Origin of the sequence: Paenibacillus sp. KN14-4R (assembly GCF_052180255.1) — a bacterium.
GTDB lineage: Bacteria > Bacillota > Bacilli > Paenibacillales > NBRC-103111 > Paenibacillus_AM.
Map to the genome: position 1 here is coordinate 2,720,023 of NZ_CP197466.1, position 114,929 is coordinate 2,834,951.

Consider the following 114,929-nt stretch of genomic DNA (forward strand, 5'->3'; position numbering starts at 1 on the left):
TGACCCTTTGAAGGTATCATTTTCGTAGGTGAGTCAACCCTTTCCCAAAAAATGCACTTAATGTTCATCATATCATGCTCATAAAAAGAAGGTCAAAATAATAATATGTAAACCGCGCAGTGAAGATGTTTAGCCCCCGCTTACAGGCGGTATAAATGCGACCACTTGCCCGCTTACAACCTCTTGTTTATCATCGGCAAATTGCTCATTTACTGCGACCATCATAGGTGCATTTTCATGCATACCATACCTTTGATTCATATATTGCTTCAATTCACCAATCGTCATCCGATCCTGGTCAATCACGATTTCTCCTGATCCAACCATTTCCTTCATCTGGGCAAAAAGCAGCACTTTAATCATGATGATCTTCCTTTTCCGGTTGTCCCGATGGGTATGGTGTTCGTTCAAGCTGATCGCCTATCCACATCTCGCCATCTGTCCAGTGTTCTTTTTTCCATATCGGTACAATTTCCTTAATTCGCTCTATCGCATAACGATTTGCCTCATATGCCTCAGCACGATGCGCAGTCGCAACAGCAATCACTACTGCGATATCACTGATCTCTAGTCTACCAATCCGATGCCAAATTGCAGTTATCGTGCCCGGCCATCGAACTTCGATCTCATCACCAATCTGGCGTAGTTTATTCACAGCCATCTCTAGATATGCTTCATATTGTAAAAATAGAGTCTGCTTCCCTTGCGTCATCTCCCGTACAGTTCCTGTAAAGGTAAGCACAGCACCTGCATTGCGGTGTATGACGGTCTTGGAAACAGTATCTATAGATAAAGGCTCTGTTGTAATGCCAAATCGCTCTATCATAACGGCATGACCCCAATCGCTATAATTTCTATGAATTGGCAAAAGAGTCGTTTACACGCTGCTCATCGAGTGAACAATGACGAATGTGCCTTCAAACACCCTCTCATCGCCTACGTAAGTAATAACTTCTACCTTTGCTTTCCCTTTAGATATCGACCGAACGTACGCTTTCGCAATACACTTCTCTCCTAGCCTAACGGAACGAATAAAACGAATGTTAGCTGAACCTGTCAGTGCAATTTCATCATTAATGACCGCAACAGCAAGTGAATTAGCCTGTGAAAAAATATGATGTCCTCGCGCAATTTGCGTTCTGGAGAAAACATGTTCTTCTTTCAGTTCGAAAATTGAAATACCACTCTTATCTAGCTGTAAATCTATAACTTCACCAATGATTTCGCTAAGCGGTAATGAGCGAACTTGATCATAAGATTGTTCCGCCATCTGTTTAATTCGTTCTCGCAGTTCAGGAATCCCAAGTTCAAGTCGATCCAGACGAACCGTTTGGATGCTCACTTCAAAGCGCCGCATTAACTCTTCATCCGTCATAAACGGATTGTCAGTAATTGCTTGCTGGAGTTCTTGCTGTCTTTGCCGTTTGGGAAGACGTGCCATAAGGAGCACCCCCTTGTCATGTATAAGGAACTTCTATTACCAGATCCTAAAGTGTAGTATATATAAATTGTGTCGAAAAGGAAAGTCTTCCATTACATAAAAAAATAGTACTCCATCCAAGGATGAAGTACTATTCTTCTCGGCATTACGCCTTAACGATTTCTCTGCCTTTGTACGTTCCGCAGTTTTTGCAAACGCGATGAGAAATTTTCAATTCTCCACACTGTTCGCATTTTACCATTCCTGGTACTGCTAATTTAAAGTGAGTACGGCGCATGTCGCGGCGAGTTTTAGACGTTCTTCTCTGAGGTACTGCCATATGTTCCCACCTCCTTCACAAAATTCACATTGCTGTTGTTGTGCATGGTTTCATTGCTTAAAAAAATCAGCTAGTCCCGCTAGTCGAGGATCAATGTTATCTTCTTTGCAGCCGCATTCCCCTTCATTACGGTCATGACCGCATGTTGGACATAACCCAGGGCAATCCGACTTGCATAGCGGTACATAAGGCAGCTCAACAAGTACATTTTCCACTACATAAGGCAATAAATCAACCTTATCCTCCGTCACGAGGTGCATGTCCTCCGACTCGTCACCGTCGATCGTATCCGGTTGCTGAGTAAAAAGCTCCCGAAATGGGATATGGAGCGATTGCTTAGCGGGTCCTAAACAACGTGAGCAGCTCTGTTCGAGCTCCAAATCCATCGTTCCGTCTACTTCAACAACTCCACCAACATGACTTGCACGAAGATTAAGCTGTAAGGGGCCGAAAGTTAATACGTCTTTACGGCCGTTCAAAGTTGAAGAGAGATCAACTTGACCTGTAATTGGAACCGCGTGTTCTTTGGCGGCTAATTCTTTAATGTTTAATAGCATGACGATCACTCCAAACAAACAAAAATAATTATATCGATTTTTTGAGTCTTTTGTCAACCTGATAATGCAAATCATAGACAAAAATGAGAGAATACCGAGGCTGTAAATTGTTTATTGTGTAGACAAACTTTCCAAGTACTTTAATGCCTCTTCCATCGTGCCAATTGGCACAATTTTCATTTTAGTTCCCATATCTTTCGCTCTTTCTAATGCCTCTGAATAGTTATCCACTTTTTGACCATTTGCAGCGACATACTCTTTGGGTGCAAAAAAGATCTCCGCTCCTTCTCGAGATGCAGCAACAACTTTATGCTTGATCCCGCCGATAGGACCTACTTTACCATCTACAGTTATCGTTCCTGTACCCGCTATTTTATGCCCCTTCGTAATGTCGCCCGCCACAAGCTGATTATAGATCTCCAGCGCGAACATTAGGCCTGCAGATGGCCCTCCAATCTCTCCTGCGTGTACTTCAACCTGTTTCTCTGGTTGGTCCGCACGAATGGATTGGACATCTGCAAGCTTCGTGATGCCAAGACCTACCCGTTTGGGAGCTGTAGTACTAGTTGGAGCCGGGCTTACAGATGTATCATCAGGCAATACAGCAAGAGCTACAGAAGCCGTGTTCGGTTTTCCACCTCGTGTATACGTAACTTGAACAGCATCACCTTCTTTTTTGTTCTCCAACGCTTTAAGCAAGTCCGCTGCCGATGATATTGTTATCCCATCAATCGCTGTAATGATGTCCCCGCTACGCAGCGTTGATGCAGCGGGCATACCCTCGATGATTCGCATCGTCATCACACCATCACCTGAAATATGATAAGGTACTTTCGCAGCATTGTAAGCAGCTTGGATTGCGCTGCTCTGAGACGACATCATCACATATTGCTGCCGATGCGCATATTCATCTTCCGACTCTCCTGGCTGAAACAAATCTTTTCTCAAATGCAGTTCTTCGTAAGGATGTACCAAAGCGACTAAATATTTAATCACATTTGTGCTCGCCACAAGAACAGTCGTAAGCATAAGCGACCCTTTTTCCTCATCTGATCCACCTTTTACGGTTACCATCGGACGAACTTGCTCTGCTGTTCCTGGCTTATAAATCACATAAGGCAACCGAATAAATACAAGTACATATACGAGAATTATTCCAATAATGACCGAGGAAATGATCCGCGAATTTGATGGTTTTTTCTTTACCGGTCGTGGTTGATAGCCCGCCCCTTCTTGGATCGATTCATGTGTTGACGGCTCCTGCTCTTCCCGATCTGACATCGATCATCTCTCCTCTATAAAGTTGTCCCAATGCTCAGGGTACTTCTATATTATGTAACGAGGGCTTGGTCTAAACGATTTTTTTAGGCGTAAATATGTACGAATACATATTTCAATTCATCCTTTACATATGGAGTGATTCACATGCCTAATTTGAATCGAAAAATCGTCTCCCAAAAACGCGGCACGTTGCTATTAGGCCTTACATCTGCTGCCTGCGTAGCTGTTATTATCGCATTTCCAGACCAAGCTTTTCAAGCTTCACTTCATGGATTGCAAGTCTGGTGGAAATATGTTTTCCCAGCACTGCTGCCTTACTTTATTCTAACCGAATTGTTAGTAGGACTTGGGATACTGCATGGAATCGGTGCTATTCTCGATCCCCTGCTTCGTTTACTGCTTCGTTTACCAGGTGTTAGCGGATGGGCCATTACGACTGGCGCCATGAGCGGCTTTCCTACCGGGGCTAAAGCAACAGCCTTACTCCGCAAAGAGAAGCTCATTGATCAGGATGAGGGTGAACGATTAGTAGCATTATCACACCTAGCATCCCCCGTTCTCATTTTGTCCGTTATTGGTGTCTCTTTTTTCACAAGTCCTGCTATTGGTGGTTTCTTGCTTGTTATTCATTATTTAGCTGCCATCCTAATCGCTATTCTGAGTTTTCAACGAGTAGTAAAAATAAAACGACGTAACTCTAGCAAGGAAGAAAAACAAATGGATGGGAATCAAACACACCGCGGAACTATCGGTTCCCCTCTAGCAGTGATGAAAGCAGCCTATATGCATGATGGACGTTCATTCGGAAAACTACTAGGTGACTCGGTCACAATCTCAGTCGGAAATCTTATGGTGATCGGCGGTTATATCTTGATGTTCTCCGTGTTACTCCATGCTCTAACCATGTCAGGGCTTATTGCTGGCGTCGTGGCTCTACTTGGGGCAATTGTACCGCAAAGCGCTGCCGCACCCCTTAGCACAGCCATAAGCGCCTTAATGAGTGGTATCTTCGAGCCGCATCTTGGTGCCTACGCGTGGAGTCAGAGTGGCCTACCTCTCATGTGGCAGGTCGCAGGTGTCGCCTTCGTACTCGGCTGGGGCGGCTTCTCCGTGCACGCACAGGTGCGCGCGTTAACGCAGGAAACGGACCTTCGGTACGGTCCGTTTCTGCGCTTTCGCCTGCTGCATGGCATGCTGGCGGCGGTGTTGACGGTCGCCCTGTGGCGACCGTGGTTTGCGCTGGGCTATGGCAACAGCCTGCCCAGCTTCTTGAACGCCGCGGCCTCGAACGCCGCACAGGAGCAGGCCACAGCCTATGGCATGTGGCCGATGATGCAGCAGGTAGCGATTATGTTGGTACTACTTCTTACCGCATCCTGCTGCATATCTCTTTTACTTCGCGCCTTATATCTTGCTAAGCGTAATTAGATTTTATTAGGAGGAGAGGGAAACTTCGTACGAAGTGCTTCTTCAACCTCAGGTGATACAAGCTCAGAAACTGGCCCATGGAACTTTGCAATTTCTCTTACAATCGATGAACTTAAGTAGGAGTATTGCGGTGTAGATGTCATAAAGAACGTCTCCACTTCATCACTCAATTTACGATTTGTAGATGCCATCTGCAGCTCGTATTCAAAATCAGATACGGCACGCAATCCTCTTACAATGACATGCACTTGGCGCTGCTTCATATAATTCACAAGCAAATCCCTAAACCCATCAACTTCAATATTCGTTAAATCTTTCGTCGATTGACGAAGCAGTTCCATCCGTTCTTCTAATGTGAATAACGGATTTTTGGACGTGTTATTAAGTACAGCAACAATAAGTTTATCAAACACCTTAGCAGCTCGATGAATAATATCTAGATGTCCGTTCGTTACTGGATCAAAGCTTCCCGGATATACGGCAACCCGCATGTTTTTCACTGGTTGTTCCATAATGATACCCTTCACTCCTTATGAGATGAATCTAAATAGTTATATATGGTTACAGCAATTTCGCCGTAATCAGAACGTCGATTGCTAACGCAGTTTCCAATATGCATTGGCAATTCATCTTCTGAGTCGGTTTCCACAACGATGATCGCATCTTCTGCCAATAGCTGCCCTTCTTCTAGAGCTATCATCAATTCTTCGATTATTTTCAACCGATAAGGCGGATCCAAAAATACGATATCAAACTTCATCCCTCGCTTCGCGAGCAGCTTAATAGCTCGATTCGCATCATTACGATAAATTTCCGCCTGTTCGCGCAGCCTCGTCACATCCAAGTTATGTACGACTGTATCCACACTTTTCTTATCCATATCGATAAAAATCGCTTTGTCCACTCCGCGGCTTAGCGCTTCAATTCCCAGACCACCCGTACCTGCAAACAAATCTAGTGCTGTACCACCGTCAAAATAGGGTCCAATCATTGAGAATATTGCTTCTTTTACCTTATCTGTTGTCGGACGTGTGCCCATACCCGGCACTGCCTTTAGTGATCTTCCTCTAGCCTTACCTGAAATGACTCTCACGTTCGTTTGTCTCCTATTTCTGCTTGAATTCTCTATTATCGTAACACATTCTTGAGGAATTACACAAAAACATAAAATACGATTCCTTATAAAATATTTAACTCTAACCGCGTATATATTCACTGCAAATCGTCAATCCTTATAACATCGACATCAAAAATGTCGTAGACAACCGCGGAGAAGACTTACGTTTCCCCATAAGCTCTTCGTCCGGTTTCTCCTCTCCCATGAAGGAGCCATCGTGAGATGGCTCCAGATAAAAGCCCTTGTTAGTAAACCTAACGAGGGCTTTTATCTTTTTATTTTCCTCTGGGTGGCAGAAAAGGTGGGAAAACAAAGCCGCCTCTATTCGCAATAGTGGCGGTATGGGGTTATATCACGATCTATTCCTATTGAATATCGCCTAACTGAAACAAGTACAAGAGATAATAACTAAAAGAATAAATAATACAAGAATAGATCCTGTGGAAGTAGACCCTCCAAATCCAACAACTTCACCCATGGTTACATCCCCCTCTCCATCCGGTTATTGGCATCATATGTCCAATATGTCCAATTGTTTGGATGTTTGTACGGGGTCCATTAAGAAAACTATTTATATTTTTTCCAATCCATTTTACTGTTCTCAAGCAAATGTCCAAAATCGTTATCTAGGCGTTTGCGCTCTGCCTTCTTCGCTTCCTCGGCTTGTTCTCTAATCGCTGCTTTACGCTGGTCTTCTGCTGCTTTCAACTCAGTCGACCGTGCTTGAAGCTGCTCCAATACATCTGAACGAAGCAAATCCTTTAAAGTGGATGGTTGTTCTTGAGAAGCAGACTTTGGAACTACTGATTGTCTTGGTTTCTTCGCCATCGTGTTCACCTCTTTATTAACCTTATTCCCTCATTATAACACGATTGTGCTCAATCTGAACTTATTCAAGCGGGTATGCTGACAACTTCACGAATATAACCCCAGTTTTCTTCAGTTTGGGAACGGCTTTCATAACCCCCTCTGCCGTGCTTTTCTCTGGGTGATTCATATGACAAAGCACAATAGATCCGGACTTAGCTTGGGACAATGCTTGATCAACTTGCTCGGCATTAAAAGTTGCTCCCGCATCACCTAACACGTTGAAATTCACTACTTGCATTCCAAGTGCATTCACAACTTTTACAGCTATTTCGTCATAATAAGCCGTACCCGAACGAAAAAACTGCGGACGACGACCTGTTAATGCTTCTATTTTATCAGCGTTCATTTGCACCTCATCTATAACTTCTCCAACGTTTTTCGTACCCCGAATGTTATAAATGGACTTCCCTGTCACAGACAAAGGTCGATGTTCATGTCCATGATTCTCTAATTCGAATAGAGGATTTGCTGCTAACCGTTGAAAAAGTTCAGGATTCGCATCGATCCAGCGTGCATTAATGAATAAGGTCGCAGGAATTTTTTCTTGCGTGAGATAATCGATCAGCTCCTTATCATATCCATTACCTGCTGGGCCGCCCCCACAAGCGTCAAAAGTTAAGGCGATGGCTTTATCTTTTGTTTGTAATCTTGTTCGCACACCTGTGACTTTCTCTCCCCATTGCGTAGGAGATTTATCCGCAAACTGGTCGATAATCTTCTGTCTGTCTAGTGAATGATCTGGTGACGATACAGGTGTAGCAAATGGAGTTGAAACGGGGGATGAGGTTGGACTAACAGTTGGGCTTATTGATCCTTTCTGAGCTTGTCCACTACTAACGGAGCAACCAACAAGAAAGACAACTGCAACGGATAAGACGATTCGTGCACGGTACAATCTTTTTATCATAGCTATCTGCCACCTTTACAAATAAAAAGGATAACTAAATCCGATGATCACCCAGATTTACTTATCCCTCACTCATTTTTATCTATTCAACGGCTTGGATTAACTTCTCTTTACAGAAAGCATCGAGTACAGCAGCTTCTTCATCTTCCAGTTCAAAATCGAGAATTTGCTCCGTTTCACGTTCTATTATTTCGTGCTTGATCATTTCAGTCTTATTTTCATCTACACGATAAACAGCTCTTACATATAAACCTTTATCAGAATGAAGTTCATCATCCTCAGGAACCTCAATATCAACTAAAAATTCATAACGCTCTCCAGTTAAGATACCAAATGGATCTTTGATTAATTCCACACTATAGCCTGTAATCGTCAGCATACCCGTCACTCCTTCTCATATCTGCCTTCATTATACATCAATTCGAGAGGAAGGAAAGATTGACGAAAATTCACTTTGAACCTCATGTTATCTTTACATGCGCTTACCTTCGGTTGAAACTGCAATTAATTGCGACAGCCGCTTCAATCTCGTCTCTTCCTTCTTCGCGCTGATAACCCACCATATTAATTTCTTACGATAAGATTCAGCCTGCTTCATAAAAAAGTCCCAAGCCACACTGTTCGCACGAAACTGTTGTTCCGAAGCATCATCTAATTTCAAATCTCCCTGTTCATAGGAATAAACGACAGATTTCTTTGTAGAGCGCTTCTCAAATGCTTGCTGTCCTTCTGCTTGCATCCGTCCTTGATTCGTTAAGTGTTCCACGCGTTCAATATTGACTGCACTCCAGATACTGCCTGGTTTACGCGGCGTAAATCGGATCTTGTAGCTTACCTCGTCAATACCTTTACGCAAGCCATCAATCCAACCTACACACAGTGCTTCATCCACTGACTCTGGCCATGTCATACTAGGTTTACCCGAATTTATTTTATAAAATCCGACCCATTGTTCTTGTTTATCCTGATGATGCGCTGTAAGCCATTGCCTAAAATCTAAAGGTGTCGCGAAAAATAGAATCGACTCATTCATTCCAATTAGGAGTTTAACCAAACTGTTTTATCTTGAAACGAGACACGTTTGCCTTGCGGCTGATCCATGTCTGGATATCCTACATATACAAACCCAACCATTTGTTCTCCTGCATTAAGACCAAAGGCTGCGGACATCTTCTCATGATAAGTTGGGTCACCTGTACGCCATACTGCACCCAAGCCTAAAGCATGTGCAGTTAATAGCATATTTTGAACTGCTGCATGTGCTGCTGCCATCTCTTCGATCCATGTAGCATCTGGAGAAGGTGTTGCGGCAATTCCAATAATGACTGGTGAACGGAAAGCCTTTTGTGCATGTTTACTACGGAATTGCTCCAAAAGCTCACCTGCAAGCTCATCATCTTGACCTTCAAGAGCAATGTCTGCATATGCTTGTCCAAGTACATTACGGCCTTCCCCCGTCATTACAAAAAAGCGCCAAGGTTCTGTCTTCTTATGATTCGGCGCCCAAGTCGCCGCCTCCAACATTTCTTCGATTAACTTTGGATCTACTGCATCTGGTTTTACTTTTCCTATACTGCGTCTATTTTGAATCGCTTCTTTAATATTCATTATTTTCTCAGCTCCAAATCATTCGTATTTTCAGATTTAATTATAAATCGAGTGATTCCTACATGTAAATGATTCTCAATAAATATGAAATAAATTTTACATACTATTCAAAAATATCCATGGTCACAATTTCGATTGGGGCTTATATCAAAATAGTGTATCCATGCCGCAAGGCTCAATGAGTGAAGGGCGATCATTGGATACATGACCTACTTGCTGTGATACGGGGTAAGCGTGCATGTCTGCAGCAGGAAAGGGAACGAGTACCTTTTGCAAGAGTGAAGCGTCTTGAACATCACGGTTTAACCATAACTGTTCGTTCTCTCGGCTCACAATGACCGGCATGCGATCATGAATAGGCGCGACAACCTCATTCGAAGATGTTGTAATAATGGTGCACGAGCTGATCTTACGACCATCCGCAGCCACCCAAGTATCATATAAACCTGCCATTGCAAAAAGACCGCCGCTCTTCATCACAATTCGCATCGGCTGCTTGTCCCGTCCAATTCGCTGCCAATCATAGAATCCATCCGCAGGAATTAAGCAGCGTTTACGAAAAAAAGGAACGCGAAAGGCAGGCTTTTCCAGCAACGACTCTGCTCTTGCATTGATCATTTGGAAACCAATCTTCTCATCCTTCACCCATTTCGGAATTAATCCCCAGCGCAACGGACCTAGACGATTATGCTGCCCATCATGAATAATCGCCGGCAGCATTTGTCCGGGTGCAAGATTGTATCGAGGTTCATATTGAACAGGTCTGTCCCCATATATAGAGAATCGCAGCATGAGTTCTTCCTCTGTTACTGTGATCGTGTACCTACCGCACATGCGACTACCCCTCCTGGATAAAATTTATATCATGATTAATTGGTAATATTATACCAATTTTTATAAACCCATATTTTATTTCCCTTAAAAAATAAAAAGGACAGCCCCTTTCTATAAGGAACTGTCCTTTGTTATGACTTACACTGTAATTGAAACAAATTTCGTTTCTAAAAATCCATCCATGGCGTAAACTCCGCCTTCACGGCCAATTCCACTTTCTTTCATTCCACCGAAAGGTGCTTGTGTCTGAGTCGGAACACCGTCATTGATGCCTACAATCCCATACTCCAACTGCTCTGCTACTCGGAAGCAGCGGCTTACATTCTCGGAAAATGCATAAGCAGCAAGACCATAATTCGAATTATTCGCCATTGCAATTGCGGATGCTTCATCTTTAAAAGAAATGATCGGAATGACAGGACCAAACGTTTCTTCATATACAATTTTCATATCCTCTGTCGCATTGACAAGGACTGTCGGCTCGATAAAAAAGCCTCTACCGTAATCCCCTTCGATCAATCTACTACCGCCATGCGCGACGCGCGCACCTTGCGCTTTGGCATCTTGAATCTGATCCAATACTTTGCTTAAGCCACGTTCATTAATTAACGGCCCAATCTCGGTATCTTTTTTCCTGCCATCTCCAACCTTAGCCTTTTTCAATCGATCCACCAATTTTTCGGTAAAAGATTCCACGATCGCTTCATGCACATAGAGGCGATTCGCGCTAATGCATGTTTGACCGCAATTACGGAACTTGCTCTCAAATAATCCTTCAACAGCTGCATCTATATTCGCATCGTCAAATACGATAAATGGCGCATGTCCGCCAAGCTCCATACTTACACGCTTGACTTGCTTGGCTGCACCTTCCATCAACAATTTACCTACACGCGTCGATCCTGTAAATGTTATTTTACGAACCTTCGGATTGTCGATAAATGCTTGACCGACTGACTCAGGTTTGCCCACAACCATATTCACGACACCTTTTGGGAAACCTGCTTGCTCGAATAGCTGGAATAAACGAATCGCGCTGAGTGGTGTGCTCTCTGCTGGCTTCCATACAACGGTGCAACCTGCTGCTAGTGCTGGTGCAAGTTTGCGAGCCGCCATATTAACTGGGAAATTCCAAGGGGTAATGGCTGCTACAACGCCAACGGGTTGACGCAGAACCATGATCCGTTTATTGGGAACTGAAGAAGGTACAGTTTCACCATAAACTCGCTTCGCCTCTTCTGCATACCACATAAAATTATCTGCGGCACCGAGCACCTCGCCCTTCGCTTCACGAAGGGGCTTCCCCATCTCCATCGATACGATCTCAGCTAACTCATCCCGATGATTACGTACAAGTTCATATAAATTGTATAGGTATTTAGAGCGCTCTCTGGCTGTCAATTGCGACCAACTAGAAAAGGCTGCATGTGCAGCATCTATCGCTTTGTCTGCATCACGGCCATCACCATAGCTAACAACACCTACATGATCTCCCGTAGCAGGATTGATGACAGCAAGCGTTTCTCCGCTTACTGATTCTGACCATTCACCGTTAATGAACATTGATTTCATATCTTCCATATTTGAACACCTCCATGAAAATTCGGCTATTACACCGGTTTTAACGCTTCAAATGGATTCTTACATTGTTTGCAATATAAAATGCTGCGACATGCCGCCGGTCCGAATAGGTTATCTAAGGTTGTATACAAAGAGTTGCAATAAGGACATTCAATTTCCCATGGATCATCGGGGCGGATATTTCTTGGAGGCGGGGCAATCCCGAATTGTCTAAGCTTCTCCCTTGCCGCATCATTAATTCGATCTGAGGACCATGCAGGGTCATGAATAAAGTTAACATGGACTTCCCTTACACCGTCAACACCTGTCAACTTCCCGACAATCGCATTGCGCATTATGTCTAGAGCAGGACACCCCAGAAAAGTAGGTAAAACTTCAATCGTGATGATTCCATCATGGTCGTATACAGAATGAATCATTCCCATCTCCACCATGCTGACAGGTGGAATCTCAGGATCTTTCACCTCATCTAATAACTGCCACAATAATTGCTGACGTTGTACACCTTCATTTACTTCCAATTCAGATGCACTCCTTTACCAATTCGCAGTCGGATCAAGTTTGTATACTTCGGATAAATTAGCAAGTGCGCTTGCAAGCTCTTCCGTATGCTGACATGCGCGACCGTCTATCTTGGATGCTTGCGGTTCTCCTAGCCATGCGATACCTATTGAAGCGAAAGCGTCTTGCACCTTTTTGTAAAAGCGTTCCTGCAATACGACTTCTGCATCCATGAGACCACTTGCTGCAATCCCTGCGCCATGCGGTCCTTGGCTTAACAAACCATGCAGATCTTGCCAAACTTTCTCGATGGCTTGAGCCATACGCGTATAAGCTTCTTCTGTACTGTTTGCCAGCTGACTCATCCAAATTTGCCAATGCATCATATGATAGCGATGCTCCGTTATCATTTTTCGTGCAAGATGAGCTAGTGGGATAAATGATGACTGTATCAATGATTCCAAACGAATCTGTTTGACCATGCCATAAATGTAAAAGCGCACAATGGCATACATCCAATCATAGTGAGGTTGATTCAGATAATCCCCTGAGCCGTTTACTCGTTCTACCAGCACTGCATTGCGGAATTGCTCGGGTGGTCTAAGCTGTGCTAAGGCATCTGCATTCCCTGCTCCCAACTCTTCAAGTAAGGAGTAAAACATTACCGCATGACCCATCATATCTTGCGACATGGATGAGAACGCAACATCTTCTTCTATATGCGGCGCAAGCCCTAACCATTCCGATCCTCGATAAGCGAGAATGAAATCATCATCTGCTAATTGAAACAATAACTCCTTTAAAGCAACTGCATATTCTGGACGCTGATTGGCACGACCAACCGTTTCAACCGTTCCGATTCGTTCGTTAATGTCCATCGTCAACCATCCTTTAGTTCATTCAACTTATTTTGCTCATAACGTTCCTTATGATGGCGCCATTTGGTCTGTAAATCGCCATAGCCTTTCGTTTCTCGGTAGCTTTTGTTATCAAGTCGCTCCAAGTATTGACGCTCTTCAGGGGGAAGTTCATAAATATCATCCCGCTTGACGACCCAGATATTATCACAAGCTTCGCGTCGCAAGAAATTTTCACGTGCCATTGCCATTGCGATCTCATGATTCGGAGCAAGTAAGCTAAATTGGTGAGTGAAATGAGAAGAAGATGATTTTCGATTGAACACTTCAAATACGATGAACGATTTCGGGTCATTTCGTTGATTTTCCACACTTTCTCCCCCTTAAACCGCTTGATGCTGCTTCGCCATAAGGGCATCCCGCACCCATTTGGCATCTTCATAGGATAATTTCCTTAACTGTAAGCGCTGATCCGAACAAGGCCCATGACCGCTGACGATCCGCTTGAACTCATCCCAGTCTGGCTGCTCGTAGTGCCACATTTTGGTGGCTGAATCGTAATGAATCGTATCATCTGGTAAAGTCAGTCCGAGATGGAAAATACGTGGAACATATTTCGTCAAAAAGATTTGTCGCAGCTCCTCATTCGTCTGGGTACGAATCTTATATTGGATATTCATCTGCTGGTTACTGGAAATCTTCCCGTTATCAGGTGGGCCAAAGAACATGAGCAGCGGTATCCACCAACGTGTAACTGCATCTTGAAGCATTTGGAATTGTGCAGGTGTACCCTCCGCAAGAGTAAGTACGATGCTTTCACCATGTTGGGCATGGAACTTCTCTTCGGCACAAATACGAGTTAAAGCGCGGGCATAGGGAGCATAAGAGGATTCAAGTGACATCGTCTGGGTGATAATCGCCGCTCCATCTACGAGCCATCCGATTATTCCCGCATCTGCCCAAGTGGTAGCAGGCATGTGGAACACGTTATGAAACTTGAGCTTGCCTGTAAACAAATCATTCATGAGGTCTTCACGGGTTTTACCAAGCGGCGCGAGCAAGTCCTCCACGACACGCAGCAGTAATTGACCGTGCCCCATCTCATCTTGTACTTTAGCCATAATGGCAAGTTTACGCCGCAGTGTCGGTGCTTTCGGGACCCACTCTTTTTCCGGCAATGCACCCATGATTTCACTAATGGCATGCATGGAAATTAATTTAATGAGCTGTTTGCGATAATCGTCTGGCATCCAATCGTCTGCTTCGATTTTCTCGCCTCTATCGATCCGATCAAGAAAATGTTGAAGCTGATTTGCCTCTAATTCGCTCATTTACATCACGCTCCATTTATATAACGTTCAATTAACGTAATAATATCATTGTGTTATGTTAAATAAAAAGAGGTCTTCGTTTACTTTTGAGTGTGGTTAAAAAGTTTCCGAAAAACCTCCATGTTGATCTTATGATGCTAGTTCTTATCAGGGGCATTTTCATATAAATGGAGAAAATATCGTTTGGCTCCAGGATCAAGCCATGCATAATAACGACGGAATAACTCATTAGCTTCATGCCCCATCCAGAAATCAGGCAGCAGTTCTTTAGGCAAGCTTGGATCGATGAAAAGAAACTTCCGATATTCATGAACAAGCTGCGTCTTCACGACAAAACACTCACTGTCTGATATGTCTTGATTATATTGGACTTGTTCTTGCAGCTTCTCGAACTGCGGACGATACACATGAATAAATTCCTCGTAGGCCGCATTGATCTTATCTAAGCTCCAACACTTTGCAACTAGCTCCTGTTCGGTACTCATTCCGATATGCTCGGAGCTAAAAACTTCAACACAATCTGTAATCTCATATGCTTCTGCTATTTCTTTCACTCGATCAGCTAAGTTGTTGGGACTAATCCAAAGGCTGTTTGCAAGCATTCCAAAACCTAACCAAGACAACTCTTTACGTAATTGATCACGCATCGCACGCTTATTCTCAGGAATGCTGTATGTCGCCATATGCCACTTGCCATCCCACGGACTTGGCGTCTGTTTATAGATCCGAGCACCCGCTTCATCCAGACGCTTCTTCCCTCTCGATGTCATTGAATAATAGGAACGATTCCCGATTTTTCTTGCGGTTAGCCACCCTTGACTCACGATTCGAGAGATCGCCACACGAACGGCTTGCTCTGACATGCCAAAATTCGCCATTAAACGCGTTAGGCTGCCAACCCAAATTTCCCCACCGTGGTGACGAACGTATTCTCCATATATGGTAAAAAGCAATGATTGTGGCTTCAACTTGATTCAGCTCCATTCGACAATTTCCGCAATTTGGTACACATTCGTTTATTATACCAACAAATATAGGTGTGTTAAAGAATGGAGTGTTCCTTGTTCACAACATGAATGGCGTGCCCCAACGCTGCTTCAGCTGCTTCTAACCACACTTCGCTAAGTGTCGGATGAGGGTGCATTGTCAAACTAATATCCTCCACTCGGGCGGCCAATTCAAGCGCTAGTACACCTTCACCAATTAAGTTCGATGCATCATCACCTACAACATGCATACCCAGAAGCATGTGACTTTGTGCGTCCACAATCACTTCTGCAAAACCAGCAGTTGCGTCTACTGCCATAGCGCGCCCATTCGCGCGATATGGAAAATGCCCGACCTTTATTCGGTATCCTTGTTGCTCGGCTTCCTCACGTGTCATGCCAACACCTGCAACCTGAGGTTCTGAAAAAATAACATACGGAATAAAAGTCGAATCCATGGCGCTTGAGAGTCCTCCGATCACTTCCGCAGCGATAATGCCTTGCCTAGTTGCGCGATGAGCAAGTGCAACCCCCGGTGTTATGTCCCCAATCGCAAAAATATGGGGTACTGTGGTACGACATTGCGCATTTACGGCCACATACCCACGTGCATCAACCTCAATTCCAAGCTGCTCTAAGCCAAGACCCTGTGTATTTGGAATACGACCAATGGTTACAAGTGTCTTTTCCGATGTAATCACATCATGATCTTGTTCTTCCGCATACACATGAAGAGCAACTTGACCGTCTTCGATCTCCGCCTTTTCCACTTTGGTTGAAGTGCGAATGACAATACCAAGCTTCTTCGCTTGCTTCTCCACTTCTTTGACCAAATGAGCAGATACTTGTGGAAGAATCCGGGACTCCATCTCGATGATCGTCACTTGGCAGCCTAGCTTAGCATAAGCCATTCCAAGTTCAATCCCGATATACCCGCCTCCGATAATCGATAAACACTTAGGTAACTCTGTTAATTGAAGCGCATCGCTGGAATCCAGTATATATGTCCCATCCACTTCTATAAAACCGGGGATAAAAGGACGAGAACCGGTCGCAATTATCGCTTGTTCGAACCTATAAGTTTGGAAATCTTTCTCCGTCTCCACACCAACACGATCTTTGGAAAAGAAAGTCGCGTGACCCTTCACGACAGTTACTCCGTTCTCCTGACATAGACGAACAATACCATTTTGAAGTGTCGTTACTGTACCTTCTTTCCAACTCTGCCAAGCACCCATATCAAAACAAGATTTGCCTTCTGGCAAATGAATACCCATTTTCCCTAATGAATCAAGCTTGTAAAATTGCTCTGCCGTGTGAATCAGCGCTTTGGATGGAATGCAGCCACGATTGAGGCATACACCACCCAAGGAGTCTTTCTCAACTAAAATAACGGACTTTCCAAGCTGCCCAAGACGAATCGCTGCCGCATAACCACCAGGACCACCGCCAATGACAATAACATCCGTTTCAATTGCAATTTCTCCGACTACCATTAGACCATCTCCACTATGAGCATTTCTGGATTTTCTAGTAGCTGCTTGATCCGGTTCGTGAACCGCACAGCCATCACACCGTCGATGATCCTGTGATCGAAGGAAAGTGACATATTCATCATGACTCGAATTGTACTTTCTCCGTGGCGAACAACATGACGGGGTTCCATCTTATGCAGAGCAAGAATGCCTACTTCAGGGTGATTAATGATAGGCGTCGCATATAGTCCACCAATTGCACCTACATTGCTCACCGTAAACGTTCCACCCGTAATTTGATTCAACGTCAGCTTGCCTTCCCTTGCTTGTGCAGCTAATGCGCTAATCTCTTCAGCTAATTGGAAAATCGTCTTGTGATCGGCGTGCTTAATGACCGGAACGATCAAACCTTCTTGCGTATCTGTGGCAATGCCAATGTGATAATACTGTTTCAAGATCATTTCGTTCGTCGAATCATCAATGGATGCATTCAGCATCGGAAATTCTTTAAGGGCGAAGCTTAGAGCTTTTATGAAAAATGGTAGAAATGTAAGCTTGATCGAACGCTGTTCAGCAACAGCTTTGAGCTTTTCTCGCATGACGAGTAAAGCGTCCATTTCGATTTCATCGACATGGGTAACATGTGGAATAATCGAGACAGATTTGACCATGTGCTCGGCGATCTTTTTGCGAATGCCCTTAATGGAATGACGCTGTTCCAGCTCCTCGCGCGGGCTGGTGATTGTGGAATAATTGACACTTGGTCCATTTAATGAAACATCGGAAGATGGAATAGCCGGTTGTTCATGCTTCAAACTTGCGGCATAACGCTGGACGTCCTCTTCGGTTATACGTCCTGATGATCCAGAAGCAGGTACTTGTTCAATATCGATCTTCATTTCCCTCGCTAATTGGCGAATGTACGGGGTAGCAAGCACGCGTCTGGATTTGGGAGCATGTAGGGATACCGTTTGTTTATCCTCTTCGACTACTACAGCAGCTGCCACTTCCGTTTCACTTGTATGGTCAATCACAAACATTGTTTGCCCAACTTGGACTGTATCTCCCTCTGCGAACATTATTTTTTTCACAATGCCCGTTACAGGAGACGATAGCTCCGCATTTACCTTGTCAGTCTGTACTTCAACAATGGGTTGATCCTTCTTGACATGATCGCCTTCTTTAACAAGCCACTTCGAAATCTCCCCTTCATGCATGCCTTCGCCTACATCGGGCAGCTTAAACTCCACCATGAATGCGATCCTCCTTACTTTGCCATGCTTGTTTTTTAACTAGAATTTCCTGTCTAAAAAAGGATCGTCTCTGCAATGCCTTGCTTGACACGATGCTCGGTTGGCAGGTAATCATCTTCTATCGAAAATTGCGGTACGGGAACATCAAAGCCCGTAATTCGTTTCACCGGTGCTCGTAAATAGACAAGGGCTTCATCATTAATCAAGGAAATAATCTCAGCACCGATCCCCATCGTTTTGTGCGCCTCATGAACGATTAACGCTCTACCTGTTTTTTTAACAGAGTCAATAATCGTATCTCGATCAAGGGGATATAGTGTCCGTAGATCGACGACTTCACATCGCCAGCCCTTTTCCTGCTCAATCTGCTTCGCCGCATTCATCGCTACCCGAATCATCGAACCCCAAGCAAATATCGAGACATCTTCACCTTCCTGTATGATCTTCGCTTTTCCAAGTGGTACTCGGTACATCTCTTCCGGTACTTCATCCTTGAACGCGCGATAGATCTTGGCAGGCTCCAGAAAAATAACAGGATCGGGATCTTCAATCGCAGCAATGAGCAACCCTTTTGCATCATATGGATTACTCGGAACGACCACTTTAAGTCCAGGTGTATGTGCAAAAAATGTCTCGATGCTTTCCGAATGCAGCTCAGGTCCACGAATCCCTGCACCATATGGTGTACGAATGACCATCCCTGCATGGAATTGCCCACGTGTTCGGAACCTCATTCTCGCTGCATGCGAGACGATCTGCTCCAGACCGGGCTGAATAAAAGCAAGAAATTGAATTTCGACTACCGGAATAAATCCACTAAGTGCGAGTCCAATCGAAGATCCGACAATGCCTGCCTCTGCAAGTGGTGTATCCACGACACGCTCGGGGCCATATTTTTCAATTAGCCCTTCTGTAGCTCGAAACACGCCCCCGTTCACACCAATATCTTGACCGAGGAGCATAACACGCTGATCTTCTTCCATTTTTTGATCCATCGCTTCGGTAATCGCCTGTATAATCGTAAACTTACGACTCATGTTCGTAATCCTCCCTGCGCGATCATCTGCTGCATTTGCATCTCCTGCTCACGAATTTGCCAAGGTGCCTCCGCATACACATGTTCGAACATAGCGGTAGGTTTCGTTTTGGGGTAGCTTTCAGCATCCATTAAGGCTGCTTCCACTTGATTACTTAACTTCTGGTGTAACTTCTCTTCAAGCAAATCATTCCACAAACCCTTTTTTTCAAGAAATAAGCGCAGGCGACGAATTGGATCCCGCTGGGTGCGCCACTGCTCAGATAGCACATCTTGATCCCGATATTTCTTCGGATCGTCCGCAGTCGTATGCGCGCCATAACGGAACGTTATCGCTTCAATTAATGTTGGACCTTTACCCGATAACCCGCGTTGTACTGCCTCTTTAACAGCGAGCCATACCGCAAATATGTCATTACCATCCACCCGAATCCCAGGAATATCATAAGCGGCAGCCCGTTGGGATATCGTTCTGGATGCTGATTGTTTGTCAAAAGGCACACTAATCGCATACCCATTATTTTGGCAAAAGAAAATGACCGGCGCGTTAAAAACACCTGCAAAGTTGAGCGCCTCATGGAAATCACCCTCTGAGCTTGCGCCATCGCCAAAGTAAGCAATGCTCACGTTGGGTTCTCCTTTCAGCTTACTCCCCCAAGCTGCGCCTACTGCATGAACCATTTGTGTCGCAATCGGTACGCACTGCGGCAGTATGCGCTTCCCCTCTGGACAAATACTGGCATCCATATGCCCCATCCAGTATAGAAAAACACGCTGCATCGGCTGACCATGTGTAATCGTTGCTGCATGATCGCGATACGTTGGGAACATCCAATCTTGTGGCGAAAGTGCCATTGCACTTCCAACTTGTGAAGCTTCTTGTCCCTCAAATGGTGCATAAGTTCCCATTCTGCCCTGTCTTTGCAAATGAATCGACTTTCGATCAAACAACCGCACCAGATTCATCTGCTCATACATGTTGACCATCAATTCTTGATCCAAATCTTCTCCTAACGGTTGTAAAAGCTCTCCATCTGGTGTCAGGACCTGAAACAAATCTGGCAATTCCTTGTCTGCTAACTTCATCTGATGCGTGATCGGTTCAACTGACTTCGTGGTTAATTTACCATCGGTCACCAAAACGCACGCCTCCCTTCGAGAACGATCCTTTTGTTAACGAATTACTTCTTATGACTCTAATGAACTTTTGCCTTCAACTGCTCAATTCGATCGACCATATCTTGTTTTTGAAAAATAGCTTGTGTGAACGTGCCCTTACCGACCATATTCTGATCCGTCTTCGCAATGACCTCACATACAAGTCTCTTGGACGTGAGGTCTGTGCATGTCGCTTGGAATGTGACTTCCTGCCCGACAACTGCAGGACCGATGTGCTTCACATCCATTGCAAGCCCTGCACCTTCTTCACCTTCTTCCAATAATGGAAGCAATAATTCACGACCTGCTAGCTCCATATAATAAATCATCGACACGGTCGACATGACATCATGAATGACTTGATCGTGAAACACTGGACGCATTTGCTCCGTGACTGTTACTGTAAGCATGGACGAGAACCCTACTTGTGGAACTAATTTCATCGTGAGATTCCCCTCTATATACGTTCAATAATGGTTGCAATCCCTTGCCCCACTCCGATGCACATCGTCGCGAGACCATATCGAGCATCACGCCGCTCCATTTCATAAAGTAACGTGGTCATCATTCTTGCCCCACTGCATCCGAGCGGATGACCGATTGCAATGGCGCCCCCATTCACATTTAGGCGTGATGGGTCTATTTTCAACTCCCGAATACAAGCCAATACTTGCGCTGCGAACGCCTCATTGAGCTCGATTAGGTCGATATCATCCATCTGAAGACCTGCTTGATTCAAAGCCTTACGTGTAGCAAGTATAGGCCCTATCCCCATAATCGCCGGATCAACACCTGCAACAGCTGATGCAACCACTCGCGCTTTAGGCTGCAATCCAAGATGATTCGCCATCTCATCTGACAACATAAGAAGAGCAGAGGCACCATCATTCAAACCTGCCGCATTACCAGCTGTTACGGTTCCACCTTGACGAAATGCTGGCTTTAACTTTGCAAGCTGCTCGATTGTCGTATCCGGCCTTGGATGCTCATCTTCTTGAAAAAGATTCACTTCACCCTTACGACCGACGATTTCAACGGGAACGATTTCTTTGGCAAATTTATCATCCGCCTTGGCCTTTGCAAATTTCTGCTGACTCATCCATGCGAATTGATCTTGATCTTCACGGCTAACGCCATACTGTTCGGCCACATTCTCTGCCGTTTCCCCCATACTATATGGGTAATACATATCCGCAAGCTTCGGATTAACGAATCGCCAGCCAAGCGTCGTATCCATTAGCTGCTGATTGCCTCGTCCATAAGCGCTTTCAGGTTTGAGCATAACGAAGGGAGCTCGTGTCATACTTTCTGTGCCACCAGCAATGTACACATCTCCACTACCTGCTGCAATCGCGTTCGCACATTGATTCACGGCATCTAACCCCGAGCCGCATAGACGATTCACCGTCACCCCAGGAACAGATACCGGCAAACCTGCAAGAAGCGTAGACATTCTAGCGACATCCCGATTATCTTCACCTGCCTGATTCGCACAACCCAGCATGACATCGTCAATAAAAGCGGGATCAATCGAATTACGTTCAAGCAGTTGACGAATCACAATGCTACCTAGGTCATCAGCTCGAACTTCTTTTAATGCCCCACCGTACCGACCGATAGCCGTTCTTACCGCATCCACAATAACAGGTGTTTTCATGCTTGATCCCCTTCCCTTGCCGATTGATACGAATAAAAGCCTTGACCGCTGCTCCTGCCTATTCGTCCTGCTAATACCATCTTACGCAGGAGCGGAGCCGGGCGATATCGCTCCTCTGCTAAATCCCGATGCAGTCCACAAACAACAGCGTAAACTTCATCCAGACCTATCCGATCCGCCCATTCCAATGGGCCATACGGGTAATTGGTACCGTTTTTCATCGCGAGATCAATGTCTGCAATCGTTGCTGTCTCCTCCATTACAGTAAATACCGCTTCATTAATGATGAGCGATAATACCCTCGGGAAGACGAGCCCAATTTCGTCCTGTACGACAGCAATATTTTTCCCAAGTGATCGAAAAAAGGCTGCCGCTTGCTCCACGATTGGAGGCGATGTTTGTAGGGCTGGAGCAATCTCGATCAAATGCCTTTCAATTAGAGGGACAAAGGTGCCAAACCCGCATACGCGATTTGAATGAGTGGTCCATGATGCAGATTCTGTAGCTGTAAATGCCATTGAAGTGGTGAGAATAGGTATGTCTGATGAGAGAAGGTGGTCTAGATGTTGGAGGGTATTCTTTTTCAAAGTTAAATCTGAATTGGTGACTTCAATTGCAAGTCGTACAGGCATAGGGGATTGTTCGTAGCTGTCCGTTGTAATGACAAGATAATTCATGCTCTCAATGAGTTGCCGTAATTCCGAATATAGGGGGCCTTGCCCAGCAAGTAGAATGCTATCAGGAGTTGTATTCATAGAATCCTCCCCCTGTCTTACGTCCCAATGTGCCGGCTTGCACCATACGCTGCTGAATCCGACTTGGTTTAAAACGTCCTTCTTGAAAAAAGCTCGTGTAGACCGACTCTGTTACAGCGAAGCTCACATCGATTCCGATTAGATCCTGCAAAGCAAAAGGACCCATTTTGAATCCACCAGCTTGTGTGAGAATATGATCAATCTGCTCCACTGTTGCCACTTTATCTTGAAGGATTCGCAACGATTCGTTATAAAAGGGACGTGCAATGCGATTGACGATAAACCCTGGTGTATCACTGGCATAGACGGCTATTTTTCCAAGAGACTCGGCAAAATGAAACACTCGCTCTGCCTGCTCCATTCCCGTCATATTACCCCGAATGACTTCAACAAGTGGCATAACGGGAGCCGGATTAAAGAAGTGCATGCCTGCAATTCGCTCTGGATGTGCTAACCCTCCTGCAATGGCGGTAATGGAGAGCGAAGAAGTGTTTGATAATAGCAGCGCATCAGGTCGACAAATTTCCGTCAACGCAGCGAATATCGACTTCTTAAGCTCTATTCGCTCAGACACCGCTTCTATGACGATATCGCCATCCGTTAGCTCATTCATATTTTGAACCCAAGTGATGCGTTCTAATGTATCCGCTTTGTCCTGATCACTGATCCTGCCTTTAATAACTTGATTCTCTAATGTCTTTTGCATATAAGACTTGGCTTTATCTAAGACATCTAAATTGGAATCAAACAGCATTACATCATACTTTTTACTTGCGCAGACTAGGGCAATTCCCGCACCCATTGTTCCTGCGCCAATGACGCCAATTCGATACGGAGTCACAATCTGCCCTCCTTTATTTTCCTGTAAATTTTGGAGCCCGTTTCTCGATAAAAGCTGTGGTACCTTCTTTAAAGTCTTCGGTATTTCCCGCAATAGCTTGTGAAAAGGCTTCATATTCTAAAGTCTCTTCCAGGCACATATGGAGTCCCTTATACATCGCACGTTTGATCAATCCGATCGCTTTTGTCGGCAAATTTGCCAACTTACTCGCATAAGCCATAACTGCCGCATCAAACTCTGCACTCGGAATGACTTGATTGACCATGCCGATGCGATACGCTTCTTGTGCTGATATTTTGTCGCCCGACATCGCAAGTTCTAGCGCTTTGCCGATACCAACGATTCGTGGCAGGTAGTAGCAGCCGCCTGAGTCAGGGACTAACCCAATATTGACAAAAGCATTCGCAAACACCGCTTTGTCTGAAGCCAGTCTGATATCACAAGCTAGTGCCAAACTCATGCCCGCTCCTGCCGCAACACCGTTAACTGCTGCAAGGATCGGCTTTTCGGTATGATGCATCTGGATAACCATCGGATTGTAGCACGTGCGGATCACACCACCGAAATCAATATCATCTCCGCCATACTCCGTTAAATCTTGACCTGCATTGAATGCTTTGCCTGAGCCAGTAAGGACGATACAACGAACTACAGAATCTTTACTTGCTGCTTTTAGTGCCTCCGTGATTTCCAAGAGCATTTTCTGCGTAAAAGCATTATATTTATCTGGACGATTCAGGGTAATGCGGGCAACACCTTCTGATATTTCGTACAAAATCGTCTCGTACATCTAAGCCATCCCCTATCGTCCCGTGAAATTTGGCTTACGCTTATTCATGAATGCTTGCATGCCTTCAGTCTGATCTTCACTTGCAAACAACAAGTAAAAACAATTGCGTTCAAAAGCAATACCTTCATCCAGCGAGTGACTGACCGCTTTATGAACCGACTTCTTGATTAAACGAACCGCTAAAGGAGGTTGACTCGCAATCTGCCTTGCAAGTTTGATTGCCTCCTGCAAATAAACCTCAATCGGAACCACTTTGTTGATCAAGCCATAGCGTAAAGCTTCATCCGCATTGATCGGCTCTCCTGTAAGCAGCATCTCCATCGCCTTCACTTTCCCAACTGCATGCGCTAATCGCTGCGTCCCGCCTGCACCTGGCATGACTCCCAGCTTGACCTCAGGCTGACCGATCTTTGTCGTCTCGGAAGCGATCACCATGTCACAGCTCATCATGAGCTCACACCCGCCTCCGAGCACAAAGCCGCTGACGGCTGCAATGATCGGCTTTGACACATAAGCGATGCGATCCCACACGGCGAACTGATCCTTTAACAGCATCTGAATGGCAGATTCATTTGCCATTTCACTAATATCAGCCCCCGCAGCGAACGCTCTATCATTACCTGTTAGCACGATGACCCGTACCTCTTCATTACGATCCATCTGCTCCAAAGCATCCACAAGTTCTTCGATTAGCTTCCTATTAAGTGCATTAAGCACTTGGGGACGATTTAACGTAATCAATCCGACTTGCTGATCCACTGCTTCCTGAATATGCGTATAGCTCATCTCAATTCCTCTCTCTCCTGTTACTCACCTCGAAAGATTGGTTTTCTTTTTTCGCGAAATGCTTCTAACGCTTCAAGACGATCTGTAGATGGAATAATAACTTCATATGCTTTGGATTCCAAATCAAGACCCGTTTGCAAATCCGTACTAAACCCACGATCCACCGCATACTTGGCCTGATACACAGCAAGCGGGGCATTCGCCAATATTTCTGAAGCCAACTGATTCGACAGTTCCATCAGATGATCCTGATCATCAGCAACCGCATTTAGCAAGCCATACGTATGTGCTTCGAGTGTCGAAATTTTACGTGCAGTCAAAATCAATTCCTTCGCTTTCGCAAGCCCAATGAGTCTCGGCAGACGCTGTGTCCCTCCTGCCCCAGGAATAATCCCAAGGCTTACCTCAGTAAGTCCGAGCTTTGCACTTTGCACGGCATATCGGAAATCACAGGCAAGAGTTAATTCCAATCCCCCACCAAACGCATGCCCGTTCATAGCAGCAATCGTCGGCTGTGGCAGACGTTCCAGCGCTGTACACACCTCTCGAATTTTATTCACATTGCGACGGACTTGCTGCTCATTTAAGCTTCTGCGTTCCTTTAGATCAGCGCCTGCACAAAATGCCATGCCTGATGCTGTAAGAATCACGACTCTCGTCTCTTTTGTATCAAGCCGCAGCTCTTCAATCTTTTCCCCCAGTTGTAACAAGGTCTCGTAATTCAAAGCATTCCTATCATCTGGACGGTTCAATCTAATGGTCGCAACATAACCCTGCTTCTCCAGCAGGACAGATTCACATAACATGCGACTACCCCTTTACGCTTTGAAAATGTTCTGGGTTGACCCGTGCATACGTGCCAAGTGCAATCGCGACAAGCTTTCCGTCATCTGTCGTCACACGGGCTTCCATGACGATAATTTTTCCTCTTTTTAAAACTTTAGACTGTGCAATTAAGACCTCACCCTTTGCAGGAGCAAGATAGTTAATCTTACATTCCACCGTGACACATTGCTGTACACCATTGATCGGCGGCGCTGCACCGTGCCCCATTGCTACATCTGCTAGTGTATGCGTAACCCCGCCATGTACAACCGTACCGAGACTGTTATACAGCTCAGGGCGTATTTTTAAAATGGCCGTACAGCCTTCCTCATCCAGATGTTGAACTTCGATTCCGAGATATCGATTAAAATGATTGCCAATCGGTTGATCCTGGTTCATAGAACTTGCTTCACCTCTTTGCTTTCAAGAAAGCGCTTTCTATTCTGTGCCTAAACAACCTCTACAAAATACATACTGACAAGCTTTCCTGCAAATCCGCGTAAATCTTTCCCTGCCGCCCGACCCTCTGGTGAGGATAAGCCGTTATTCAGCGCTTCTTGATTTTCAAAATACATCTCAGCGATCAAGTGCAAATCACTTTCTCCCATCGGAGTTCCGTATACGCGACCAACTTCCAACTTGAGTAGTCCCGGCATACTTGCCGCAAGTGGACTGTGTACTTCTTCATAATGTTTGTTAAAAGCTTCAACATCCTCCGGCATACGATAAATAGCTACCAATTTGACCATCCTTGCACCCCTTCTCAATCCTAATTTCATAATTATTCATTAAAACGTATAACAAAAATTAAGTATAACGTGACAATAACGTATGAAGTAATTTTAGTATAAAATGATTTCCATATTCAGTCAATAAAAAACAACGCAATAAAAAAGCGTCTCGTCCCGAGCAGGACGGACGCTCTCAAAATTCAAAACCACCTAGAGGTCACCATCTTCTTACGTGTATAGAACAAGACACCATCCGTTCCGTTCACACCCAAATCCCCGTAAAATGAATCCTTGTGTCCGGCAAAAGTGAACATCGCCATCGGGGCAGGTACGTTGACATTAATTCCGATCATACCGGCATCTATATTTTCACGGAAGTGCCGCATATGTTCACCGGATGATGTATAAATAATCGCGCCGTTGGCAAACTTGGATTGATTCGTTAGCGCGATACCTTCATCTAAGCTCTTGATCCTAACGATACTCAGAACCGGGGCGAAAATTTCTTCCTGCCATATTTTCATATCCGTTGTAACATGATCAAAGATCGTCGCTCCAAGGTAATAGCCATTCGGATTATCCGTCTCGGCATGGCGTCCATCTAGCAGCAGGTCTGCTTGCTCAACAACCCCACTTTCAATGAGGCGAATGACGCGCTGCTTGTGGGTATCTCGGATAAGCGGTGCGACAAAAGCGGTCGGGTCAAGCCCGTCACCGACCTTCAATTTCTGCGATTCCGAGACGAGCAATTCGATAAATTCATCTGCAATTTCATCCACCACAGCCACAACCGAAGTTGCCATACAGCGCTCTCCTGCACTGGCGAAAGCAGCTAGAATAATTCCCTGAACCGTCTTTTCTAAATGGCAGTCTGGCATGACTATCGCATGATTCTTCGCGCCTGCGAGTGCTTGCACCCTTTTTCCATTGGCCGTCCCTGTCCGATACACATATTCAGCAACAGGTTGTGATCCTACGAAAGACACAGCTTGAATCGTTGGATGCTCCAAGATTCCATTCACAACATCATGGGCTCCATGCACAAGGTTCAAGACTCCTGGGGGTAGACCTGCTTCCATTATGAGCTGTACCAATCGCTCTGCTAATAGAGGTGTTCGCTCAGAAGGTTTAAGCACGAACGTATTCCCACACGCAATTGCCATTGGGAACAGCCACAAAGGAACCATCATCGGGAAATTAAACGGTGTAATCCCGGCTACAACTCCGAGCGGATAGCGATAGACCGCGCCTTCAATACCCGTTGCGATTTCGGGTAAAGTCTGCCCCATCATGAGTGCTGGGGTTGCTGTAGCAGCCTCAACCGTCTCAATCCCGCGCTGCACCTCACCGAGTGAGTCTTTTAAGTTTTTCCCATGCTCTTTCACAATCAAGTATGCCAACTCTTCCGTATGCTTGTTAAGCAGGTGGATGAACCCATAGAGAATGCGCGTGCGGTTCGGCACTGGCGTCTTGCTCCATGACACATATGCCCGAGCTGCTGCCTCAACCGCTTGATTCAGTTCATCTTTGGTTGATAATGGTACCTCCGCAATGACTTCACCCGTCGCAGGATTGTACACGGGGTCACTTTTGACAGAATCAGATGCCACCCATTGCCCATCGATAAAATTGTTCAACCGTTCTTTCGTACCAACTGTCATGAAATTGCTCCTCTCTTTACTATGCTTCAACTTGTTCACGTTGGAACTGTTTGATCAGCAAATTGGCAAGGTGTGTCCTCGCTTCTGCTGTTAGAATCTGTAGTTGAATTAGACTATCCGAGCAATCAGACGGTGTAAGTTCCAGCCTCATCCCGCTTAAATCTTCCTGCACCACGCTTATCCGAAATCGCTCACTAATGTAACGATCGATTTGCCTCTTCTCTTCCAATACTTCATGATAAAATGACACACTCACCCCTCCTTACCTTGGAAAATACAACGGCATCTCCACACGCGCTACTGTACGCTCACGCTGTAAGGTTTCCTTTTTACAAAACGACCTGAACCGATCTCACCAACAAATTGCTTATTTCGCACAACAAATTCTCCTCGTGACAGCACAGAGACAGGCTCACCCGTCACTTCCATTCCTTCAAAGGCGCTATAATCCACATTCATATGATGGGTTTCTGCAGATATGACGCGCTTCGCATTCGGATCAAAGATGACGAGATCAGCATCGCTGCCAACGGCGATTGTCCCTTTTTGCGGGAAAAGACCGAATAGCTTCGCACTGCGCGTAGACACCAGATCAACGAATTGATGAATGGAGATTCGCTCTTTCAGTACCCCTTCGGAAAACAATAGACTAAACCGATCCTCAATTATCGGTCCACCATTCGGAATTTTACTAAAGTCGCCAAGACCAAGTTCTTTTTGTCCTTTAAAATTAAACGAACATTGATCCGACCCAATCGTCTGCAATTGCCCATTCTTAAGCGCATTCCACAACACATCTTGATGCCAAGCTTCACGAAGCGGAGGTGACCATACATATTTTGCTCCTTCAAACGCTGGACGCTCCAAATAGGATTGATCCAATACCAAATATTGCGGACACGTTTCACCCCAAATTTCTAATCCCTGATTACGTGCTTCAGCAATTTGATGAACCGCTTCTGCACAAGTCACGTGTACGACATACAGCCGGGAATTCGCGAGCGCCGTAAGACGGGCCGCCCTGCCTGTTGCTTCTCCTTCTAACTCCGACGGTCTAGTAAGCGCATGATAAATGGGGTCCGTCTGACCATTCTTTAGTGCCTCTTGGATGAGATAATCGATCACATCCCCATTCTCCGCATGCACCATCACGAGTGCTCCGAGTTCTTTCGCTGTTAAAAGTGTGCGGTATAACGTTCCGTCATCGGCTTGCAGTACATTTTTATAGGCCATAAATACTTTGAAGGAAGTTACACCTTCTTCTTCAATGACCTGCGGCAGCTCCTCAAGTACTTGATCGTTAATTTCAGAGATCATGAGATGGAAGCCATAGTCAATAACCGCCTTTCCTTCTGCTTTCCCATGCCACGTTTGCAGCGCACTACGAAGCGGTTCTCCTTTATTCGTTAAGCAAAAATCTACAATCGTGGTTGTCCCACCAAATGCAGCAGCTATTGTGCCTGTCTTGAAGTCATCCGTCGTGACTGTACCGCCAAATGGCATATCGAGATGCGTATGCGGATCAACACCACCTGGGAAAATATAGCACCCTGACACATCAACAACTTCAGCATCCGTCTCATCCATTTGCACGCCAATCGCTTCAATCTTTCCATCACGTATGCGAATATCTGCCTGATACTTATCCCTTGCCGTTACAACCGTTCCATTGCGAATGATCTTTAGCGTCAATCCAGTCGCCTCCGTTTCTATTGCATGACTCCTTCAATTCAGCGTCCGTGCTAGTTCTGCCAAGGCCTGCTGCCTTTGGTTCCAAGACATAGGTGCTTCCTTAGATGGGATTTCCACCATATCGATCGCTCCCTCAACTGGGCACACAATCGAGCATAGATTACAGCCAACACAGTCCTCCTCATGTACCTTGAGATAGGCCTTACCGCTTGTATCAACAAGCCGCTCAATACATTGATGGGCAGTATCTTCACATGCGATATGACACTTGTTACAAGAGATACAAATACCCGTATTAATGTTAGCAACAATCTTATAGTTCAGATCCAGATCTCCCCAGTTGGAGTAACGATCCACGGAACGTCCAATGATATCCGTTACTTTAGCAATACCTTTATCATCCAGGTAATCGTTCAAACCTTCGATCATTTCTTCAACAATTCGGAATCCGTGATGCATCGCTGCTGTACAAATTTGTACACCGGATGCACCCATCAACATAAATTCGACCGCATCACGCCATGTTGAGATACCTCCAATTCCTGATATCGGCACCCCTACCCTCGGATCCCTGGCACACTCAGACAGCATGTTGAGCGCAATCGGCTTCACTGCAGGGCCACAATAACCACCGTGCGCCCCTTTTCCACCAACATGCGGAATCGTGTTCCACGTATCCAAATCGACGCCAGCTAGCGAGTTGATCGTGTTAATCAAGGAGATTGCATCGGCACCGCCTCGAACAGCCGCTCTTGCAGTCGTCGTTATGTCCGTAATATTCGGCGTCAGCTTCACAATAACAGGCGTCGTCGCAACCTCCTTCACCCACATCGTCTGTGCCTCTACTAAGTCAGGCTGCTGCCCCGACGCAGCTCCCATTCCCCGCTCAGCCATCCCATGCGGACAACCGAAATTCAACTCCAGACCATCGACACCGATCGCTTCGACCCTTTTGACAATTTCATGCCACTTTTCTTGTTTAGGCTCAACCATTAGTGAAGCAACAACAGCATGATTTGGAAAACGTTTCTTCGTTTCGTAGATTTCTTTCAAATTCACTTCGAGTGGTCGATCTGTAATGAGCTCAATATTGTTAAATCCAGCTACTCGCTGCCCATTAAAATGTACAGCCGCAAATCTGGATGATGTGTTAATAATCGGATCGCCTAGCGTCTTCCAAACCGCACCGCCCCAGCCCGCTTCGAAAGCACGCTGTACTTGATAGCCTGTATTCGTCGGGGGTGCAGAAGCAAGCCAGAATGGATTCGGAGCTGTGATTCCAGCGAGATTTATACGTAAATCAGCCATGCCTATTCCTCCCCTATAAGTTGTTTATAGATTGCATGAGCTGCCAACTTCCCTTGTTGAGATGCTGCCACTACCATCGCTTCACCCTTTCCATCGCCAAATATGACATCCCCTGCCGCATAAATTCGTGGATTCGAAGTCTGGAATGTATCCATATCTACCTTCACAACACCATGACGATGTTCAACCTGTAGTGATTCGATAAGTGGTAAATGACGCGTCTGACCGATCGCTTTCACAACCGCGTCCACTTCCATCGTAAACTCAGAACCAGCAATTGCTACTGGACGTGGGCGACCTCCATCCTTATCGTCTTCAAGTCGCATCCGTACACATTCCAATCCAACAACACGCCCTTCGGCGTTACCAATAATACGTGTAGGAGCTGTTAGCCAACGGAACTCCACTCCATCTTGTTTTGCAAATTCGTATTCAAAATCGTACGCCGTCATCTCCTCACGTGTCCGGCGATACAACATTTTCACCTGCTTCGCACCAAGCCGAACCGAGCACGTCGCTGCATCCACCGCTGTATTTCCAGCCCCGATTACCGCAACCTTGGCATTATGGAAATCGACAGCCTCACCCTGCTTTGTCGACTCTACAAGCTCAATGGCATCATATACATCAGCAAGATCTTCCCCTTCAATCCCCAACATCGGTACACGGAACATCCCAACAGCTAGTACGACCGCATCTACCTGATCTAGCAGATTGTCGATCGTCACATCCTCACCAACTTTAACGCCCGTATGAATCTCTACACCTAGCTGACGTACTTGCTCCACTTCCCACAGCGACACTTCTTGTGGCAGTCGGAAAGATACGATGCCATAAGTGTTCAGTCCGCCTGCCAGCGACCTAGCCTCATAGATGGAAACTATAAAACCGAACCTTGCCAATTCACGAGCAGCTGCAAGCCCCGCAGGTCCGCCGCCGATGACGGCAACTTTTTTCCCGTTATTAGGACCCGCTTTAAATAGCTGCTGGTTTTTCTGAATGGCCCAATCCGTTGCATAACGCTGTAAATCGCCAATCCGAATCGGATTGGAGGAATGATTGAGTACACAAGCACCTTCACACAATTCCACCGTCGGACAAACACGTGAGCAACTTGCGCCCAGCGCGTTCGCATCCATTATTGTGCGCGCAGCTCCCTTGATGTTGTCACTTGCAATCCGCTTAATGAATGATGGAATATTAATCCCTGTTGGACAAGCGTTAATGCAGGGTGCATCATAGCAATATAAGCAGCGATTCGATTCCTCCTGAGCTTCTTTGGGCCGCATGCCGGGCTTGATCTCTGCAAAATTACGCTTTAATTCATCCACTGAAATAAATGTACGACTCATAACAAGCATCACCTTCTCTTCGCGTTATCGCCTTCCTTGAACTTACTTCTCCCTCACAAACTCGTAATCGATCCATAGGTTTCAGGGCGCCGATCCCGGTAAAACTGCCATACGTCCCGAACCTCTTGAATCAGCTCTTTATCCATAACACCAATAATGACCTCATCTTGATCCCTGCTGCCCATTGCCACCATGCTGCCACGTGGATCGACTAGATACGACTGTCCATAGAACTCTCCCATATTCCAAGGCGCTTCAAACCCCACGCGATTGATCGCAGCCACATAGTAACCATTCGCAACTGCATGAGCTGGCTGTTCTAGCTTCCATAAATATTCGGACGTACCCGCTACCGTCGCTGATGGATTAAATACGATCTCTGCGCCATTTAGCCCCAGCAATCTAGCACCTTCTGGAAAATGCCGATCATAGCAAATGTAAACACCAACCTTAGCGAAAGCTGTATCGAACACGGGATAACCGACATTCCCTGGTTTAAAATAGTACTTCTCCCAGAACCCACATCCGTTATTTCCAGCCCCCACCTGTGGAATATGATGCTTGCGATATTTCCCAAGATAGCTGCCATCTGCATCGATCACTGCTGCCGTATTGTAATAGGAAGCAATCCCTTCTTTTTCATAGATAGGCAAAATAATAACTACGCCAAGCTCACGTGCTAAGTCTTGAAATAACTGCGTTGTCGGACCATTCGGGATCTCTTCCGCAGCGTCATACCACTTCGTCTTCTGCTCCGCACAGAAATACGGCCCAAAGAACACTTCTTGCAAGCAGATGATCTGTGCGCCTTGACTTGCTGCCTCTTGAACGAGTCTGAGATGTTTCTCAACTGCCGTGCGTTTATGTACTTCAATGGGTTCGTCACCATGTACTTCATGGGACGCTTGAATCAAGCCAACTGTTACCTTATTCATGAGACTCACTCCTTTGCGGCTGGGATGCGATATGTCTCACCGTTCGGTACAATAACTCCGTACCACATCCAATATCTTCAGGTGAAGAAAACTCCTGCGGATTATGGCTGATCCCCGCCTGACTTCTTACAAATATCATCCCGTAATCGCAAAAATACGAAAGCACGAGTGAATCGTGAAAAGGACCACTCATCAACTCTGGCACCGTTAGTCCGAGATCTGCCGCCTGCTCACGCATAATGTTCTTGACCCACTCCGCACAGTAACGAGGCTCACTATTCGTATCCTCGCGGACGGTATAAGTCAGACCATGCTCATCTGCCACATCATCTAATAGAGTCACTAACTTCTCTTCCAATCGATGGCGGCGATCCAAGTCAATATCTCTTAAATCCACTGTAAAGCTGATCTTCTCCGGAATGATATTACGAGAATCGGGAAATACCGTCAGTGAGCCTACTGTCCCAACTGTTGGCGCTCCAGGTTCACTGCGTGCCAATTCATTCAATCCAATAATGACCTTAGCTGCTCCGACTAGTGCATCCTGACGCAAATTCATTGGAACAGAGCCCGTATGCCCCGCCACGCCTACCATCTCTACAGTGAGCCATAATGGCCCTGCAATCCCTGTCACGATTCCGATCGATGCACCTTTCGATTCCAATACAGGTCCTTGTTCAATATGCAGCTCTAAGAAGGTAGCAATACTGCCCTCAGGATACTGAGAATCATCAAAACGCTCTGGATCACATCCGAAGCTGATCAACGCTTCCCGACGAGTCACACCCTGTTTATCTGTCCTCTCTAGTTCACCATCTTCCAATTTCCCCATCATGCCCCTAGAACCGAATAAGCCTTTATTAAATCGACACCCTTCTTCATCGCAAAAAGCGACTACCTCAATAGGCATCTCCGGTGTAAAACTCGCTTCAATTAACGTCTGCACTACTTCCAATGCACCAAGCACACCGATCGCACCATCAAACCTCCCTCCATACGGCTGAGAGTCGATATGCGAACCAAGCATGAGAATGGGCGCAGTCGGATTACGCCCTTCCATACGACCGATTAAATTACCAAAATCATCTATCCGTGCCTGTAATCCGATCTCTTCCATCCAAGATTTCACCAGTTGTACCCCTTCGTAATCTTCCTTGGATAGTGCAAGTCGGCATACACCTGTTTCTCCCATACGTCCGATCGCAGCTAACGCTAGAATGCGCTGCTGCAATCGCTCAGTTTGAATAGAGAAAGTGGAAGATTGTATCATCACTTGCAGCTCCTTTCATTTACATGACTCGCTAGCCCTTATAACTGTGCAAAAGCTTTCTCCAGCACATCTGCGATCAGATCCAATTCTTCTTCCGTCGTGACAAACGGTGGCGCAATCGTCAAGATATTCGCATATCCCGGAACCGTGTCGCCGTTCTTACCGATGATGAGCCCTTGTTGCTTACAACTTTGGAGAATCTTCAGCACCTTATCTGGGGATGCAGGTGTCTTCGTTACCCGATCCTCGACCATCTCGATGCCGCACATTAAGCCAAAGTAACGAATCTCCCCAATATTGGGATGATCGGATAACCGAGCTAACCGCTCACGAAGCCCTTCACCTAAAGCCGCAGCTTGCTCGACTAGCCCTTCCCGCTCCAAAATATTCATATTTTCCAGCCCGACTACGCAGGACACCGGATTACCACCGAACGTATTGACATGGCGCAAGTGTGAAGTGGCACCTGGCTCTTTAAAACTCTCATATAGATCCGCACGCACAGCTGTTGCGGATAGCGGGGCGTACGCGCTAGTCAGCCCTTTTGCCATCGTGACGATATCGGGTTTCACCCCATAATTCTGATGCCCGAATCGCTTGCCCGAACGACCTACGCCGCATATGACCTCATCGACGATCATCAACACGCCGTATTTGTCACAGATCGCCTTGACCATGGAGAGGTACTCATCCTGCGGTACAATGACCCCCCCACCTGTAATAACAGGCTCTAGAATAACGGCTGCGATCGTCTCGGGACCTTCCGCAATAATAGTATCTTCATAAGCTTTGGCACACTGCATTGCACAACTGTCATGAGTTTGGCCGAATGGACAGCGATAGCAATATGGCGGTGGCACATGCACAAATCCTGTTCCAAGCGGCTCATATTTGATCTTCCTTGAAGATTGTCCTGTCGCGCCAAGCGCCCCCATTGAATTGCCATGATATGCCCGATAGCGCGAAATGAATTTGTAGCGCGTCGATTCTCCTTTTTGATGAAAATATTGCCTGACGATCTTAAACGCAACTTCATTCGCATCCGAACCCGAATTAGAGAAAAAGATACGATACTCTCCGTCCAGCCATCCACTTATTTTCTCCGCAAGCTGAATCGCAGGTTCGTGCGACTGTGACATCGGTGAGTATGCAAGCGTTTTCATTTGTTCATAGGCTTTTTGAGCGATTTCTTCACGACCATGTCCCACATTGACACACCATAGCCCCGACATCCCATCTAGATAGCGATTGCCATCTGCATCTGTAATCCAACTCCCTTCGCCCGAGACAAAGATCATAGGATTATCTTGATGTGGAGACATGTGATGCCACACGTATTTGCGGTCTTTTTCCAAAAGTTCTTCCTTACTTGTCAATTCTTCCATCTGACTCAATGGTCATTACCCCTTCCCGTTTCATGCCCAACATTCACGGACAAATTTCCCCCGTTATTTATTCTATTAATAGAGGGTTTTAATGTAGTACATGAATATTCAAGAAAGTAGCCGAGTACAATCGTTCTTAGAGGGCATTGTCTTCCTTGCATCGGCAGCAACCTGTAGAGGAGGGATCGTATGCAATCACAGCATGAGGAGAATGGAATTGTTACACTGAGCGCTGAAGGTGAGAATCTGATTAAAGATAGTCCTTTGTATAACGAAGGACTACGTCCAACTCGCAAAAGTGAGCATAACTGGACAGGGTACAACTTTGCGAGTCTATGGATCGGAATGTGTATCTGTCTTCCCGCGTATTCACTCGCCGCTGGACTCATCTCGCTTGGCATGAATTGGTGGCAGGCCGTAGGCACAATCATTCTAGGGAACCTCATTGTTCTCATCCCGATCTTGCTCAATTCGCATGCTGGAACCAAGTATGGCATTCCATACCCCGTATTTGCTCGTCTATGGTTCGGATCAAAAGGTACTCATATCCCTTCCCTCGCACGGGGGCTGATTGGTGCAGGCTGGTTCGGCATTAACTGCTGGTTCGCTGGAGCTGCGCTAGATACTCTACTTGTTGCTATGAGCGGCTGGGAAGGCGTGCCGGGGCATCTTGGCATCAGCTTTATATTCATGTGGGCATTAAATGTATTTCTAGCCTATCGGGGTCCTGAAGCCATTCGTCGGATGGAGTTTTGGGCAGCTCCAACCTTAATCATCATGAGTCTTGCCCTACTTGCATGGGCATTCTCAGCAGCGGGCGGCTGGGGTCCAATGTTATCAGCACCTGCCAAGTTCGCGTCCACTAGCGATTTTCTTAAAGTGTTCTTCCCATCCTTAACAGGGGCAATTGCTTTCTGGGCGACACTTGCCCTGAACATTCCGGATTTTTGCCGTTACTCCAAGAGTCAAAAGGCACAAATCGTCGGTCAATCCATTTCACTACCGACCACAATGGGACTGTTCTCCTTTATCGGAGTAGCTGTTGCTTCTGCTACCGTTATTATTTATGGAGAAGCCATCTGGGACCCTGCGGCATTGCTTGCTAAGTTCCCTCCATTCGTTATTTTCTTAGGAACACTCGGCATTATTCTTGCAACCGTTACCACAAACGTTGCTGCGAACATGATTGCACCTGCTAGAGCGATCGAGAACCTCATGCCACGCAAACTCACTTACGGCATGGGCGTATTGATTACTGGGGTTGTCGCACTACTCATGCAGCCGTGGTACATCCTAGAAAATTTCGGAAACTACATTTTTCTCTGGCTCGGCACTTATGGAGCACTACTAGGACCCATTGATGGCATCGCGATTGCAGACTATTGGTTCGTTCGGAAACGGAGAATTCATCTAGCTGAACTTTATCAATTGGATGGAAGATATAACTACAGTCGAGGTTTTAATTACAAAGCGATCTGGGCACTTATCGTTGGCCTTCTGATTACCTTTGCTTGCAAATACATTCCTGCCCTCACATTCGTATGGGACAATGCGTGGATATTCGGACTTGTCATCTCCATGCTCGCTTATACTTGGTTGATGAATAAGGACCAAACGCTGGTTAGTGAGACAGAGTATAAAGCGATCACGAAAAAAGTAAGTGAGACTGCAAGTTAGTGACAAGCTCATTTCCATCTTTTTAAAAAACGACAAAAGCAGCCACTCTCTCTTGAGAGGGGCTGCTTCTATCTTACTAGCTTATCTTCACATTCTCCTTAACCACTTTACGCTGCACCAATCTCGCATTTCCAAACCCGATACTTGCCAATAAACTAATCCCTACAAACACAGCTCCATATATAAAAATCTGATCTAACGTGCCGCTTAAAGCTGCTTTATCCACGCTTGTATGCCATGTCATTTCTTCTGTCAAAAAACTGCCCAGTACGCTCACACCAATCGTTCCTCCTAAGGAACGGAAAAATTGCGAAGATGACGTCGCTGCACCCCTTAGTTGCCAATCTACGGCATCCCCTGCTGCCGTTCCAATCGTTGGATATACGGCACCCATGCCTAAACCCGTGATGACCATATACAGAATAATTTCTGTCTTCGTTGTCTCCACACCCATTTGGCCTAGTAAAATAAATCCAACCACCATAAGCATCAAGCTGCACATGAGGATAGCACGATAAGACAGTCGATTCATCAGCCAGCCACTCAGCGTCGAGGTCACAACCGTAGATAACATAAGCGGTGTCAAAATATATCCGGCAATCGAAGGACTTACACCGATTATCTCTTGTACATAAAGCGGAATGTAAGCAATTGCACCAAGCATTCCTGCACTTACAAAGAAACCAGCAATATTCCCATACGCAATTGTCCGCAATTGGAATAACTTTAGCGGTATAATCGGTTCCTTCGCTTTGGTTTCTATCCAAATAAATAGAGCCATTAGAACAACCCCTCCAACAAACAAGCCAATCGTTGGCGCATCGTTCCATATTTGACTTCTTCGTCCTATTTCAAGTACTAAGAGTATGGATATGATCGCCCCACTTAAAGTAATCACCCCGAGCCAATCAATCGAACGCTTGTCAGCCTGTTTCCGATTCTCTCTCAAACCTAAAGTCAGCACGATGAGAGCACCGATACCAATTGGTAAGTTGATGAGGAAAATTGAACTCCAATGCCCATAATCAACTAAGATCCCGCCAAGTGTGGGTCCAAATATACTGGAAATGGCAAATACGGTACCGAACAGCCCCATGAACTTGCCTCTCCGCTCTGGTGGAAAAATATCAGCAACAATCGTAAACGTAATCGGCATAAGCGCACCCGCACCCAGACCTTGAATCCCTCTATAAACAATAAGTTCCATCATACTCCCTGCAAATCCACATAGCAGCGATCCGATCAGAAACATAACTAACCCAACCAAGTACATCCTTCGGCGTCCGAACAAATCTGCCAATTTGCCATAGATCGGCATTGTTGTTGTGGAAGCAAGCATATAGATGGCGAATACCCAGCTATACAAGTTTCCGCTCCCTAGCCCTTTTACAATGGTCGGCATCGCCGTAGAAACAATTGTCTGATCCAGCGATGATAAAATCAAACCCATTAATAACCCAGTTGTAACTAGCCCCACTTTTAGCGGTTTCGCTGTCATCTTACATCTCCCCTACCTCTAGATTTATTCAACACTGTGTTGTAAAAACAACGATGTGTTGCTTATAATAAATCTTAGATAAGAAGTTCAGCAACCAACAAATGGAGTGCTTCTGTCGTATAATCAACAAAGTTTCCTTCCGTGTTGCATAAAATTATCATTTTAGACAGTGAGGTGTCCTGATGTCCACACCAACCAAGCCACTTGATCCCCGTATGAAGCGGACCCTTCTCGTCATCCGAGATGCAATCCTATCGTTAATGGAAGAAAAAAGCTTCGAACAGATCACCGTCCGTGACATTACAGAACGCGCACAAATTAATCGAGCTACATTCTATCTACACTATCAAGATAAATTCGATCTTTTAGAAAAGGTCACTGACGCGATGCTAAACGAACTCCACGCTACTGCTCAGCTACCTCCTAACTTTGCAGCTAGTGACTTCTGTTTCGATGAAGACACACCTCCTCCTTCGATGGTTCGACAATTTGAGCATATCGCTGCTAATGCCCAATTTTATAAAGTGATGCTTGGTGAGCACGGGCTTCCCAACTTCGCTGGGCGTATGGAAAGTGTGATTAGAGAAGGTCTTTATCAAAGAACCACGATAGCTCAACCCGTTGACCGTGAATTAAAGGTTCCTCGGGAAATCATTATCCGTTACTGTACGGCTGCGCATCTTGGCATTATCGTACATTGGCTGGAAAATGATTTACCCTACACGCCCAAATATATTACAACTCAACTCATGCGTCTGCATTTACTCGGTCCGACGAAGGCAGTCACTTAGTAAATTTATTTTTTATGCACCTCCCGTGACATTCGCACATATTGTGAATTATTTCTATAAAGGAGTTCATTCACGATGTTTGCCTATCACATGGGTTTTATGCCTTATCGCTCTACGATTGCGCACCCCACTTCCTGCGGAATCAGTATGGCAGCATTACAACTTTCGAATGCCATGCGGATGGTCTGGGAGCAGCATGTGGCATGGACAAGAATGACCATTATAAGTATTGCTGCAAGCTTACCCGATGAAAAACTTGTGACCCAGCGCCTACTGCAAACTCCCTCCGATATGGCTGCTTTGCTGAAGCCGTATTACGGAAATCAAATCGCCTCCAAATTTGAAGCTTTAATGCGGGACCATCTGATCATCGCCGATCAACTCGTAAAAGCAGCCAAAGCCGGTGACACTGCCAAAGCCGCAGACGCGGAGAAAAGATGGTACGCCAACGCCGATGAAATTGCCTTATTCTTAAGCAGCATTAACCCCTATTGGCCCGTCAGTGAAATGCAACCTATGCTACATGAGCATTTGGCATTGACCAAGAACGAAGCTGTGTATAGACTCCAAGGCAATTTCGCCGCAGATATTGCTACTTACGATCAAATTGAGAAACAAGCACTTATGATGGCAGATATGTTCACGAACGGGATTGTTAGGCAATTCCCACATTTGTTTTATATGTAATCGTGCAGTCCGTTCTCTCGATGAGACAGGCTGCGTTTGTTTCGTCTATCACCCTAATAGGCGGTTGTGCATACGATGGGCAATATGACTTTTGAAGAGATTGGGGGGAGGCCGTTGTACATGGTTTATCCTTATTGGAATCGATCTGTTTTTGTTCCAGTCTGGTCCGTTTCCACGCAACAAGCGCTTGAGCTCATTAAAGAGGCAGTTCAGGGGGAACGCAACGATGAGTTATTTTATGATCAACTCATTAAGCTATCACCTAATCCCGAACAAGCTGCGGTTATCGTTTCTATACGAAACGATGAGCGTGGACATAATCAAATGTTCCGGCAAATGTATCGGGATTTAACGGGTTATGAGGTAACAGGCGTTAGCAGTCAACAACCGGAGCAAGTAAGCTCTTATATTGCGGGTCTGCAAAAAGCTTTTCAAGGTGAATTAGCAGCAGTTGAGAAATATCGAAAAATCTGGTTTGGTCTTCCTCCCGGCATTTATCGAGATACGGTCTGGGGCATTATCCTGGATGAACAGAAGCATGCAGATAAGTATAATAATTTGCTGTTGATGAATTTAACAAAAGAGCGGTAAATTACGCTTCATTCAAGCACGTAAAAAGCCCTCTTTACCCTATTGGGATTATCGAGGGCCTGCTTCTATTGTCAAGCGCGCTGCTCATTCACTTTTCTTTTGCCATATAGGCTTGCTAACAACCCATCCACATACCGCCCAATGCGCATCCCCATCTCCACCCGAAGATAATCTCGCGTTATTGTAAAATGATCCTCATACCCGCGATACTTATAGCGATAACGGAGCATGTGATCGTCTTTTTCATCTTCATGAATATGAATTTTTTTCTCGGCCAAACATCTTCTAACCTGAAGCAGATCGAGCTGAATATGCTTGGCAAGCACCTCGGTGGTTTTCGCGTACAACTGTCTTAGTGGATCGGACGAGTTCTCGACGGTGTGTGTTCTTTTGAGCACAAAGGTATGCATAATCGGAAGCAGCACAGAGTCTTTCATCAATTCCAGTTCTTCCGTTGTTGGGTAAACCTGCTCTTCCGGCAGCTGCACCCGTGGATTACGCCTCTCAATCAGGGCTTCTTTATGCTGAGGCAACATCATCCGACTGGACTCCCATAGACCGTTCTTTTCTAACTTTTTACTCATTTATAATGCCCCCCGATCTTAACCGCTCTCTCCGCCGCTTGACCTGCAGCTGTTAACGAGGATGCTCGCACAATCGCTGCACTGCCATAACGATCTTTGATCCAATCCGTCACTTTATCCAAGGACCTAGCTTTCACCTGATCTTGGAAAAGAGTCAATTGATACTCTTCGTCATGAACGAGCTGACTTAACATGACACCCGCACGACGAACAGGCATCTTATCCCAAAATTTATAAAATAATAGCTTCACCATCTCGAACACGGTGCTCGTATGATTCGTCGGATCAGGCATCTTCATTTGCCGCGAAAATCCAGTCGGTGCTTCATATGGACTGCACATACAGCTGACCGTTACGACAGCGCCCATATAGCCTTTTCGCCTGCAATCCCGACACACTTCTTCCGTCAGTTCCAACAAAATCGTATCGACTTCTGACGGCTCCTCATAGTCCCGTGGCAAAGTCATCATGTGACCAACCGACTTGGGTGGCGTATCGAAGGTCTGCGGAGTAACGGGGCTATCATCTAAACCATTGGCTGTACGCCACAGCACCTCCGCATGAATATCCGACTGCTTGCCAAATCGAGCTCTAAATTTATCTTGCAATGATGGCAGCGGCGTCCGCGCAATATCACCAATCGTCGTCATGCCAAGGCGCATCAAATGTGCGGTCATGCGAGAGCCAACACCGAACATCTTATGTACCGGCTGTGGCCACAACAAGGACTCCACCTCAGACGAAGGTAATGTGAAAATGCCACTTTCATTTTTCTTCGCCCAGATGTCCGTCGCGATTTTCGCCAATATTTTGTTCGAGCTGATTCCAACGCGCACGCGGACACCTGTCTGCTGAAATACCTTCATCTGGATCGTCTGTGCAATGGTAATCGGGTCTCCATAGAAAGGCTGGCTTGCCGTCACATCTAGAAACTGTTCATCGACACTAAACACTTCAACCAGATCTGTATATTCTTCATAAATTTTTGTGATTAACAGCGAAATATCTAAATAATGCTGCATGCGAGGGCGCATAATAACAAGATCAGGGCATTTCTTAAGCGCCTCGCCCAAACGTTCGGCAGTTGTCACACCATACTGTTTGGCAATGGGACACGCAGCTAGAATAATCCCTGATCGACGCAGTGGATCACCCGCCACAGCAACAGGGCGATCCTTACATCCAGGATGATCCGCCTTCTCCACACTGGCATAAAAGCTTTGACAATCCGCTAGAAAAATCGTCTTCTCGCCCACTTGAGCCTCTCTTGTCTGCTTCACTCTAATCGCCTCCGCATATTCATCAGCGTGGTCATCAATTCTGCCTTGACCAAGCTTCTCAGCATCGTAAACTCATGAATATAGCCGCGAACCTTGTATTCCACCTGAATGCCCTTTGCGTTCATTTCGGTGTTCAACACCTTGATATCCCGCTTCTTCATCATCGTTTTCAGACTTTGCAGTCGTGGATAAATCGAATCCTCAACCTCCATTAAATAAAAAATCACATGATTGTACACGAGCTTATCCTTGTAAATTTTCAGTTCATCAATATCTCTGACTAACATATTCAGCAAAATGGGCAATAACGTGTATTCCTTGATGATCTGAATATCTTCTTCTGCTTCAACTCTCGGGTTGATACTCATTTATCCCACCACCAAAATAGGAACATATATTCTTATTATATATTATATACAGAACAAACGTTCGTTATGCAAGGGAATTTTTTGGTATCTATACCACCAACAAAGCGGGGAAAGCGTACGCTAAGGTACATTTAGCGCTCAGCCCATACACGCACAAAAAAAAGGCTGCCAGGGCAGCCTGTTAGTTTTATTGAACTCCGTCTTCAGCTAGGTATTTACTCCAAAGACGAGTAAATTCCCCGTTTGCATGACAGAGATTGTCGAAAGTACCTTCCTCGACGATTTTCCCATGCTTAAATACATATACATAATCAAAATATCGGACCAAATGCAATCTGTGCAGCACGCTTACCATACATTTTCCAGACAACCGCTCGAACAATCTCTTAAAAATAAGCATTTCGGTAGCCGGGTCTACATTTGAGGTGGGTTCGTCTAGTAATACAATACTGCTGTCTCTGATGGAGAAAACACCCCTAGCCAAAGCAAGTCTTTGCTTCTGACCACCAGAGAGATTCACACCTTTTTCTCGAATATCACTATCAAGACCGTTAGGTAATTTCTCTACAACATCGCTGAAACCAGCGGCCCAAATCGCAGAATCAATTTCTTCATCACTCGCCGGCATTCCCATTGTAATGTTGTATCGTACCGTGTTTTCAAAAATCTCAGGTTCTTGCGGAAGAAGGGTTGTTGTACTTGCAAGATAATCAAATGATAAATTCTTGCCATCATCCTTCGTCAAAATCCCCTGTTGGATAGGAACTAACCCACGCAGCAATTGGAGCAGGGTGCTCTTGCCAGCACCACTTTCACCAACAAATGCAATCTTTTTATCATGTTTCAAACACACCGAGATATCTGTAAGCTGATGTTTTCCATCCCCATACGAGAAGTTTAGGGACTCAACATCAAGTTTGTTCCATTTCTCGAGGCAAGTTTCTTCCTGTTCATGAGGTTTTTCTTTATCGTCGAGGATCAGTTTTACTGCTTCAAAATCGGTTTTCCAGTGAATAACCGACTCATATCCGCCTGTATAAAATTGGAAAGATGACATGGATTGATGGAGATACTGAAAAATCAAAGTAATAGAGCCAATCATGATGACTGCACCGGCTTGTTTCTGTTCATAGATGTAGTAGAAAATCAAACCAACATCAAGCAGCACCATGATCAGGCCTGAAATAAAGCATTTGATATGTGTGATCACATTCTCTTTCGCCAAATGTGGAAAAACACGATTGATGCGTTCTTCAATATCGTTTCTTGCTAGGTGACCAAGTCTCAGCATAATAATCGTTCTTATATTGCTAATGTAATCAAAAAGTGCTGCCGCTAAATGGTGCAGCCTTTCATTTTGTGCTCGGTATTGCGGTACAGACAAGTCATATAGCTTTTTCGTAATAAATACCAAGAGAATACCGCTTGCAAAAGTAATGAGGGAGATGGTCGGGGATATCGTCCATAAAATGATCAATGGTCCCCAAAACTTCATAAAGAAATCTACAAACACATACTGTGCCTCGCTAAATTGATGGATGGCATTACCAGCTCTGTTCACCCTGTCAATCACGGATCCTGAGTGATTGTCCGAATGCCAACCTAGTGGCAAAGAGTGGAGATGATCATACATAGCTGTAATAAACCGTTTCCGGTTGCGGAATGCAACATATCTTTCAATGAAACGTGCACTGCGATGGAAAATCTCAAAAACAAAGAAACACAGCACATAAAACATAAGCCATTTTACTACCTCATCGACAACAGATGGGTCATTCTTTTGCAGGGCGTTGATCACCATAGCAAATGCATACGGTTTACCTAACTCTCCAAGCATAGAAAAAGCATGTAAAATGAGGTATATCACAACTTTCCATCGCTCTCGATCAGCGTAGAACCAAAGTTGTTTGAACATATAAATATATTCCATATTTCATCTTCTTCCCTTCCAATAAATGTTTATCAAAATATTAATTCTAAGATACAACATTTATCAGGAGGGCCTCGTGCGTAGTATCAAAATTGTCAGATCAAAACGTTAACCTCCGATCATATTATGGTAACTTTTTCTAAAAGTTAGCATGCAAATAGTACGAAGTCAATCTTACTTGGTCTAAAAAACGATCGATACCGCTGTTATGAAAATAATGGTAAGATGGTTTTGTTAATTGAAGAATGGGAGGACGATGATGTGGGTTCAAGAATAATGCATGTAATTATTGCTAATAGAATTGCAGAGTTTCTGTCGATAGAGGATAGAACACCATTTTTACTTGGAAGCATTGCTCCAGATGCTGTTTCACCTAAAGACGCATCACATTTCTTTATAGGTGATGTACGAGATTATTCAAGAAGCATTGATTACAAAGGATTTTTATATAAATATAGTTCGCACGAAGAATGTCATTATATATTAGGATATTTTACACATTTAATCGCTGATCATATATGGCTGAAAGGTTTTTATTTACCTTGGTTGAGAAACAGAATGGAAGCTAATAAAGAAGTATTGAATTTATATCATAATGATTTCAGATTACTAAATGGAAAATTATTAGAATACTATGGTTTTAAAGATGAATTGAGAAAAACGCTTTGTTATATTCCAACAATCTTTGATTTGCAAGAGGTTAAGTCCAAAGATGTCGAAGAATTTATTCCTTATGTATTAGGAGATATGGAGTACGATAAGGAAGTCATAAATGAAAAATTAAATGTATTTACATTAGATCAGATAGTTGGTTATATAGAGACATCAGTTGATTTGGGGTTATTGAATATTAAACAGATATAGACATGAGTGTTATAACTTTATGCGGTTCTACAAAATTCAAAGACCAATTTGAACAAGCAAACGCATTTCTTACACTTCAAGGTAATATCGTTATTAGCGTTGCCTTCTTTGAGCAAAGCGATGGTTTTGAAATAACAGAAGAACAAGCTGAATTACTTGGAAACTTGCACTTTAGAAAGATTGATATTTCTGATGAAATATTCGTAATTGATGTTGATGGTTACATAGGGAACAGTACAAAGAGAGAGATCCAGTATGCTAAAGAAAAGGGTAAGGCAGTCCATTACTACTCTAATGGTGGGATTCCTTCAAGGATATTCTAACGGGAAACGATAGTTCAATAAACAATGGATAGAGTTCAGATCTTCTCTGAACCCTCTATCCATTCTTATTTTCACCAATAAAATGTCTAACATAAAATGAATCGATTCCTTCATTTCACATCAATCCCTTTAGCATCTTTTCCTTCGTTTGGCTTAATCGTTTTTCAGCACCATGCGGGTGCAATGGTTCACTCCAGGAAAATCCATCACCTACGTATCTTGGAATAAGGTGCATATGGTAATGAGTAAGGTCGTTAAATTTCCCGCCATTTTGACAAATGCTTATACCATCAGGTTTGAACAAGACTTTTAAGACTACTGAAAGTCTTTTCGAGGCATCCATGATAGCGTACGCAGTCTCGGAATCCATTTCTTCGACATCCCAATAATGCTTTTTAGGAAGAATTAGGGTATGCCCTTCATTAAACGGGGCGATATCGAGTACACAAGTTATCAGTTCGTTCTCATAAATCATGTTTAAGTTTGGTTCAATACCGTTCGCGATTCTACATCCCAAGCATTCCATGTACAACATCACCCCATCCTAAATATCATGCTCTGATTAGCCTATCTTTCTTATTCGACTTCGTCTTCTCGTATTCCTAGACATAACAAAGCTATTTTAAAAAGGAAATAATCCCATCCGTAATCGTCTTGGCTGCATGCGTTTGGAAAGCTTGAGATTGGATTCGCTGTTCATCTTCTGGATTCGAAATATAGCCCAGCTCTAGTAAAATAGATGGACTTTCACTTTCCCGCAGCACTTGAAAGTCACCCAATTCCACTCCTCGATCTCTTGTATTCAAATAGGGTTTGAATAACTGATTGTGCATAAGATGAGCCAATTCTTGATCTTTTGCATGATAGTAATAAGTCGTCATGCCCCCAGCCTCTTTGCTTGTAAAAGCATCACAGTGAATACTGATGAACAGATCAGCCGAATGCCCTTTCGCAGTATCGACCCGCTCCGTTAAAGTCAGGAATTCATCTTGATTCCGAGTTAAGATCACATTTGCCCCCGTCCGCTCTTGTAGCTCTTTCTGGATATTAAGGGCGGTTTGCAGCGTAAGAGCTTTCTCATGAATGCCAGTCTGGCCCGTTGCACCCACATCTTTTCCCCCATGACCCGGATCAATCACAATTGTCTTCCCTTCTAATATGCGACTTTGTGTTTTCATTGATGGACTATTTGCAGCACTCATGGTTTTATTGGTAATCAGTTGATCTCCGAATATGGCACGTACAATCGCAGCCAAAACAAACAATACGATAGCTATTAAGGCTAGAATCATATTTCTTTTCATTCCTACGTTCCCCTCTCAACCTGTTCGTTTCATAGGGGCTATATTAAAGGGAACAGATCAAGATAAGGTAAAGATGAGATAAAGATTTAGATTGTGATTGCCAGCAAGAATTACCTATGCTAAAGTTAGTCTATCAGTAAATTAGATTAAGGTTACTTATTTCAAAGTAACATTTTGAAAATAGAAGGAATGTGATGGCTATGACTCGTAAGTCCATTAAAGTTGGCGTACCTGCTGAGGAAGGACAACTATCGATCCTGTTTGCAAGAGGCGGTCCGCGTGATGGTGCGGGAAGAAAAGCAATCGGGGTTACAAAGAAGGTCTCGTTAACATTACCCCCAGAAATCTGGGATGAACTTGAAAATCGCCGTAATCAGCTTGCCTGCTCACAATCTGAGCTTTTACGACGATTGATTGAAGCCAGTATACAATCAGAAACGAAATCAGAGGGATAGGTGAATTTTTTTGCACATTGAAGTGTCTCAATCCTTACTCCTACAAGCACTGCGCCGCATTGCTGCTGCCGTACCCAGTAAAACCGTCATCCCCATTCTCTCCGGCATTCAGGTTGAAGCGGACGCTAACGGGATAACACTCACCGCCTCTCAAATCAGCATGATCCTGCAAGCGACAATCCCAACTAACGGACAAACCACGATTGTTCATCAACGTGGAAGCATCGTCATCCCCGCCCGTTATTTGATCGACATCGTCCGCCATTTGCCGGACGGCATGATTCGACTTACAGTTGATAATGATTTCAAAGTATGCATCCAATCTGGGCAAGCGATCTATCATTTATGCGGCATGGATCATGAGGAATATCCGCAGCTTGCTCATTTTGACTACGATCATGCGATTCGGTTACCTAATGAACATTTGAAAAGGATGATGAAACAAGTTGCCTTTGCTGTGTCCACTTCTGAAGTCAGACCAGTTCTAACCGGAATTTCCTGCAAACTAAGCGATAATCATATCCGGTTAACAGCAACCGATGGTATCCGCCTTGCTTCACGAGAGACGAATATCGAACACAGTGCAGCGAAAATCCCTCCTGTCATTATCCCAGGTAAACATTTATCCGATTATTGCAAAATATTAGATGGCGAAGCAGGCACAACAGATATCCACATTAACAAGCAAACGCTTTTACTGCGGACGAATAACTTGATCATGCAAACAGCCCGTCTAGAAGGTTCTTATCCCTCTCTTGACGCTGTCGCTCCAAAGTCATACCTGACTGAGTTAGCTTTTGATGCGAACAACTTACTGCGCGCACTAGAGCGTGTGTCTCTTTTAGCAGATGATCATCACATCATTCGACTACATATGACATCTAACCAAAGCATTGAGCTATCTTCACGTGCAGCGGCGATCGGTCATGTCGTGGAAGAAGTTCCATACGAAGCTTATAGTGGCGAGCGGGTCACCATCTATTTTAACAGTACTTATCTGAAGGACATCTTGCGTCATATCGATTGCAGCAGCGTCACCCTTCGATTCTCAGGTGCATCAAGCCCGATCGTTGTCCAACCTACAGATCACGCCTCTGCGCTATACATCCTTGCACCATCGAGGTCTCATGCCTGAAGGTTTCCGTATCCATCAAATGAGTGGTACCTTATTTTAATAAGTCCTGATAATTGGGTGGGAAGTCACTTTTATTCGGTCCCTTTATATGCTTAAACTTAGCAAGTTTAACACCTGCGGGAGATATTTCAAACGTAAATAAATCCTCACCAACAGGAATGTGCGGTCCTACTGTAGGGGTTGCATCAAGGGTTATTCGGAAGCTAAATCCCCTAAATCCATTTACCCGTTCCACATGTTTAACATCAACGAAATAAGGATACAAGTCAGGGGAGGCATATAAAACCTTGGAGTAAACTTCAGTCAGTTTGTCATTCATGTGAGGTAACAAAAATAGCATAAGCATATCTTGAAATTGCAGCGCCTCTGAATCTTTATCAGGCTTTTTCATTACAGCATGACCATAGGCAGTTTGCCATGTGATGAATGATGCAAGGATGATCACAAAAACAATTACCACTTTATTTTTCATTGAAAATCCCTCCTTCGTAAACACACGAATTAACTTTCCCGGGAGGGAGGGGGATTATCATTTTAAGCGTTAGCCCTTCATTCGGTCGCACCCTTTCCACCATTTCGTAATAGGATGGTGTATGCACGTGATATTCGCCTAGAGAGGTGTGATCGTTATGACGGGTTTCATTACGAACTACTATGCAAGTGGCAATACGGCCCACGGATTTGCCAATTTGTTTGATTCCTCCCTACAGGGATTGCAACGACTTATTGTTGTAAAAGGAAGCTACCACTCCGGAAAATCTGCGATTCTTCGGACCATTGGAGATCACTTGGTTCATAGCGGACTAAACATCTGGTATATGCACAGCCCTTCAGACAACAACGGCTTGGATGGATTAATCATTCCTGATCTAGCAGTTGGGATTATCGATGGAACACCACCACGAGTGATCATATCCGATCTTCCCAAAGAAGCCATTCAATATGTGAATTTGGATGAATGCCTGGATACAGCTAAATTAAGTGCCCACCAATCTGAAATCACACGTTTGAACGAGGAAATTGCTGAGCACTATGAACAAGCTTATGCTGGATTTGCCAGGGCGCTTCGGATTCACGACGAATGGGAAGCTCCTTACATTGCGAACATGAACTTTCAAGCCGCCAACGAGCTGACAACGGATTACATCGAGTCTCTCTTCGGTGATCGCAAACAAGAGAAGGAAAGCCGTGTCGACCACCGCTTTTTAGGTGCCGCTACACCGCAAGGCTCCGTTGATTTTGTTCCGAATTTAACAACTGGTTTAAAAAGACACCTCATTAAGGGTCGTCCAGGTTCTGGAAAATCCACCATGCTCAAAAAGCTCGCCGCAGCCGCTGTCGATCACGGATACGATGTAGAAATTTATCACTGCGGCTTTGATCCCAACAGCCTGGATATGGTCATTTTCCGTGAACTCGGTGTTGCACTATTTGACAGTACGGCTCCCCATGAATATTTCCCAGATCGGGACACTGATGAAATTCTAGATATGTACGAACACTGTATCACAGCGGGCACAGATGAGAAGTACGCTGATACACTGCGTGATATTAAGATGAGGTACGCCTCGACAATGAAACAATCCATCCAGCACATCACGCAGGCAAAATCTCTCCAAGATGAGTTGGAGCAGCTATATGCGCAAGCCGTAGATGGGCACTTGATGGATTTAATCAAGATCAACATGGAGCGGGAAATAACTAACCTGACCGCCAAAACCTATTAAGCTAAAAAAAGCATCTCCTCTTCCATCAGCGAAAGGGGTGATGCTTTTCATTTTGACATTTTCATTATCGAATCGGCACCGCATAGACAATCTGCACAAATTCGTTAATAGGTTCGTGCTTTGTAAGACAGCCCTGATCATCAAACCAGCTTAATAACATCGACAGATTCGCATAATATTTATTATGATGCTCCATTGCAAGTAAGCGGGCTTCCTCATCTTCGAAGATCAGATCCGTGATGCAAATTCGACCATGAGGCTTTAACACACGGCGCATTTCAGCTAGTGCGAGCGGCTTCTGTTCATCTGTCAGATGATGAAAAGCAAAGCTTGTCACGACAAAATCGAACTGCCCATCTAAGCAAGGTATTGCCAGAAAATTACCTATTTTCGTCTCCATATCTGGAAGCTTAAGTCGACATTGCTTCAGCATTTCCTTCGATTGATCAATCCCGATCATCTGAATGCTTTGCTCCACAAACCGCCGTGCCAAATTTCCGGTTCCAACCCCTATTTCAAGACCAATTTCCCCAGCCTTCGGCGTAAGACGTGTAAATGTCCGATCCAAAGCTTGATCATAATCTGGATGGGTAAAAGAAGACTGCAAACCTCGCACCTGCTCATCATAAACAGTCGCTTGCTGATCGAAATCCCAGTGATCCTGCCAATTCGTACGAGCTTCGCGCAATCTCTTGGAGCCTTCGGCAATTTGAAAAAAATCGTCCAGCACCAGCGTTTTCTTTTGTTTCAGCAGCGCAATCATGCGATCCGTCGTATCAATGTTATGCTTCAGCTCCACCCATTGCGAGAACGAAATCGCCCGCTGCATTTCCAAATAGTCGAGCACCTCGTGCTCATCCCCCTGCTCGACCTCTGCGAGCACGCTTTTGATCGCATCAATGGACATACCTACTTCCCGCAGTGCGATAATCGTCTGCAGCCGCCACAGTTCATTTTCCGAAAAAGAGCGGTATTGATTCTCCCGCTTCGACGGCGAAATCAACCCACTCTCTTCATAAAATCGGATCGCTCTTGGCGAAATGCCCAGCTTCTCGGCAATCTGCTTAATTCTCATCTTGATACAACTGAGGTCTGCGATCTCCGAACACAGGAATTTTATGGCGCACCTGTTCCACCAAATCCAGATCAATCTGCGCTTGGATCAACTCTTGCTCTTCTCCACCCTCAGCAATCACTTCACCCCAAGGATCGATGACCATCGAATGCCCGAAAAAGTCTGTCGTACCGCTTGTGCCCACACGATTACAAGAAACGACGTACATTTGATTCTCGATCGCACGCGCCATTAAGAGTGTACGCCAGTGATGCAGACGCGGGTGCGGCCACTGTGCAGGGACGAACAAGATTTTGGCACCACTTAATGCAAGTTTACGGGACAGCTCTGGGAAACGAATATCGTAGCAAATCATCATTCCAGCTGGCACGCCATCCAAAGTGAATGAACCCACTCGATCTCCAGAAGCCAAGTACTCATGCTCATCCATGAGACGGAACAAATGAGTCTTGGAATAGTCCGAAGTCACTTGGCCTTCACGGTCAAAGACATAAATCGTGTTATAAACATCCTCTCCACGTTTATCGGCAACAGAACCACCTATAATATGAACTTGATGCTCGCGCGCAAAATGAGACAATAACGCTTTGGTCTCTTCACCGTTCCGATCAGCCAATTCATGGACACGATCCAGCGCATAGCCTGTATTCCACATCTCAGGAATGACGATGACATCCGGTTTGACAGGTGCTGCAATAGCTTCCTCTAAAAGCTTCGAAAGTGCAGTAAAATTAACATCGGGCTCCCCGATACGCACATCCATCTGCAATAAAGTAACGGTTAATTGATTCGTTGTATTCGACATAACAGACACTCCCCCATGTAAATAACAACCATTTTTTAAGCTTATCATAGTGGAATGGTTTCAGAAGTTCAATCCTTATTTCGGAATAGTCAAAATGAAAACCAAGGCATTCTACTGTTGACAAATCAAAGAACCACCCCGATAATGAATATATGAGCAGATGTTCATATAATAATACTTAGATTTAACTGACATCCTTGTCATGAACATTCAATCATTTTAATCAAAATAAACATTTATCATTTCAGACTAGGAGGCTTTTCACATGGCAGATAAACAGAAGCACAATCACAACCATCACGACCACAGTCATTCGCATGACCACGAGCATGGACACCATCACCACAACCACGGGGCAGATTTGCTTCGCCAAGGAAATAAAAAAGGACTTATTATTGCGTTATGTATCACCTTCGGGGTTATGCTGCTTGAATTTTTCGGAGGGCTTCTCACTAACAGCCTTGCCCTTCTCTCCGATAGTGGACACATGTTAAGTGATGCCGCTTCCTTATTCTTAAGCTTTATCGCCTTTGGAGTAGCCGCACGAGCTGTTTCTTCTAAAAAAACATACGGCTACCATCGATTTGAAATATTAGCTGCACTTTTTAATGGGGTAACCTTGTTCGTTATCGCCGGATTTATTATATGGGAAGCCTATAACCGTTTCTGGGAACCACCCACTGTACAAAGCGGCTCGATGATACTAATCGCGGTCATTGGCTTAATTGCGAATTTACTCTCTGCTTGGTCCTTAATGCGTAAAGGAGACGTACACAACAATGTGAATATGCGTAGTGCATACCTCCACGTCATCGGGGATGCTCTTGGCTCAGTTGGAGCGATCATTGCGGGGCTTCTCATGTTCTTCTTCGGTTGGTTTGTAGCTGATCCGATTATTAGTGTCGTTGTTGCCTTGTTGATTCTAAAAAGCGCTTGGGGAATCATCACCCACACGTTCCACATTCTAATGGAAGGTACACCTTCCTCCATTCATCCAAGTACTGTTAAACAAGAGTTGCTCCGTATCAAAGGAACACAAGATGTACACGACTTACACATTTGGACCATTACTTCTGGATTGGATGCATTAAGCTGTCACATTCGTATTGCGGATCCTGAGCACCAACAACTGATCTTACAGGAGGCCATCCACATGATTAAAGAGAAGTTCCAAATCGATCATGCGACGATCCAGATTGAAACTTCAGACATTGAACATGGTGCCCTAACGGTATAAATAGCTTCATCTCATAGAAATACAAATCGGATGCCCATTATTATAGAGGGCATCCGATTTGTACTTTTTATTATCATTTATAATGGCGGTGAATAGCGGTGATGTGTGGCTTGTTCAAAGCCATAAGCAATTCGAATCAAGGTCGGTTCACTAAACGCTGTCCCTGCGAATACGACGCCGAATGGCCCTTTTGTAATCCAACCTTCTGAAGTCGTAACACCTTGCTCGGAATAGCCAGCGGGCACAGTTATAAGTGGATAACCCGCCCTCGCTGCAAGATCACAGCCATTTATATCACCAGGCAGCAGCAAGGCATCCAATTGATGCTCCTTCAAGACATGATCAATGCCTTGCTTACGAGCAAACTCGAAGTTCTGTGCCTGAGCATCGAGGTAAATCTGTTCAGTCAACGTTCCACTCGTTTCTTCTGCCCGTATCAGCGTACTCTGTCCATATTTAAGTGCAACATCGGCGTGAGCATTATTATAAGCAATCACTTCCTGCAAAGAATGAACAGGAATGGACTCATCTAGCTTGGCAAGATAATCATTAAGATCTTTCTTGAACTCATGACGCATGACTTCCCAACGCCATTCCACTTGTTCACACGGTAACGTAACCGAATCCAAAATTGTCGCCCCTTCAGCTCGAAGTGTTGCAATCGCTGACTCCATAATTGCCAGACGTTCCGCATCCAAATTCCGATAATAATATCGAGGAATCCCGATTCGAGCTTGCTTCAGAAAATCCTGATCTAAGAAAGGCGTGTAATCCTGATAAGATTGCCCCTCACTTGCTAACGTGTAAGAATCACGCTCATCTACACCAGTCAATGCACCAAGTAGAATCGCGGCATCCGCAACGCTTCTAGCCATCGGTCCAGCCGTATCTTGACTATGAGCAAGCGGTATTATGCCTGCCCGGCTAATTAAACCTACTGTCGGCTTAATTCCCACAATAAAGTTTTGGCTAGCAGGACAAATAATCGAGCCCGATGTCTCGGTGCCGATGGAAGCCGCCCCCAAATTCGCAGCGACCGCAGCGGCAGAACCTGAGCTTGAACCTCCAACAAAAAATTCGCCTGGACCATACGGATTTAAGGTAAGCCCACCCTTGGAACTATACCCTGCCCAGATTGTATTAGACATGAAACCTGCCCATTCCGTCATATTCGTCTTCCCGAGTAAAATAGCCCCCGCAGCGCGCAGCTTAGCGGCTACATGCGAATCTGCTGCAGCACGCGATGCAGCCAAAGCAACCGATCCTGCACTCGTGCGCATCCGATCACATGTATCGATATTATCTTTAAGGAGAATCGGAATACCGTGTAGGGGTCCCCGACTCCCTTTCTCTCGACGCTCTTCATCTAGTGCCTTCGCAATTTCAATGGCTTCTGGATTAATCTCCAGAATGGAGCGCAGCTTCCCATCATACTTCTGAATTCGCTCCACATACATCTGGACAAGCTCTTCCGAGCTAATCTCACCCCTTTCTAACGCGATCTGCATATTCCTGATATCTGCTTCTATAATCCATTCCTCAAGCTTCACATTCATGATCAAGATTCTCCCTTACACGCAGTACTATTTTCCAATAAATAGTATCGTATCACATATTGTAAGATAATGGGGGCCGATTCACTCATTCCCAGTAGTCTTTCATTAGTATCGTAGACCAACTGGCTTGTGTTACTTCTTTCTTAGGAAGAAACTCCTTCATCACGGGTTTAATATCTAAGATCGGCGTTCCATTAATGGCGTCTAGATGTTTGACGGTTAATTTTTTGCCATCCTGTTTCAAGAGCTCGACAGTGGTTAGGCCTAATTTGTTCGGTCTGTTTTTGCCCCGTTGCGCGAATATCCCCACCTTTGGGAAATCCTTATTATTGCGAGGATGCCTTGCTTCGTATTGAATCTTGTCATCTGAAACCTGGTCAAAATAAAAGATAACCTCCAAATGAGAAAATGCTTCGATCCCTTGCAGAGAAGCCTCATTCAAATCCTCAACAAGTACAATTTCCGAGGTAATCGAACCCCAATTATCATCTTCGATTACCTCTCGTGTGTTATGCACATATGCAATTGGTTTCACCGTAATTTCCAACTTCATTCCCACCTCTCTATTCACATCACCCTAAGATTTATCCTTCTACTTCATTGCCATCCACATCGTCCAACGATCCTGCTCTGTTATAGATTTCTCCAATGGATCAGTTAGTGCCAACTTTTCCACAATCCACTCTGTTAAATCACACAATTCCTCATCCGTTAAAGCATGCAGTAGCGATCTACCTGTACGTGCCATCAAGTCTGCGCGCAGCTCAGCAACTGCCGTATATACACGTCTGATTTCCCATAATGGAAAAGCTTGAATCGTATGAAATCCTGCTGCTTCAAGCGCATCCATTACCTTAGCGGATGAGGGTCTTCGTCCCTGCTCCTTCTCCATTAAACGTGGATAACGTTCAAAGAAATAACCACGCAGGTGCTCCCTGCTCCCCGGTAACAGACAATCTTCCGGGGTCCGATCCTGAATCAATATTGTCCCTCCCGGAACTAATAGCCTCCACGCTTCCTTAAAACACGCCTCTAAATCCTCAATGTGGTGAATCACAGCACGTTCCATCACCAGATCAAAGCTCTCACTCTCAAGCCCCGTCTGAAGCGCATCTCCTTGCTGCCAATGAATTTGCGGATAGGCAGATCCATTGACACGTGCACCTTCCAACATGACCGCTGAGAAATCCATCCCCACGAGTTCACGAGCGCCCAAGTCAGCAAGAGCTTTTGTATAGATACCGCCTCCACAACCTAAATCCAGCACACGTGCCCCTTTTATTCGGACATGCGCTTTCACCCACTCGATCCATCCTGTATCTGCTGTTCGTGACGCATAACTCATTTGCTGATTCGATTCATGAAAAAAATTCGTCATTTCATTACCGTTATGATTGCTTAACATCGTCCTACACCCCTTCTTGTTTCATTAAATGAAACTAAGTATCATTAAATGAAACCTTATATCCATAATATACCTGATAAATGCTCTGTTGAAAAGATGTTGCTATACAAGTTTTTTTAATTTTGGTACATTACCGTTTATAGGAATAAGTCATATCTCGGAGTGTGAAGAACATGGAATTTAATATTACTCCTGCAAATCGGATGCAGGGATTACCTACACAATTTTTTGCAACACTGGTCAAGAAAGCGAATGTGCAAATTGCAGCAGGACATGATGTCATTAATTTAGGACAGGGCAATCCAGACCGTCCAACACCAGCGCACATCGTCACTTCCTTGCAGCAAGCAGCTAATAATCCGCTTTATCATAAATACCCGCCATTCTCAGGCTATGCCTTCCTGAAAGAAGCCGTTGCAAAGCGTTACCTCGAAGACTATGGTGTAACCTTAGATCCAGAGACTGAAGTTGCCGTTCTATTCGGTGGAAAAACAGGGCTTGTCGAACTTGCACAATGCTTACTTAACCCTGGTGATGTGTGTCTTGTTCCCGATCCCGGCTATCCAGACTATTGGTCAGGCGTTGCACTTTCAGGGGCACAGATGAGCCCGATGCCACTCACGGCTAACAATGCTTTCCTTCCCGACTATTCTGCCATTCCACAAGCAGATTTAGAGCAAGCGAAGCTGATGTTCATCAATTATCCGAATAATCCAACCGGCGCAACAGCTCCGATGTCTTTTTATGAAGAAACAGTAGAATTTGCGAAAAAGAATCAAGTCGTTGTAGCAAGTGACTTTGCTTATGGTGCCATCGGTTTTGATGGTGAGAAGCCCATCAGCTTCTTACAAGTACCCGGATCAAAAGAAGTCGGTATTGAATTCTATACCATGTCCAAAACCTACAACATGGCAGGATGGCGCGTTGGATTTGCACTCGGCAATCGCGAGATCATCCAACTCATCAACCTGATGCAGGATCACTACTATTGCTCCTTGTTCGGCGGCATTCAAGAGGCAGCAGCCACTGCACTAACGGGTTCCCAAGATTGCGTAGAAGAATTAGTAAGTGTCTATGAAAGCCGTCGTCAAGCTCTATTCACTGCACTTGATTCGATTGGCTGGAAAGCAGAGCCTTCCAAAGGTTCCTTCTTCACTTGGCTGCCAGTACCAAAGCCGTATACATCCACGGAGTTCGCTGATTTATTACTGGAAAAAGCCAACGTGGTTGTCGCACCCGGAATCGGCTTCGGCGCGCACGGTGAAGGATACGTCCGACTTGCGCTGCTCGCCTCCGAAGAACGTTTAACGGAAGCTGTTCATCGGATTGGACGGTTAGGTCTTTTTGCCTAAAAAAGCAAACAAATATCTAAGTCATTCGACTTTACAACGATCTGAAACCTGTGATATTCTAGTAAGAATATTAACGTGATGATGGGAATAGTAAGAGGATCAAGCTGCGTTGCAGAGAGCAAGCTCCACTGTCTGAAAGAGCCTGCCGTAAGCCACTCTGAACCTGCCCCAGAACGGTCAGTGATGAGCTGAACAGCCCCTACTGTTATCAGGGATATGAAAGATGGATGCGCAAGCATCAATGAAGGTGGTACCGCGGAAGCTCAGACTTTCGTCCTTACGAGGACGGGGGTCTTTTTTGTTATATAAATAGATAAATCGCAAAAAAGGAAGTGGATCATATGCATACTGACCATGGACGCATCGTAATCAAAATCGGGTCTTCCTCCCTCACTTTAGAAAATGAAGGTCTGAATATCGAGCAGATCCAATATTTCGCTTCAGAATTAGCAACCTTACGTGCTCAAGGGTTACAAGTCTTATTGGTAACTTCCGGGGCAGTCGCTGCAGGATTTACATCCTTAGGTTACAAAACTCGCCCGAAGCTGCTCCATGAGAAGCAAGCTTCCGCCTCTGTGGGTCAAGCGCTCCTCATGCAGGCTTATCAAGAAGCACTTGCCAAGCACGGAATTGGTGCTGCGCAAATTTTACTAACCCGCTCCGACTTTACGAACCGTAAGTGTGTGCATAACGCCTCAATGACGATTGATGAACTCTTACATCGGGGTGTTATTCCAATCATTAACGAGAATGATACGATTTCAGTGAATGAGCTTAAATTTGGCGATAACGATACCTTGTCTGCACTCGTTGCCAATCTTGTTAAAGCGCAAAAGCTTATTATTTTGACAGATATCGATGGTCTATATACCGATAATCCACGGAACAATCTGTTTGCGAAACGCATTGATCATGTGGATGAAATTACGGAAGACTTGTATCGAATTGCAGGAGGCGCAGGTTCATCGGTTGGAACAGGTGGCATGCGCTCGAAGATTGAAGCCGCACGTATTGCAATGCGCGGAGGTGTCTCTGTATTCGTAGGTCGAAGCTATGAGCAGGGCGATCTTATGCTTGCATGTGAGGGTCAAGGCAAAGGCACATACTTTGATGCTGGAAAACACAATTTATCGATGAAAAAGCAATGGCTCGGCTTCCACTCTGTCGCCTCGGGCATGATTACAGTGGATGCCGGCGCGGAAAAGGCGCTGCTTACTCGCGGTAAAAGCTTACTGCCTGCTGGCGTTACGCAAGTAGAGGGTGATTTTCATCCAGGAGATGTCGTTGAAGTACGCAGCTTACATGGCGAATGTATTGGACGCGGGATTGTCAACTATGCTCCATGGCAGCTGCAAGCTGTTGCTGGACTGTCATCTGAAGAAGTTGCCAAACGGATCGAGGTCTCCCGAATTGAAGTTATTCACCGTGATGAATGGGTCACGTTACAATCTTATAAATCTTAAACACACGAGAGGAAGTGCTACACATGACAGAAGTAGTGGAGAAAGCAAAGCTTGCCAAATCAGCTGCACCGCGTCTAGGACTGCTCACTACCGCACAAAAAAATGATGCCTTATTACGAATGGCTGACATCCTGCTTGCCAATCAAGCCTCTATTATTGCAGCAAACCAAGAAGATCTAGAACGAGGTCGTCACAATGGTCTAAGCACTTCGCTGCTGGATCGCCTGGCGCTGAACGAAGCACGTATCGTTGCAATGGCGGAAGGACTCCAACAAATTGTTGAACTACCCGATCCAATTGGCGATACCCTGGAGCAATTTACGCGTCCGAATGGACTTCGCATCGAGAAAGTGCGCGTACCGCTTGGTGTCATCGGCATGATCTATGAAGCAAGACCCAATGTAACAGTAGATGCAGCTGGCCTGTGCCTCAAAACCGGCAATGCTGTTGTACTCCGTGGTGGCTCGTCTGCCATCAGTTCCAATGAACAAATTGTCGCACTGCTGCATGAAGCGCTTCGTGGATCAGATATTCCTGAAGAAGCTCTTCAACTCATTACGGACCCGAATCGCTCCTCTGTTGATGAAATGCTTAAGCTAAATGGCCTTATCGATGTATTAATCCCACGTGGCGGTCATTCACTTATTCAAAATGTTGTTAAAAATGCAACGGTTCCAGTTATTGAAACTGGCGCGGGAATTTGTCATACTTTTATAGACCAATCGGCTAAGTCGGAATTAGCCTTGCCTATTGTGTTAAACGCCAAGGTACAGCGTCCTTCCGTATGCAACGCAATGGAAACCATGCTTGTACACGAAGCCTATGCTGCTGAGCATTTAGCTGCGATTGCCAAGGCATTCACTGAAGCAGGCGTCGAGCTGCGCGGCTGTGCAAAAGCCAGACAGCTAGTACCTACGATAAAAGAAGCCGGCGATGCGGATTGGGACACGGAGTATGGCGATTACACACTCAACGTACGGGTTGTCAGCGGGCTTGACGAGGCAATGGCACATATTCAGGCTCACGGCACGATGCATTCAGAATGCATCCTAACGGAAGATGCGGCTCATGCCGCTCGATTCTTACAGGAAGTCGATGCAGCAGCAGTCTACCATAACGCCTCCACCCGATTTACGGATGGATTTGAATTTGGATTCGGAGCCGAAATCGGCATCTCGACCCAAAAGCTCCACGCACGCGGACCGATGGGACTGCCTGCACTTACTTCGTCTAAATATCGCATATACGGGGATGGACAAATTCGAGGATAAAGGGGACAATCACATGACTACGACAACTCACCTACAAGACAAGAACATCACGATCGTTGGCGCTGGTTCAATGGCTCAGGCAATCATCCGCGGATTGATCAGCAAAGCCATTACATCACCTGAACGAATTGCTGTCACCAATCACCAGAATTATGACCGTTTGCATGAGCTGCATGAGCTGTACGACGTGCAGGTACCTGCGAATGAAACCGATAAGGATACCCTCGTGCGTGAAGCAGATGTTGTGCTTATTGCGATGAAGCCGAAGGACGCCGCAAGCTCTTTTGCCAAAATCAAAGACTTGCTTCGCCCCACTCAATTACTTATTTCTGTTGTGGCCGGGCTTAGCATCGAGACAATTGAAGCAATGCTGCATACCCATGCAATGCCTATTGTGCGCACTATGCCCAATACATCATCCAATATTGGCTTAGGAGCGACTGCCATCAGTTCCTCCCCACACGTCAATGAAGAACAGCAGCTGTTAGCTGTTGAATTATTCCAGGCGGTCGGCACTGTGTCCATAGTCGACGAATCCAAGCTGGATATGGTCACAGGGGTATCCGGATGCGGCCCCGCTTATGTATACTATTTAATGGAGTCTCTCATCAAAGCCGGTGTCGAAGGCGGTCTATCCATTGAAGAGGCACAGGCGCTTACGATCCAGACCGTGCTGGGTGCAGCTCACATGGTGAAGGAAACTGGCGAAGCACCTGAAGATTTGCGGCGAAAAGTGACTTCACCAGGTGGCGCAACACAAGCTGCTATTGAGGTACTGGATGCTCATCATTTCTCTGAAGGCATGGTACGTGCTGTATTGCGTGCGGCTGAACGCTCACAAGAGATGGGCGACCAAATTGCTGCCCAATGTTTACGCACCACCCATTCAATCTAATATAAGGCAGGGATGAACGATGAATACTTACTGCGTTGCCACCTATCGGTGCTATGATCCAAAAGCGGACTTCGCCAAAAAGGCGGAAGGTATCGCTGTAGGACTTACAGTTGGAAGTTGGACGGACCTTCCACAGGCTCGCAAAGCCGAGATGGAAAAACATTTAGGTAAAGTGGTCTCTATTGATGTACATGAAGCAGACGCAAGTGAGCGTTACGCAGATATTACAATTGCTTATCCCGATGTGAACTTCTCCCGTGACATTCCTGCACTGCTCGTTACGGTATTCGGTAAACTGTCCATGGACGGAAAAATCAAGCTGATCGATCTGAAATTCTCTCCTTCCTTCCTCTCGGCCTTCCCAGGACCCAAGTTCGGAATGCAAGGGGTACGTCATTTACTAGGCGTTCATGATCGCCCACTGCTTATGAGCATTTTCAAATCGGTCATTGGACACGACTTAAGTACGCTGCGCGAGCAATTTTATTTGCAAGCGCTGGGCGGAGTCGACCTGATCAAGGACGACGAGATCTTGTTCGAGAACCCGCTGACACCACTGGAGAAGCGGGTTGAGATTTGTCTCGAAGCTGCGCGCCAAGCAAGCGAAGTTACCGGTCAGAAGCTGCTCTATGCAGCGAATCTGACCGGCCCTACTTCTCGCCTTGCGCAGCAGGCGAAGAAGGCGATCACCGCGGGTGCGAACGCGCTGCTATTCAATGTGCTGGCGTACGGTTACGACGCCTTGCACGAGCTTGCCACCGACCCCGAGGTGTCGGTGCCGATCATGGCGCACCCGTCCATGGCGGGTGCGATGTATCCCGCGCCGCACTACGGCATCGGCGCGTCCGTACTGCTCGGCAAGCTAATGCGCCTTGCCGGAGCGGACATCGTGCTGTTCCCGTCGCCATATGGTTCCGTGGTTATGCCACGGGAAGATAATATGGCGATCCAGCACGCATTACTTACGAACACGCCAAGTGATTACGTGTTCGAAGGCTTTGCGCAATCGCAAACTGGCGATTACGTGAATACAGCAAGCTCACTATCACTTGCTTCTGCTTTCCCAGTACCATCTGCTGGCATCTCTCCGGGGCTTGTGCCGCTCATCCTGCGCGACTTCGGTCATGATGTGATCGTTAATGCAGGTGGGGGCATTCATGGTCACCCCATGGGTACAGCAGCTGGCGGGCAAGCATTCCGCCAAGCGATCGACGCTACACTGCAAAACCGCACATTACAAGAAGCAGCTAAAGATCACAAAGAACTTCAAGCTGCTATCGACCTATGGGGAGTAAGAGAATAACATGACGGTACATTCAACATCTAACAAGAAACAACCCATTATATTTTGTGATTTTGACGGTACGATTACCGAGAACGATAACATCATTGCAATTATGAAACATTTTAATCCACCGGGTGTTACAGAAATCATTCAAAATGTATTGGATAAGAAGATCTCAATCCGTCAGGGCGTAGGCGAAATGTTCAGTCTGCTGCCTACGGCCAATCAAGAGGAAATTTTCCGATTTGCCATTGAGAATGCTGTTATCCGTGACGGATTCAAGGAATTTATAACCTACTGCAATGAGAAGCAAATTCCCCTTCTTATTACAAGTGGCGGTATCGACTTTTTCATTTATCCTATACTCTCACAATTCGATATTCCGCATGCCAATATTTATTGCAACGCGTCCTCTTTTGCAGGGGAAACGATTGAAATCTTGTGGCCACATGCTTGTGATGAGCATTGTGACAACGATTGCGGCATGTGCAAAACAGCGATTATTCGCTCTTATAATGCTTCGGATTACCATCGTATTCTCATTGGCGATTCGATCACAGATTTTGCAGGGGCTAAGCTCGTAGATACCGTATTTGCCCGCTCTCATCTCATTCATCTATGTGAAGAATTGCAATTGAACTATATTCCTTTTGAGAACTTCCATCAAATTATTGAGCAACTGGAGGCGTAATCAATCCGATGTTAGAACCTACTCTTGAACAAAAACAACAAGCTTTCCACGAACTTCGTGAAGTCAAAACATTATTTGCTAGCCGCGGTTGGTTTCCAGGTACAAGTGGTAATCTATCCGTACGTGTCGGTGAATTTCAACCTGAAGAGTTCCGTTTTGCTGTAACAGCAAGCGGTAAAGATAAAGCAGCCAACACACCGGAAGATTACTTAATCGTCAATGAAAAAGGTGCTGCAACTGAGGCAACTGCACTTAAGCCTTCGGCTGAGACACTAATCCACTGCGAAATTTACCGTGCAACGGGAGCAGGCGCTATTTTTCATGTGCACACGATGTTTAACAATCTAGTATCCGAATTATATGGAGAAGAAGGCTTCATCCCTGTCCAAGGCCTTGAGTTAATCAAAGCTCTTAACATATGGGAAGAGGATGCTGCGATTCAGATTCCTGTTCTCCCTAACTATGCGGAGATTCCACGTATTGCTGAACTTGTTGAAGGCGCAATTGTCCCTCGTATTCCTGGTATCGTCCTGCGTAAGCATGGCATTTATGCATGGGGTGCGAACGCATTCGAAGCGAAGAGACATTTGGAAGCATTCGAATTCATGTTTGAATACATCTATCACTGGCATATGTTGAAAAAATAATTACATCCTCCTCGTAAGATTGCAAAGCACTTCCTTTCATTTTTTTGAAAAGGAAGTGCTTTTTTGTGTTATTGTAAGAATATGGATCATCTTTTGATGTGGGAGGATTTATCACAAATGCGCAATACAAAAACATTACCGATTTTCACCACCCTGCTTCTAGTTGCTATTCTCGCAATCACAGCTAATCTCTTCGTTCAATCAACATCAATAAAGCCAAACACACTCTACATCGAGCCTGAGCAATTATTCACAGGGGAAGCAAACAAGTATGCTGCATTCGTAGATGGTACATATGGGGCTGTCAAAATGAAATACAAAGGCTCGAAAAAAGAAATCACGATTAAAGGTGAAATATGGGAAAATGGCGTGCTCACCAAGACTAACCCTCTAATGGGAGGCGTTCTATTAAAAAAGATCAATGAACATGAGTATCAATTCGATGGCGATTGTGTCCTTTTGATACGAGAGATAAAAAATCCGGAAACAGGAAATATAAGGTTTGCCTTCAAAAATACCCTTACCGAGGGTACATCCCTATCTTCTGCTGAATTTGCTTTCGATACAAAATTCAAATTAGCAGGAAAAGGAAACATTCAATTAAACAAAAGTATCGAAATCAGAGATGATGAAGAAACAGCCATCTGGGGCATGCAAGCAACGGATGAAGATCACATGGAGACAATGGACTTTACGCCTGAACCTCTAAAAAGAACGAAATTTGCCATGATCTTCAAAGTTTACTTGAAGTAGTCCAATAAAAAAATGACATCTGGCTGAAACCAGACGTCATTTGCTTTATCTCGACCCGCGAAATCGCTGGGCATATTCTTTTGCTTGATCCACGGTAACGACCCGGTTACGCTGCCACTCTAGCAAGATCCGATCGATATAGCGAAAGTAAAGCTTTCCGGTGAATACCGCTTCTTTTAATGCAGATAAAATCAATTCTTCTTTATACCGATCTTGATCCAGCCAACCTGAAATCGTCTGAAGCTCCATCGGAGTTAGAGGACGACCAAATTCCTGCTCAAAGATCGTATAAATATCTCGTGTACGCGACTCACCCGCATTCGGTTCAGCTGGAACCATACGCGCATGATTGTGATTAGCAGAAGAGGCTGTAATCGGATTCGGTTTACGTTCTTCTACCCCATCCTGAGCAAGCTCTTTGGCCATAGCCAAGTACAAAGGACGTAAATTGAAAAGTTCGTACCGCATACCGCTTTCAGCTTCAACACCTTCATCAATACCGAGATAACCTTCCTTATGAAGCTTTTGCAATAGCACTGCCACTGCTTCACTTCGTAAAGACATCCTTGCTCCTATTTCCTCATGGGTAGGAAAATCATTACGTTCGACTTGAATGAAGCCAATCAAATGAATGAGCAGCATCGCTTCAGCTTCCGAAAGCTTCATACGACTGTATACCTTAAGCAGTGCATAAGGTACAGCTACTGTCCCCTCCATGAGTCCGGCTAGGAACCCTTGCTCCAACTCTGATCGATTCGAATTCATTCGAACACCTCATCCCCGTCCATGCATACTGACACTTACGGATACAAGCGATACAAAGTACGTGGGAATGCAATCGTCTCACGCACATGATCAAGACCGCAAATCCAAGATACTGTACGCTCAAGTCCAAGACCGAAACCAGAGTGAGGCACTGTACCGTACTTACGTAGGTCCATGTACCATTGGTATGCCTCGGAAGACAACTCATGCTCAGCAAAACGCTGCTCCATTAGTTCTGGATCGTCAATACGCTGGCTGCCGCCAATAATCTCGCCATAACCTTCAGGCGCGATCATATCTGCACATAGCACAACTTCTGGACGATTCGGATCTGGCTTCATGTAGAAAGCTTTAATCTCAGTCGGGTAGTTCGTAATGAACACCGGTGTGTCATAGCTTTCAGCGATAGCTGTTTCATGCGGTGCACCGAAATCTTCACCCCATGTAAACTCAAAGCCTTTATCTTGTAGGAACTTAACTGCATCATCATAGCTAATACGAGGGAATGGAGCCACACATTTCTCAAGCTTAGATACATCACGACCAAGGGTTTCAAGCTCTGCTGCACAATTTTTTAATACCGATTGCACAACATAGGAAACGAACTCTTCTTGTACACGAAGATTTTCTTCATGATCCACGAATGCCATCTCTGGCTCGATCATCCAGAACTCGATCAAGTGACGACGAGTCTTGGATTTCTCTGCACGGAATGTTGGACCGAAGGAATATACTTTCCCTAGTGCCATTGCAGCAGCTTCCATATAAAGCTGACCACTTTGTGTCAAGAATGCATCTTCTTCAAAATACTTCGTGTGGAACAAATTCGTTGTTCCTTCACAAGAGGAAGGTGTAAGAATTGGTGGGTCCACCAAGTTAAATCCACGCTGGTCAAAAAATTGCTGAATCGCGCGAATAATTTCAGCACGAACAGATAGAATTGCACGCTGGCGCGGTGCACGAATCCATAAATGACGGTGATCCATTAAAAAGTCAACGCCATGTTCTTTAGGTGTGATTGGATAGTCCTGTGTAATCTGAATAATTTCAACACCCGTAACAGTAAGTTCGTAGCCAAATTTACTACGGCTGTCCTCTCTGACAACACCTGTCACATACAAGGAGCTCTCTTGAGTTAGCTTAGATGCATCATTCCATACTTCTTCGCTCACTTCACTTTTTACAACAACTCCCTGGATATACCCAGAACCGTCTCTAAGCTGTAAAAATTGAATTTTGCCGCTGGAACGTTTGTTGTGCAACCAAGCTCCAATGCGAACTGTTTGTCCAACATAATCTTTTACGTCGCGAATCATACATTTCACGCTCATAATTCTAAATGCCTCCTCAGGCTGTAATGCCATTTATCCCACCTATTGTACAACAAAATCGCGCATACGTCATGCGTACGCGCGATATGGTTTTTACTTCTGAGCAACGATTCGGTACGTATCGTTAGCAATAACGAACTCTTCGTTTGTTGGAATAACGAGTACTTCAACTTTAGAAGAATCCGTAGAGATACGTTTCTCGAAACCACGACCTGTTTTATTACGTTCTTGGTCAAGCTCAACGCCTAAGAAGTTAAGCTTGGAGCATACCGCTTCACGAACTGTAACTGAGTTCTCACCCACACCAGCTGTAAACACGATTGCATCTACGCCATCAAGCGCTGCTGCATAAGCACCGATGTATTTACGAATACGGTAAGTGAACATATCGAATGCAAGCTTCGCATTGTTGTCACCAGCTTCCATCGCTTCTTCTACTTCACGCATGTCGCTGGAACCGCCAGAGATCGCTTGCAGACCACTGTGCTTGTTAAGCATGAAGTTTACTTCCGTTAGTGTAAGATCTTCTTTTTCCATTGCAAAAGGAACGACTGCAGGGTCAAGGTCACCTGAACGTGTTCCCATCATCAAACCTTCAAGCGGCGTCATACCCATGGATGTATCAACAGATTTACCGTTAAGAATCGCTGTACAAGAGGCACCGTTACCTATGTGGCAAGTGATAATCTTAAGCTCTTCAAGCGGACGGCCGATAAACTTCGCTGCACGCTCACTTACATATTGGTGAGATGTACCGTGGAATCCGTAACGACGAATACGGTGCTTACGATACAGCACATTTGGAATCGCATAACGGAATGCCACTGGATCCATTGTTTGATGGAACGCAGTATCGAATACCACGACGTTAGGAAGACCCGGCATGTTCACTTCTGCCGCAGCGATACCTAGCATACTTGCTGGGTTATGAAGAGGTGCGAGATCGAACAAACTCTTAATATTCTTCTTCACTTCATCTGTTACAAGAACAGAGCCCGAGAAGAAAGCCCCGCCATGTACAATGCGGTGTCCAACAGCATCAATCTCGCTTGTGCTCTTGAATACACCATGCTGAGCATGAACGAGCATATCCAGAACCTTACGAATCGCAGTTGTATGCTCGAGAATAGGTGTGACCTCACGTACTTCTGGCTTACCTTCTGGCTCGTGAGTCAGAATAGCCGTGTCCATACCAATACGCTCTACACGACCTTTAGCCAGTACTTCTTCATTATCCATATTGTAAACTTGATATTTAAGCGAGGAACTTCCCGCATTAATGACTAAGATATTCAAATCCGTTCACCATCCTTGTTGTATTGGAAGAAACCTTGGCCTGTTTTTACACCTAGCTGTCCGGAGTAAACCATTTGTTTGAGTAAGAACGAAGGGCGATATTTCAATTCGCCGAACTCACGGAACATGCGCTCAAGCGCTGCAAGAACAGAATCCAAACCAAAACGATCCGCCATCTCAAGTGGACCTGAACGGAATTCATAACCAATCTTCATTGCCATATCAATTTCTTCTGCAGATGCAACACCTTCAGAAAGAGTTACCATTGCTTCGTTAATTAATAGACAAATCAGACGCGAAGTAACGAATCCAGGAGATTCGAATACTTGAATGCCATGTTTTTCAATCGTACTTTGTACAAATTCATGTGTTGCTTTATATGTTGCATCAGAGGTTTTAATCCCCCGGATAATTTCAACAAGATCAATTTTGGAAACGGGGTGTACAAAGTGAACACCAATCACACGTTCAGGTGAATTCGTAACTGCCGCTAACTCTGTCAAGCTAAGTGTAGACGTGTTACTCGATAGAATAACATCAGCAGGACAAATCTTATCCAACTCGCGGAACACTGCTTTCTTCGCTTCAAGTTCTTCAGATACTGTTTCAATGATCATTTCACATGTTGAAACTTCATTCAAATCCGCAGTGCCATGTATTTTAGCTAAAATGAGCTTTTTCTCTGCTTCCGTAATTGCCCATTTCTCCAACTGCTTATCTAAATTTCCTGCGATAAGTTCCAAAGAAGTTTGTAATTGTTCTTCAGTTTTTTCAACCAGAATGACATCCAAACCTTTTTTTGCAAGCATTTCAGCAATACCTTGACCCATGGTACCGCCACCAATGACGCCGATCTTTTTAAACTGACTCATGATGTGTCTCCTTTTCGCAAATCTGCAATAATTTTGCATTAATTGTACTAACTGTAGTATACACAATAAATGGTTTTTTCCAATTTATATTATATACCAGTGCTCACCCTTCAAATGTGAGCAAAATCACAAGCAAAAAGAGAACCGCCTGTGAAAGGGGTTCTGAGTTCTCATATGCATGATTTTTGTTCCTCAGACAATCAATCATACAACGAAATGAATCAACCTGCAAGTACAAAGGTCTTTATGAAGCGATCTGCTTAAGCATGATGCGGAATTGCTCACCAGACAATGTTTCTTCTGTCATCAACACATCTAAGCTCTGTTCAAAAACAGGCTTATAGTTATCTAGCAGCTGCTTCGTTCGCTGCATTAGCGCATTCAGTATCGCATTATTCTCATTCATCAATTCTTTCTTCGGCACCATTTCTATATCCACGATTCCTAAATTTGTAAGTCCAGAACCTACCAACATACGAACAAGCTCCATCGCCTTTTCAAAGTCATTACGTGACCCTGTACTACGAGCGCCATAAAAAATTTCTTCTGCAGCCGCTCCACCAAGAGCAATCATAATCTGGTCTTCAATATATGATTTCGTGTATAAATAATGATCTGCAGGCGGGTTATGACGTACATAACCCAGCGCCTTGCCCCTTGGACATAGAGAGACCTGTGACACTGAACCTTCACGTACAACCTCGGCTACAATAGCATGTCCGAGCTCGTGATAAGCCACACGCACTTTCTCCTCCTGATTCGTCTCACGATCGGTCTTTTCTCCCATCATGACCTTATCAATCGCTAAAGCAAGATGCTTCTGCGTGAGCCTGTCTTCATTTGTCCGCATGGCATAAATAGCTGCTTCATTCAGCACACTCTCAAGCTGCGCACCTGAAAAACCAAAAGTCTGCTCCGCAATAATCTCCATATTCACATCGCCTCGAAGTGGTTTGTTACGTGCATGAATGTCCAAAATGGACATTCGACCCTTTTTATCTGGTAAATCCACTTCAATATGACGATCAAATCGACCTGGACGCAGCAGTGCGGAGTCGAGCATTTCCTTACGGTTCGTTGCCGCAACAATTAAAATACGCGGCTCTTCCGTTGTATGAATACCATCCATCTCTGTCAGTAATTGATTTAACGTCTGGTCATATTCTCGCTGCTGACCACCTTCACGCTTACCGCCTATGACATCAATCTCATCAATAAAAATAATGGCATTTTGCTTATTTTCTTTTTGCGCTTTCATCCGCGCTTCTTTAAATAAATCCCTAATTCGGCTTGCACCTACACCAACGTACATTTCAACAAACTCACTGCCTGATGCTGAACTAAACACCGCATTTGTATAGTGTGCTGAAGCTTTCGCAAGCAATGTCTTTCCTGTTCCTGGTGGCCCTGTCAAAAGTATGCCTTTGATTGGGCGTATACCAAGCTTGGCAATCTGTTCTTTTTTAATGAGAAAATCTAGTGCTTCCATCAATTCGGCCTTGGCTTGGTCTTGACCACCAATTTGATTAAAATCTAGGAAGCTCGGCTTTGGGTTCGTCCCTTTACGAGATGAGCTGCCCCCAGTTGCCCCAATGGCGCCTCCACTTCGCTGCATACGAACGACAAACCATGCCACAATCAATAGAACTCCAATCATAACAATTGGCAAATAATCTACGCCCATAAAAGCAACAAACAAGAGCAGTACTGGAATGATCCCAAGTAAAATTTCAGTTTTCCACTTAAGCATTCGGCCACGCTCCTACCTTCGCTGGTGTACGCGGTAAAAGGATGAATTTAGACGCGTCACCCCAAATTAATGTGACATACATATACTGATCATCCATTTCTGTTTTCACTTGAAGACCATCTAATGCTGCAGCACGCTTCTGAAGTGAATCAGGGATACTGCTGTACATCTTATTTTCCATTGCTCCTGCCACATCAAACAATGCATTCGACCACCAAGTTTCAAGTTCTGGTGAGGAATGACCGTTTACTTTAAGATTGACAGGACGTTTTCCAATAATCGAAGCTCCGTCTTGATAGATGTGCTGGACAATTTCACGAACGTTAGCCTCTTTATTTAATTGTAATTCTAAATCCAATGAGGAATTAGTAAGTTTTATATCAGCAGTTTCTACTGCATGTTGTTCAGTAATAATTTCTCGAAGAGGCGATTCCAAGGCTAGTGTCTGATAAGAAAACCACCCTCCGAACAAGACTGCAGCTGCACATACACTGCTAATTACAATCGGTAGCGGACGTAATTTTCGCAAGGAAACGTCCTCCTTTCTGGAATATATCTACATCTAGTATAGATGTCCTGATAGATTCGAGTATATCATGTTTGATACATCCAAATCGAATGAAAACAGTGGAAAAAGATTAACCTAAAGATAAAAAAAGCCCAGTCTATTGAAGACTGAGCCTGTACGTGTCGACGAGTGAGCCGTCGGTGATTTTATAGTAATCATAAAAGTATTTATCGCTCTCATTCGGAATCGCTTGCTTGTAGAACACTTCCCATACGTATTGTCCCTGAAGTTTATTAGGCAGTATTCGCAGAATGTTAATACTCGCCCCTTTTTCAAGCATCTTTGCTCTCACTTGCTTTTCTGAGAAAATGTTATCTGCAAATTCGGTATGCACACCTTGAGTTGAAACCCAAGCGATAAGAGGATGACCTAGTTTATCATCTCCGAACACGATGTTGTACGCATCGTCCCCATAGGAGGGCTCTGCTCGTGTTGCGGTCACCATGGTTGTCTTCTCATAAGCCGTTTGAACCGCTTGAGACAAATCCGTAAAGTGATTTTGCTGAACACGTGTGTAGAAGAAATACATAATAACAACCAATGTTACGAGTACGATAACTGAAATAAAGACCGTCTTTTTTACTCTAGACATCTTATTGAGTCAACCTTTCAAAACAAAGCTCAAACTCACGTTTCACTTTTTCCTCATCAATCGTCAAGCATTCACGATTACGAATTAACCATTGACCATCGACCATAACGTCAACTACGTCATGCGCGGAAGCGGAGTAAACAATATGAGAGATATAATCTGTACGCGGTAAGAAATGCGGCTGATCCAGATCAAGAGCGACGATATCGGCTTTCTTGCCTACCTGGAGCTGACCCACATCATTTAACCAGATGGACGCTGCACCTATGTGTGTACCCATCATCAATGCCTCTGTTGCAGGAACAGCAACTGGGTCACCCGACACCCCTTTATGAATTAATGCAGCAAGACGCATTTCCTCGAACATATCCAGATTATTATTCGATGCAGCACCATCAGTACCTAAAGATACTTTCACACCAGCAGCTAAAAGTTCCGGCACACGCGCAACACCCGATGCAAGTTTCAAATTACTACCTGGGTTGTGAGACACACGCACATCGTACTTCGCGAGTATAGCAATTTCTTCGTCTGTTAAATGTACGGCGTGCGCAAGTAACGTTGGACGATTGAATACACCAAGTTTTTCTAAATGCGCAACTGGACGCAAACCATAATCAGCCACGTTCTGCTCCACTTCACGAAGCGTTTCAGACATATGCGTATGAATCGGTAAGTTTAAATCTTGAGAAACAGCCACAAGTTTCTCGATATAGTCCGGAGGACATGTATATGGAGCATGTGGCGCGATCATTGTTGTGATACGACCATTCGCTTTCCCGTTCCAATCTACAGCGAATTTCGCTGCTTCCTTCAACTTCTGATCTTGCACCTCAGTTGGACATAAGCCAATTACACCACGAGTCAAGCAGCCTCTTATTCCTGATTGTTCCACAGCTTGCGCAACTTGGTCCATATGATCATACATATCAACAAAAGTTGTCGTGCCACCCTTCAACATCTCAAGTATGGATAGGGAAGTGCCCCAATGGACATCCTTAGAAGTAAATTTAGCTTCCATTGGCCACATCTTCTCTTGCAGCCACACCTGTAAAGCTAAATCATCGCCGTATCCACGTAACAGTGACATAGCAGCATGCCCATGTGTGTTTACAAGACCTGGCATGTATAGTTTGTTCTTTCCAGATATTACTTCATCATATTGTTCAAGTGGCTCTGGGATATCCTCACCTAGATAAGTAATAAGGTTATTTTCAATCACCATACAGCCTTTGACAATTGGGTTTATTGGATTGGATGTCACAAAAATGCCATCAATTACAATTTTTTTATCCATATTATTCAAATCCTTTACTACAATTTGGTTACTTCATTTAACTGTACATCTTCAAAAATAGAAAATCAAGAAATCGCCGTTGCTTTCCTTTGGTTTATTGTGATATTTTATAGTCTGTGAGTTGGAGAGATTTTTCTACATAAAGAGACAAAACACTGTGACGCACACTTTTTATTTTATGAAGGAGGTTCTTGAGACCATGCTGTTTACAAGAAAAGGTGAGGTTGATTTTCTCAACCTGCTAATTAAGGCCGCGGAGAATAATCTTGATGCTGCACATGTATTTCGTAAAGCGATGATGGGTGAAGCCCCACCATCTGATTTTTTCCCCCAGCTTAAAGAATTAGAAAACAACGGTGATAGCATTACTCACGAAATTTTCAAAGGATTAAATAAAGTTTTCATTACACCTATTGATCGTGAGGACATTCTCGAACTTGCTTCAAAACTTGATGATGTTGTCGATGGGATCGAAGCATCACTCGCTCGTTTTGACTACTTGGGAGTCTCCACTACGGATAAATATATGCAAGACTTCTCAGCGGTCATCGTATCTTCCTGCCAACATATGTTGGATGCTTTCAAATTGCTTGGCCGCAAGAAATATTTACAAATTACAGAACATACCGTACAAATCAATTCCCTTGAGAATGAAGGGGACAAGCTGATGCGTGAAGGTATACGTCAAATTTTCCAAAACAAAAAAGATCCATATGAGGATTTTAAGTTGAAGGAGATCTACGAGCGCCTTGAACAAACGACGGACGCATGTGAAGATGTAGCCAATATTCTTGAAAGTGTTGTGCTTCGCTACTCCTAGGAGAGCGAGTTCGGAGGGAATTCATGGACCATAACTTATTGGTACTTATCATTATCGTCGCTCTTTCCTTATTATTTGACTTTATTAATGGATTTCACGATACGGCCAATGCGATTGCCACATCGTTATCCACTAAAGCGTTAACTCCCCGAGTTGCGATTCTATACGCAGCTTCGCTTAATTTCGTCGGAGCGATTATTTTCTCCGGTGTAGCTAAGACGATCGGTGGGTCGATCGCGGATCCTTTTACAGTAGAAAATGGACACTACATCATTATCGCAACATTGATCTCAGCGATTTTGTGGAATCTACTTACATGGTACTTCGGAATTCCTTCCTCCTCTTCTCATACGTTAATCGGCTCTCTAGCGGGTGCGGTTATCGCAGGAGCAGGATTTGGCGCTGTGAACTTTGAAGGTTTTAAAAAAATCATTATGATTCTACTTTTATCACCAATTATTGCCTTTGTAGCAGGTTACATTATTATGACCTTACTCAAATACATCATTATTTGGACAGGCAATGCATCGCGTACACGTATGAATCGTGTGTTTCGCACTTTTCAGATTATTTCCGCAGGTTTATTGTCATTCTCGCACGGCGGAAACGATGCACAAAAAGCAATGGGTATTATCGTGTTTGGTCTAGTGTCAACAGGCTATGCAACCGATTTGGAAGTTCCGCTATGGGTTAAAATCGGAGCAGGACTTGCAATCGGTCTAGGTACATCCATTGGTGGTTGGAGAATTATCAAAACGGTTTCCAACAAGCTGATCAAGATTGAACCGATTAACGGATTTGCTTCTGACTTAACATCATTTGCTGTTATTCAGACTTCAACATTATTAAATATGCCACTATCCACAACACAAGTCATTACATCGTCTATCATCGGAACGGGGAGTGTTATCCGATTCCATGAAGTGAAGTGGGCAACCGTTATCAAGATGATTATGACATGGCTCATTACCATCCCGATCTCAATGATATTCGCGTTTATTATATACAAAATCATGTTCGGTTGGTTATAACTCATACAAAAGCCCCTCAATCGTTCCTACCCGGAACAATTTGAGGGGCTTTTTTTATTCACTTGTACTTTAGCATCCTTAATCCAAGAAATACGCCAAGCTCTGTAATTCCGTTGTAAAGTCTGCATTGTGTACCCGGATGTGGGATGGAACCTTAATATTAATCGGTGCAAAATTTAATATGGCGTCAATACCTGCATCTACAAACATATTGGCAACATTTTGCGCTTCATGTGAAGGAACTGTAATAATTCCAATTCGAATATCGTTCTCTTTAACTGATGAATCAAGCGCTTCCATCGGCTCTACAGGTAAATTGTTAATGTTGCTACCTACTTTATCAGCAGATGCATCGAATACAGCTACAATTTTCATTGTATCTTTAAGGAACGCATTATAATTGCAAAGAGCGCGGCCTAAGTTACCTGCCCCTACAAGTGCGACTGCAATGTGACGATCTAACTTCAAGATCTGACGAATTTTTTCAATTAAAAAGAGAACATCATAGCCGATCCCTTTTTTTCCAAATTCCCCAAAATAAGCTAAATCCTTGCGGATTTGCGCAGGGTTCAAATCAAGCTTTTGTCCTAAATCATGGGATGAAACTGTCAATACATTATTTTTCGCCAATTCATTCAGAAAACGCAAGTAAATCGGAAGTCTGCGTACAACAGCATCAGATATTTTCAATACTGATTTCATTAGATATTTTCTCCCATCCATTGTTGAATTCTCGGCACAATCTGGGACGTAGACATCGACTCAATTTTAGGACCAGGCAAAGAATACAGGAAGTTTTTTCCATACTGCGTGTCGATAACTCGTGTGTCATAAATGATTACGACTCCCTTATCACTGGAAGTTCGTATCAATCGACCAAAACCTTGTTTGAAACGAATGACAGCCTGCGGCACAGAAAATTTCATAAACGGATTTTTATTTTGCTTCTTCAAGTTTTCGCATTTTGCCTCTACCACTGGATGACTAGGGGGTTGGAACGGCAGTCTAACGATCGCTAAACAGGTTAACGCATCGCCAGGAATGTCAACTCCTTCCCAGAATGAGCTTGTACCGAGTAGAACATTTGCTTTGCCTTCTTGAAACAGACGTGTGAGCTTACTGCGGTTACCACTGTCAACTCCTTGACCAAGGACACCGATACCGTGAGGCTTAAGCAACTCTTTTAATTCACCGTGCACTTGCTTTAACATTCGATTCGATGTAAACAAAACAAGCATACGCCCTTGAGTTGCAAGCGCGACTTCGGCTAACGAGTGAACGAGCTTCTCAGTAAACAGAACTTCTCCTGCTCGGCCCTTAATAGCTGGAAAATCACGTGGAACACAGACAAGCGCTTGTTGGCGATATTGAAAGGGTGAAGGCAGTTGAACAGACTTCAACACATCCTCCTCCACATCAGGAGAAAATCCCAGCTGCTCACTAACATATTGAAAAGACTTATCAACTGTTAACGTTGCAGAAGTCATAACAATACTTTCTTTCTTCTCAAAAAGATTTTCTTGTAACAGCTTGCTCACATCAGTTGGTACACAATTCAAAAGAACGGAACTTTTTTTAGCAAACAAGCCCGCTTCTAACCAGTATACCGAATTTTTGTCCTTTTGGTGCATGAAAAATCTTACGTTTTCGCGACAATGTCCAAGATCTTTGATACAACCATTCATATCTGTTAAAAAACTTTGCAAATCATACTCATCTTCATGGTCTTTAAAGTCATTCATCAGCTTCTCAGCACTTTTAATAAGCTGACCCAGCTCTTGATATACATTGTCTTCTAAAGGCATCAATTCTGCCCATACCTGCGGCAGTTCTTCCTGTTTAATCCGAAGTACATACTGCCCTAATTCATTCTGGCCAGGATCACTTGAACCCGTAGAGACAACTTCATATAACTTATCACAAAGTACATCCCAATGCTCTCTAACCGCCATAACATGCTCGTACATTCGATCTAGTGTCTGGCACCACAATTCTGCACGATCATCGCCGTGATGCTTCCCAAGCTTACTCCGTAACGTTGCAAAATGTCCACTACGAGCATCTTTGTACATCCACTGCAGACTGTTTAAAAGTGTTAAATAATGAAGTTCCTTACCCATGTGTCTGCTCGCCACTTCTTCCAAATGATGTGACTCATCGACAATTAATTGCTCATAACCAGGTAAAATACGATGCTCCGCATTTAAATCCGTGAACAGCATGGAATGATTCGTAATTAGCAGATCAGCAGTATTCGCCTCATTACGTGCACGATGATAGAAGCATTTACGGAACCACGGACATTGACGATTCAAACAAGAATCTGCATCACTTGATACTGAATGCCAGAAGAATGTACCACGACCGGTCAAATGTAATTCTTCCTCATCACCCGTCTGTGTATCACTAAGCCATACGACCATCTGAGCTGCTGTTAAAGAATCTTCTTTGGCTTGTTCCCAATCCGCCGCGTTGACTCGACCTTCAAACTTACGTAAACATAAATAGTGGCTGCGCCCTTTTAACACACCCGTATCAAAAGGTAAATCAAACAAATTGTACAACATTGGAATATCTCGAGCACGCAGCTGTTCTTGTAAATTAATGGTATGTGTAGAAACAACAATTTTCTTATCGTTTTTTATGCCATAATACAGCGCAGGAATCAAGTAGCCCATCGACTTACCCGTACCTGTTCCTGCTTCAATCATCAAGTGTCGATTCTTTTCTAAAGAATCATGTACCTCGGTAATCATCGTCTCCTGCGCCTGTCGCACTTCAAAGCCCAGCTTATCCCTCATCTTCGTCTTCAACTGCTCATAGAAGGCTTCGAACGTCTCAGGGAGGGTCTCCTTATCTCTGTCAGCCTTCTCCTGGTCCGACCAATCTCCGACGTTCATCGCAAAGCCTCGATAGTACTGTTGGGCATTCGGGTCGATCTCCGCTTGCATCTCGCGAGCCGCCCGAATATCACTGAAAAACCATCCCAGATCATTCGAATTATAACCTTCAAAGATCGCATGCAGCCTTTGAATCGTAATCAGCGGCAGATCTTCGATTCGTTCCAAGCAACGAAGCATAATTTCTGCTGTTGCTTCAGCATCACTATCGGCTTGATGTGGACGTTCATGCTCAATACCAAATGTATTGCTGGCTAAAGACAGCTGGTAAGAGGTTAGAGATGGAAAAAGAATCTTCAGCAGTTCAATTGTATCAAGAACGCGTCCTGAGAATGGAAAATAGCCCGCTTTGCTAAGACCCCGCTGTAAAAAACCAAAATCAAATGACACGTTATGCCCAACAAGCACACAGTCATATAGCTTCGGATACATTTCAGCCATTACATCAGACAATTCCGGTGCATCTGCCACCATTTCATTCGTAATTCCTGTTAATTCTGTAATAGAAGAAGGTATACTGCACCCCGGTTGAACGAGGGAAGTATACCTGTCAATAATGCGATCTTTATCTATAATAACAAGTCCAACCTGAATAATTTCGTCGTCCGTACTACTCCCGGTTGTTTCAAAGTCAATTACCGCGAATTTCATTGCTACGTACTCAATCCCTTCTTCTTGCTTCCTCTAGCATAACAGAAATGACACCATTTAGGAATGCGAACAGGGAAAGTTACGTATCGAGACTCATGACTTTCGGATCATTGCGATAAGCCTTTTTAAAAAACTCATAAGCTTGGTCTTCATTGCATTTTTCGTATTGAATACAGCCCATCACATTGTAAGAAATAGCCTTCATTGTCGGGTTATCGGTCAATGGAGCAAGTAGTTGAAAATGATGGTTGGCTTCGGCAATATTACCTTTTCTCAGCTGCCCCATTGCCAAATAAGCACGACCTAATTGGAAATCTGGCTCCTTTTGCAATAAACGTTCAAAATGACCAATTGCTTCATCGTACATGCATAACTTGTAATAGCCTTGTGCAACTCGGAACTGGTCTGATTGTTTGATTGAAGTTTCCAAATCAGACAAAGGCTTCATCCCAGGAGGCGAGGCTGACGAAGCAGTTACACAAGTTTTCGCCACAGGCAGCGTCGACTTAACAGCTTTCTTGGAACTTGCTGTTGTAGTATCCGAAGGAATACTCCGCAGCTTTTCCTCAAAAGCAAGCCAGTCCTCGATAAACTCATCACTCATCGTTTTGAGTACAACAATCTGCTCATCCAGCTGCTTTTTCTGGGAACCGGCGACATGTGGATACTGCTCCGCGATTTCATCAAGCACTTCGTTCATCGTGGCAAACAAATGTTTGAACATATGCATCCCGCCTTCGAAAGAATACATTCATTGTTTGTTTACATCATGCTTTTCATGCGGAGATTACTCAGGAAAAATCGTGGAATGTGTCTCTTCCGCAAGAACACTTGTTACTTTGTTTCCTTCACCCATAAAGGCAACTTTTGGCTTATGCAAACGCGCCGCTTCATCCGTTAACATCACATAAGAAATAATAATGACAGAATCGCCGGGTTGTACTAATCGTGCTGCTGCGCCATTTAAACAAATAACACCTGATCCGCGAGGACCTGGAATAATGTATGTCTCTAAACGTGCCCCGTTATGATTATTCACGATCTGCACTTTTTCATTAGGGAGCATGTCCACTAAATCAAGTAAATCTTCATCGATCGTAATTGATCCGATGTAGTTCAGGTTTGCTTCTGTTACAGTTGCACGATGAATCTTGGATTTCATCATTGTTCTAAACATGTGTTCACTTCCTTTTAATGGAGATAATAATGTTATCAATTAGTCTTGTTGCACCGAATTTAACGGCTAATGCAATAATAATAGGTTCCTCATTTTGAATATCTAGACGTTCAATGGACTGCAAAGTCGGATAACCCAAAATTTCTACATAATCAATTTCTGCCAGCGGTGAAGCTGAAATTCGACTAATAATCCGCTCACGAATATCTGCTGTAAGAACCGGAGTGTCGGTTGTGATCCACTGCTCTGCTTCAAACAATGTACGAGATAGGACCAGCGCTTCTTTACGCTGCTCCGCACTTAGATATACATTTCTAGAACTCATCGCAAGCCCATCTTCTTCACGAAGAATCGGACATGGAACAATTTCAACTGGCATATTAAGATCTTCCACCATTTGTGTAATTACGGCTACTTGCTGCGCATCCTTTAGGCCAAAATAAGCTTTATCTGGTTGAATAATATGAAACAATTTCGATACCACTGTCGTGACACCTGCAAAATGGACAGGACGCGATGCACCGCATAATTTCGTCGTAATATCGCTCACGATGACTTGCGTTTTCGATGGATGTGGGTACATCTCCTCAACCTGTGGTAAGAAAACAATATCCACACCTGCATCCTTCGCAAGCATTAAATCCCGTTCTTCATCCCGCGGATATTTATCAAAATCCTCATTCGGACCGAATTGCATCGGATTCACAAAAATACTTAATACGACGATCGCACATTCTACTCTCGCCTTTTGGAGCAAAGATGCATGACCCGCATGCAAATATCCCATTGTAGGTACAAAACCGACAAGATCTTCTTGTTGTCTGCCCTTGATTTCATTTCGTAATTCGCTAATGCTACGAATAACCTTCATTTCATCCGACTCCATTTCCGTATGTTAAGCCAAAAGCTGGTCTGTTATTAATTCTCGCTGCCATACAATTTTTGCGCGAGTTCCTGATCCATTTGGAAACCATGTGCTTCAGTTGGGAAGCTGCGTTCTTTTACCTCTTTTACATATTCCGCAATTCCGTTCTTCACGATTTCCCCAATGTTCGCATACGTCTTTACGAAGCGCTTGGGTTGGCTAGGAGGGCCGTATTGCAAGACGTCGTGATAGACTAGAACTTGACCATCGCAAGTTGGACCTGCGCCAATACCGATTGTTGGAATCGTTAATTGATCTGTAATCCAAGCTGCAAGTTCTTCCGTTACAAGTTCAAGTACAATCGCAAATGCGCCTGCTTGTTCAATTGCCTTTGCATCGGCAAGCATCTTCTGCGCCTGGGCAGAGTTTTTGCCTTGCACTTTGAAACCGCCGATTTGGTGAATGGACTGTGGTGTAAGTCCAAGATGACCCATGACTGGAATACCTGCACTTGTCAGTGCTTGTACGGCTGGTGCAATCTCTGCTCCACCTTCCATTTTCACCGCTTTCGCAAGTCCTTCTTGCATGATGCGTGCCGCATTGCGTAATGTTTCATCAATTGAACCGTGATAAGTTAAGAATGGCATATCCGTTACAACAAAAGTTGTTGTTACCGCGCGCGTAACAGCACGTGTATGGTACACCATGTCATCAATAGTTACCGGTACAGTTGAATCATAACCGAGCACGACATTACCAAGCGAATCCCCTACTAGAATAATGTCTACGCCTGCTTGTTCGACTAAATAGGCTGATGGATAATCATATGCAGTAACGACTGTGATCGGTTCACGGTCCTGCTTCATTTTCAAAATCTTCGATGTCGTTATTGGTCTACGTACTGCCATAGTCATCATTACCCACTTTCGTTCAAATGTACAGCGTGTAAAGTAGTTTTGGGTAACCGAAACGTTCGTTAGTCAAATAAAAAAGCCTTTTAGACATGAGCTAAAAGGCCTTAACGTAAAAAGAATCATATGATCCTTTCTGTCTCGGTCCAAACGGCTCAGAGCAGAATCCAACATACTACTTATACAATTTCCATTTTGAATGTTACACAAACATGAAAATAATGCTGTTTGGAGTGCAATTCCGAATCCGGATATCACCTCACAGCGCTATTATATCAAGATTGAGCAAGGGTGTCATCCCTTTTTCCAAATAACTCCACATCACCTGAAAACACGCATAGTTCTTCCCCTTGAGTTGAAACAATGCGAAGTCCCCCTGATTCATCAATCCCTGATGCGATACCCTCAACAATTCCACCTCTTGGCGTATGAACTTGGATCGGTCGATGCAGGGTGACGGACAGTGCCTCCCACAACAAGCGTATGGAAGCAAAGCCTTCCTCATGATAGAGCTGGTACAACTGCTCCAATTCCTTAAGAATGGCAACAATAAGCGATTCCCGTGATACCTCTTTTCCAGACGCAATGGCTAATGAAGTTGCAATAGCGTGCAATTCAGGCGGATAATCTTCAAGCGACAAATTAGCTGAAATTCCGATCCCACAGATAATATGCTTAATTCGTTCATCTTCTGCACTCGATTCAAGCAGGATACCACATACTTTCTTCCCATCGATCAGAAGATCATTCGGCCATTTAATGCCAATATCTACGTTACATTCTCGTCTGATCGTTCGGCACAATGCAACTGCAGTTAACAGCGTAAGTTGTGGGGCGAAGTGAATCGGGATTTGCGGTTTCAATACCAAGCTCATCCAAATGCCTTTCCCCTTGGGTGAATGCCACTTACGGCCCATTCTACCGCGTCCTGCCGTTTGCGACTCGGCAATAATTAACGTTCCTTCTGGAGCGCCTTCGGCAATCTTCTGTTGTGCGATTGTCTGGGTTGAATCCACTTCGTCATAATAGTGGAGACTTCTGCCTAGTGTCTGCGTTTCTAGCTTACTTAAAAATACGGGAATGTCTAATTTGGCAGGTGCTTGAATTAGGCGGTAACCCCTACGGGAAGATGCCTCAAAGACATAGCCTTGAGCACGAAGCGAACGTATGCCTTTCCAGACTGCTGTACGTGAGCAGCCTAGCTGTTTGCTTAACTCTTCGCCAGAGACATACGATCCTCTATTATCTTCGAATATTTGTAAAATGGTATCTAGCAATGTTATTCACTCTTTTCCTTGATATGCACTAGTGCTGCCGCTAGTAGATCAGCATGACTGTTAGACAGATCACCTAAGGCAACACGATTAAGCAGCTCATACAATGTATGTCCAACCCACGGTCCTGCCTTTAATCCTGTCGCCTGAATCAGATCGCTGCCTGTAATGGCTAGCTCACTAAGCTCCGTGCAGGGCATCTCTAAGAGCCATTTTTCACCACGGGTGACAAGAAGCTCGCAAACGTCAGATTGCAGGAAAGTGAGCAGGAGAGAAGGCGAATGGTTACGTGAATGCGATGATGGCTCAGCAGATGCCAATTGTGCGGCATGAGCAAACGGCACTGCCTGCGAGGCGCGGTGCAACACGGCGATGGCCTCAAGCCATCGCTGTGCAGCTTCCTTGCCGAAACTTACAGCGGCCAGCTTAAACGCCGCCGCTGGCGTAACGCCGGTCGGCTGCGCCAGACCAGCGGCAACCACCTCGTCGTGCAATGCCACGACGGAGCCAACTGCTTCGCCTGCTGCGCGGGCGAAGGTAAGCTGCCGCATCGCATGGCGGGCGGCAGCCGGGCCCTCCTCCGTTAGCAGGAGGAGGAGGGCCCACCGCGCGCTGGCTGCGTGCAGCGCGGTGAGGTTCGCTAGCGCACCCTCGGCTAGAGGGGTGCGCCACGCGGATTGAACAGGCAGGCCAATGTCCTGCCTGAAGTAACCTAGCAGCTCACTGCTCAGCAGGAGCTGCAATCCCCGGTGGGGTGCTTCGCCCTCCACCAAACGCTCTAGTTCCGCGCGAACCCGCTCCATCGCAATATGTTTGAGAAGCGGAGCCTGCTCGCACAAGGCAAGCCATGTCTCCTCTTCGATGTCCAAATGGTAACCTGCTGCAAAGCGTACACAACGCAGTAATCGCAGCGCATCCTCACCGAAACGTTCCACTGGGTTACCGACACATCGTAAAATCTTCGCTTCCATATCCTTTTGCCCATTAAAAGGATCAATTAACTCCCCATCTATTCCCATTGCCATTGCATTCATCGTGAAATCACGCCGCTGCAGATCCGCTTCCAAAGAGGTCACGTATTGAACTTCTGTCGGTCTGCGAAAATCCACATATTCCGATTCTGTCCGAAATGTCGTCACCTCAAAAGGCTGTCGATCCATCAGAACTGTCACTGTACCATGCTGCAGTCCTGTTGGGACGGTACGTTCGAAGCAAGCAATTACTTCTTCTGGCTTCGCAGAGGTTGCAATATCAATATCCTTCACCGTTCGACCTAGCAGCGAATCACGAACACAACCACCAACAAAAAAAGCCTCATATCCGTGTTGATGAAGCTGTGCAAGCACTTGTCTCCCCGCTGCTTCAGTTGCCCCTAAATTCCACGCCCGCATCCTATTCACAATCCTTCATTTCAACTAATTCCCTTTATATTGACAATCTCCTGGTTCCAACAATCGCAGCTCCGGAGGCATCGTACGTCCTAAAGTCCGATAATAAATCTCTTCATATTGCAACGTGATATAATCATTACAAAACGTTTGTCTCGCACGATAGAGACACGCTTCACGCACACGTTTATACAGTGCCTCATCTGTTAATAAGCGGACAGCAAACCCTGCCATCGCGTCCGTATCTCCAATCGATGCTAAGAATCCAGTATCCCCATGCGTAATCAGTTCTGGAATTCCACCTGCATTCGATCCAATTGTTGGAACGCCACAAGCCATCGCTTCAAGTGCTACAAGACCAAAGCTTTCCTTCTCCGATGGGAGCAGCATGACATCTGCAAGTGAAATCACTTCAGCTACATCATCTTGTTTCCCACAAAAAATGACACGGTCTGAAATGCCTAGTTCCTTTACCCGATTGTTCACTTTGGACAATTCAGGACCTTCACCGACGAAGAGAAGCTTACTCTTCACTTGCTGTTGGACCTTCGCAAAAATTTCAACAACGTCCATAACCCGCTTCACAGGCCGGAAGTTTGATATATGTATGAGCAATTTTTCATCCGGGTCAATGAAATTTTTACGCAATTCACTTACTTCACGCGGGTAATACACTCTTTTATCAACAAAGTTATAAGCCAAATCAATATCTCGATCAATCGCAAGTGATTCTCTTGTCTCACGAATTAAATCCGCAGAAACAGCCGTCACCGCATCACTTTTATTAATCGCAAAACGAATCAAATCCGAGATCGATTGATCTTGCGCAAGCACTGTGATATCCGTACCATGAAGGGTTGTGACAACCTTAAGCTTATCTCCTACCATCTGTTTGGCCAGAATTGCACATACCGCATGCGGAATCGCATAATGGACATGAAGCAAATCTAAATTTTGCATCTGTGCAACTTGCGCAAGCTTACTCGCTAGAGATAAGTCATAAGGCGGATAGCGAAAAACATGATAGTCAGACACTTCTACTTCATGATAAAAAATATTTTTATCAAATTTCCCTAACCGAAACGGCATACTATGCGTAATAAAATGCACTTCATGCCCTTTTTCCGCTAGTAGTTTGCCAAGCTCCGTCGCTACAACACCAGAACCTCCAAGTGTCGGATAGCATGTAATCCCTATTTTCAAAAATTGACTCATATTATTCCTTCTCTCTTGATCCGAAGTAATCAAGAAACAGCGGCTGCTTCGTCACAAAACCTTCTGCAAATCGAACTCCACCTTGTTGTCCAAGCAGATAATCTCTCGCTTCCACGCGCTCTATATAGCTCTGATTAAGCGGTGTTGCAACATAATCATTGCCTGAACCTGCAGGCTTAAATTGTGTTTGATAAGCCCGTAGTGAATTCTGCTTTTGCTCATAAAAAGCCGAGACATCTACAACTACATCTGCTTCATGCACATCATTAATGAAGTAAAAATACACTTCTGGGACTTGATACGCTTCTAAATCTGGTGCATACTTGCGCAGTTTTGCATTAAATAACGCATCTTGAACGATTCGTGAACACATGATGTGGTCTGGATGACGATCTTCCCAATAGGGGGCGAATACAATAGAAGGTCGGTACTTTCGAATCTCTCGAGTCACCGCTTCAATATGCTCAGGCACCAATTGCAAGCCACGATCAGGCAAGCCCAGATTCGATCTCATGCTCAAATTAAGTATTGTAGCAGCATCATCCGCCTCTTGAATCCGTGACTGCACCGTACCATTCGATGACATCTCTGCATACGTTAAATCACAAATTCCTACTTTATAATTCGAAGCTGTATGCTTCGCAATCGTGCCACCCATACCAATCTCAGCATCATCTGGATGCGCACCAAAAATTAAAATATCCAACTTCTCAGTCATTAGATTTCACCCGGTTTATAAGTATCTTCAAGCGTTCTCCATGCTAAATCCCCACGTTCAACCGCTTTAATTAACAGTTCAGCCGTCGCTAAATTTGTTGCAACAGGAACGCCTATCACATCGCAAAGGCGCAATAAAGCAATAATATCTGGTTCATGAGGTTGTGCCATTAATGGATCACGTAAGAAAATAATCAAATCCATTTTATTCTCAGCGACTAACGCACCAATTTGTTGATCTCCCCCAAGTGGGCCTGACATAAATCGCTTCACCGTTAATGCTGTGTTCTCCATAATACGAAGACCTGTTGTACCTGTACCAAACAAAGTATGCTTCTCTAACACATTCTCGTAAGCAATTGCAAAATCAATCATTTCTTCTTTCTTACGATCATGAGCAATAAGTGCAATATTCATCAGTAGCTCCTCCTATGATAACGAACACTAAAAAAAGGACAGAGGGCGCCTTATACGCCTTGTCCCCATTGTAAACCTATTCAACAAAATGCTCAAACCCATAAATCATCCCAGTGTATGTCATCACCTTTTTACAAGCAACACTCACGCCTGGCATATAAGACGATCTTTCATAGGAATCATTACGTATTTTCAAAGCTTGACCCGGGGCACCGAATATCACTTCTTGTTGGGCAAATACGCCTGGAAGACGTACACTATGTATACGGAAACCATCATATAACGCACCACGAGCACCATCAATTATCTCTTCTTCGTTCACATTGCCCTGACGGAATTCACCACGGTTTTGAGAAATGATTTCTGCTGTTTTAATGGAGGTACCTGAAGGCGCATCCAACTTCTGATCACCGTGATACTCAATAATTTCAACATGTGGGAAATATTTAGCCGCTTGCGCAGCAAATTTCATCATGAGAATGGCACCAATCGAGAAATTTGGAGCAATCAGTCCACCAATCCCTTTTTCATGACAAAGCTTGTCCAACTCTTCGATCTGCTCAGGTGTAAATCCTGTTGTGCCAACCACTGGACGAACCCCATGCTTGATCGCAATTTCGGTATGAAGCACGGCGGATTGAGGCAATGTGAAGTCAACAAGCACATCCGCCCCACTCTCAACTAGTGCTAACTCCAGATCCTTCGTAACGGTAACACCACATGGCTTCATCCCTACAGCAACGCCAGCATCTTCCCCCTCTGTAGTACGATTAATCGCTGCTACCAATTCCAGTTCTGGATCATTTAATACCATCTTCACAACTTCACGGCCCATTTTGCCATAGGCACCTGCTACTGCAACTTTGATACACTTATTCATCTTTATCTGATTCCTTCCTATCGAGTCCCAAATATTGAGATAATTGTACTTGGTAATTATAAAGAAGCTCTTGCGCTAGCTCATGTTCAGGTTCGAGCTTCAATGCTTCTTTTATCGCATTTATCGCCGGATAATAATCATTCAGTTCCACATACGCCTCAGCTAGCAGCAAGTAACCTTCGAATAATAGCGGGTCCCACTCTAAGGCCTGTGTGATAAGCAGAATTGCGGTGTACGCAGATTCAGCGCTGCCATCTAAACCTAATTGAGCTTGCTTTACCAATTCTTGTGCCTGTAGTCGCTCCACATGCAGACGGTACACTTCATTATCAGGTTCAAGCAGGGCAGCTTGATGTGCATACTGCCCTGCCTTCATTAACTTATTACTCCGAAAATAAGTAATGGACAGACGGTAATACAAAGAAGCATTATGAGGATCACTTTGAATCGCTTTGTGAAACCAATCAATTGCTGCTTCAAAATCGCTTAATAGCAAAGATTCATATGCTTTTTTTATATGAAAATCACTTTCCATTACCATCCACCTCGACTCGCATGTGATATACTGGCTTGGGGGATGGTACATCATATGTAGCGGTCTTCTACTCGGTTCCCTTTTTTGTCCAACGATTCGCATCACGGGTACTGAACTTATGCATCACTTTATCATGTGCCTCTGTTAAATCAATACCTAGCGAGTTTGCAAAGCAGATCGTAATAAATAATATATCTCCTAATTCCAATTCAATGGAATTTGCTTCTTCAGTCGTTTTTTTCGGCTTTTCACCAAATTCGTGATTCACCTCACGAGCTAGTTCACCCACTTCTTCAGACATTCGAGCTAACATCGCGAGTGGCGAGAAATAACCTTCCTTGTATTGGGAAATATATTGATGTACTTCTGTTTGCATATCTTGGAGTGTTCGTTGCGCCATATTTCACCCTTCCTTTACAACTTTCTACCCTTTATGTTAACTGAAAGATGAAAGGTTGACAAATCATTTATCGAGGAGGACAACTGTTGACTCAGGCACCTTTATTTTCAAGACTTCGCAATCTTATACCGATCTCTCTAGGTACGGCTATCTTTGCATTTGGTCTGCATTTCTTCGTTATTCCCAATAAATTGATGGAGGGTGGAGTAACCGGTATCGCCATCTTACTCAATTATATTTTCGATTTCCGTCCCTCTATTACTTCCTTACTACTCAACATTCCATTATTCGTTATAGGTTGGAGATATCTTGGACGCAACGCCATGTACTATACCATTTACGGTACGATATCATTATCCTTCTTCTTATGGATTATGGAGGTCCTAATCGGGCATGGTTGGCTTACACCCTTTTATACCGAGCATGACTATATTTTAGCCGCTTTGTATGCCGGGGTTACGATTGGAACGGGACTTGGTATCGTATTTCGCTTTGGTGGTACAACTGGCGGAGTGGATATACTAGCCCGTATATATAGTAAAAAAGGCGGTCGAAGCGTAGGTCAGTTCATTTTCACATCTGATGTTATCATTATCGGATCTTCTCTCTTCTACATAACCTTAGACAAAGTACTTTATACCCTTGTAACCGTATTTATCGCTTCACGCGTCATTGATTACATCATTGAGGGCGCGTATGAGGCCAAGGCATTCACCATTGTTACTACACATTCCGATGCCATTGCACAGCAAATCACCTCACAGATGGAACGTGGCGTTACTTTGTTCCATGCGCAAGGTGCTTATTCCAAAGAAGATAAAAAAGTCGTATACTGTGTCGTGTCTCGTTCAGAAATACGTGCTTTAAATGAAATTGTCCGAGCTATTGATCCTCGAGCCTTCATTATCATTAGCAATGTTCACGATGTGCTTGGTGAAGGGTTCAAGATGGAGTAAATCTTATTCCCAGCCTCTGTCCCCGCTCTTTTTACGCGTTTTTATCGTCGTTTGCTGCGATTGATACATTCGTACTGCCGCGTAAGCAAGTGTGAGTAATATGATCGAGCCCAGAAGTAATGTCCACAAAATGGGCTGCTCTGGAACATAGATCGGTGCAAGTGTTTCTTGATCTTCACGCTTAAATAAGATGTTCGTCTCTTTACGCAGATTTTCAATGTTCATGCTCAGTTCCATCATTTCATATGGATTCAGGCGCAGCTGCGCTTTGATCATTGTAAGAAGAGATTGAACAGGCTTTAACGCTTCGGATTTTTTTGAGAGAATGATAGCTGGCTGTATTCGCAAGTAATGCTTGGTTAGATTTGAAAAAGCAGTTTCCGCTTCTGTTCTTCTGTCTGCCTTCACACTCGAGTAAAGCACTCTTAAATCATCCACAATAGCACCATAAGCTTCATTCCACAACGGATGGAGCTTATGTGTTAAAGCATCTGTCGCATAGCGCACCTGTGCCGCTGCTTCTATCCCACTTTCCGGTTGAAATCGAAACATACTGAACACATTTATCGCATGATCAATTGTCTGGATTAGAGCATCGATGCCTTCTGGGGTCGTCATTTCTTTTAACGGAACTTGCACGAGTAACCCCTGCATGGCCCGTAAATCTTGCAAAGTCGCAAGCGGATCTCCTTGCTCTGCTTTTTGGTACATCGTATCGCTTAACTTATTTAACTTCGTGAGATTGCTCTGCTGAGCTTCTGTCCCCCGTGTACGATTCACTTCAGATTTATCCTTTGAAGGTGCCTCTAAGGCTATGGCATTGCCCCAAACACCAAATAATCCAACTAACATCATGAAACAACAACAGACTGTACGTATTTTTCGCTGCAAAAAAAACATGGACATTCCCTCCTCACAACAGTGTATGGAGGGCTGTCCCGTTTTAGACCTTCATTCGTTTACGTATTTGAATGTAAGCGATCGCTAGAATGATGCTACATATACTTAAACTGATTGTAAACTTCTCAATCATACCCAGATGATCGAGCAATACTCTTGATAAACCTGGGAAAATCCCCTCGTGATAGTCCATATAATCATTCCACAATGTCCAAATGGCCACGCAGATGACAGCACCGATTCCATAACGATAGAACACCCCGTATAACAGTACCTCGAATACCATACCAAGATGGGACACAATCAACATCCAGGATTGCCACTCCAGCGTATCTCCCAGCCATGCGCTTGCGAAAATCATCGATACTGCCCATATTCCGTATTTAACAGAAGTAATAATTGCAAACGCTTCAATAAATCCTCGCACCACGCGCCAAATACCTGCTTGCGGTGATGCTGCAGGAAATAGGAGATAAAGTAAGCTAAGCGTGTAAAACAAGCTCGCCGTCGGTGAATCCGGTACAAATGGCAAATACCATAAAGGCTTAGTCGCGGCGGTATCAACAAGCTGCCACCAGTACCAATAGTAACCATAGACGGTGCCTATCAAATTGATCATGAATACCATCCACAGCATCGAACGGGTCATAAACAAAGCTCTGCTCCAAACCAAAAACACTTGCAAGTCTGTCAGCTCCAATCACCTGATCAATTGTATATCCCTGTAAAAAAACCTGACCGTATCGTCCTACAGTCAGGTTTTTGTTATCGTGTGATTATTTTTTTTGCAAGGCCAACCATGTAACCATCTTGTCAATGTCCGCATCAGACAAACCTTTTTGTTTGTTAGCATCGTACTGTGCTGGCATTCCGCCGCTTGGAGTACCTTCTTTAACAATCTTCATGATTTCATCTTTCGAATGCTTATCACCGACACCAAGTAATGGAGGACCGGATTTACCTTTCAAATCTCCACCATGGCAAGCGATACAAGAAGATTTTTGGAATACTTCATATCCTGGATCATCCTTCGCTACGATTGCCAATTTCTTAGGTGCTTCTGTTTTATTGCCGCCACCAGCAGACGCTTTAGCCGCATTAAGTTCTTCTTCACGCTTGATATGTTCAGGAACAATACCTTTTTCCTTCAATTCAAGCTGATAGTGGTGCCAAGAGAATACCGTCAAATAAGTAACGGCTGCAAGAGTCACGAGCATAATGGAAGATGCAATAGGTCTTCTATAGAAGCGACGCTCTTTGCCCGTATCAAGGAACGGTGCAAGCATAAGTGCACCAAACATAATACCTGGAACAAGCATCGTACCTACCACTACGAAATCACCAGACGCATACGGGTATTTCAACAATTGATACATAAATAGGAAGTACCAGTCTGGCATCGGAATAACAGTAGCTGTCGGGTTAGCTGGATAGCCTAGTGGTGCCGGATCGGACATTACCAAGCAAAGTACTCCGACTAATGCAACGACTGCAACCATCCACTCTTTTAAAAGAAAATTCGGAATAAATGCTTCCGACTTACCCGGATATGATGTGTAATCAGGTGGTGTTATAAAGCCTTTGCTTTTACGAATACGGGAATCCCCGACATAAACGATTTTTTCGTTAGATTTAGGGCCATGTGCCATCTTAGTCACTCCTTTCTCTTATAGAGGTCCAGAAATACCTTGCTTACGAATCATAAAGAAATGTCCGGCAAGCAAAGCAAGTAGAACTGCTGGTAAGAAGAATACATGAAGTGCGAAGAAACGAGTTAACGTTTGAGCACCAAGAATATCTCCACCTTGCAGGAATGTCTGGATGTATGATCCTAGAAATGGTACTGAAGCTGCGATTTTAACACCAACCTGTGTTGCGAAATACGCTTTGTTATCCCAAGGAAGCAAGTACCCCGTAAAACCAAGTCCAAGCATAACCATGAAAATAAGCATACCAACAACCCAGTTCATCTCACGAGGAGCTTTATACGAGCCGGTGAAGAATACCCGTAGAGTATGTAAAAACATCATTACGATTACTAAGCTTGCACCCCAGTGGTGCATACCACGAACAATAACACCGAATGCTACTTCGTGCTGAATGTAATCGACACTCGCATACGCGTTGATAACATCTGGCGTATAGTACATAGCCAGAAACATACCAGACAAAATTTGAATGGCCGTAATAAAGAACGTCAAGCCGCCAAAGCAATAAACAAAAGCTGAGAAATGATGGGCCGGGTTCACATGTTCAGGAACCTCATGATCGGCAACATCTCTCCACATTGGCGTGATGTCAAGACGTTCATCAATCCAGTTGTATACATTCTTAAACACTGATTAAACGCCTCCCTATTTCACTCTTGAATTGGCATGCAGCTCGCCAACATATACAAATCCGTTTTCAATTTTGACCGTATACTCATCAAGCGGTGCCGAAGCAACTGCAAGCTGTTTACCATCAATTGTGTAATGCGCACCATGACAAGGGCATGAATACTGATCTTTCAATTCTGGATTACCATTAAAAGTAACCATGCAGCCTAAGTGCTTACAAGTTGGATTAAGTGCAAAGATCTTTCCATCCTTATCCTTGGAAACCCAAGCTTCGAATTCAGGATCACTTTCGTACCATCCATCAACCTGGTGCATTGAGAATTTAAACGCTTTCGGTTCTGGTCCTACTTTCGCTTCCTCAACGACTTTTACCCATGTTGCTTTTGCTTTAGGCTTTAATACAGGATCTACCGCAAAACGAAGCATCGGTATGACTACACCTGCGGCCATAAAAGCGGTTGCGCCACCTAGCGTATAGGTAAGAAACTGCCGACGGGACACTTCGCGTCTTACGGGTTTCTTATCTTCCTGCTCGTCATTGTGATTGTTGTGCTCAACCATTGTGTCGTTTTCCCCCCTAAACATTTGCTCGTGTAAGGTGACTAACCTTTTCATATTCTACGTCTCGTTCGACCTCATATTACACTTCATAAACTAGGACATTATAATAATAATCTACGACTTTTGGGTCGTCAATAATGTCAAGCTTTGATATTGACGCGGTTTCGGAACTATTCAGTAAATTTAACCGAATTGTCACATCTGTGATTTAGTTCATTGCAGTCCACATTCTTTGAACCGTTTTCAAAATTTTCTCATTAATAAGATCTGGACTTTCCTTTAATTCTGCTTCATTAACATATAAAAATAAATCTGCTTGTTCAAGCTGCAACTCTTCATATAAAGGCTGTGTTGTGATGACGATGACATACTGAAAAGATTCCTTCTTCAGCCTCTTACACAGCTCGTCCACTGCTCGCTCAATCTGCGCTTTGCCTTCATGTAATATGTAGTGCAATGCTGGGTATGTAATTACTCTTCCACGAAAAGGAATTTCAATACAATCCATTGCATCGCGAAGCAATTCAAGCTGCTCCGTTGCTTGCCAAGGTGATTCTAAACCACTAAGTCCAGTTATAGGCAAAAGACAGGTATCCAGATAGGGCTTTAATTCCTCCCATTTGGCTGACTCTACATCACTAAATTTCATTCTTCTTCACTCCTCATCTTACTGGCTACTTTAAGATGCATTGAAGAGGAAGTCAAGGAGAAACGGTTTTACTAAAGGCCACCAACAAAAAAAAGGCATATGTAACGTTCATACGCCTCCTTTTGGTATGTGTATCGCATGGAGCGAATGCTGCATAAGCCTAGTATTGCAAGGATTTAAGTTCTGTGGTGAGAACTAGGAAGGAAGCTTCGTCTCCATCAGCTAACGCGCTATCTATGGCTTTATAGAGATGCTCTTGTCTATACTTTCGAATGGATTCATCCCATACCATTTCCGCAAACAGACTTAGCAATACCTCATTGGAAACATTCATTTTTCCCATCATACCTACCTCCAAGCATTGTTCACGCTTTTCGTTAGCAGCAATTGTAGATGTTCAATACGTCTGTTCCTGCAAATACTCTCTTCCCTTTACCACATAACTCTCTGTTGTCCGCTTCATTCTCGCGAGATCCTCTTCCGTTAACTCTCGGATCACACGAGCTGGAGTTCCTACTGCCAAGGTAAATGCCGGTATGATTGTATTCTCAGTAACAAGCGATCCTGCTCCTACTAAAGCATATTCACTAACTTGCGCACCGTTTAGTACAATAGCCCCCATCCCAATTAATGTGCCTTTACCTATCGAGCATCCATGGATGATTGCCCCATGCCCAACAGATACATCATCATCAACCCACAATGGCTGATTCGCATTCACATGCCCGATGCATCCGTCTTGAATATTACTGCGTCTTCCAATTCGAATGGGTGCCAGATCACCTCGTAATACGGTGTTGTACCAAATCGAAGATTCCTCGCCAATCGTCACATCTCCAATAATCTGAACACCAGGTGCGATCCAAATATGAGGGGCAATCTGGGGTTTCTTTTGCTGATATGGATATAACACGAAGGACTCACTCCTCTACTCATAAAAAGTTGGCCGTACTCTGCCTTCTTTTCATATTAGGAAGCTTGTGGTCCCTAGTCAATTGATTCATACAAGCCTTTAGGCAAAATAATGATCTCATCCTCATTCACCTGTATGCCTCGAATCGTCATACTACCTATTCGTGTGACACGAACGACTTGCTTGCCCAACCCGGTTTCGCCAATTGATAAAAGCCCCAGGTGCATCATCATTTGGATTAATCGAAGGTCAAAAATAGACTCTGCATTGTCATAGTAAAAGGGACGAATGAGCGGACACAACGTTTCTTTCAGCGATGCAACATCGACCCATTCCTTGGCTAGCCGATCAATCCAATGTACAAGTGCCTCTAAATTCGGAATCGGACCCTTGTACAGCCTCAACCAGAACTTGTATACCTCTTGTACTGATTCACTCTGATTCGTATGGATGCGCTGCTCGCCAAGCTCTGTAAGCTGGAGTTTCCCTTCGGATTCTCGTATGAGCTTGTGAAAATAACAATAATCGTAGATGAGTGAGAATCGACTGGGATACTCTTTGAACATCCTTCCATAACCGAAGCGCCACCCCCCTTTGACGACCAATGCCTCACGCACTGTCATCTCTTCTAGAAGGGCAGATAAGGTACGTTTGTACATAAATCCATCTGCTGCTAGTGTGACATCATTGGACTGAACGAACTTCAGAAAATTGTGAATGTCATCCAGCACAAGACGATGTTCTTCCCGATATACAACCGGATCATCAGAAAGCAGAAGTCGCTCTTGAAACTTGCGGTTTAGCACATCACAGAATCGTTTCTTCAGATCACTTGGCACCTGAAATAAGTATTTGGTCTGTGGGGAATACCCGTGAAATAACCATCCTAGCTTTTTAAACCTCGTAATTAAATCTCTCGGGCTAAAGCTTTCTTGCGATTCTTTCTCAAACTTAGCTTGCTGCGCACGTGCCATTAACTCTTCTAATGAGAATAAGGCTCGGGTATCAAAGAGGAGCGAATTTAGAAACCGAATATCCTCAAGACTTAAATCTGCGATTTGCTGTTCAAATACCTCTTTCCGATTAACGGTACTGAGAATTGATTGGATCAATTCATTCTTGGAATGTGAGTTACACTCACACTCGTAAGTAGAAGCAATTCGATTCAGATCTTGTATGTCCGCGTATGTCAGTATATCGGCTAGATTCATCCCGTATCCTCCGGCTTCGAGTAATGGCGAGTAAGCACCAAGTTTTAGTATCCATTATTGGATTATTTTAGAAAAATATTCCTGGCATAAAAAAAAGCACTTAATCTAAGTGCTTTGTGCATGAATATAAGGAGCAAGACCAATAATCCGAAATCCGATGAATGATGGTTAATGAGGTGTTGGTGATATAGCCATATTCCTCTTCTAAATCAAGGGATCGTAATACTTGACCGATGTAAGAACCGTGGGAGATTACAAGTACCCGGGAGTTCGGTTTATTCTTCATCCATTCGTTCGCGAACTCAGACCAGCGTGCAAACACGTCCTCATCTCGTTCCACACCAAGTTCAAGAGATCGCCATTCTTCTCCCCAGCGCTCGATGCGCTCATTTAACGTCGTACCTTCCAGTTGTCCAAAGCTTCTTTCCCTTAAATGGACATCCGTTCCGTATAAGGGGATACCTGATTCTTTGGAAACAATCTCTGCTGTCTCATGTGCGCGCATTAGATCACTACAAACGATATAATCCCAATCACTGTGCTTTAATTTACTACCTAATAATCTAGCTTGCTCTTTACCTTCGTCTGTCAAATGTGTATCTAACTGTCCTTGCAATTTACCAAGCTTATTCCACTCTGTACTCCCGTGTCTCACAAGCCCAAATGTAGTCATAATCTCCTCCTAAAACAAGGGAACCCTGTCATCTCTGTCGAGTATTTTGTTACGTTTTAATTCGCATAAACCAATTCAGAATTAGAATCATACTAATAAATCCTAAAAGCGATAAAACAAGTAAGTAATCCGGGTAGGATTCAATCGGCCCTACTTGAAAGCGAACGGGCTCAACAAAGGACGAAGATACATTAGCAACAGCTGTGTTCATAGCTTTTTTGCTAATGGCTTTGTATCCTCCTTCTACGTCTAGTGCCTGTGGAGCCTGTATGGAATAAATCGAATTTTCCTCTGAAGCTGCCCTTACACCAGCTATATCATACACCATCGCGAACAAAAATGAACCTAGAAACAAAAGAATACAAAATGAGATTACGACTAGGAAGTTAGTTCGCATTCTACGTGAGAAAGCATACATCCGCTCTGGGATCGGCAATCGCCATGATTCATCCTCATAAATACGTTTCATTACTTTGGAGGAAATAGAGCCCCCTTCATGACCCATAGAAAAAGAAGATAGATGTTCCGACGATTCATCGACCGCAGATCGAATTAATAACGTACTCTCACTCCAAATTTGAAATTCTTCCGCGCAATCCTCACAAGTGAGCACATGTTGATCAACTTCTTTGCGCTGCAGATCATCCTTTGGCAAATCCCAATAAACGCCAAATCGTTCTCTGATTTCATCACATCTCATCTTGAATTCATCCCTTCATAGTCCTCATAAGCAGATTCCAGAAAGTAGGGCTCCAATTGAACTTTTACGCTCGCTCGAGCACGAAATAACAAGGACTTGACTGAACTAACCGTTTGCCCCAAAATATTCGCAATTTCTTGATAATCTTTACCATCATATTCTCTCAAAATAAGAGCGGAGCGCTGCTTCTCAGGTAATGCATTAATCGCTTCTCTTACTTTGATAACTCGTTCATTACGAATGAGTGCATGTTCGGGATGAGAATCAATCGGTGCATGTGGAACCACTACACCCTCTTCCAATGAACAAGCGATGGCTTTATGTTTCCTCATTTCACTTAAAACCGTATTTCGAGCAATTGTATATAACCAAGTTGAAAATGAAGCTTCAACTTCTCTAAATGAATGCAAGCTGCGATAAGCCTTATAAAAAGTTTCATTACACAAATCCTCAGCCATCGCTTCAAGACCAGCTGTTCGGACCATATGATAGATGAAGGACAATAATTTACGTTCATAACGACGCATTAATTCACCATATGCTTCGCTATTGCCATCTTTAATTTCACGAATCAACTGGGAGTCAATCATGACGCCGGTCCTCCTACTCTTTCATCATGCCCCAGCTCCTCAACATGTTTTACGACATCATGAGGAGAAAGTTGCGCATTGAATCTGATTAAAAATAATTTATTATTTCTGATAATTAAAGCGGCCATCATTGTCTAATTCTGCTAAAAGACTGAAATCCCTGCTTATTCGACAAAAAAACGATATAAATAGACATAATTGTATTTTATATGGTAATTATGAATCTAATTCCAGTTCGAGTCAGTATATGGTTGATCTTTTCAAATGATGACGCAAAAAAAAACCACCTGAGTAATTCAGGCGGCCGCACATTGTGCAATTATCGGATAGGAGTGGAGAGAAACCATACTGTACTTTTATTATATGTATACGTTTACATTCTGTCAACGATTATTTTGAAAACGCTTGCTTTTATAAGAAATTATTCTTATAAAATATAAAAAGGCTTTATCCCACAGCATCAGCTGGCGATAAAGCCTCTTATTTTATACTCGCTATACATGGATCGCAAACTGATCTTGCAACAACTCTGTTGCACGGTCTGCATCTTCCTGATTCCGAAAAGACAAGCGAAGAATACCTGGTACATAATCACGACTTTCAAAAATCTGCAGATTACTAAGGTTGATCTCATGTTGACCAAGTTGCGTTGCAATTGAGCCAATTATACCTGGATGATCCGGAATATCGACATAAATGTCATATCGCGAAGCGATCATACCTTTACGTCGATCTGGAACCGTGCGTCGGAAGTCATTTGCCTTTTGGAACTGAGCAGCTATCCCCTCTGCATTTTCATTTTGAAGCAACTGAATGAACTGATCGACCTGTACATTCCAATCTCCTAACAGCTTAAGCAAGATCGCTCGATTATTAATCAAAATATCCCGCCAAATCATAGGTTCAGAAGATGCGATCCGGGTAATATCACGGAAACCACCTGCAGCTAAAAGCTTATAAAGAGAATTCGATTCGTTATAGTCACAGACCTGATTAACAAGTGCGACCGCAATAATATGCGGCAAATGCGAGATCGCTCCCACAATTTCATCATGCTCTTGTGGATCAACTTGAATGACCTGGGCCTTCGTCCAATGCAATAAGGAAGTTAACTCATCAACTATTGACTTGGGAGTACCTTCACTTGGGCATAGCACGTAAAAAGCATTTTCAAACAGATGAGACGATGCGGCTTCAATACCTGATCGTTCTGATCCCGCCATTGGATGGCCTCCAATAAAATGCACATGCTCCAAGTTCAAGTGCTTCGCACACTCTGCAACAGAGCCCTTCGTCGATCCAACATCTGTAATGATACAACCCTCTTTAAGCGGAAGCTTTGAAAGCTCCTCCAGGTAGGTACCTAATAAGGAGACCGGTACACAAATAAAAATAACATCTGCATCAACTGCAGCTTCATACATCGAGGTTGTCGCAACATCCACGACTTGAAGCTGAAGCATCTTTTCAACTGACTCTCTAGTTGGTGAATGCCCGACAATTGTATGACCTGGCTTCCCCTTTAAACAAAGCGCAAGTGATCCACCGATCAGACCCACGCCAAAAATAGCTATTCTCGTCATGGCATTCAACCTTCTATTACATGAATTTACTCCGAATCAGACACCTAAGAATTAGGCTTGCACTGCTATGTCTGCAAGTACTTCTTCAAGAGCATGAGCTAATTTCTTATTTTGTTCCTGCGAACCAATCGTAATCCGAATATGATTCGACATTCCCCACTGTGGATCAAAACGCACAATGAATCCTTTGCGCATCAAGGCTTGGAACACATCTACACCAGGGCGTTTCACATCCACCATAATAAAGTTACCATGAGCAGGGAAAGCAACTAATCCTAGACGCTTGAATTCACCCTGTAAATATTGACATCCAACTGCGTTATCTTCTCGACACTTTGCAACAAACGCTTGGTCCTTAATCGCTGCAAGTGCAGCTGCCTGCGCAATGCGTGTCGTGTTAAATGGCTCACGCACTTGATTGATTGTATGAATGACATCCGGATGACCAATACCGTAACCGATACGTAAAGAAGCAAGACCATACACTTTAGAGAACGTACGCAGTAAGATTAAGTTCTTATATGCGGATAGCAATTCAAAGCTGCGTGGATATTGCCCGCTCGTATCATATTCACAGTAAGCCTCATCTAAAACGACAAGAACATGGCTTGGAACAGCTTTCATAAAGGCTTCAACCTCATCATGCGTAACCATTGTGCCTGTTGGGTTATTCGGATTACAGATCCAGACAATCTTCGTTTTGTCATTCACCCGAGCTAACATACCTGGAAGATCATGTTTACCATTAATATGCGGAACTTCGACACTTACCGCATTTTCAATTTCAACATTATGTTTGTATTGAGGGAATGTTGTCGTCGCCATAATCGTCTCATCACCTGGCACTAAGAAAGCACGTGCAAGCATCAGAATGATTTCATCGGAACCTGCACCAAAAATAATCTGATTCGTATCTACGCCATAATGCTCAGCAACAGCTTCTGTTAATACGACTGCAGCACCATCTGGATAGAGTGATAGCTGACTTAATTCTGCAGCTATAGCATCCATCACCTTCGGTGAAGAGCCAAAAGGGTTCTCATTGGAAGCTAATTTCGTAATTTCACTAAGTCCCAATTCTCGTCTAACTTCATCTGTTGATTTTCCAGGTTTATATACTGGAAGATGTACAATGTTGGATTTCGGTTGCACGATCATCACCTCGTCTAAAGTTCATTTTCTTGAAAAATTATTGTTTTAATTGTGCCACAAATTTTCGAATTTGCAAGAGATGGTCAGCTTTGACTTGCGGATCATCAGACTGAAGACCAGCACCTAATTCACCGATTTGGCGTACGAGCGCACTGCCTACGACAACTCCTTCACAAACCTTCTCAAACATGGCAACATGTTCTCGTGAACTGATCCCAAAACCTATTGCAATTGGTAAATTCGTCGCACTGCGGACACTTGCTAGAAATTCATGAATACCACTATGAAATTCAGAACGAGCACCTGTTACACCTAAAGATGAAACACAATAAATAAAACCAGAAGCATCACCTGCAATTTTGGCAATACGATCTTTCGAAGTAGGTGCCACAAGCGGAATGAGATGAATCTCATGCTTCTTCGCAACTGCTTTCACTTCTGCCGCTTCCTCGTAAGGCAGATCTGGAATGATAATGCCCGAAATATCGCTCTCCTGCATACGTTTGAATATCAGCTCTAAACCAAGTTGAAGAACAGGATTGAAATAGGTGAAAAGGATAAAGGGCATCTTAGATCCCTCTTGCCTTGCTTGCTTCGCAACATCTAGACAATCGTAGAGTGTGACGCCGTTTTTCAAAGCTCGCTCAGACGATGCCTGAATGACTGGTCCATCTGCAAGCGGATCAGAGTATGGAACACCTAGCTCCACAAGATCGGCTCCCGCCTTCTCCAATTCATGAATAATTTCAACCGAATGAGCGGCAGAAGGATCACCAATTGTTAAAAATGGGATAAGTGCGCTTCGGTTTTGCTCCTTGAGTGCGGCGAATACGGTGTCAATACGATTATTTAAACTCATACCCCTTCGCCCCCTTCCGCAAGATAACTCATAATGGCTGCAACGTCTTTGTCACCGCGACCAGAAAGATTTACTATAATAAGTTCATCCTTCGACATCGTTGGTGCCACTTTAATCAAGTACGCAATGGCATGGGCACTTTCCAGAGCTGGAATGATACCTTCTGTCCGAGATAACAATTGAAGTGCATCCAAGGCTTCCGCATCTGAGATCGGTACATATTCAGCGCGAGCCGTATCTTTTAGATAAGCATGTTCAGGCCCAATCCCTGGATAATCAAGTCCTGCTGAGATCGAATGTGCAATTTTGACCTGACCATATTCATCCTGCAATAAATAGCTCATCGAGCCTTGAAATACACCGTGAGTTCCTTTGGTAATCGTCGCAGCATGTTCTTCTGTGTCAATCCCTTTACCTGCAGCTTCAACACCGATTAACCGGACACTTTGATCCTTAATGAACGGATAGAACATGCCAATAGCATTCGATCCTCCGCCAACACAGGCCATAACGGCATCTGGCAAGCGTCCCTCTTTTTGCAAAATTTGAACTCTCGTCTCGTCACCAATGACGCGTTGGAAGTCACGGACCATCATTGGGTAAGGATGAGGACCTACAGCAGAACCTAGAATATAGAACGTGTCATGTACATGACTGACCCAGTATCGAAGTGTTTCATTCCCTGCATCCTTAAGTGTGCGAGAGCCACTTGTAACAGGGACTACTTCTGCGCCAAGGAGTCTCATACGAAAGACGTTAAGTTCTTGTCTTTGCATATCCTCCTCACCCATAAACACCTTGCATTCCAATCCTAATAAAGCAGCAACCGTTGCTGTCGCAACACCATGCTGTCCCGCTCCAGTCTCCGCAATGACTTTTTTCTTGCCCATTCTTTTGGCTAAAACAGCTTGGCCAATCGTATTATTAATTTTGTGGGCACCCGTATGATTTAAATCTTCACGCTTTAAGTAAATTTTAGCCCCACCAAGTTGTTCACTCAGACGCTTAGCATGATATAACGATGTCGGTCTTCCGGAGTATTCTTTTAATAATTCATTAACCTCTGCGATAAAATCAGGCTCTACCGCAAACTTTCGGTATGCTTCTTCCAGCTCATTTAAGGCATTCATTAATGTTTCAGGAACGTATTTCCCACCGAATTTCCCAAAACGTCCATGTTCATCAGGAACTGTAGTCATCTCGCTTCAACCTCTCCACAAAGTCTTTTATTTTCTCTATATCTTTCCGTCCATTAGTCTCTACTCCACTTGATACGTCGATTCCATCTACTTCATAAGCATCCACCAATTTCCGTACATTGTCTGGATGCAGGCCTCCTGCTACGATTAGCTTAATTTCAGCTTGCTTTGCCCACTCCGCATATTGGGGGATGAGTTCCCAGTGAAAGGCCCTGCCCGAACCTCCACCATAAACAGGATCATGTGTATCGAGCAATATAGCGTCAATCACATCCTGGTAGCATTCTAGTCTTGTACGTATTTCATCGAACCAAGAAGCATCAACATTCACGTCAATATGCTCGCCTCGGATCGAAATCACTTTATATACTTGCACCCCGAACTTCTTTTTCACCCATTCACAAAATTGTGGCGATTCATCACCATGCAGCTGAACAACATCAAGCGCTGCGTGTTCAAGAACTTGAGTTAGCTCCTCTTCAGTCGGATTAACAAACACGCCCACTGATATCGGCAGATTACGATCTTTCTGCCCCTTTATGTGATTCAGATAAGCAATCATCTCACTTGCTTGCTCCGTAGTCACACGCCGCTTACTTGGTGCAAAGACAAATCCGATTTGATCGATGGGTAATGATTGGATTGATTTTAACACTTCAACGCCCTGAAGTCCACAAATTTTAATTGTCGGTTTCATCCATTAAATCCGCCCCATCAAATGGTAAACGGCTTCTTCAACCGAGTGCTGGCGCATCAGATGCTCACCTACAAGTACACCGTGTGCACCGACTTGCTGCAAGTAGCCCATATCCTTCGCACCTGAAATTCCACTCTCACTAATAACCGTTCGATCCTTCGGAATGTGAGCTATCATATCTTCAGTCGTCTTCAAATCAGTAACAAATGTTCGCAAGTCCCGATTATTAATACCGATTAACGTTGCATCCAATTTCAAGGCTCGCTCCAGTTCTGAACGATCATGTACCTCAACAAGGGCGTCCATTCCCAGATCACGAATAAGTGTTAAATAGGTTTTGAGTTGTTCATCACTTAGTATCGCGGCAATAAGGAGCACAGCATCTGCTCCTATCAAGCGAGCTTCATAAATTTGCAAGGGATCAACTGTGAAATCCTTGCGAAGCAGTGGTAATGTCACAGTCTGCTGAATGGCTTGCAAATAGGCGTTGCTGCCTTGAAAATAATCCCGATCTGTCAGTACAGATATGCAATCAGCACCTGCACGTTCATAAGCCGCTGCAAGCTCAACTGGCTGGAAATCTTCTCGAATCAATCCTTTAGAAGGAGATGCCTTCTTTACTTCGGCAATAAGACCCATCGACCGCTTTTTACCCAACGTGAGATTTGCTTCAAAACCTCGGCATGGTGACATACTCGCAATTTGCCGCTCCGCTTCAACACATGTAAGCTTCATGCGCAATTGCTCAACTTCTGCAATTTTTGTCTTTACAATCCGGTCAAGAAACATGGCTGTACTCTCCTGTAAATGAAATTAACTGCTGTAATTTTAGTGCGGCTTTACCCTCGTCAATCATATCAGCTGCCAATTTAATGCCTTCTTGAATCGTAGAAGCGAGTCCTGTTACGAAAAAGCATGCTCCACTATTCGCAAGTACAATATCTCGATATGCACCGCGTTCACCTGCGAATACACTGCGAATAATAGCTGCGTTTTGCGCGGCATCTCCACCTTTTACATCTGCTAGCGCGTAGGTTCTTAAGCCTAACTCATCCGGGGACAATTCATACGTCCGAATTTCACCACTACGAAGTTCGGTTACTTTCGTTGGTGCCGAAATCGAAATCTCATCTAATCCATCAAGTGAAGAAACAACAAGTGCACGATGTAAGCCAAGCTCTCTTAGTGCATGTGCAAGTAATTCTGTTTTACTACGATCGAAGACACCGAGTAATTGACGATCAGCTCCAGCTGGATTTGTTAGCGGACCTAATAGATTGAACACAGTGCGTACACCAAGTTCCCGACGTGGACCAGCAGCATGTTTCATCGATTCGTGATATTGCTGAGCAAACATGAAGCAAATACCTAATTGATCTAAGCAAGCAGCAGATTGTGGGCTGGATAAGGTTATGTTCACGCCTAGAGCCTCTAAGACATCCGCAGAACCGCTTCGAGAGGACATGCCTCTATTTCCATGTTTTGCCACCCGAATGCCACCAGCCGCCGCTACAATCGCTGAAGCCGTCGAAATATTGAACGTTCCCGCTCCATCTCCCCCTGTTCCGCATGTATCCAATAAATTGCGCTGTTCGGTTGGAAGAATCAAACCCTTATTCCGCATGACTTCAGCAAAGCCCGTCACTTCATCGATCGATTCACCTTTCATGCGAAGTACAGCTAGTAAGCCTCCGATTTGTGCAGAAGTTGCTTCCCCATCCATGATGTGTGCCATCACAATTCGTGCTTCCTCACGACTTAGATTACTTCCACTTATGACCTTAGCGATGGCTGCTCCTACTGAGAATTGGTTTTCCATTCCCTTACCCTCCGTTTCCTACTAATTGTTCAGATTGATCCACTTTAAACATTTCTTCTGCTACACGAATCGAAGTTAAAAGTGCTTTTGCCTTATTGACTGTTTCCTCATATTCCTTCTCAGGGATTGAATCACCAACGATTCCTGCCCCTGCCTGCACATAAGCTTTACCACCTTTGAAAATAATCGTTCGAATTGTAATACATGTATCCAAGTTACCCGAAAATCCTAAATATCCAATTGCACCGGCATATGGCCCACGTCCCTCATTCTCCATCTCTGCGATGATCTCCATCGCCCGCAGCTTAGGTGCTCCAGATACCGTACCCGCTGGCATACAAGATAGAAAAGCATCGAAGAAATCCTTATCCTTTCGAAGCTTACCAGACACGTTCGAAACAATGTGCATCACATGCGAATAACGTTGAACATCCATAAACGTGTCACAACGAACCGAACCAAAATCGGACACACGACCCAGATCATTACGACCTAAATCAACCAACATCAGATGCTCTGCACGTTCTTTCTCATCGGCTAATAGTTCTTCTGCCAATGCTTGATCTTCATCCGCCGTCTTTCCTCTTGGTCTTGTTCCAGCGATTGGCATTGTTTCCACTCGCTCATCCTCTACTCGAACGAGAAGCTCAGGGGATGTACCAACAATGACTTCATCGTCCATTTTGAGATAATACATGTAAGGAGAAGGGTTCATCGTACGTAAGACTCGATATACTTGCAATGGTGATACTTCTGTCGTTATTTCAAAGCGCTGTGATAGTACCACTTGAAAAATATCTCCTGCACGGATGTACTCTTTTGCTTGTTCCACATTGTTGATGTATTGTTCTTTGGTTACATTAGATCGAATATCTCCAAGTTCCACATGTTCTGCGATTGGTACATGAGTCATCGTCACTTGTTGCGTTTTCTTTTTCAAATCAGCAACTGTCGCTTCAATCCTCGCACACGTTTTGTTATAAGCATCCGTGATCGATTGAGTTGTCGCATCTTCTGGTATGTGTACATTCGCAATCACCTTGATTTGTTGTTTAAAATGATCAAACACAATCACTTGATCGCTAAACATAAATTGCATATCATTCATATCCAAGTCATCGACTCGATGCTTGGGAAGCTTTTCATAATATTGGAGTAGATCATATCCGAAAAATCCTACCGCCCCACCTGTAAACCGTGGCAAATCCGGCAAATCTGGTGAACGGTAAGTACTTAAATAACGTTTCATCACTTCAACTGGTTTTTCCTGAGTAAGTATCGTCTCTGTTTTGAAATCGATCTGTGTTATGCCATTCTTCGCTTTTATCAGGAGGAAAGGGTCGCGGCCGATGAATGAATAACGTGCCCATTTCACGCCGCCCTCAACACTCTCTAGTAAAAATGCACGATCTTCTTCGTAAAAATGTTGAAACAATCGAATCGGTGTTTCTGTATCTGCAAGTATGGATCGCACGATCGGAATAAGATTGTACGACTTCGACAACTCGATTACTTGCTTCAGCTCTGCTCCACTCATCACTTACCCTCTCCTCTGCTAAAAGTTGTACACAACAACTTACCTCATTTTTTGGACTCTATGTCACGCAAAAAAACCTCTACGAGTCGTAGAGGTTCATGTTGAAGTTTATTTAAGAGACGCGGGTAGACTAAATTAAGCGTTACTGAATAACAAAGATAAACAACTGGTACTCACATCAAAATTATCAATGTGTGCGCCAAATTGTATATCAAGTCATACGAGAACTGCCTAAATTAACTTTACTCCGCATGGCATATCCACCACTAACGCCTTCGATCTTACTCGAACAACGCCTGGCTTCACACTCTGCTCATCTCAACTAAACTCATCTACACTAATCTCTACTCTGTCTTACGTTTACTGCACGATGCTAAACTTAAAATCACTATATACGGGTTACCACGAACTGTCAATTACTTATTTTAACAAATCTGGACGTAAAATCGTTGCACCGTTTAGATACGCATGATGAATTTCATGCTGCTCTTTGGTTGTATTCACCATTACCATTAATCGAATGCATTTCGCTAAAGAATTTTCCACTTGTATTTCTACCGAGCACATGAGCGGCACAAGCTCCCAGCCCTCCATATTCCGAATGGCTCTAGCTGGGAAAGTTGCAGTTAAGTCCCCTGTAACAGTAATAAATACCGACGCAATATCTTTGGGGTCGGTATCGTTATTTTTCACAATCTCACTTAACAAATCGATAGTTGCTGTCAATATTTCATCAGCATCGTTATTCTCTACAGTCGTAGCACCGCGAATCCCTCTTACAACCATCATGATGTTTCCTCCTTCAATTGCTCAATAACGTCACGTACCCATTCAGAGGACACATTGCGATTCACTTCTACTTTTCCGATTGCAGTTGGTATGACAAATACCATTCTGCCTTCCTTAAACTTCTTATCATGAGCCATTGCATCCATAATTGCATCTGTATCAAAATGCTCTGGCAGTTGCGTTGGTAATTCGAACTTTCTGAGCAGCTTTCTTGTTTCCTGTTCGATTTCTGCAGAATAGCCTAGTCTTTGCGCTAGTTTTGCAGCACCAACCATCCCAATTGAAATGGCTTCGCCATGGAGTAATTCTCCATATCCGGCCACAGCTTCAAGCGCATGACCAATTGTATGCCCCAAATTCAAAATCGCACGTAAGTCATTTTCTCGCTCATCTTGGGAGACTACATAAGATTTCACCTGGCAGCCTTTATGTAGACCATATTGCAGGGATTTCGCATCAAGAGCCAATAATTCGTCCACATGTTCATCTAGCCAGGAAACAAATTGTTCATCCCAAATTAAGCCGTGTTTTACCATCTCGGCATAGCCTGAACGAATCTCTCGAGGTGACAAGGTTCGAAGTGTATCCACATCATACAGAACAAGCTCCGGTTGATGGAAAGCACCGATAATATTTTTGGCAATCCGGTGATTGACTGCTACCTTACCGCCTACCGAAGAATCATGAGCAAGGATCGTCGTCGGCATCTGAATAAAGCGAATCCCACGCATAAAGGTTGCAGCAACAAAACCTGCCAAGTCACCTACGACCCCACCGCCTAATGCAATGACAGAAGAGTTCCGATCGAGATTACCCTCAAGTGCTGTTGTGATGATACCTTCAAATATAGCCAGAGACTTCGACTTCTCGCCAGATGGAACAATGTGGGATACCAACTGATATCCCGCGTTATTCAAGCTTTCTACTACTGTACTCAAATGTGCTGCTGCAACTGCTTCATCCGTCACGATCAATAATGTTGATTTTTTACCAATGCCATGACGCTCTAGATAAGTAGCAGCATCTGACAACAAACCTTCCCCGATATAAATCGGATACGACCTATGTCCTAAATCAACCTGCAGTTCCATCATATTAATAGCTCTCCACTTGAGCTTGGTATTGTTTCAAATTATTACGAATTTCTTCAACGGAATCTCCGCCGAATTTTTCCATAAATGCCTGTGCTACTTCCCATGCAATCACATTTTCCATAATGACTGCTGCTGCCGGCACCGCACAAGTATCGGAACGCTCTACCTGAGCTGTAAAAGGCTCTTTCGTATCAATATCCACACTTGGCAATGGCTTGTATAAGGTTGAGATTGGCTTCATCACCCCGCGAACAACAATAGGCTCACCCGTTGTCATTCCACCTTCAAAACCGCCCGCTCGATTGGATGACCGACTGAATCCACCGTCTTCAGAGTACACAATTGGATCATGCACATTTGAACCACGACGTTCTGCTGCTTCAAAACCAATGCCGAATTCTACACCTTTAAAGGCTTGAATGGACACGACTGCTTGCGCAATACGTCCATCTAATTTACGATCCCATTGCACGTGACTACCTAGTCCAACAGGGACACCTTCTACAATAACTTCAACGATTCCACCCAATGTATCGCCATCCGCTTTAGCCGCATCAATTGCTGTAATCATGGCAGCTTCTGCTTCTTTATCTGTTACGCGAAGTGGTGACTCTTCCGTAATACGAATGAGATCATCAATCGGCATTTCCTCACGTTTTACAACAACTTCACCTAGACGAATTACTTGACAAGCCAGCTTGATTCCAAACAACTCTAAAAGTTGTCTTGCCACTCCACCGCAGGCCACACGCATCGTTGTTTCACGCGCTGAAGATCGCTCTAGAATATTTCGTAAATCTTTTTGATTGTATTTTAAACCGCCATTTAAATCGGCATGACCGGGTCGCGGGCGATTTACTCGACGCTTGGCTTCTCCATCTTCAATGGATTCGATACTCATAATCGAAGTCCAATTTTTCCAATCGTTGTTATCAACTACGAGCGCAACAGGAGCCCCTGTCGTCTTGCCATGACGAACCCCGCCAACAACACGTACCGTATCTTTCTCAATCTGCATGCGACGACCGCGGCCATAGCCCTTTTGCCGTCTATGTAGTTGATGATTAACTTCTTCAAAATCGATTTCAACATTACTTGGCATACCTTCAATGATAGCCGTTAATTGTGGTCCATGCGTTTCTCCTGCAGTTAAATATCTCATGGCTTTCTCCCCTTTTCTCTGATAACCCGATCTTTTATCCTTAGTTACGCTTTAACGCTTTGGCGTACTGATTCATGTGGATATTATAGTATAGGACATATCGTTTGACAACAAGCATAACAAAAAACACGCCTTCGTCAATAGTGACCTGAGCGTGTCAGTGATTCTTTTGTTCCATTTAAGCAATCTATTTAACCATGCAAGATTTCGATGGGACTTACCCGTAATGACTCCATCATATGAGGATCATTCATCATCTTCATAATTTGCATGGAGTCAATCCCCATAATTTGAGCGCATTCCTGTATGGTTATAAAACCACGTCGATAAGCTAAGATCACCTTGCGTTTATCCATTCTGACACTCCTTAACCGCCACATTTATTCTTAGTATTGGAATGAATGGAAAAGCTTATACACAGGCATGAAGTGGTTTTTACTTTTTTCTGTAAAAAAAAGTTTCTGCTGGCTCGAAGCCATACATGCTAGGTGAAAATATTTGCTCCGTAGAACCTACAAAAAGAATTCCGCCCGGACGGAGAGCACGTGAAAACTTATGAAATAAAGCCGTCTTTGCTTCATCTGTAAAATAAATAATAACATTTCGGCATACGATTAAATCGAATCCAGTATCGAAAGTGTCCAGTAGTAAATTTTGCTTCTTAAATGTAACGCCGCGCTTGAGCTCGTCACTCACCACATAGTGCATTTCTTTTTCCACAAAATATTTTTTTAAATAGGTAGATGGCACATCTCTTACCGCACGATCAATATACTGACCGGTTCGCGCTTTATCCAACACATTATCATCGATGTCTGTTGCTAAAAGTTTTGAATCTTGTAATGCCCCCTGCTGAGCTAATATCATCGCTAATGTATAAGGCTCTTCGCCAGTCGAGCATGCGGCACTCCACACTTTCAACCTGCGATTTTGCTCAAGCATCTCTGGCAAAAATCGTTTTTCGAGTATTTCCCATCGATTCGGATTTCTCCAAAACTCAGAAACGTTAATCGTCATCCGATCCAAAAATTCATTCAATAGCGCCTTATCTTTCTTTAAGGCCTCCAGATACATTGCAAAACTAGCAAACCCCTTCTTAATACGAAGAGTTGTCAATCTGCGCTTCATCTGTGCTTCTTTATACTGAGCTAGATCAATACCCGTAAACGACTTGATCCCCTCAATAAACAATGTATAATCTCGGTCGTCGATCATTCTTATCTCACCCCATTAAAAGAAAAAAGATACAAGGTGTCATACCTTGTACCTTGCAATCTGCTTTTTCTTACACCCAAGCTTGAATAGCACGGTTGTAATCAAGAATTTCTTCTGGTTTGAAGAAGTTGTTGATTTCTTTTTCTGCGTTTTCTGGTGAATCTGATCCGTGAATCAAGTTCATGCCAGTATGTAATGCGAAATCACCACGAATTGTTCCAGGAGCAGCATCAAGTACATTCGTTTTACCCATCAAAGTTCTGGATAGAGCGATAACTTGATCTCCTTGCCATACCATACCAAATACAGGACCTGATGTAATAAATTCAATTAGCTCACCGAAAAATGGTTTCTCAGAAAGATCAGCATAATGAACTTCTGCTTGTTCTTTCGTAATGTTCATTAATTTTGCGCCAACCATTTGAAATCCTTTACCCTCTAAACGTTTCACGATTTCTCCAACCAATCCACGTTGTACGCCATCAGGCTTTACCATCAAATATGTTCTTTCCATGTTTAAGAATTGCCTCCATTGTCTGTAAATTAAAACATCTTATTAAATATACAATGAAAACGCTTCAAAGACAATGTTGTTCACAGAAAATTAATATGATCGATTCCCAATAAAATGGGCGATCTGTTCGAACTCTTTACGAGCCTTAATTTCAGGTAAATCATTCAGGATGTCAATCGCTTTTTCAATATACCGCTGCGCAAGTCGATCTGCTCGTTCAACTGCATCTGATGATCGAATCATCTCAAGAAAATAGGAAACATCAGTCTGCCCGTCCACCGCTTGAATGCGTTCAAGCTCCGAACGAATCGTACGATTGAGCACCGGATTTTCCATCGCATACAGCACAGGAATGGTGATATTCCCTTGCTTAATATCGCTGCCTGGTGCTTTACCAATTTGTTTCTCCGTACCACATAAATCGAGGATATCATCACGAATTTGGAAAGCCATTCCTACATAATAGCCAAAATCATAAAGCTTGCGTGCTACTTGATCAGGTGCGCCTGTTGCCAAAGCTCCTAGTTGACAAGCAACTGCAATTAAGAGAGCTGTCTTACGTTTAATCCGCAACAAGTAGTCCCTTACTCGCTGATTCGGTTCAAAGAAGAAACGGATCTGTTCCATCTCACCAATACACATTTCAATAATTGCATTCGACATAATTTGATGAATCTGCGGATTAGAAAAGTGAGTCAGCTCATTAAGCGCTTTCCCAATAATGTAATCACCAGTAAACATTGCAATCCGGTTATCCCACTTGGATCTAACCGTTTGCTGTCCACGGCGAGTTGGTGAATCATCAATAACATCATCATGAACAAGTGATGCCATATGCAATAATTCAAGTGACACCGCGACATGCTGAATGCGCTTAATGTCATAGTTACCGAACTCACCCGCTAACAGGACAAACACAGGTCGAATCCGTTTGCCCCCAGCTCGTAAAAGATGAAGGGATGCCTCACGAAGAATGGCTTGATCGGTATGAATGGCATGTTCAAGCCTTTTCTCAATAAAATCGATATCTTGTTTTTTTCGCGAATAAATGTCCGTCAGTTTCATTCTTTCACCCATGTCACCATTTTTTCAGACCACAGTTTTAGTTCTACTTGTTCCGATAAAAACCCAAGTTCCCACGCATATTGATAATAAAGCTGTAATCCGTCCCATTGTTCCGGACCGAAATCATAGCATAAATTGCTAAAGTAATGGAGCCAGTATTCCTCTGTGCCCCCGATTAACGCCATCGCATCGTGTACCATCGAAAGCGGATCAGCAAGTGACTCTCGTTTACTATGAACAAACGCATTAAATAGCTCCTTGATCATTTCAGGATGCCGCTCAATCGTTTGTTCCCGAATTGCCCAAACCGCAAAAGTCATGCCCTTGCCTGTCCATTTTCTCCATTCTTGCCCAAGGTCTGTGACGGTATACCCGCTATCAACCCAACTGGATCTGATCGCCTCATCCCCAATAAGTAGTGCTGCATCATGATCTACCATCATGTCTTCGAGCACAGGAGCACAAGTCGTATACGTTGGCGTACCACCATAAAATTTTTGCAAAATAATCTTCAGTAAATTAACCGATGTTGCTGATGCGTTTGTTAGAGCAATGCGCCCATTCTTAATCTCTTCAATTGGTTTGCGATGAAAGAGCAGAATCGAGTTGACTCGATCACGAGCACTCACCGACAAATCAGGATATAACACATAATTTTTAAAATTATCTCCATAAGCAAAAGATGATATAGGTCCCATATCTATCTCTCCAGCTTTCATCGCACGATTAAGTGAACTTGGTACTTGTTCAATAAATTGAATCGAGTCCCGAAGTTCACCTTGTGGAAAACTATGAAAGATAGGCCATACATTTGTGTAGTTAATGCGACCGATGCGGATTTGTTTCTCTCTCATGTTCATTGGCTTGTTCTCCCCATCTATTAAACAATTGATGATCGATTCCCATGTTGTCCATGACTTTTC

General features: G+C 44.2%; 128 protein-coding genes (1 of these 128 running past the window's edge). 22 read left to right on the forward strand and 106 right to left on the reverse strand.

Annotated elements, in window-relative coordinates; all coding sequences use genetic code 11:
• Window positions 1-129 precede the first annotated feature (129 nt).
• From moaD to ACSBOP_RS13160, 6 genes are all read right to left on the reverse strand, one after another.
• Window positions 130-363 (reverse strand): molybdopterin converting factor subunit 1, encoded by a 234-nt coding sequence (gene moaD / locus ACSBOP_RS13135; protein ID WP_442600982.1) that lies wholly within the window; start codon window positions 361-363, stop codon window positions 130-132.
• Window positions 356-826 carry a molybdenum cofactor biosynthesis protein MoaE gene (locus tag ACSBOP_RS13140; RefSeq protein ID WP_442600983.1) on the reverse strand — a complete coding sequence of 157 codons (471 nt, stop codon included), beginning with the start codon at window positions 824-826 and terminating at the stop codon, window positions 356-358. Before ACSBOP_RS13140 ends, moaD begins: the two co-directional genes overlap by 8 nt.
• 51 nt (window positions 827-877) lie before the next feature.
• Window positions 878-1,441, reverse strand: a complete 564-nt coding sequence (fapR, locus tag ACSBOP_RS13145) for a transcription factor FapR (RefSeq protein WP_442600984.1) — start codon at window positions 1,439-1,441, stop codon at window positions 878-880.
• A 145-nt stretch (window positions 1,442-1,586) separates the two neighbouring features.
• Window positions 1,587-1,760, reverse strand: coding sequence for a 50S ribosomal protein L32 (gene rpmF, locus ACSBOP_RS13150; protein WP_442600985.1), 174 nt, complete (start codon window positions 1,758-1,760; stop codon window positions 1,587-1,589).
• Window positions 1,761-1,810: 50 nt separating this feature from the next.
• Window positions 1,811-2,317, reverse strand: coding sequence for a YceD family protein (locus tag ACSBOP_RS13155; protein WP_442600986.1), 507 nt, complete (start codon window positions 2,315-2,317; stop codon window positions 1,811-1,813).
• A gap of 111 nt (window positions 2,318-2,428) precedes the next feature.
• A complete protein-coding gene (locus ACSBOP_RS13160) occupies window positions 2,429-3,598 on the reverse strand; it encodes a SepM family pheromone-processing serine protease (protein ID WP_442600987.1) in 1,170 nt (389 codons plus the stop codon).
• A gap of 144 nt (window positions 3,599-3,742) precedes the next feature.
• Between ACSBOP_RS13160 and ACSBOP_RS13165 the strand changes: the two genes are divergently transcribed.
• Window positions 3,743-5,026, forward strand: a complete 1,284-nt coding sequence (locus tag ACSBOP_RS13165) for a nucleoside recognition domain-containing protein (RefSeq protein ID WP_442600988.1) — start codon at window positions 3,743-3,745, stop codon at window positions 5,024-5,026.
• Here the strand turns inward: ACSBOP_RS13165 and coaD are convergent.
• From coaD to ACSBOP_RS13345, 36 genes are all read right to left on the reverse strand, one after another.
• Entirely contained in the window at window positions 5,023-5,538 is a 516-nt protein-coding gene (gene coaD / locus ACSBOP_RS13170; protein ID WP_442600989.1) for a pantetheine-phosphate adenylyltransferase, read from the reverse strand. The genes ACSBOP_RS13165 and coaD overlap by 4 nt on opposite strands.
• Before the next feature lie 11 nt (window positions 5,539-5,549).
• Window positions 5,550-6,119 carry a 16S rRNA (guanine(966)-N(2))-methyltransferase RsmD gene (gene rsmD / locus ACSBOP_RS13175; protein WP_442600990.1) on the reverse strand — a complete coding sequence of 190 codons (570 nt, stop codon included), beginning with the start codon at window positions 6,117-6,119 and terminating at the stop codon, window positions 5,550-5,552.
• A gap of 403 nt (window positions 6,120-6,522) precedes the next feature.
• Window positions 6,523-6,621 carry a YjcZ family sporulation protein gene (locus tag ACSBOP_RS13180; RefSeq protein ID WP_442600991.1) on the reverse strand — a complete coding sequence of 33 codons (99 nt, stop codon included), beginning with the start codon at window positions 6,619-6,621 and terminating at the stop codon, window positions 6,523-6,525.
• A gap of 89 nt (window positions 6,622-6,710) precedes the next feature.
• Entirely contained in the window at window positions 6,711-6,971 is a 261-nt protein-coding gene (locus ACSBOP_RS13185; protein WP_442600992.1) for a YqkE family protein, read from the reverse strand.
• 61 nt (window positions 6,972-7,032) lie between these two features.
• Entirely contained in the window at window positions 7,033-7,920 is an 888-nt protein-coding gene (locus ACSBOP_RS13190) for a polysaccharide deacetylase family protein (protein WP_442600993.1), read from the reverse strand.
• 82 nt (window positions 7,921-8,002) lie between these two features.
• Entirely contained in the window at window positions 8,003-8,299 is a 297-nt protein-coding gene (locus ACSBOP_RS13195; protein ID WP_442600994.1) for a DUF6509 family protein, read from the reverse strand.
• 93 nt (window positions 8,300-8,392) lie between these two features.
• Window positions 8,393-8,974, reverse strand: coding sequence for a YdeI/OmpD-associated family protein (locus tag ACSBOP_RS13200; protein WP_442600995.1), 582 nt, complete (start codon window positions 8,972-8,974; stop codon window positions 8,393-8,395).
• Window positions 8,959-9,528, reverse strand: coding sequence for a nitroreductase family protein (locus tag ACSBOP_RS13205; protein WP_442600996.1), 570 nt, complete (start codon window positions 9,526-9,528; stop codon window positions 8,959-8,961). Before ACSBOP_RS13205 ends, ACSBOP_RS13200 begins: the two co-directional genes overlap by 16 nt.
• A gap of 147 nt (window positions 9,529-9,675) precedes the next feature.
• A complete protein-coding gene (locus ACSBOP_RS13210) occupies window positions 9,676-10,362 on the reverse strand; it encodes an SOS response-associated peptidase (protein ID WP_442600997.1) in 687 nt (228 codons plus the stop codon).
• A 138-nt stretch (window positions 10,363-10,500) separates the two neighbouring features.
• Window positions 10,501-11,943 (reverse strand): NAD-dependent succinate-semialdehyde dehydrogenase, encoded by a 1,443-nt coding sequence (locus ACSBOP_RS13215; RefSeq protein WP_442600998.1) that lies wholly within the window; start codon window positions 11,941-11,943, stop codon window positions 10,501-10,503.
• A gap of 29 nt (window positions 11,944-11,972) precedes the next feature.
• Entirely contained in the window at window positions 11,973-12,464 is a 492-nt protein-coding gene (gene paaD, locus ACSBOP_RS13220) for a 1,2-phenylacetyl-CoA epoxidase subunit PaaD (RefSeq protein ID WP_442600999.1), read from the reverse strand.
• Window positions 12,465-12,479: 15 nt separating this feature from the next.
• Window positions 12,480-13,322, reverse strand: a complete 843-nt coding sequence (paaC, locus tag ACSBOP_RS13225; protein ID WP_442601000.1) for a 1,2-phenylacetyl-CoA epoxidase subunit PaaC — start codon at window positions 13,320-13,322, stop codon at window positions 12,480-12,482.
• Window positions 13,323-13,324: 2 nt separating this feature from the next.
• Entirely contained in the window at window positions 13,325-13,672 is a 348-nt protein-coding gene (gene paaB / locus ACSBOP_RS13230; protein ID WP_442601001.1) for a 1,2-phenylacetyl-CoA epoxidase subunit PaaB, read from the reverse strand.
• Window positions 13,673-13,684: 12 nt separating this feature from the next.
• A complete protein-coding gene (paaA, locus tag ACSBOP_RS13235) occupies window positions 13,685-14,632 on the reverse strand; it encodes a 1,2-phenylacetyl-CoA epoxidase subunit PaaA (RefSeq protein ID WP_442601002.1) in 948 nt (315 codons plus the stop codon).
• Window positions 14,633-14,769: 137 nt separating this feature from the next.
• Window positions 14,770-15,600 (reverse strand): phenylacetic acid degradation operon negative regulatory protein PaaX, encoded by an 831-nt coding sequence (paaX, locus tag ACSBOP_RS13240; RefSeq protein WP_442601003.1) that lies wholly within the window; start codon window positions 15,598-15,600, stop codon window positions 14,770-14,772.
• Window positions 15,601-15,674: 74 nt separating this feature from the next.
• On the reverse strand, window positions 15,675-17,114 hold the full coding sequence (lpdA, locus tag ACSBOP_RS13245) for a dihydrolipoyl dehydrogenase (protein WP_442601004.1): 1,440 nt from the start codon (window positions 17,112-17,114) through the stop codon (window positions 15,675-15,677).
• Window positions 17,114-18,346, reverse strand: a complete 1,233-nt coding sequence (locus ACSBOP_RS13250) for a dihydrolipoamide acetyltransferase family protein (protein ID WP_442601005.1) — start codon at window positions 18,344-18,346, stop codon at window positions 17,114-17,116. The genes lpdA and ACSBOP_RS13250 overlap by 1 nt, the downstream gene beginning before the upstream one ends.
• 53 nt (window positions 18,347-18,399) lie before the next feature.
• The gene (locus tag ACSBOP_RS13255) at window positions 18,400-19,383 is read right to left on the reverse strand and encodes an alpha-ketoacid dehydrogenase subunit beta (RefSeq protein ID WP_442601006.1); all 984 of its coding nucleotides are present in this window, start codon (window positions 19,381-19,383) and stop codon (window positions 18,400-18,402) included.
• Complete coding sequence (pdhA, locus tag ACSBOP_RS13260; RefSeq protein ID WP_442604472.1) at window positions 19,380-20,468, reverse strand: pyruvate dehydrogenase (acetyl-transferring) E1 component subunit alpha; 1,089 nt, start codon at window positions 20,466-20,468, stop codon at window positions 19,380-19,382. The genes ACSBOP_RS13255 and pdhA overlap by 4 nt, the downstream gene beginning before the upstream one ends.
• A 110-nt stretch (window positions 20,469-20,578) precedes the next feature.
• Window positions 20,579-20,983, reverse strand: a complete 405-nt coding sequence (locus tag ACSBOP_RS13265) for a thioesterase family protein (RefSeq protein WP_442601007.1) — start codon at window positions 20,981-20,983, stop codon at window positions 20,579-20,581.
• Window positions 20,984-20,997: 14 nt separating this feature from the next.
• Window positions 20,998-22,197 carry a 3-oxoadipyl-CoA thiolase gene (gene pcaF / locus ACSBOP_RS13270; protein WP_442601008.1) on the reverse strand — a complete coding sequence of 400 codons (1,200 nt, stop codon included), beginning with the start codon at window positions 22,195-22,197 and terminating at the stop codon, window positions 20,998-21,000.
• Window positions 22,194-22,952 (reverse strand): 3-hydroxyacyl-CoA dehydrogenase family protein, encoded by a 759-nt coding sequence (locus ACSBOP_RS13275; protein ID WP_442601009.1) that lies wholly within the window; start codon window positions 22,950-22,952, stop codon window positions 22,194-22,196. Before ACSBOP_RS13275 ends, pcaF begins: the two co-directional genes overlap by 4 nt.
• Window positions 22,936-23,754: a 3-hydroxyacyl-CoA dehydrogenase NAD-binding domain-containing protein gene (locus tag ACSBOP_RS13280; protein WP_442604473.1), complete on the reverse strand. Its 819-nt coding sequence runs from the start codon at window positions 23,752-23,754 to the stop codon at window positions 22,936-22,938. Before ACSBOP_RS13280 ends, ACSBOP_RS13275 begins: the two co-directional genes overlap by 17 nt.
• A gap of 52 nt (window positions 23,755-23,806) precedes the next feature.
• On the reverse strand, window positions 23,807-24,583 hold the full coding sequence (locus ACSBOP_RS13285; RefSeq protein WP_442601010.1) for an enoyl-CoA hydratase-related protein: 777 nt from the start codon (window positions 24,581-24,583) through the stop codon (window positions 23,807-23,809).
• Between the two features lie 12 nt (window positions 24,584-24,595).
• Window positions 24,596-25,369: an enoyl-CoA hydratase-related protein gene (locus ACSBOP_RS13290; protein ID WP_442601011.1), complete on the reverse strand. Its 774-nt coding sequence runs from the start codon at window positions 25,367-25,369 to the stop codon at window positions 24,596-24,598.
• 20 nt (window positions 25,370-25,389) lie between these two features.
• Window positions 25,390-26,175 carry an enoyl-CoA hydratase-related protein gene (locus ACSBOP_RS13295; protein WP_442601012.1) on the reverse strand — a complete coding sequence of 262 codons (786 nt, stop codon included), beginning with the start codon at window positions 26,173-26,175 and terminating at the stop codon, window positions 25,390-25,392.
• 4 nt (window positions 26,176-26,179) lie between these two features.
• The gene (locus tag ACSBOP_RS13300; RefSeq protein WP_442601013.1) at window positions 26,180-26,593 is read right to left on the reverse strand and encodes a PaaI family thioesterase; all 414 of its coding nucleotides are present in this window, start codon (window positions 26,591-26,593) and stop codon (window positions 26,180-26,182) included.
• A 50-nt stretch (window positions 26,594-26,643) separates the two neighbouring features.
• Window positions 26,644-26,943, reverse strand: a complete 300-nt coding sequence (locus tag ACSBOP_RS13305; RefSeq protein WP_442601014.1) for an EthD family reductase — start codon at window positions 26,941-26,943, stop codon at window positions 26,644-26,646.
• A 182-nt stretch (window positions 26,944-27,125) separates the two neighbouring features.
• The gene (locus tag ACSBOP_RS13310; protein WP_442601015.1) at window positions 27,126-28,586 is read right to left on the reverse strand and encodes a CoA-acylating methylmalonate-semialdehyde dehydrogenase; all 1,461 of its coding nucleotides are present in this window, start codon (window positions 28,584-28,586) and stop codon (window positions 27,126-27,128) included.
• Between the two features lie 19 nt (window positions 28,587-28,605).
• Window positions 28,606-28,836: a hypothetical protein gene (locus ACSBOP_RS13315; RefSeq protein ID WP_442601016.1), complete on the reverse strand. Its 231-nt coding sequence runs from the start codon at window positions 28,834-28,836 to the stop codon at window positions 28,606-28,608.
• Window positions 28,837-28,883: 47 nt separating this feature from the next.
• A complete protein-coding gene (hydA, locus tag ACSBOP_RS13320; RefSeq protein WP_442601017.1) occupies window positions 28,884-30,278 on the reverse strand; it encodes a dihydropyrimidinase in 1,395 nt (464 codons plus the stop codon).
• A 33-nt stretch (window positions 30,279-30,311) separates the two neighbouring features.
• The gene (preA, locus tag ACSBOP_RS13325; protein WP_442601018.1) at window positions 30,312-31,586 is read right to left on the reverse strand and encodes an NAD-dependent dihydropyrimidine dehydrogenase subunit PreA; all 1,275 of its coding nucleotides are present in this window, start codon (window positions 31,584-31,586) and stop codon (window positions 30,312-30,314) included.
• A gap of 2 nt (window positions 31,587-31,588) precedes the next feature.
• Entirely contained in the window at window positions 31,589-32,938 is a 1,350-nt protein-coding gene (locus tag ACSBOP_RS13330) for an NAD(P)-dependent oxidoreductase (RefSeq protein WP_442601019.1), read from the reverse strand.
• A gap of 53 nt (window positions 32,939-32,991) precedes the next feature.
• Window positions 32,992-33,873, reverse strand: coding sequence for a nitrilase-related carbon-nitrogen hydrolase (locus ACSBOP_RS13335; protein ID WP_442601020.1), 882 nt, complete (start codon window positions 33,871-33,873; stop codon window positions 32,992-32,994).
• Complete coding sequence (locus ACSBOP_RS13340) at window positions 33,866-35,143, reverse strand: M20 family metallo-hydrolase (protein WP_442601021.1); 1,278 nt, start codon at window positions 35,141-35,143, stop codon at window positions 33,866-33,868. Before ACSBOP_RS13340 ends, ACSBOP_RS13335 begins: the two co-directional genes overlap by 8 nt.
• A gap of 38 nt (window positions 35,144-35,181) precedes the next feature.
• Window positions 35,182-36,528, reverse strand: coding sequence for an aspartate aminotransferase family protein (locus ACSBOP_RS13345; protein WP_442604474.1), 1,347 nt, complete (start codon window positions 36,526-36,528; stop codon window positions 35,182-35,184).
• Between the two features lie 189 nt (window positions 36,529-36,717).
• Here ACSBOP_RS13345 and ACSBOP_RS13350 point away from each other — a divergent pair, with 189 nt between their 5' ends.
• A complete protein-coding gene (locus ACSBOP_RS13350; RefSeq protein ID WP_442601022.1) occupies window positions 36,718-38,205 on the forward strand; it encodes an NCS1 family nucleobase:cation symporter-1 in 1,488 nt (495 codons plus the stop codon).
• Between the two features lie 76 nt (window positions 38,206-38,281).
• Here ACSBOP_RS13350 and ACSBOP_RS13355 read toward each other — a convergent pair whose 3' ends face one another.
• A complete protein-coding gene (locus ACSBOP_RS13355) occupies window positions 38,282-39,703 on the reverse strand; it encodes an MDR family MFS transporter (RefSeq protein ID WP_442601023.1) in 1,422 nt (473 codons plus the stop codon).
• 182 nt (window positions 39,704-39,885) lie between these two features.
• On the opposite strand from ACSBOP_RS13355, the gene ACSBOP_RS13360 reads away from it, so the two are divergent.
• The 3 genes from ACSBOP_RS13360 (at window position 39,886) to ACSBOP_RS13370 (ending at window position 41,772) form a co-directional block, all read left to right on the forward strand.
• Window positions 39,886-40,494, forward strand: coding sequence for a TetR/AcrR family transcriptional regulator (locus ACSBOP_RS13360; protein ID WP_442601024.1), 609 nt, complete (start codon window positions 39,886-39,888; stop codon window positions 40,492-40,494).
• Window positions 40,495-40,569: 75 nt separating this feature from the next.
• Window positions 40,570-41,181, forward strand: a complete 612-nt coding sequence (locus ACSBOP_RS13365) for an acetylglutamate kinase (protein ID WP_442601025.1) — start codon at window positions 40,570-40,572, stop codon at window positions 41,179-41,181.
• Window positions 41,182-41,301: 120 nt separating this feature from the next.
• Complete coding sequence (locus ACSBOP_RS13370) at window positions 41,302-41,772, forward strand: ferritin family protein (RefSeq protein ID WP_442601026.1); 471 nt, start codon at window positions 41,302-41,304, stop codon at window positions 41,770-41,772.
• A 71-nt stretch (window positions 41,773-41,843) separates the two neighbouring features.
• On the opposite strand, the gene ACSBOP_RS13375 is transcribed toward ACSBOP_RS13370, so the two are convergent.
• The 4 genes from ACSBOP_RS13375 to ACSBOP_RS13390 form a co-directional block, all read right to left on the reverse strand.
• Window positions 41,844-42,356: a hypothetical protein gene (locus tag ACSBOP_RS13375; protein WP_442601027.1), complete on the reverse strand. Its 513-nt coding sequence runs from the start codon at window positions 42,354-42,356 to the stop codon at window positions 41,844-41,846.
• Window positions 42,353-43,636, reverse strand: coding sequence for a DNA polymerase IV (locus ACSBOP_RS13380; RefSeq protein ID WP_442601028.1), 1,284 nt, complete (start codon window positions 43,634-43,636; stop codon window positions 42,353-42,355). The genes ACSBOP_RS13375 and ACSBOP_RS13380 overlap by 4 nt, the downstream gene beginning before the upstream one ends.
• Entirely contained in the window at window positions 43,633-44,004 is a 372-nt protein-coding gene (locus ACSBOP_RS13385; RefSeq protein ID WP_442601029.1) for a hypothetical protein, read from the reverse strand. Before ACSBOP_RS13385 ends, ACSBOP_RS13380 begins: the two co-directional genes overlap by 4 nt.
• A 187-nt stretch (window positions 44,005-44,191) precedes the next feature.
• Window positions 44,192-45,934 carry an ABC transporter ATP-binding protein gene (locus ACSBOP_RS13390; RefSeq protein WP_442601030.1) on the reverse strand — a complete coding sequence of 581 codons (1,743 nt, stop codon included), beginning with the start codon at window positions 45,932-45,934 and terminating at the stop codon, window positions 44,192-44,194.
• A gap of 261 nt (window positions 45,935-46,195) precedes the next feature.
• Here ACSBOP_RS13390 and ACSBOP_RS13395 point away from each other — a divergent pair, with 261 nt between their 5' ends.
• Together ACSBOP_RS13395 and ACSBOP_RS13400 are read left to right on the forward strand one after the other, a co-directional pair.
• Entirely contained in the window at window positions 46,196-46,798 is a 603-nt protein-coding gene (locus ACSBOP_RS13395; protein ID WP_442601031.1) for a zinc dependent phospholipase C family protein, read from the forward strand.
• 2 nt (window positions 46,799-46,800) lie between these two features.
• Window positions 46,801-47,121 carry a hypothetical protein gene (locus ACSBOP_RS13400; protein WP_442601032.1) on the forward strand — a complete coding sequence of 107 codons (321 nt, stop codon included), beginning with the start codon at window positions 46,801-46,803 and terminating at the stop codon, window positions 47,119-47,121.
• Window positions 47,122-47,236: 115 nt separating this feature from the next.
• Here ACSBOP_RS13400 and ACSBOP_RS13405 read toward each other — a convergent pair whose 3' ends face one another.
• Entirely contained in the window at window positions 47,237-47,647 is a 411-nt protein-coding gene (locus tag ACSBOP_RS13405; protein WP_442601033.1) for an HIT family protein, read from the reverse strand.
• A 91-nt stretch (window positions 47,648-47,738) separates the two neighbouring features.
• Window positions 47,739-48,425 (reverse strand): N-acetylmuramoyl-L-alanine amidase family protein, encoded by a 687-nt coding sequence (locus ACSBOP_RS13410; protein WP_442601034.1) that lies wholly within the window; start codon window positions 48,423-48,425, stop codon window positions 47,739-47,741.
• A gap of 194 nt (window positions 48,426-48,619) precedes the next feature.
• Here ACSBOP_RS13410 and ACSBOP_RS13415 point away from each other — a divergent pair, with 194 nt between their 5' ends.
• Both ACSBOP_RS13415 and dnaN read left to right on the forward strand, forming a co-directional pair.
• Window positions 48,620-48,880, forward strand: coding sequence for a hypothetical protein (locus ACSBOP_RS13415; protein ID WP_442601035.1), 261 nt, complete (start codon window positions 48,620-48,622; stop codon window positions 48,878-48,880).
• 10 nt (window positions 48,881-48,890) lie between these two features.
• The gene (gene dnaN / locus ACSBOP_RS13420) at window positions 48,891-50,015 is read left to right on the forward strand and encodes a DNA polymerase III subunit beta (protein ID WP_442601036.1); all 1,125 of its coding nucleotides are present in this window, start codon (window positions 48,891-48,893) and stop codon (window positions 50,013-50,015) included.
• Between the two features lie 31 nt (window positions 50,016-50,046).
• Here the strand turns inward: dnaN and ACSBOP_RS13425 are convergent, their stop codons facing one another.
• Window positions 50,047-50,487 carry a DUF3888 domain-containing protein gene (locus ACSBOP_RS13425; RefSeq protein ID WP_442601037.1) on the reverse strand — a complete coding sequence of 147 codons (441 nt, stop codon included), beginning with the start codon at window positions 50,485-50,487 and terminating at the stop codon, window positions 50,047-50,049.
• 157 nt (window positions 50,488-50,644) lie between these two features.
• On the opposite strand from ACSBOP_RS13425, the gene ACSBOP_RS13430 reads away from it, so the two are divergent.
• Window positions 50,645-51,742: a PRK06851 family protein gene (locus ACSBOP_RS13430; RefSeq protein ID WP_442601038.1), complete on the forward strand. Its 1,098-nt coding sequence runs from the start codon at window positions 50,645-50,647 to the stop codon at window positions 51,740-51,742.
• Between the two features lie 64 nt (window positions 51,743-51,806).
• Here the strand turns inward: ACSBOP_RS13430 and ACSBOP_RS13435 are convergent, their stop codons facing one another.
• Both ACSBOP_RS13435 and ACSBOP_RS13440 read right to left on the reverse strand, forming a co-directional pair.
• Window positions 51,807-52,817, reverse strand: coding sequence for a MerR family transcriptional regulator (locus tag ACSBOP_RS13435; protein ID WP_442601039.1), 1,011 nt, complete (start codon window positions 52,815-52,817; stop codon window positions 51,807-51,809).
• Complete coding sequence (locus ACSBOP_RS13440) at window positions 52,807-53,622, reverse strand: carbon-nitrogen family hydrolase (RefSeq protein WP_442601040.1); 816 nt, start codon at window positions 53,620-53,622, stop codon at window positions 52,807-52,809. Before ACSBOP_RS13440 ends, ACSBOP_RS13435 begins: the two co-directional genes overlap by 11 nt.
• A 265-nt stretch (window positions 53,623-53,887) precedes the next feature.
• Between ACSBOP_RS13440 and ACSBOP_RS13445 the strand changes: the two genes are divergently transcribed.
• Window positions 53,888-54,859: a cation diffusion facilitator family transporter gene (locus ACSBOP_RS13445; protein WP_442601041.1), complete on the forward strand. Its 972-nt coding sequence runs from the start codon at window positions 53,888-53,890 to the stop codon at window positions 54,857-54,859.
• Window positions 54,860-54,936: 77 nt separating this feature from the next.
• On the opposite strand, the gene ACSBOP_RS13450 is transcribed toward ACSBOP_RS13445, so the two are convergent.
• The 3 genes from ACSBOP_RS13450 to ACSBOP_RS13460 all read right to left on the reverse strand — a co-directional run bounded on the left by ACSBOP_RS13450 (window position 54,937) and on the right by ACSBOP_RS13460 (window position 57,820).
• Window positions 54,937-56,415, reverse strand: a complete 1,479-nt coding sequence (locus ACSBOP_RS13450; protein ID WP_442601042.1) for an amidase family protein — start codon at window positions 56,413-56,415, stop codon at window positions 54,937-54,939.
• Between the two features lie 85 nt (window positions 56,416-56,500).
• The gene (gene tsaA / locus ACSBOP_RS13455; RefSeq protein WP_442601043.1) at window positions 56,501-56,968 is read right to left on the reverse strand and encodes a tRNA (N6-threonylcarbamoyladenosine(37)-N6)-methyltransferase TrmO; all 468 of its coding nucleotides are present in this window, start codon (window positions 56,966-56,968) and stop codon (window positions 56,501-56,503) included.
• Window positions 56,969-57,007: 39 nt separating this feature from the next.
• Window positions 57,008-57,820, reverse strand: a complete 813-nt coding sequence (locus ACSBOP_RS13460) for a class I SAM-dependent methyltransferase (protein WP_442601044.1) — start codon at window positions 57,818-57,820, stop codon at window positions 57,008-57,010.
• Between the two features lie 173 nt (window positions 57,821-57,993).
• On the opposite strand from ACSBOP_RS13460, the gene ACSBOP_RS13465 reads away from it, so the two are divergent.
• The 8 genes from ACSBOP_RS13465 (at window position 57,994) to ACSBOP_RS13500 (ending at window position 66,177) form a co-directional block, all read left to right on the forward strand.
• Entirely contained in the window at window positions 57,994-59,172 is a 1,179-nt protein-coding gene (locus ACSBOP_RS13465; protein WP_442601045.1) for a pyridoxal phosphate-dependent aminotransferase, read from the forward strand.
• Window positions 59,173-59,513: 341 nt separating this feature from the next.
• Window positions 59,514-60,635, forward strand: a complete 1,122-nt coding sequence (gene proB / locus ACSBOP_RS13470) for a glutamate 5-kinase (protein ID WP_442601046.1) — start codon at window positions 59,514-59,516, stop codon at window positions 60,633-60,635.
• Window positions 60,636-60,658: 23 nt separating this feature from the next.
• Window positions 60,659-61,906: a glutamate-5-semialdehyde dehydrogenase gene (locus ACSBOP_RS13475; RefSeq protein WP_442601047.1), complete on the forward strand. Its 1,248-nt coding sequence runs from the start codon at window positions 60,659-60,661 to the stop codon at window positions 61,904-61,906.
• 13 nt (window positions 61,907-61,919) lie between these two features.
• Window positions 61,920-62,801: a pyrroline-5-carboxylate reductase gene (proC, locus tag ACSBOP_RS13480; RefSeq protein WP_442601048.1), complete on the forward strand. Its 882-nt coding sequence runs from the start codon at window positions 61,920-61,922 to the stop codon at window positions 62,799-62,801.
• Window positions 62,802-62,820: 19 nt separating this feature from the next.
• Window positions 62,821-64,104 carry a 2,3-diketo-5-methylthiopentyl-1-phosphate enolase gene (locus tag ACSBOP_RS13485; protein ID WP_442601049.1) on the forward strand — a complete coding sequence of 428 codons (1,284 nt, stop codon included), beginning with the start codon at window positions 62,821-62,823 and terminating at the stop codon, window positions 64,102-64,104.
• A 1-nt stretch (window position 64,105) separates the two neighbouring features.
• Window positions 64,106-64,777: a 2-hydroxy-3-keto-5-methylthiopentenyl-1-phosphate phosphatase gene (locus tag ACSBOP_RS13490; RefSeq protein ID WP_442601050.1), complete on the forward strand. Its 672-nt coding sequence runs from the start codon at window positions 64,106-64,108 to the stop codon at window positions 64,775-64,777.
• Between the two features lie 8 nt (window positions 64,778-64,785).
• Window positions 64,786-65,424, forward strand: coding sequence for a methylthioribulose 1-phosphate dehydratase (gene mtnB, locus ACSBOP_RS13495; RefSeq protein ID WP_442601051.1), 639 nt, complete (start codon window positions 64,786-64,788; stop codon window positions 65,422-65,424).
• Window positions 65,425-65,541: 117 nt separating this feature from the next.
• Window positions 65,542-66,177: a hypothetical protein gene (locus ACSBOP_RS13500; protein ID WP_442601052.1), complete on the forward strand. Its 636-nt coding sequence runs from the start codon at window positions 65,542-65,544 to the stop codon at window positions 66,175-66,177.
• 45 nt (window positions 66,178-66,222) lie between these two features.
• Here ACSBOP_RS13500 and ACSBOP_RS13505 read toward each other — a convergent pair whose 3' ends face one another.
• The 8 genes from ACSBOP_RS13505 to ACSBOP_RS13540 form a co-directional block, all read right to left on the reverse strand.
• Window positions 66,223-66,942: a DnaD domain-containing protein gene (locus ACSBOP_RS13505; protein WP_442601053.1), complete on the reverse strand. Its 720-nt coding sequence runs from the start codon at window positions 66,940-66,942 to the stop codon at window positions 66,223-66,225.
• A gap of 35 nt (window positions 66,943-66,977) precedes the next feature.
• Window positions 66,978-68,273, reverse strand: a complete 1,296-nt coding sequence (gene asnS, locus ACSBOP_RS13510; protein WP_442601054.1) for an asparagine--tRNA ligase — start codon at window positions 68,271-68,273, stop codon at window positions 66,978-66,980.
• Between the two features lie 93 nt (window positions 68,274-68,366).
• Window positions 68,367-69,569, reverse strand: coding sequence for an acetate/propionate family kinase (locus ACSBOP_RS13515; RefSeq protein ID WP_442601055.1), 1,203 nt, complete (start codon window positions 69,567-69,569; stop codon window positions 68,367-68,369).
• Complete coding sequence (locus ACSBOP_RS13520; protein ID WP_442601056.1) at window positions 69,566-70,441, reverse strand: 3-hydroxyacyl-CoA dehydrogenase family protein; 876 nt, start codon at window positions 70,439-70,441, stop codon at window positions 69,566-69,568. Before ACSBOP_RS13520 ends, ACSBOP_RS13515 begins: the two co-directional genes overlap by 4 nt.
• Window positions 70,442-70,685: 244 nt before the next feature.
• Window positions 70,686-72,191 carry an AAA family ATPase gene (locus tag ACSBOP_RS13525; protein WP_442601057.1) on the reverse strand — a complete coding sequence of 502 codons (1,506 nt, stop codon included), beginning with the start codon at window positions 72,189-72,191 and terminating at the stop codon, window positions 70,686-70,688.
• The gene (locus tag ACSBOP_RS13530) at window positions 72,184-72,720 is read right to left on the reverse strand and encodes a hypothetical protein (protein WP_442601058.1); all 537 of its coding nucleotides are present in this window, start codon (window positions 72,718-72,720) and stop codon (window positions 72,184-72,186) included. The genes ACSBOP_RS13525 and ACSBOP_RS13530 overlap by 8 nt, the downstream gene beginning before the upstream one ends.
• A 136-nt stretch (window positions 72,721-72,856) precedes the next feature.
• On the reverse strand, window positions 72,857-73,351 hold the full coding sequence (locus tag ACSBOP_RS13535) for a cell wall elongation regulator TseB-like domain-containing protein (RefSeq protein WP_442601059.1): 495 nt from the start codon (window positions 73,349-73,351) through the stop codon (window positions 72,857-72,859).
• 1 nt (window position 73,352) lies between these two features.
• Window positions 73,353-74,648, reverse strand: a complete 1,296-nt coding sequence (locus ACSBOP_RS13540; protein WP_442601060.1) for an amidohydrolase — start codon at window positions 74,646-74,648, stop codon at window positions 73,353-73,355.
• A 199-nt stretch (window positions 74,649-74,847) separates the two neighbouring features.
• On the opposite strand from ACSBOP_RS13540, the gene ACSBOP_RS13545 reads away from it, so the two are divergent.
• Window positions 74,848-75,468 carry a DUF47 domain-containing protein gene (locus ACSBOP_RS13545; protein ID WP_442601061.1) on the forward strand — a complete coding sequence of 207 codons (621 nt, stop codon included), beginning with the start codon at window positions 74,848-74,850 and terminating at the stop codon, window positions 75,466-75,468.
• A gap of 23 nt (window positions 75,469-75,491) precedes the next feature.
• The gene (locus ACSBOP_RS13550; protein WP_442601062.1) at window positions 75,492-76,499 is read left to right on the forward strand and encodes an anion permease; all 1,008 of its coding nucleotides are present in this window, start codon (window positions 75,492-75,494) and stop codon (window positions 76,497-76,499) included.
• A gap of 78 nt (window positions 76,500-76,577) precedes the next feature.
• On the opposite strand, the gene ACSBOP_RS13555 is transcribed toward ACSBOP_RS13550, so the two are convergent.
• From ACSBOP_RS13555 to ACSBOP_RS13620, 14 genes are all read right to left on the reverse strand, one after another.
• A complete protein-coding gene (locus ACSBOP_RS13555) occupies window positions 76,578-77,201 on the reverse strand; it encodes a redox-sensing transcriptional repressor Rex (RefSeq protein ID WP_442601063.1) in 624 nt (207 codons plus the stop codon).
• Window positions 77,201-80,050 (reverse strand): ATP-dependent DNA helicase DinG, encoded by a 2,850-nt coding sequence (dinG, locus tag ACSBOP_RS13560; protein ID WP_442601064.1) that lies wholly within the window; start codon window positions 80,048-80,050, stop codon window positions 77,201-77,203. The genes ACSBOP_RS13555 and dinG overlap by 1 nt, the downstream gene beginning before the upstream one ends.
• Window positions 80,051-80,129: 79 nt before the next feature.
• On the reverse strand, window positions 80,130-80,774 hold the full coding sequence (locus ACSBOP_RS13565) for a tetratricopeptide repeat protein (RefSeq protein WP_442601065.1): 645 nt from the start codon (window positions 80,772-80,774) through the stop codon (window positions 80,130-80,132).
• A gap of 63 nt (window positions 80,775-80,837) precedes the next feature.
• Window positions 80,838-81,227 carry an aspartate 1-decarboxylase gene (panD, locus tag ACSBOP_RS13570; RefSeq protein ID WP_442601066.1) on the reverse strand — a complete coding sequence of 130 codons (390 nt, stop codon included), beginning with the start codon at window positions 81,225-81,227 and terminating at the stop codon, window positions 80,838-80,840.
• Between the two features lie 4 nt (window positions 81,228-81,231).
• Window positions 81,232-82,098, reverse strand: coding sequence for a pantoate--beta-alanine ligase (gene panC / locus ACSBOP_RS13575; RefSeq protein WP_442601067.1), 867 nt, complete (start codon window positions 82,096-82,098; stop codon window positions 81,232-81,234).
• 47 nt (window positions 82,099-82,145) lie between these two features.
• Complete coding sequence (gene panB, locus ACSBOP_RS13580) at window positions 82,146-83,000, reverse strand: 3-methyl-2-oxobutanoate hydroxymethyltransferase (RefSeq protein WP_442601068.1); 855 nt, start codon at window positions 82,998-83,000, stop codon at window positions 82,146-82,148.
• A gap of 278 nt (window positions 83,001-83,278) precedes the next feature.
• A complete protein-coding gene (locus ACSBOP_RS13585; protein ID WP_442601069.1) occupies window positions 83,279-84,280 on the reverse strand; it encodes a biotin--[acetyl-CoA-carboxylase] ligase in 1,002 nt (333 codons plus the stop codon).
• Window positions 84,281-84,282: 2 nt separating this feature from the next.
• Window positions 84,283-85,668, reverse strand: coding sequence for a CCA tRNA nucleotidyltransferase (locus ACSBOP_RS13590; protein WP_442601070.1), 1,386 nt, complete (start codon window positions 85,666-85,668; stop codon window positions 84,283-84,285).
• A gap of 24 nt (window positions 85,669-85,692) precedes the next feature.
• On the reverse strand, window positions 85,693-86,880 hold the full coding sequence (gene bshA, locus ACSBOP_RS13595; RefSeq protein WP_442601071.1) for an N-acetyl-alpha-D-glucosaminyl L-malate synthase BshA: 1,188 nt from the start codon (window positions 86,878-86,880) through the stop codon (window positions 85,693-85,695).
• Between the two features lies 1 nt (window position 86,881).
• Window positions 86,882-87,598 (reverse strand): bacillithiol biosynthesis deacetylase BshB1, encoded by a 717-nt coding sequence (gene bshB1, locus ACSBOP_RS13600; protein ID WP_442601072.1) that lies wholly within the window; start codon window positions 87,596-87,598, stop codon window positions 86,882-86,884.
• Window positions 87,598-88,014, reverse strand: a complete 417-nt coding sequence (locus ACSBOP_RS13605; protein ID WP_442601073.1) for a methylglyoxal synthase — start codon at window positions 88,012-88,014, stop codon at window positions 87,598-87,600. Before ACSBOP_RS13605 ends, bshB1 begins: the two co-directional genes overlap by 1 nt.
• A 76-nt stretch (window positions 88,015-88,090) precedes the next feature.
• Window positions 88,091-88,894, reverse strand: a complete 804-nt coding sequence (dapB, locus tag ACSBOP_RS13610; protein ID WP_442601074.1) for a 4-hydroxy-tetrahydrodipicolinate reductase — start codon at window positions 88,892-88,894, stop codon at window positions 88,091-88,093.
• Window positions 88,887-89,429, reverse strand: a complete 543-nt coding sequence (locus tag ACSBOP_RS13615) for a tetratricopeptide repeat protein (RefSeq protein WP_442601075.1) — start codon at window positions 89,427-89,429, stop codon at window positions 88,887-88,889. The genes dapB and ACSBOP_RS13615 overlap by 8 nt, the downstream gene beginning before the upstream one ends.
• Before the next feature lie 67 nt (window positions 89,430-89,496).
• The gene (locus ACSBOP_RS13620) at window positions 89,497-89,829 is read right to left on the reverse strand and encodes a nucleotide pyrophosphohydrolase (RefSeq protein WP_442601076.1); all 333 of its coding nucleotides are present in this window, start codon (window positions 89,827-89,829) and stop codon (window positions 89,497-89,499) included.
• A gap of 86 nt (window positions 89,830-89,915) precedes the next feature.
• Between ACSBOP_RS13620 and ACSBOP_RS13625 the strand changes: the two genes are divergently transcribed.
• The gene (locus ACSBOP_RS13625; RefSeq protein WP_442601077.1) at window positions 89,916-90,785 is read left to right on the forward strand and encodes a YitT family protein; all 870 of its coding nucleotides are present in this window, start codon (window positions 89,916-89,918) and stop codon (window positions 90,783-90,785) included.
• A 3-nt stretch (window positions 90,786-90,788) separates the two neighbouring features.
• Here the strand turns inward: ACSBOP_RS13625 and ACSBOP_RS13630 are convergent, their stop codons facing one another.
• From ACSBOP_RS13630 to ACSBOP_RS13770, 29 genes are all read right to left on the reverse strand, one after another.
• Window positions 90,789-91,685 carry a sporulation protein YpjB gene (locus ACSBOP_RS13630; RefSeq protein ID WP_442601078.1) on the reverse strand — a complete coding sequence of 299 codons (897 nt, stop codon included), beginning with the start codon at window positions 91,683-91,685 and terminating at the stop codon, window positions 90,789-90,791.
• Between the two features lie 43 nt (window positions 91,686-91,728).
• Complete coding sequence (locus ACSBOP_RS13635) at window positions 91,729-92,304, reverse strand: DUF1405 domain-containing protein (protein WP_442601079.1); 576 nt, start codon at window positions 92,302-92,304, stop codon at window positions 91,729-91,731.
• Between the two features lie 157 nt (window positions 92,305-92,461).
• A complete protein-coding gene (locus ACSBOP_RS13640) occupies window positions 92,462-93,334 on the reverse strand; it encodes a c-type cytochrome (protein WP_442601080.1) in 873 nt (290 codons plus the stop codon).
• Between the two features lie 18 nt (window positions 93,335-93,352).
• On the reverse strand, window positions 93,353-94,024 hold the full coding sequence (gene qcrB, locus ACSBOP_RS13645; protein ID WP_442601081.1) for a menaquinol-cytochrome c reductase cytochrome b subunit: 672 nt from the start codon (window positions 94,022-94,024) through the stop codon (window positions 93,353-93,355).
• A gap of 15 nt (window positions 94,025-94,039) precedes the next feature.
• The gene (locus ACSBOP_RS13650; RefSeq protein ID WP_442601082.1) at window positions 94,040-94,585 is read right to left on the reverse strand and encodes a ubiquinol-cytochrome c reductase iron-sulfur subunit; all 546 of its coding nucleotides are present in this window, start codon (window positions 94,583-94,585) and stop codon (window positions 94,040-94,042) included.
• Between the two features lie 208 nt (window positions 94,586-94,793).
• Entirely contained in the window at window positions 94,794-95,234 is a 441-nt protein-coding gene (locus ACSBOP_RS13655) for a DUF2487 family protein (RefSeq protein ID WP_442601083.1), read from the reverse strand.
• Between the two features lie 160 nt (window positions 95,235-95,394).
• Window positions 95,395-95,580 (reverse strand): IDEAL domain-containing protein, encoded by a 186-nt coding sequence (locus ACSBOP_RS13660; protein WP_442601084.1) that lies wholly within the window; start codon window positions 95,578-95,580, stop codon window positions 95,395-95,397.
• A 51-nt stretch (window positions 95,581-95,631) separates the two neighbouring features.
• Window positions 95,632-96,147, reverse strand: coding sequence for a gamma carbonic anhydrase family protein (locus ACSBOP_RS13665; protein ID WP_442601085.1), 516 nt, complete (start codon window positions 96,145-96,147; stop codon window positions 95,632-95,634).
• Between the two features lie 74 nt (window positions 96,148-96,221).
• Window positions 96,222-97,358, reverse strand: coding sequence for a hypothetical protein (locus tag ACSBOP_RS13670; protein WP_442601086.1), 1,137 nt, complete (start codon window positions 97,356-97,358; stop codon window positions 96,222-96,224).
• Between the two features lie 100 nt (window positions 97,359-97,458).
• Window positions 97,459-98,031 carry a histidine phosphatase family protein gene (locus tag ACSBOP_RS13675; RefSeq protein WP_442601087.1) on the reverse strand — a complete coding sequence of 191 codons (573 nt, stop codon included), beginning with the start codon at window positions 98,029-98,031 and terminating at the stop codon, window positions 97,459-97,461.
• A 49-nt stretch (window positions 98,032-98,080) separates the two neighbouring features.
• Window positions 98,081-98,731: an anti-sigma factor family protein gene (locus tag ACSBOP_RS13680; protein WP_442601088.1), complete on the reverse strand. Its 651-nt coding sequence runs from the start codon at window positions 98,729-98,731 to the stop codon at window positions 98,081-98,083.
• Window positions 98,728-99,321, reverse strand: coding sequence for an RNA polymerase sigma factor (locus ACSBOP_RS13685; RefSeq protein WP_442601089.1), 594 nt, complete (start codon window positions 99,319-99,321; stop codon window positions 98,728-98,730). The genes ACSBOP_RS13680 and ACSBOP_RS13685 overlap by 4 nt, the downstream gene beginning before the upstream one ends.
• 494 nt (window positions 99,322-99,815) lie before the next feature.
• A complete protein-coding gene (locus ACSBOP_RS13690) occupies window positions 99,816-100,904 on the reverse strand; it encodes a prephenate dehydrogenase (protein ID WP_442601090.1) in 1,089 nt (362 codons plus the stop codon).
• A 51-nt stretch (window positions 100,905-100,955) separates the two neighbouring features.
• A complete protein-coding gene (hisC, locus tag ACSBOP_RS13695; RefSeq protein WP_442601091.1) occupies window positions 100,956-102,056 on the reverse strand; it encodes a histidinol-phosphate transaminase in 1,101 nt (366 codons plus the stop codon).
• A 37-nt stretch (window positions 102,057-102,093) separates the two neighbouring features.
• A complete protein-coding gene (trpA, locus tag ACSBOP_RS13700; protein WP_442601092.1) occupies window positions 102,094-102,915 on the reverse strand; it encodes a tryptophan synthase subunit alpha in 822 nt (273 codons plus the stop codon).
• Window positions 102,912-104,114, reverse strand: coding sequence for a tryptophan synthase subunit beta (gene trpB / locus ACSBOP_RS13705; RefSeq protein ID WP_442601093.1), 1,203 nt, complete (start codon window positions 104,112-104,114; stop codon window positions 102,912-102,914). The genes trpA and trpB overlap by 4 nt, the downstream gene beginning before the upstream one ends.
• Window positions 104,098-104,811: a phosphoribosylanthranilate isomerase gene (locus tag ACSBOP_RS13710; protein ID WP_442601094.1), complete on the reverse strand. Its 714-nt coding sequence runs from the start codon at window positions 104,809-104,811 to the stop codon at window positions 104,098-104,100. The genes trpB and ACSBOP_RS13710 overlap by 17 nt, the downstream gene beginning before the upstream one ends.
• A 3-nt stretch (window positions 104,812-104,814) precedes the next feature.
• Window positions 104,815-105,600: an indole-3-glycerol phosphate synthase TrpC gene (gene trpC / locus ACSBOP_RS13715; protein WP_442601095.1), complete on the reverse strand. Its 786-nt coding sequence runs from the start codon at window positions 105,598-105,600 to the stop codon at window positions 104,815-104,817.
• Entirely contained in the window at window positions 105,590-106,630 is a 1,041-nt protein-coding gene (trpD, locus tag ACSBOP_RS13720) for an anthranilate phosphoribosyltransferase (protein ID WP_442601096.1), read from the reverse strand. Before trpD ends, trpC begins: the two co-directional genes overlap by 11 nt.
• Before the next feature lie 4 nt (window positions 106,631-106,634).
• Window positions 106,635-108,167 carry an anthranilate synthase component I gene (trpE, locus tag ACSBOP_RS13725; protein WP_442601097.1) on the reverse strand — a complete coding sequence of 511 codons (1,533 nt, stop codon included), beginning with the start codon at window positions 108,165-108,167 and terminating at the stop codon, window positions 106,635-106,637.
• Between the two features lie 420 nt (window positions 108,168-108,587).
• Complete coding sequence (gene aroH, locus ACSBOP_RS13730; protein WP_442604475.1) at window positions 108,588-108,953, reverse strand: chorismate mutase; 366 nt, start codon at window positions 108,951-108,953, stop codon at window positions 108,588-108,590.
• The gene (aroB, locus tag ACSBOP_RS13735; RefSeq protein WP_442601098.1) at window positions 108,953-110,050 is read right to left on the reverse strand and encodes a 3-dehydroquinate synthase; all 1,098 of its coding nucleotides are present in this window, start codon (window positions 110,048-110,050) and stop codon (window positions 108,953-108,955) included. The genes aroH and aroB overlap by 1 nt, the downstream gene beginning before the upstream one ends.
• 1 nt (window position 110,051) lies before the next feature.
• A complete protein-coding gene (gene aroC, locus ACSBOP_RS13740) occupies window positions 110,052-111,212 on the reverse strand; it encodes a chorismate synthase (RefSeq protein ID WP_442601099.1) in 1,161 nt (386 codons plus the stop codon).
• A gap of 191 nt (window positions 111,213-111,403) precedes the next feature.
• The gene (locus tag ACSBOP_RS13745) at window positions 111,404-111,568 is read right to left on the reverse strand and encodes a hypothetical protein (RefSeq protein ID WP_442601100.1); all 165 of its coding nucleotides are present in this window, start codon (window positions 111,566-111,568) and stop codon (window positions 111,404-111,406) included.
• A gap of 79 nt (window positions 111,569-111,647) precedes the next feature.
• Complete coding sequence (locus tag ACSBOP_RS13750) at window positions 111,648-112,427, reverse strand: CheR family methyltransferase (RefSeq protein WP_442601101.1); 780 nt, start codon at window positions 112,425-112,427, stop codon at window positions 111,648-111,650.
• 70 nt (window positions 112,428-112,497) lie between these two features.
• Entirely contained in the window at window positions 112,498-112,941 is a 444-nt protein-coding gene (gene ndk / locus ACSBOP_RS13755) for a nucleoside-diphosphate kinase (protein WP_442601102.1), read from the reverse strand.
• A 90-nt stretch (window positions 112,942-113,031) separates the two neighbouring features.
• On the reverse strand, window positions 113,032-114,006 hold the full coding sequence (locus ACSBOP_RS13760; RefSeq protein ID WP_442601103.1) for a polyprenyl synthetase family protein: 975 nt from the start codon (window positions 114,004-114,006) through the stop codon (window positions 113,032-113,034).
• Window positions 114,003-114,866, reverse strand: coding sequence for a menaquinone biosynthetic enzyme MqnA/MqnD family protein (locus ACSBOP_RS13765; protein ID WP_442601104.1), 864 nt, complete (start codon window positions 114,864-114,866; stop codon window positions 114,003-114,005). The genes ACSBOP_RS13760 and ACSBOP_RS13765 overlap by 4 nt, the downstream gene beginning before the upstream one ends.
• Window positions 114,826-114,929: the final stretch of a UbiX family flavin prenyltransferase gene (locus ACSBOP_RS13770; protein WP_442601105.1), read on the reverse strand. 529 nt of this gene lie beyond the right edge of the window; only the last 104 of its 633 coding nucleotides appear in the window; its start codon lies beyond the right edge, outside the window; the stop codon is at window positions 114,826-114,828. Before ACSBOP_RS13770 ends, ACSBOP_RS13765 begins: the two co-directional genes overlap by 41 nt.

Bases quoted from the DNA above. Each gene is read 5' to 3' on its own strand.
- ACSBOP_RS13620 (WP_442601076.1), bottom strand. From the start codon at position 89,829: ATGGCGCAACGAACACTCCAAGATATGCAAACAGAAGTACATCAATAT.
- ACSBOP_RS13550 (WP_442601062.1), top strand. From the start codon at position 75,492: ATGGACCATAACTTATTGGTACTTATCATTATCGTCGCTCTTTCCTTA.
- ACSBOP_RS13650 (WP_442601082.1), bottom strand. From the start codon at position 94,585: ATGGTTGAGCACAACAATCACAATGACGAGCAGGAAGATAAGAAACCC.
- ACSBOP_RS13415 (WP_442601035.1), top strand. From the start codon at position 48,620: ATGGCTATGACTCGTAAGTCCATTAAAGTTGGCGTACCTGCTGAGGAA.
- ACSBOP_RS13185 (WP_442600992.1), bottom strand. From the start codon at position 6,971: ATGGCGAAGAAACCAAGACAATCAGTAGTTCCAAAGTCTGCTTCTCAA.
- ACSBOP_RS13190 (WP_442600993.1), bottom strand. From the start codon at position 7,920: ATGATAAAAAGATTGTACCGTGCACGAATCGTCTTATCCGTTGCAGTT.
- ACSBOP_RS13405 (WP_442601033.1), bottom strand. From the start codon at position 47,647: ATGGAATGCTTGGGATGTAGAATCGCGAACGGTATTGAACCAAACTTA.
- ACSBOP_RS13525 (WP_442601057.1), bottom strand. From the start codon at position 72,191: ATGCTTAAGTGGAAAACTGAAATTTTACTTGGGATCATTCCAGTACTG.
- ACSBOP_RS13475 (WP_442601047.1), top strand. From the start codon at position 60,659: ATGACAGAAGTAGTGGAGAAAGCAAAGCTTGCCAAATCAGCTGCACCG.
- ACSBOP_RS13450 (WP_442601042.1), bottom strand. From the start codon at position 56,415: ATGAATGTGAAGCTTGAGGAATGGATTATAGAAGCAGATATCAGGAAT.
- ACSBOP_RS13710 (WP_442601094.1), bottom strand. From the start codon at position 104,811: ATGAAACCGACAATTAAAATTTGTGGACTTCAGGGCGTTGAAGTGTTA.
- ACSBOP_RS13670 (WP_442601086.1), bottom strand. From the start codon at position 97,358: ATGAATCTAGCCGATATACTGACATACGCGGACATACAAGATCTGAAT.
- aroH (WP_442604475.1), bottom strand. From the start codon at position 108,953: ATGGTTGTAAGAGGGATTCGCGGTGCTACGACTGTAGAGAATAACGAT.
- ACSBOP_RS13385 (WP_442601029.1), bottom strand. From the start codon at position 44,004: ATGAGTATCAACCCGAGAGTTGAAGCAGAAGAAGATATTCAGATCATC.
- ACSBOP_RS13675 (WP_442601087.1), bottom strand. From the start codon at position 98,031: ATGACTACATTTGGGCTTGTGAGACACGGGAGTACAGAGTGGAATAAG.
- ACSBOP_RS13505 (WP_442601053.1), bottom strand. From the start codon at position 66,942: ATGAATTCGAATCGATCAGAGTTGGAGCAAGGGTTCCTAGCCGGACTC.
- ACSBOP_RS13280 (WP_442604473.1), bottom strand. From the start codon at position 23,754: ATGGGTGCGGGAATTGCCCTAGTCTGCGCAAGTAAAAAGTATGATGTA.
- preA (WP_442601018.1), bottom strand. From the start codon at position 31,586: ATGGCTGATTTACGTATAAATCTCGCTGGAATCACAGCTCCGAATCCA.
- ACSBOP_RS13565 (WP_442601065.1), bottom strand. From the start codon at position 80,774: ATGTTCAAACATTTGTTTGCCACGATGAACGAAGTGCTTGATGAAATC.
- panC (WP_442601067.1), bottom strand. From the start codon at position 82,098: ATGAAGGTTATTCGTAGCATTAGCGAATTACGAAATGAAATCAAGGGC.
- ACSBOP_RS13290 (WP_442601011.1), bottom strand. From the start codon at position 25,369: ATGAGCTATACGCATATTCAGGAAGCAGTGGATCAGCAAGTCGGATTG.
- ACSBOP_RS13375 (WP_442601027.1), bottom strand. From the start codon at position 42,356: ATGAGTAAAAAGTTAGAAAAGAACGGTCTATGGGAGTCCAGTCGGATG.
- ACSBOP_RS13760 (WP_442601103.1), bottom strand. From the start codon at position 114,006: ATGAAACTGACGGACATTTATTCGCGAAAAAAACAAGATATCGATTTT.
- lpdA (WP_442601004.1), bottom strand. From the start codon at position 17,114: ATGGTAGTCGGAGAAATTGCAATTGAAACGGATGTTATTGTCATTGGC.
- ACSBOP_RS13545 (WP_442601061.1), top strand. From the start codon at position 74,848: ATGCTGTTTACAAGAAAAGGTGAGGTTGATTTTCTCAACCTGCTAATT.
- ACSBOP_RS13750 (WP_442601101.1), bottom strand. From the start codon at position 112,427: ATGATCGACGACCGAGATTATACATTGTTTATTGAGGGGATCAAGTCG.
- ACSBOP_RS13635 (WP_442601079.1), bottom strand. From the start codon at position 92,304: ATGATCAATTTGATAGGCACCGTCTATGGTTACTATTGGTACTGGTGG.
- ACSBOP_RS13390 (WP_442601030.1), bottom strand. From the start codon at position 45,934: ATGGAATATATTTATATGTTCAAACAACTTTGGTTCTACGCTGATCGA.
- ACSBOP_RS13370 (WP_442601026.1), top strand. From the start codon at position 41,302: ATGGTTTATCCTTATTGGAATCGATCTGTTTTTGTTCCAGTCTGGTCC.
- panD (WP_442601066.1), bottom strand. From the start codon at position 81,227: ATGTTTAGAACAATGATGAAATCCAAGATTCATCGTGCAACTGTAACA.
- ACSBOP_RS13265 (WP_442601007.1), bottom strand. From the start codon at position 20,983: ATGAAATTAGTTCCACAAGTAGGGTTCTCGTCCATGCTTACAGTAACA.
- ACSBOP_RS13165 (WP_442600988.1), top strand. From the start codon at position 3,743: ATGCCTAATTTGAATCGAAAAATCGTCTCCCAAAAACGCGGCACGTTG.
- ACSBOP_RS13640 (WP_442601080.1), bottom strand. From the start codon at position 93,334: ATGGCACATGGCCCTAAATCTAACGAAAAAATCGTTTATGTCGGGGAT.
- mtnB (WP_442601051.1), top strand. From the start codon at position 64,786: ATGTTAGAACCTACTCTTGAACAAAAACAACAAGCTTTCCACGAACTT.
- ACSBOP_RS13275 (WP_442601009.1), bottom strand. From the start codon at position 22,952: ATGAATACAACTCCTGATAGCATTCTACTTGCTGGGCAAGGCCCCCTA.
- ACSBOP_RS13410 (WP_442601034.1), bottom strand. From the start codon at position 48,425: ATGAAAAGAAATATGATTCTAGCCTTAATAGCTATCGTATTGTTTGTT.
- ACSBOP_RS13605 (WP_442601073.1), bottom strand. From the start codon at position 88,014: ATGAATATTGCACTTATTGCTCATGATCGTAAGAAAGAAGAAATGATT.
- pcaF (WP_442601008.1), bottom strand. From the start codon at position 22,197: ATGAAAACACCTGTTATTGTGGATGCGGTAAGAACGGCTATCGGTCGG.
- ACSBOP_RS13615 (WP_442601075.1), bottom strand. From the start codon at position 89,429: ATGGAAAGTGATTTTCATATAAAAAAAGCATATGAATCTTTGCTATTA.
- ACSBOP_RS13680 (WP_442601088.1), bottom strand. From the start codon at position 98,731: ATGAGATGTGATGAAATCAGAGAACGATTTGGCGTTTATTGGGATTTG.
- ACSBOP_RS13430 (WP_442601038.1), top strand. From the start codon at position 50,645: ATGACGGGTTTCATTACGAACTACTATGCAAGTGGCAATACGGCCCAC.
- ACSBOP_RS13140 (WP_442600983.1), bottom strand. From the start codon at position 826: ATGATAGAGCGATTTGGCATTACAACAGAGCCTTTATCTATAGATACT.
- ACSBOP_RS13465 (WP_442601045.1), top strand. From the start codon at position 57,994: ATGGAATTTAATATTACTCCTGCAAATCGGATGCAGGGATTACCTACA.
- ACSBOP_RS13365 (WP_442601025.1), top strand. From the start codon at position 40,570: ATGTTTGCCTATCACATGGGTTTTATGCCTTATCGCTCTACGATTGCG.
- ACSBOP_RS13300 (WP_442601013.1), bottom strand. From the start codon at position 26,593: ATGAACCAGGATCAACCGATTGGCAATCATTTTAATCGATATCTCGGA.
- panB (WP_442601068.1), bottom strand. From the start codon at position 83,000: ATGGCAGTACGTAGACCAATAACGACATCGAAGATTTTGAAAATGAAG.
- trpE (WP_442601097.1), bottom strand. From the start codon at position 108,167: ATGAGTGGAGCAGAGCTGAAGCAAGTAATCGAGTTGTCGAAGTCGTAC.
- ACSBOP_RS13590 (WP_442601070.1), bottom strand. From the start codon at position 85,668: ATGCGGGCGTGGAATTTAGGGGCAACTGAAGCAGCGGGGAGACAAGTG.
- ACSBOP_RS13490 (WP_442601050.1), top strand. From the start codon at position 64,106: ATGACGGTACATTCAACATCTAACAAGAAACAACCCATTATATTTTGT.
- ACSBOP_RS13285 (WP_442601010.1), bottom strand. From the start codon at position 24,583: ATGTACGAGACGATTTTGTACGAAATATCAGAAGGTGTTGCCCGCATT.
- ACSBOP_RS13440 (WP_442601040.1), bottom strand. From the start codon at position 53,622: ATGTCGAATACAACGAATCAATTAACCGTTACTTTATTGCAGATGGAT.
- pdhA (WP_442604472.1), bottom strand. From the start codon at position 20,468: ATGAAGTTAGCAGACAAGGAATTGCCAGATTTGTTTCAGGTCCTGACA.
- trpD (WP_442601096.1), bottom strand. From the start codon at position 106,630: ATGGAAAACCAATTCTCAGTAGGAGCAGCCATCGCTAAGGTCATAAGT.
- ACSBOP_RS13655 (WP_442601083.1), bottom strand. From the start codon at position 95,234: ATGAAATTTAGTGATGTAGAGTCAGCCAAATGGGAGGAATTAAAGCCC.
- ACSBOP_RS13255 (WP_442601006.1), bottom strand. From the start codon at position 19,383: ATGAGTCGTAAGTTTACGATTATACAGGCGATTACCGAAGCGATGGAT.
- dinG (WP_442601064.1), bottom strand. From the start codon at position 80,050: ATGAAATTCGCGGTAATTGACTTTGAAACAACCGGGAGTAGTACGGAC.
- ACSBOP_RS13310 (WP_442601015.1), bottom strand. From the start codon at position 28,586: ATGACAGTTGGTACGAAAGAACGGTTGAACAATTTTATCGATGGGCAA.
- ndk (WP_442601102.1), bottom strand. From the start codon at position 112,941: ATGGAAAGAACATATTTGATGGTAAAGCCTGATGGCGTACAACGTGGA.
- aroB (WP_442601098.1), bottom strand. From the start codon at position 110,050: ATGATGGAACTGCAGGTTGATTTAGGACATAGGTCGTATCCGATTTAT.
- ACSBOP_RS13160 (WP_442600987.1), bottom strand. From the start codon at position 3,598: ATGTCAGATCGGGAAGAGCAGGAGCCGTCAACACATGAATCGATCCAA.
- rpmF (WP_442600985.1), bottom strand. From the start codon at position 1,760: ATGGCAGTACCTCAGAGAAGAACGTCTAAAACTCGCCGCGACATGCGC.
- ACSBOP_RS13555 (WP_442601063.1), bottom strand. From the start codon at position 77,201: ATGAAATCAGTATTGAAAATATCTGATGCTGTTGTACGCAGACTTCCG.
- ACSBOP_RS13250 (WP_442601005.1), bottom strand. From the start codon at position 18,346: ATGGTGGAGTTTAAGCTGCCCGATGTAGGCGAAGGCATGCATGAAGGG.
- ACSBOP_RS13210 (WP_442600997.1), bottom strand. From the start codon at position 10,362: ATGTGCGGTAGGTACACGATCACAGTAACAGAGGAAGAACTCATGCTG.
- coaD (WP_442600989.1), bottom strand. From the start codon at position 5,538: ATGGAACAACCAGTGAAAAACATGCGGGTTGCCGTATATCCGGGAAGC.
- ACSBOP_RS13295 (WP_442601012.1), bottom strand. From the start codon at position 26,175: ATGTTATGTGAATCTGTCCTGCTGGAGAAGCAGGGTTATGTTGCGACC.
- bshA (WP_442601071.1), bottom strand. From the start codon at position 86,880: ATGAGTCAATTTTTGAAAATAGGGATTACATGCTATCCGACACTTGGA.
- ACSBOP_RS13660 (WP_442601084.1), bottom strand. From the start codon at position 95,580: ATGATGGGAAAAATGAATGTTTCCAATGAGGTATTGCTAAGTCTGTTT.
- ACSBOP_RS13435 (WP_442601039.1), bottom strand. From the start codon at position 52,817: ATGAGAATTAAGCAGATTGCCGAGAAGCTGGGCATTTCGCCAAGAGCG.
- ACSBOP_RS13685 (WP_442601089.1), bottom strand. From the start codon at position 99,321: ATGATTGACTCCCAGTTGATTCGTGAAATTAAAGATGGCAATAGCGAA.
- proC (WP_442601048.1), top strand. From the start codon at position 61,920: ATGACTACGACAACTCACCTACAAGACAAGAACATCACGATCGTTGGC.
- ACSBOP_RS13335 (WP_442601020.1), bottom strand. From the start codon at position 33,873: ATGAATAAGGTAACAGTTGGCTTGATTCAAGCGTCCCATGAAGTACAT.
- ACSBOP_RS13520 (WP_442601056.1), bottom strand. From the start codon at position 70,441: ATGAGTCAGTTTAAAAAGATCGGCGTCATTGGTGGCGGTACCATGGGT.
- aroC (WP_442601099.1), bottom strand. From the start codon at position 111,212: ATGAGATATTTAACTGCAGGAGAAACGCATGGACCACAATTAACGGCT.
- ACSBOP_RS13630 (WP_442601078.1), bottom strand. From the start codon at position 91,685: ATGTTTTTTTTGCAGCGAAAAATACGTACAGTCTGTTGTTGTTTCATG.
- fapR (WP_442600984.1), bottom strand. From the start codon at position 1,441: ATGGCACGTCTTCCCAAACGGCAAAGACAGCAAGAACTCCAGCAAGCA.
- ACSBOP_RS13180 (WP_442600991.1), bottom strand. From the start codon at position 6,621: ATGGGTGAAGTTGTTGGATTTGGAGGGTCTACTTCCACAGGATCTATT.
- bshB1 (WP_442601072.1), bottom strand. From the start codon at position 87,598: ATGACTGAGAAGTTGGATATTTTAATTTTTGGTGCGCATCCAGATGAT.
- ACSBOP_RS13690 (WP_442601090.1), bottom strand. From the start codon at position 100,904: ATGACGAGAATAGCTATTTTTGGCGTGGGTCTGATCGGTGGATCACTT.
- ACSBOP_RS13485 (WP_442601049.1), top strand. From the start codon at position 62,821: ATGAATACTTACTGCGTTGCCACCTATCGGTGCTATGATCCAAAAGCG.
- dapB (WP_442601074.1), bottom strand. From the start codon at position 88,894: ATGAATAAGTGTATCAAAGTTGCAGTAGCAGGTGCCTATGGCAAAATG.
- ACSBOP_RS13460 (WP_442601044.1), bottom strand. From the start codon at position 57,820: ATGTTAAGCAATCATAACGGTAATGAAATGACGAATTTTTTTCATGAA.
- ACSBOP_RS13535 (WP_442601059.1), bottom strand. From the start codon at position 73,351: ATGTCTAGAGTAAAAAAGACGGTCTTTATTTCAGTTATCGTACTCGTA.
- moaD (WP_442600982.1), bottom strand. From the start codon at position 363: ATGATTAAAGTGCTGCTTTTTGCCCAGATGAAGGAAATGGTTGGATCA.
- trpA (WP_442601092.1), bottom strand. From the start codon at position 102,915: ATGAGTTTAAATAATCGTATTGACACCGTATTCGCCGCACTCAAGGAG.
- proB (WP_442601046.1), top strand. From the start codon at position 59,514: ATGCATACTGACCATGGACGCATCGTAATCAAAATCGGGTCTTCCTCC.
- ACSBOP_RS13355 (WP_442601023.1), bottom strand. From the start codon at position 39,703: ATGACAGCGAAACCGCTAAAAGTGGGGCTAGTTACAACTGGGTTATTA.
- ACSBOP_RS13305 (WP_442601014.1), bottom strand. From the start codon at position 26,943: ATGGTCAAATTGGTAGCTATTTATCGTATGCCGGAGGATGTTGAAGCT.
- trpC (WP_442601095.1), bottom strand. From the start codon at position 105,600: ATGTTTCTTGACCGGATTGTAAAGACAAAAATTGCAGAAGTTGAGCAA.
- ACSBOP_RS13330 (WP_442601019.1), bottom strand. From the start codon at position 32,938: ATGAGTCGTACATTTATTTCAGTGGATGAATTAAAGCGTAATTTTGCA.
- trpB (WP_442601093.1), bottom strand. From the start codon at position 104,114: ATGACTACAGTTCCTGATGAACATGGACGTTTTGGGAAATTCGGTGGG.
- ACSBOP_RS13540 (WP_442601060.1), bottom strand. From the start codon at position 74,648: ATGGATAAAAAAATTGTAATTGATGGCATTTTTGTGACATCCAATCCA.
- tsaA (WP_442601043.1), bottom strand. From the start codon at position 56,968: ATGAAGTTGGAAATTACGGTGAAACCAATTGCATATGTGCATAACACA.
- ACSBOP_RS13445 (WP_442601041.1), top strand. From the start codon at position 53,888: ATGGCAGATAAACAGAAGCACAATCACAACCATCACGACCACAGTCAT.
- ACSBOP_RS13205 (WP_442600996.1), bottom strand. From the start codon at position 9,528: ATGAATATTAAAGAAGCGATTCAAAATAGACGCAGTATAGGAAAAGTA.
- ACSBOP_RS13500 (WP_442601052.1), top strand. From the start codon at position 65,542: ATGCGCAATACAAAAACATTACCGATTTTCACCACCCTGCTTCTAGTT.
- ACSBOP_RS13765 (WP_442601104.1), bottom strand. From the start codon at position 114,866: ATGAACATGAGAGAGAAACAAATCCGCATCGGTCGCATTAACTACACA.
- ACSBOP_RS13155 (WP_442600986.1), bottom strand. From the start codon at position 2,317: ATGCTATTAAACATTAAAGAATTAGCCGCCAAAGAACACGCGGTTCCA.
- paaC (WP_442601000.1), bottom strand. From the start codon at position 13,322: ATGGACATTAACGAACGAATCGGAACGGTTGAAACGGTTGGTCGTGCC.
- ACSBOP_RS13345 (WP_442604474.1), bottom strand. From the start codon at position 36,528: ATGGAAGAATTGACAAGTAAGGAAGAACTTTTGGAAAAAGACCGCAAA.
- ACSBOP_RS13350 (WP_442601022.1), top strand. From the start codon at position 36,718: ATGCAATCACAGCATGAGGAGAATGGAATTGTTACACTGAGCGCTGAA.
- ACSBOP_RS13425 (WP_442601037.1), bottom strand. From the start codon at position 50,487: ATGAAAAATAAAGTGGTAATTGTTTTTGTGATCATCCTTGCATCATTC.
- ACSBOP_RS13745 (WP_442601100.1), bottom strand. From the start codon at position 111,568: ATGGATAAACGCAAGGTGATCTTAGCTTATCGACGTGGTTTTATAACC.
- ACSBOP_RS13340 (WP_442601021.1), bottom strand. From the start codon at position 35,143: ATGATACAATCTTCCACTTTCTCTATTCAAACTGAGCGATTGCAGCAG.
- ACSBOP_RS13360 (WP_442601024.1), top strand. From the start codon at position 39,886: ATGTCCACACCAACCAAGCCACTTGATCCCCGTATGAAGCGGACCCTT.
- ACSBOP_RS13195 (WP_442600994.1), bottom strand. From the start codon at position 8,299: ATGCTGACGATTACAGGCTATAGTGTGGAATTAATCAAAGATCCATTT.
- ACSBOP_RS13400 (WP_442601032.1), top strand. From the start codon at position 46,801: ATGAGTGTTATAACTTTATGCGGTTCTACAAAATTCAAAGACCAATTT.
- paaA (WP_442601002.1), bottom strand. From the start codon at position 14,632: ATGAGCGAATTAGAGGCAAATCAGCTTCAACATTTTCTTGATCGGATC.
- ACSBOP_RS13215 (WP_442600998.1), bottom strand. From the start codon at position 11,943: ATGGAAGATATGAAATCAATGTTCATTAACGGTGAATGGTCAGAATCA.
- asnS (WP_442601054.1), bottom strand. From the start codon at position 68,273: ATGAGCGTGAAATGTATGATTCGCGACGTAAAAGATTATGTTGGACAA.